The organism is Pseudocolwellia antarctica, from assembly GCF_049933045.1.
GTDB lineage: Bacteria > Pseudomonadota > Gammaproteobacteria > Enterobacterales > Alteromonadaceae > Pseudocolwellia.
In genome coordinates this window covers 1,326,442-1,441,784 of the sequence record NZ_CP187926.1, presented here as the reverse complement: position 1 = coordinate 1,441,784, position 115,343 = coordinate 1,326,442, and the positions used below count along the sequence as shown (strand labels likewise).

Genomic DNA, 115,343 nt, shown 5'->3' with positions numbered 1-115,343 from the left:
AATAAGTTTATTAAAAAGAATGGAAACACTGGAACTAAGCGTAAAGTGAATAAGTAAAATGCACCTTCTTTCTCTACACCCGCGTCAATAGCGGCTAAGCGCTCTGGGAACTTCTGTTTTATAGAGTCACGAAGTAAGTAACGCGATACTAAAAATGCTAATGTAGCACCAATAGTCGAAGCGAAAGAAGCGACTAACAAACCTTCAACTAAACCAAATAAAGCCCCTGCTGCTAAGGTTAAAATGGCAGCACCTGGTAAAGATAATGCAGTAACAATTACATATAATAAGAAGAAGCCACCGATAACTAATAAAGGTGATTGTTCACGCCATTGTCCAAACTGGTCCATAGAACCTTTTAAACCATCAAGGGTTAATAATTGGTTTAAGTCATAATAAAAGAACAAGCCGATAACGACTGCTGCTATGACAAGTAAAGCTAATTTTTTAATCATTTTTTATCTCTTTATACTTTTTAATTAAAAGTTTTATTTCGTTTTTAAAAATTATGAGTAACTGTTAATTTCGCGTTGATTGGTAACTCTGGAAATACCAAGGTTGCGCCAAAATAACCGCCTTCAAATACAGGGCGCCAATTTTTTCCATTTGTTACATTGTTTACATCAAAACGTAATTTAGTATTTGGTGTAAATGCGTAGCTCGTATTCATGTTTAATGTGTATTGATCACGGATCTTCACTGTCGCTAAAAAGTCTAATGGGTAACTCTTGGTATATAGACCGGAGAAACCAATTTGCCATTCAGGATTTATTGAATAATTTCCATTAAAACTAAAAGATTGTTCAGGAATTCCCTGTACTTGGCGATTTGACGGTGCAAAAGAAGTAAAGCTTGGTGCACCAACACTGGTTCCTTCAATAATATCAGGACGTGAATTATCAAAAGCATCGGCTATTTGAGCTGAATCTTGACTACTTGCTGAGTTGTCGTAACTTGCATCTATATAACTGTAACCCGCACTTACCCAATACGGATAGGCATCGTAAAACACCTGGCTTTCAAAACCTTGTGTGCGAATACCGGTATTGCTGCCGTCTCTGTTACGTAAACTACGACGTTGACTAAATACCGCACCATCAGCGTACCAATCACTGTCTGTAGGAGAATATTTCAAACCAAATTCAACTAAAGTGTTTTCTGTCGCGAAGTTTTGCGCACTTATAGTGTTATCACTACTTAATGCTGTACCACCTGCCATGCTATTTGAAGTAGCTTCGTTATAACTCGCTGTACCATAAGCAGTAAAGTCACTGTTCAGGGTATAGTTAAAACTTAAATGTGCGGAATGTAATACATCATTAATTGTGTCGCTTGCCGCTATTTGACCTTCTGGAGCGATTGGGTCGCTTGCTTTAACATCATAATAGTCAGCTCGATAACCAATTGTTGTATGGAGATCGCGAGTCCAATCTGAATCATGTTGAATGGCTAAACCAGTTTGAACAGAACGAGAATCGGTTGTATCTGATAAGTTGAAATCACCCGTACCGTCATTATTAATATCGTATTGCGCACCTGGTGAAACAAAAACATCGGGTCGAAGTTCAACTAAACGCGCTTGTTGTTCTGCAGTTAACGGAATACGGCGATTTGATAATGGACCAGTTAAATCAATAGGTGAATCAGCTTCAGTAGTAAATTGGCTGTATCCTAGTACTTTGTTATAGCGTACATCTAAAGCAAATATCGTTTGTTGGTCGCTATTCCAAAGGTAAGTTAACTCAGTTCTGTTTTGCGCAGTATCAGCGCCATCGATAACTTCAACAAAACTGTTTTGTGAAATTTCTTCACGTTGTAAGTGTTGAAAATAAGTCGTGTTTTTAAGAGATAAGCTAGGAGAAAGTTCACGTTTATAAATACTGTGAAATAAATAAGTTGTTGCTTCATTTTGATTATCTGGGTCTGTTAATACAGTGCTACGTGGTAATTGAACTTGCCCCGTTGGAGAAACAATCGAGCCCGCTGCAGGAATTGTGCTGCCATTACTTTGTACGCCTTGGCCCGTAATATATAAACCGTGGTCGATTAACGCTTGTGTAGGACGGTTAATACCTGCGTTATCAGTGAATTCAACTTGGAATAATTCAAAGTTAATATCCCAGCTACTTTTATCATCAGGTAAGATACGTAGTGCAGCAAATAAGCTGTCACTCTTCATACCCGCGTAATCATAAAAGCTACCGTTATCAATATGTTCAGCACTAATTCTGAAACCTACTTTATCTTTTACAATAGCGCCTGTGTAATCAACTTGAGCACGGTATTGATCCCAACGCCCTGCTGATAAATTAACTTTACCTTTACTTTCATCGGTTGAAGCAGTTTTAGAATGTAAATTTACAAAACCACCATTACGTTGACTTGAACCAAACAAGACTGGTGGAGCACCTTTAACTACATCTATCTGCTCTACCGAGTTAAATGATAAAGGCACACCAAAGCCATTGTTACCTGCTTGACGACGAGTGCCATCTTGAAATAGTTCACCTAGCTGACCACGTATAGTAGGTAAACTCGGAGCACCAAAACCACTGGCTGAATAAGTATTTGGGCTAACGGCTAAAACGTCTTGTAATGTGGTTATGTTAAGTTGTTCGATTAACTCACTTGAAATAGGTGTAACAGAGCGCGCAATATCTTTTAATGCTAGGTTATCGCCAAACGGACCATCAACGTAAGCATCTTTTACTGACAGACCTTGAGAATTACTAATTTGACCCAAAACTTCAATAACTTCAGTCTTTTCATCTTCAATAAAAGGCGCTGCATTAACAACAGGGATATTTAATATGGTGGCAATTGATAGAGCTAGATATGCGTGCTTCAAGTGATTACTCTCTTTATATATATTAGTTATATTAATGATAATTCTTATACTCAGTAATTAAGACCTAACACCCTTAAAATAACTTTCAAAACATTTTAAATCAGTATTCATGAAAAAGAATATAATTTTATTTGAAAGAAAAAAATAACAATGCGGTCTATGTAGATTCACAGTTTATTAATTTAGTTTAGGAAGTTTTATTCAATGAGTCATACAATTAGCTCAGATACACAAAATCGCATTCAATGGTCATTATTCTCATTACGTCTTGGTATTTTTATCGTAATGATCATGTGGACTTTAGATAAATTCTTTAATCCAGGTCATAGTGCAAAAATCTTTGAGCACTTTTACGGTTTAAGTGGTTCAACAGATACCATCGCGTATATTATCGGAGCTTTACAACTTGTATTGATGTTAGCTTTTTTAGTTGGCATTAAAAAACGTCTTACATACGGTATTATCTTTGTAATGCACGGGTTAACAACATTGTCTTCTTATAATCAGTACATTGACGGTTTTAATAACTTATTGTTTTTTGCTGCATGGCCTATGTGGGCTGCATGTTTTGCACTTTATTTATTACGTGATTTAGACGTAAAATATACAATTAAATAAATGCTTTAACTTTAAGTTTCTACTTTAAGATAGTTGAACTTTGGTATTAAATGAAGCTTAGCTTACAAATAAAAGAAGTTTATTGGTGATCAATAAGCTTCTTTTTTATATGTATCAAAAAATTAAACATAAATACGCCGTTCAATTTCACATCAACCCCTACTTTTTACATTATGATACATATTTAACCATAATAACCTGTTAACCATATTTAACCTGATCATAAACTATTGATAGAATGATGCTTTAATAATAATTAATATAAAGTAGGAATTTTTAGTTTTATGAGCACTCCAATCAATTCTGACATGCAGAACCGTATTCAATGGTCTTTATTATCATTACGCTTAGGTGTTTTCATTGTAATGTTCATGTGGACATTAGATAAATTTGTAAACCCTGCACACGGCTCACGCATCTTTGATAAATTTTATGGTCTAAGTGGCTCGAGTGATACAATATTATACATATTAGGTGCTTTGCAGCTGATACTTATGCTTGCCTTTTTAGCGGGTATTAAGAAACGTATTACTTACGGTATTGTGTTTATTCTTCACGGTATGTCGACACTATCTTCATTTAACCAGTATTTTGATGCCTTTAATCACTTATTGTTTTTTGCAGCGTGGCCAATGTGGTCAGCGTGTTTCGCACTTTACTTACTACGTGATTTAGATACTAAATACACAGTAAAATAATGGTGTGATTCGATTTAAGTATTCTTAATAGAATTTAGAACGAAAAAATAGAGACAAATAAAAGCCGTTTATTGAAACTCAATAAACGGCTTTTTTATATGTGAATTAACGATAACTTAACCGAAAATTACATAAAGTGTGTAGCACAAAGCTTATTACCTGCTGGATCACGTAAGTAGGCTAAATACAATTTAGTACCACCAAAGTCACGTTCTCCTGGAGGATCTTCACAAGCGATACCGCCATTTTCAATACCTGCTTGATGCCATTTATGAACAAGTTCAGGGCTTGATACAGCAAGTCCGATAGTCATACCGTTACCGTGAAATGCAGGTTCTCCATTAATCGGCTTGGTTAAGCCTAACGCGCCTGTCGGTGTAGCATACATGCACATTCCTTTGTCGTTGAAAACACCTTCTGCATAACCTAAAGTGCCTAAGATAGCGTCGTAAAATTTTTTTGATGCTTCTATATCATTACTGCCTAACGTTACATGACTGTACATATTGTTTCCTATGGAATTGCTCTGGGATTAATTTAGGTGCATAACATTCAATAGAGATGATGTTTATTACACTATTAACATTATAAATCTTATTCTACGATCCAAGTGTGCTCAACTAAAAGTTTGTTTCCGCTAAACACTTTACCTAACAATACATCTTTAGCGTTAATTACACCTACACCTTTTGGTGTGCCTGTCATAATAACATCGCCATCTTCAACTGACATAAACGTGTTGATCTCTGCCAGTAAAGCTTCTGGTTTATTCATCATTAAATGATAATCACCCTGTTGAATAAGCTCATTATTGATATGTAACTCCATTCTTAACTCTGTAACAGGTTCAGTTATTGCTATAAAGTCACTAAACAGCGCAGAATGATCAAAAGCTTTAGCTCTTTCCCAAGGTAAACCTTTTTTCTTTAGAACACTTTGCATATCTCTTTTAGTTAAATCTAAACCAAAGCCTACACCTGATAACTTTCCTGATTCTATTAGAAAACAGATCTCACCTTCATAATGTATGTTGTCTGTAACATGTAGATAAAGCTGTTCAGAAATGGCGGAATTTGGTTTTAAAAAAATAACAGGTTCAGTGGGTACTTCATTGTCTAGTTCTTTAATATGTTCTACATAATTTCGGCCAATACAAATAACTTTAGAGGGAGTGACTTTTTTATTCTGAAAATTAACTTCGTTCAACATGAATATTCCAATGTAATAAGTTCATAAAAAGCTCTTGTTATATAAAGAGCTAACAATAAATGCCTGTAAATAAAGCTAAACTATTATTATGTAAAAGATATTACTACTAGTTTCATCTTAATTAAACGGTTTAACTTTTGTTTTTATTAAATGTTAAGTTATAAACAAAATAGGTAAATGCCAATATCAAACAAGCAGTAGCAGGAATATATAAAGCATTAAATTTGAAAAGACTAAAAAAGTAAGCGCCGAATGTACCACCTAAAATAAAACCCGAAATAATTAATAAAAACAATAATCCTTTGCGCCTATCAAATGTTTCCCCACGTAATTTAGCTCCTATCATTATTCCTAAGTCTGTAAATATACCTGTGACATGAGTGGTTCTTACAACAGCTCCACTAAACCTTGTAACCAAAGCATTTTGTAACCCACATGCAAGAGACGCTAAATAATGCCCATAGGAGGAATCTTTTGTTAATAAATATGCAGAAGCAAAAAGAAATAAGGCTTCTAATGTTAGTAAGCTTGAATAGTTCTTACCTAGTTTTAATGCACCGCCAGTCAGATAAAAACCCGATATTGAAGCACCAACTAAAAAACTAACTAATATGAGAATCAAATGAAAAACATCACTGAAAGTTGAATTGATCACCCCTGTGCCCACTAAAGTGGCTATACCCGAAACATGGGATATAGATTGATGTTTAAAACCTAATAAACCAATAGAGTTAATAAGCCCGGCAATTAAAGCCAAAATAAAAGACCCGTACTCTACCCATCGAGGTAATTTAGAAATCACAATAATCCTTAAACAATTGATCAAGTAGCTACTATTACTTGTATTCAAGTTACTTTAAAGCCTACTGTAAATAATTTAATGGAAAAACAAAAAACATTATGATGAATATTGGTTATTTAAATCATTCATTAATCATCTGTTTAATGAGAACTATTACAGATATTTAGCCCCAGAGAATGTAAAACAAATTGAATGTTTCTCTGAATCAAATGATAAAAAACAATTCAGTTAAAAGTAGTTATTTATCTAGTAGTACATAAGCTAATTCACAACTAATCAATCACTTATGTTTTTTTTGATATTATTTATAGTGTTATATACTAAATAAAGCTGTTATGCATTTTGCTATTATTTAAGATGAGTGCCATTATTAAATCTCTCAAATTGTTTAAAGTATTATGCCAATCTTTGTATTTTCATCGGCATTAAATGATTTCATAAAGGATTAAAATGATTAACCAAAGTAAACATGGATTTGTAACTAATAAGTGTACCTTTAAGAAGTTTGTTTTCATCTTATTAGTTTTATTTAATACTTCATCATATGCTGCCAAAGAGTCTGTAGAGTCTACTCATCACGCGATGGACTATAAAACAACAAGAACTCTCATCAACAATATTCGTTCGAATAAACTCGATTACTTAAAAAATGCGACTGAACTCACAATAGCCTTTGAAACCAGTAAAGTTCAAAATTGGGGGCAACTACACTATCAAGCTGCCGCGTTGTATAGCGAATTATTGTTAAGAGAAGAAAAATACGATGAGCTTTATTTACACGTAAACCACTACTTAGACATTGAGTTAATCCAAAAACAACCTGATGTTTTTCTCTCATTGCTCGAATCAAAGATAAAGTACCTATCACGTCAAGATGATGGATACCCTGCACAGTCTTTATCAAAAGAATTAGAAGAGAGACTATTAATTGAAAGCTCGACTAAAGGAAAAATAATCATCCTCAGAGCACTTGCTTATTACTACACTTCAATCGACGCATTAAAAAGCGCCTTAAAAGTTTCACATGTTGGCTTAGAATTGGCCATTGAAGATGAAGACTTCTCATCCCAAGGTTTTTTCTACCGTAAAATTGGTGACGCTTACTCTGTATCAAATGATAAAGAAAAAGCTTTAGAGTTTGCGTATAAAGCAGTATCAGCATCTGAGAAATCTGAAGACGGGCACTTTACCTCCAAGGCTTACTGGAGCTTAGGTAATGCATTATTGGGTAGAGATAAAAATGACGAAGCACTAAAATACATCACCAAAGCATTAGCATACTTTACCTCTGTGAATATGCATGAAGGCATGGCTTACGCTCAATACTCAGTAGCCAGTATTTTATTTTCACAAGGTAAATATGACGAAGCTATTATTGGAGCTAAAAACAACATATCCCTGGCTAAATCGGCAGGTGTTTTTGATATGCAACTAGCTTCTATGATCTTAGTCAGTGAGATATTTGCAGAACAAGGTCAACTGCAACAAGCTAACCAAATGAGCGATGAGGTGTTCACCATTTTAGACAAATTTAGTAGAAGTCTTTATAAAGCTGAATTTTTAACTACTCACTACCAATTAAAACGACGTTTGGGTTATGTAGACGATGCTTTTACGGCAATAGAACAAGAGCTTTTTCATTACAAAAAGCATTTTGAAGCCACCAGTGCCAGTAATATTAAAACACTACAAGTAAAGTTTGAAGTGAAAGAAAAAGAAGATGAGATTATAAAGTTAGCTCACGAAAATAAGATTAATGAATTAAAAGCTAAGGAAGAAAACCAACAAATAATAATTTGGCGTTTAACAACCGCCCTTGCTCTCATGCTTGTTCTTATCACTTTATTATTATTTTATAGACAACTAGGACAACGCAAAAAGTATCATGCGATGGCGTCTACCGACTACCTAACCGGTTGCCCAAACAGACGTGGCATTATGCTAATGGCCGAAGAACAACTTAAAGAGCAAGACATAACTATAGCTATTGTAGATTTAGATCATTTCAAAAAAATTAATGATACCTATGGACATGATATTGGCGATCTCTTCTTAGTTGCTTTTGCTAAAGCGGCGAAAAAGACTTTGAGAGAAGATGACAAATTTGGACGTTATGGCGGCGAAGAATGGTTATTCATTTTAAACACAACGAGTAAATCAACCACCAAAGGTATTTACAAACGCTTGGCCGAAAACTTCGCTAATTATTGTATTGATGTAAGAGCCGAAAATCCTCAAGTAAATTGGTCTATAACTTTTAGTATGGGTGCAACAATCTGTAACTCAACGAACAAAGAAACTAGCCTAAATGATCTTATAAAACATGCTGACAACCTACTTTATCGAGCTAAGGAAAATGGGCGAGACCAACTGATTATTCAATCCAGCTCTAAAGCTTAGTGAGCATATAATAGTGTTTTGTGTAATCGCGTAGTGATATTTATAACAGCACCCTGTTGTAAATATCACTCATAGTCACCAAGTATGGATAAGAGTGATAAGTAAAAGACCTGTTCAGGGAATCGGTTATAAAAAACCAAGTAACTACTTATTCTTATCTGCTCGATATTTAAAAACCAACACAATAATCACTATCTGCAAAATTGATGTAAACAATAAGCCAATAATAGATTGCAACTGACTATACTTTTCAGTGTATATATAAAGTGACACATTACCTATAGCGAAAGCACCCCAGGTAAAAGGTGACACACCTTCCGAGGTTTTAGATTTAATTAGATGTATCAACTGAATAATAGTCGCGGTAGGAAAAACAATTGCAGGTATGTAACCAAAAACTTCAATAAAACTCAAAAAATCACTCCAACCTATCAAGCGCCAATTTAGCTGGCAAAATTATAAATGAAGTAAAAATGGTTAAATTCAACTACTCCAATGCATGCAACAGATAAAGCTATGAAAACAAGGTAGGAGAATATACAGTAAAAATTAAAAAGTGGAATAGTTAAGTTGGAAATAGTGATTTAAAAGATCGAGGCTTAAATCATCTATAATAGTCGGTTTGTTTATTTTATGGCATGGGACGTTACTTTTAACGCTTACATAAGCAGAAATTTATAGCCAACTGTTATTCCCGCTGTTTTGCCTAGTTATAAGTACAATTGCGTAAGCTTTCTAATTACCTTTACTTTATCGGGCATCGACTCTATAGCTTTATCAGTAAACCAAAAAGATTGAATACCAGCAGACATTGCAGGTTTAATATCTTTATCGAAATTATCTCCTACCATAGCCACGTTTACAGAAGTTATTTGTAAACTTTTTAATATAGCATTTAAGAATTTAGGTGTACCTTTTGAAAAACCTACATTAGCTTTACAGAAGTAACCTGAGATAAATTGATTTAAACCTACGCGCTCAAAAGCTTTTTTAACTTCTAACTCAGTTGAATCAGCAGCACCTGTAGCAATATAGACTCGTGAATATTTAGATAAGGCTTCTAAAGTTTCTTTAGCTCCAGATACCGCTTCAACAACTTTCCAATCACACATTTTTCCTGTGACGCCGGGAAAGTCGATCATTAATGTATCGCCCCAATCAAAAAGATATACTTTTATCACCAAACCTCCATGTACTTTATCCTGCTTGAAAACTCTTATAGTTCGACCAAGCCACCTAATCTTATAAAGTAACTTACTATTAGATTAGGTGGAACATGCTCCTGTTGGTTACGAATATTGAATGACAAACATCCAATGTTTCTAACAAGACGTTCGAACCAACAGAGCAACTCGATTTCAAAACGCATACTCAGGGATCGCCGACCACGACTATCTATAAGACCTGCGAGAAACGAGATTTAAGCATATTCCACCTGTCACTTTACTAGCAGGAGATCAAAAATGAAAGTCTATAGCGTTGATAATTTCGCTGCGTTAATCGGTATCGATTGGGCAGATAAAAAACATGATATCTGTGAACATCCCAACCCATCAGAAAAATACTACTACAGCATTATTAAAAATAAACCTGAGGCGCTTCACGAATGGGCGATGAGTCTTAAACAGCGTTACCCGAACCAAAAAGTTGCTGTGGTTTGTGAGCTAAAAAAAGGGCCGCTCATTTATGCGTTAGCAAAATATGACCATCTTGTTTTGTTTACTATCAACCCTTCTACCGTTGCTAAATATAGAAAAGCCTTTACCCCAAGTGGGGCTAAAGATGACCCATCTGATGCACTGATACAAGTTGAAATTTTGACCTTGCATATGCAAAAGCTAAACGTTATTGAACCCGAATCAGCGGCGATGCGTTCACTCTCACAGTTAGTTGAATATCGACGAAGCTTGGTACAAGACAGTGTGAATTTATCGAATAAAATAACCGCCACATTAAAAAATTACTACCCACAAGCTCTTGAATGGTTTAAAGAAAAAGACACGTTCATCTTCTGTGACTTCATCAGTAAATGGCCTTGCCTTGCTCGCGTTAAGAGAGCAAAAAAACAAACACTCTTGGACTTTTTTAACAGTCACAACTCCCATTATGCTCATGTGAACGAGGCACGTATTTTAAGTATAAAAAATGCAATGTCATTAACGGATGACCTAGGTGTGATAGAGCCGAACCAACAATTAATCGAAGTACTCATTGCACAATTCAAAGTGTTACTCAAAGGCATTGAAACCCTAGATAAAGCAATAAAAAAAGCCTATAAAGCGCAAGGTGATAAAGTAATATTTGATAGTTTACCTGGCGCAGGGCCACAACTTGCCCCACGTTTATTGGTGGCCTTTGGTAATAACAGAAACCGTTATAATGACGCATCCGAACTACAAAAATACGCAGGTATCGCACCCGTGATTGAACGAAGCGGTAAGAAAATGTGGACGCATTGGCGGTACAGTTGCCCGACCTTTTTAAGACAAACCTTTGTAGAATGGGCGGGATTTTCTATACGTTATTCATTTTGGGCAAAGGCTTATTATGAGCAACAAAAAAGCAAAGGAAAACCACATAATAGCATCATAAGATCACTGGCTTTCAAGTGGATCAGCATCGTATTTAAGTGTTGGAAGACAAATACACCCTACGACGAATCAAAGTATTTAGAAGCCCTAAAACGAAGAGGTTCGCCACTGTTAAAATTTGCATTAAATGGTTAATTTAAACTTGTTGTCCACCTCAGGGCGTGTTGTTAGCTGCGATTGCACGTAAACTTTTAACAAATTATTTAATAATCCTTAGTATTGATTATATAACAGCTATGGTGCATACAAAAAATATCCAACCATCATTGGAATCATTGCTAACCATAAAGAGTGGAAAGATAAAAACGCTAACCACCAATCTTTTTTACGAGCAATACGTACCACGGCTTCACCATCAACATATGGGTGCTTTTTAATTTTAAATAAAATAAGCTGGTTGTACATCATGCCTCGGGCACCTATGCCTTTGTCTAATTCAAGTGGTTTAAACCCTTCGTCTTCCTTTACTAGCTCTCGTTCAATATACAGCACAGATATACGGTAAAATAATATATTAAAAATTGCTGAGATAAAAAAGATGGCAACAGCAACAATAGCAAACCACTGTTCAGATGTTGGTTCAATCATTATCTATCCTCAACTAAAAAGATGTCCAGCTTATGCTTTTACTAGTGTCATATGCATAACCAGCGGCCTTCTTACCACCCCAATCAGCCCCTTTAGCTGCAAAATATCCTGCGGTAATACCTGCTCCTATCACTAAAACCCAACCTACAGGCGTTGCCATTAATGCTACACCTAGACTAGAGGCTATGATACCACCGCCAACAAACGTACCAGCCGCAGCACCAAGTCCAAAGCCTGTTGTTTCCATAACCGCTCTACGCTGCCAGTCTCGCCCTGCTGCTTTATCAGCGCTTACTCCTTGTACTCTAAAACCGGCATCTAATATCAAGGCGCTTTTACCGACATAATTGGCTGCCTTAGCAAAAGTTAGTACTTTGCCAAATTGCGCACCATTAGTGATATTTAATGGCTGATAGGTTTTTACACCTTTAGCCATACCAATAGCACGTTCTGCACTTGTCATTATAGTGCCGCGTCTACCTGCTGAATGAGGGAAATACTTAGTTAATTCTGCTTGGAAGCTCTGATTAAGCGCTTTAACTGTGCTTTTTACTGTACTTTATAATCGCATTATTTCTGCTCGAGGTAACTTTGCTTTAAAGCCTTCATGCAACTTGTTTAAAGCCATATGATGTTTCATTACCGCTTTGCCAAAACTATCTAACCGGCTTTGCATTGCTGTTGCCGCCGCACCACCCAACCCTAACGATTCATTTTGAGCATAATTATTTAATATTGCCAATAATGGTTTTATTTTATCTTGATGTAAGCTTGCCATGGCAACTAACATATCACTACCAAATGACGCATTTATATCAGCAATAGTAAATTGTTCGCGTGGGGTTATTGTTTGTAAATTTTTTATTATGTTTGGTGTGGCATCTAAAGCTATTTTCCATGCAGGATCTTCATAGTTATCACGTAAAAGAAACGGAGTACCTTTATGAATAACAGTCTTAATATGAGGGTTGTCTTTTAAAAATAAGGTGTTTTCTTTTGTATTTTGAGAAGGTAATATTTTTGTGCAGTTACTTATACAGACTTCGGCTTTCGTGCTCATTTAATTCAGTTCCATTGGTAAAATGATGATTCGAAATGTTAACATATTTGATGTAAGTATAAATAGATGATTTCTTTATTTTTATTACCACCTCAGCAGTTATACCTCATAAAACGGGATAGATTGCTGAGTTCAATATTGAGTAGCTAACGAGCCTGTAGAATTACTCGTTTTTTATTTAATTTTTAATCAAAATACTCTAACTGGATTATTTTCTTTTAACAATCAAAAACGTTTACGTTTTTGGACGATTTTTATTTGTGCATCGTTAAAGGTTTATTAAGAGTGATGATGAAGTGGTTTATGTCGTTTTGAGGCTGGTTTTTCGTGTGATGTTGGGCTTTTAGGCCCTAATGCAGATTGTTTCTTAACTTTTCAATATTATGAACAAGGCAATACATTTGCCATTGGGTGTTCACTTTATCTTGCCCACGCAAGGTGAATTTATTCATGCCTTTATTAACCGTGATATTGCCAAACACCGGTTCGATTGCCCCTAATCTTTTACTGTACTGCCGTCGTCCAATGGGGCTGTCTATTTTTACCTTCATTCGGTCACTGTGACTGACATTTTGTACCAGTTTCGTTAAGAACTGGACTTGTCGGCCGGTTGATTTGGGCGGCTTTCGCATACATTGCTTTTGCAGTGGACAAAATCGGCAGTCTTTCAAATAGCCCGTGAATCGGACGTAGCTTTTACCTTGGCTGATGATACTTGTACTTTGCCGCCAAAGTGTTTTCCCCGCAGGACAAATGCAGCTATTGCTGGTTGGGTCAAAGTTAAAATCGTCTTGTGTAAAGCGTCGCGCCCTGCCTTTACTGCGTTTTAATCGCCGTTTTTCTTGCTCTGTATGGTAGGTCTCACTGGTTTTAAAGAGTGGATTTCGACTTCTAAATTGCGTATCAGCTATGTAGCTGTCTAACCCTGTTGTCGCCATATATTCCAGATTAGCTTCACTGTGAAAGCCACTATCTGCGGTGAACTTAGCGGTTTCAAATGCGTTTGGTGTACCAAGTTTACTTAATTGATTGTTGAGTTGTTCTATGGCGGGTTTTAATGTTTGTTGCTCGCCAACACTGCCCCAAGTTTGAGCTTGAAGAATGATTTGATGCTGACGTAAAGGGATTTACTAATGCCTTGATGCCATGGATGGCAATGAAAGGCGAGCATCGTTAATCGCAATGCCGTTGTAGCCTTGAATGGTACCTTTACTGGTGGTCATTTTAGCGCTGTCATTATCGGTAACATTACTTTTAACGGACTTGCCTGTACTACCGTGCTTTTCTTCGTTGGTCGCTAAGAAATCACTGATTTTTGTGGCGCTGTTATCAAGCTTCGCTTTTTGTTTTAAGTCATGGTTGATTTCATCTTCACTCAAACCATCTTGTGCTTGGTGCTTTGCCAGAATGCGCTGGCTAGCTTTGCGTAGCTTCTCTTCCTTGCGAGTTAACTCGTCAAATGTCCCACTATATTCTTTACTCGCATTGGATTTTATCTTGCAACCATCGATGGCAAACATGTGACGGCCAATGAGTCCTTCCTTATCACATATCATTAATACTTGAGTGAATAGCGGCTCAATTTGGTCTTTCATTCGCGTAACAAATGCGGCAATAGAGGTGTAGTGCGGCTGAACATCGCCCGATAAACTCATGAAAGTAATGTTGGTTTCACAGGCATTGGCAATGCGGCGACTGCTGATAAAACCACGAGAATAGCCAAATAGAATAATCTTTAACATCACTGATGGTGGATAGGCGGCTGCGCCGCCTTTATCGTTTTGATACCACGGTTCAAAGCCTGATAAATCAAGGTGATTTTCAACAATATGCGCAAGCGCATATTCAAACGTACCCGGGATAATTTGCTGTGAGAAATCGATGGGAATGAACTTACTTTGACAGGATAAATCGGGTTTGTAGTTAGCCATGTTAATTAACTTTAGCAGGATAATATCTATTAGATCACAGATAAGAACACCGCACAAGGTTAAAAAACATACAACCTAAAGGTAATAAAAGGAACGTGAAATAGTTCCTTTTTGGAGAAATTCTACAGCCTCAACGCCCCACTAAGAGGCGAAAAATAGTTGGCTAAAATAGCGACGAAGGAGAAAAAGCCAACTGTTTTTTGTCCTTTTAAGCAACTTGTTAGCAGTGAAAGATAAGCTTTGGCGGTTTACCGCTATAACTTTCTAATATTACAACTAACGATTTTAATACACTTTACTTAAAAATTTACACTGAGAAAACAACACAAAGCGATTAACGTTAAGTAAATTTTAATTAGGAAGAGGTAAATAGAAACGTGAAACCTTTTCACTAAAAACCAATCCCTGATTTATAAAAATTGAATAAGACTGCTAACGCCTCAAACAGAGGCTAGAAATTGTTGGCCAAAATGGCGAGGCACGAGCAACGGCCAACTGTTTTTAGTCCTGCTGCTTTGCCTTGTTAGCAGTGTAAGATAAGCTTTGGCGGTTTACCGCTATAACTTTTTAATTTCACAACTAACTTCTTTAAATACACTTTACTTAAAAAATAACACCAAGAAAACAACACTAGGGGGTGTTGATCTTTGTTTTAATTTTATACGTAAGCGGTAATCTCGTATAATTTACTTCGCCAAAAACAAACCTTACGAGATCACCATGCCCCGATTAATGCTCACTGATGAGTTGTGGTCGAAGCTAAAAGCTATTTTGCTTGAAGATAGAGTTTATAACAAGCTTGAACACAGACAAACGATGGAAGGAATTTTATATCGCTTGCGTGTCGGCTGCCCATGGCGTGACTTACCAGAGTGTTTTGGTTTATGGAATACCATTTATCGCAGGTTCCTTCTTTGGTCGAGAAAGGGAATATTGATGAGGTTATTCAAATCGTTATCCGCTAATAGTGATGTAGAGTGGGAGTTCATTGATGGTAGCTATATTAAAGCACACCAACACAGTACAGGTGCTGCATCTAAACAAGAGCAAGCGATAGCGTTAAGTCGAGGGGGTAATACGAGTAAAATTCACTTAGCTGTTGATAGTTATGGTTTGCCTATCGAATTTATTATTACAGGTGGTGATGTTCATGATAGTAAAGTGGCAAATGAGCTGATTGAATTATTACCTCAAGGTGATTTTGTTATCGCAGACAAAGGCTATGATAGTGAAGCTATAAGAAATAAAGTTCGAGAGCGCAACTCAATCCCTATAATACCGAGAAAGCAAAATTCAAAAACAGGTAATGGTGATATTGATTGGTGCTTGTATAAATATAGGCACTTAGTTGAAAATGCATTTGCAAGGCTAAAACATTTCCGTTCTATAGCTACAAGGTATGATAAATTGAAATTACAGTTCGAGAGTATGCTAGCACTGGCGTGCGCAATGATTTGGCTGTCAATGTGAAAGATCAACAGCCCCTAAGTGTTTAGTTTTAAATAAACTTTAATTAGGAAGAGGTAAATAGAAACATGAAACCTTTTCACTAAAAACCAACCCCTGATTTATACAAACTGAATAAGACTGCTAACGCCTCGCTAAGAGGCAAAAAATAGTTGGTTAAAATAAGCGACGCAGGAGAAAAAACCAACTGTTTTTTGTTCTTTTGAGCTACTTGTTATGAGTAAATTACACCGAGGTTACGACTTCTTTAATTACCTTTGCTGGATTACCAGCGATAACAATATTACTACCAAAGCTTTTTGTAACTACTGAACCTGATGCTACAACGACGTTATCGCCTAAAGTCACTCCTGGATTAATTGTAGCTTGTCCTCCAATCCAACAGTTATCACCAATAGTAATTGGTTTGGCAAGTTCTAACCCACTATTTCTCTCTACTGGATCCAAGGGGTGTGTTGCAGTATAAATTCCTACTTGAGGAGCAATCATACAATTATTCCCAATTCTAACTTCTGCAACATCCAAGATAACACAAGCAAAGTTAACGTAAAAATTTTCGCCAACGTGTATGTTAGAGCCATAATCACAGTGAAACATTGATTCAATATGTATATTTTTTCCTGTACTTCCAAATAGAGATTTTAATAATTTAGTTCTTACCTGTAAGTCTACAATAGAAGTTTGATTTAACTTTTCCGTCATTAAGCGAGCATTCAACCTCATCTGAACAAGTTCATCATCGCTAGGGTTATACAAATCTCCCGCTAACATTTTTGTTCTTTCTGACATTTGACGAAGCTCCTTAATACAATCTTTACTCATAACGCCTCACTAAGAGGCAAATAATAGTTGGCTAAAATAGACGACGAAGGAGTAAATAGCCAACTGTTATTTGTCCTTTTGAGTGACTTGTTATGTGCCTTATTTAACTCGATACCTGAATAATACAAGGTTATCTAAAACAAGATTGCTTGACCAAATAAATGAAGCACCAGAACCTGAGAACTGTTCTTGGAAATTCATATAAGCTTTCTTATTATTAACACCAATTTCATCTTCCGTAAATTCCACTGAATTTGGCCAAGATAAGTAACTTTCGTTTAATTTCCAATTTACTGGGATATCCCAATGTAACGAATAGGTCTCAATATACTTATCCGCACCATTGGTACTGCATTTTGTTGTTAAACGCTGATCTCCTATTTCTTTAGCACACTTCAGATCATAAACAGGAGAGGTATAAAAAGTTTGAGCTGACCATTTAGAATTGGTTTTCGTACCATCTGAGAAGCTTGCAATAAAGCCACCGTCTCCAGGGTGAAAACGTTTACCACGGTTATCTTCACTACCCAAGCCTGAATTTTCTTCCCAATCAACAACTTTGATTGCTATATCATATGGCTTTTTAACTTTAAATTTCACGATATTGGAATTAAAAGGAGTAAAAGGTATAGGATCCACGGCTATTAACTTACCGTTTATAAATAATTCAAAGTAATTATCTGCAAATATGTACCCTGTAATAACTTCCCCATCTTTATCTACTTCTATGATAGGTACGGACGACAAGTTAACCTCAGATAAAGATTTTGGGGTTACCTTCGAGCATTCATTATAAAGGTCTGTGGCAAAATTCTTTTGTTCATATTGAACCTTTGCAGGAACAAGATATTCAATATTATCATATTTTTTAATGCCGACTGGAGACGGACGTGAACGTCCGTTTTTACAGGTAAATAACGTTGAAACGTTGACTTCAGCCTCACCTTTAATTACATGAGCAGTCCCAGCATAATCACTAGAACTAGCTGATGACGAAAAACTTAACATAGTAAATAACGATAGTACCGAAAATTTAATTTTAATATTCATAAATATTCCCATATATAGAAGAGCCAAAGCATAGGCACATAACGCCTCGTTAAGAGGCAAAAAATTGTTGGCTAAAATAGCGAGGCACGAGCAACGGCCAGCTGTTTTTAGTCCTTTGCAATGCCTTGTTAGCCGTGGAAGATAAACGTTTGCGGTTTACCGCTATAACTATTTAATAAGACAACGCATTAATTAAAATACACTTTACTTAAAAATTAACACTAAGAAAAGAACACTGAATGTTTAGTTTTAAATAAACTTTAATTAGGAAGAGGTAAATAGAAACGTGAAACCTTTTCACTAAAAACCAATCCCTGATTTATACAAACTGAATAAGACTGCTAACGCCCAAATAACAGGCTAAAAATTGTTGGCCAAAATCAGCGAGGCACGAGCAGCGGCCAACTGTTTTTAGTCCTTGTTGATTTGCTTGTTAGTTTGCTTTTGTAACCATTTACTAATTACATCGACTGTTTGTTTAATTGAAGCCGTTTTATTAATGATTAAATCACAATTAACCCTAACTTGATTAACTGTTGATATGTAAACATCCCTCATATGATCATCATATTTATCCAAAAAATTAGAGACTGAATTTACAGGATCTATATTTGATTGATTGGTATGCCTTTTTATAATGCGACTTAGGCATAATTCCAAGGGTTGATCTAATAAAATAACATAATCAATTAAAGTAGATATAGATTTGCGCTCTTTGCCAAATGGCTCTTCAACAAAAATATAACGATTTTTATCTAATACAACTAACTTATCTAAAGCATTTACAAGTTTGGGTGTCTTAATAACTGAAACGTTAGCTCCATCCTTAAGCCAAGTACTCATACTTTTAGGATAAGTATCGTTACTAGTATGATCGTCAAAAAGCAAAAATGGACAACTCAGCTTTTCAGCCAAGAGCTTAACTATTGTAGTTTTACCAGAGCCTGAAGCACCACTAACTGCGATTACCTTTGTATAATTCATACTAACCTAGTGAGTTAAAACTCGATAGCAAACTAACGCCCCAATAAGAGGCAAAAAATAGTTTGCTAAAATGTTTGAGGCACGAAAAACAGCAAACTGTTTTTTGTCCTGCTTGATTGGCTTGTTAGGTGCAAAATTTAATATTGCCCTTTTAGCCACCTTTTTGCTGTAAGCTTCTCTAGTTTTCTTCTGTATTTTTTAGGTGAAAACTCTTCTACATTTCCCTTCATAACATCAAAGATATCTTCTGTTATTATTGCTCCAATTGCATGAATGGCTTCATGTCGATTCAGTCCTTGCCTTGTAAGTTTTGCAATGGTCTCAGGTATTAAATCAACTTCCATAGCTAATTGATTCTCAACTATCACATGGATTGATGCATGAAGTTGCAAACCATCTTCGGTTAATTCAAGATCTAACCCTGAATGGAAATCATGAACCAAATCAATTCGTGTATATTCGTCTAATGCTAACCAGTTTTCGGAGTCTACTGGTTTATTGGGATTATATGTATCCATTGTTGCCTCGAATGCATGAGTTGACTTTGCACCTAACGCTTTGCTAAGCGGCAATAAAATTGTTGGCTAAAATAGCGAGGAACGAGCAAAAGCCAACTGTTTTTTTGTCCGTTTAAGCAACTTGTTAGTTTTCATCTTTCTCTATAGGAAATGATGCTTTGCCTGACTGAACAAATTTAGCTATTTTTTTCACTCTACGATAGTGAGCCATTAAAAGCTTAGAGCTTTCTTCTATATCTTTTGTATGCTCATCTAATTTTGTCATACTTTGAAATCCAAGTCCTTTAGCCAATTCATTTGATAATTTTTGAGCTTCTAAAACTTGTGACTTATCAAGCTTAAGTGAACTTATTTTTAACTTTCTACGCTTGTCTGATAAATCGGCGAAAATAGCATAGAGCTTTTTATATGTTTGAGCGACTGCAATAGGCGCACCTAGGTAAATAGCCAAGACTTTAGCAAATTGTGTCGCTACATCAACATTTAAAGCAAGATCTAACCAGCCGGGAGATGCATAGTGTATTGACTTAATTTGGGGTAAATCTTCTTTGGCAATATGACTCTTAAATACATCATAAATATTCACATAACTTAGGCCATGCCTAAGTTCAAAATCATTGAGTACACGCTCAAAATGTTCTTCTGCAACAGGAATTGCATTTGATTCAAGGCAATATAAAAATGAATAGTTTTGAAAGTATATTCGAGAGAAATGCATTAAATCTTCAAGAGACCACTTACCGTCTAATAGGATTTTATATACTTGATTGTTCACCGAAACTCCTTGTGAAAACTAACGCCTTAATAAGCGGAAAATAATGGTTGGCTATAATCGCGAAGCGATGGCCAACTGTTATTTTTCCGTTTGATTATCTTGTTATATACACAAAGATTACCGTTCGTCTTCTTTGCTTCTTTGGTCTCTTTTAGCATCCAAATATGCCTGACGCGATTGTGAATCACAATATTTAGCATTGGATTGCCGATCTTTCATGCTGACACTTGCAGATGAATAGTTTTCTTGACACCAACCAACACTACGTTGTTCGGGGTGGAATTCTTTAAGCAAAGGTTTTTCTGCTGAAGATGTGTTTGCTGATTCAGTAGAGCTAGAACAGCCTACCATACCCATTGTAAAAATGATTATGACACCTAAATTTAATTTTCTCACGATACTCTCCTTGTGTATATAACGCCTCAAACAGAGGCTAAAAATTGTTGGCCAAAATGGCGAGGCACGAGCAACGGCCAGCTGTTTTTAGTCCTGCTGCTTTGCCTTGTTAGCAGTGTAAGATAAGCTTTGGCGGTTTACCGCTATAACTTTTTAATATTACAACTAACGCTATTTAATACACTTTACTCAAAAATTAACACCGAGAAAACAACACAAAGCAATTAACGATAAGTAAATTTTAATTAGGAAGAGGTAAAGTGAAACGTAAAACCTTTTTACTAAAAACCAATCCCTGATTTATACAAACTGAATAAAGACTGCTAACGCCTCACTAAGAGGCAAAAAATAGTTGGTTAAAATAAGCGACGCAGGAGCAAAAGCCAACTGTTTTTTGTCCTTTTGAGTGACTTGTTATATTTGTATTGCGCTATTCTTCTAGTTTTTCTATTTCCCAAGGTTGATTTACATCTTCTCGATATGCGTCAAACCCTAAAGGCAAAGTAGCTAGTTCAGTAATTTCTGGAAACTTTTGAACGAAACAGCCCATACAGATAACCATACCATCCTCGGGATCATCGGTAGTGTTACACATAAACTGCCATTCACCATCATCGTAGTGAAGTACCTGAACAATAGGTTTACTGCGGTCATAAACAAATTTGGTTGTGACTGCACAAGTGTTTATATCGCAATCAAAAGGCCAGTCTTCATCTGAAAAAGTGTGATTATGTGCCATGCTTCCCTACAAATATAACGCCTCAAACAGAGGCTAAAAATTGTTGGCCAAAATGGCGAGGCACGAGCAACGGCCAGCTGTTTTTAGTCCTGCTGCTTTGCCTTGTTAGCAGTGTAAGATAAGCTTTGGCGGTTTACCGCTGTAAATATTTAATAATACAACGCATTAATTAAAATACACTTTACTTAAAAATAAACACTAAGAAAAGAACACTGAATGTTTAGTTTTAAATAAGCTTTAATTAGGAGTGGTTAATTGAAACGTAAAACCTTTTCACTAAAAACCAATCCCTGATTTATACAAACTGAATAAGACTGCTAACGCCCCACTAAGAGGCAAATGATAGTTGGTTATAATAGAGAGCGAAGCGAACAAAACCAACTGTTATTTGTCCTGCTTGAGTGGCTTGTTATGTGTTTTTTAAAACAATCCTATCAGAATTGCGATAGTACAAGGAACACCAACCCACAAAAACGGTGAACCATACCAAGGAATAGATTCGCTTTTGTTTGCACCAAATAACTTTATAAATACATATGAAATAGCGAAGTAAGAAGCTAAACCAACTAAACCCAAAGCAATAATTTCAAAAACATCATAATACGACCATTCGCCTAGACCAAGCTTTAGACAAATAAATATAAGTATTAGAAAAGCTACCCCGTATTTTTTGATGATTTCGACATCCTCATTCTAATGTTAATAACAAACTCAACTCTATCCAAAACACATAACGCCCAAATAACAGGCTAAAAATAGTGGGCTAAAATGGAGCGGAGCGAACAGCCCACTGTTTTTAGTCCTTGTTGATTTTCTTGTTATGTTTAATTGTTACGAGACTCTGGAATGAAGCGATATCTCAGCTCAGATAAATAGCCTGCAATACCAAAAAGTAAAGATGAATGAAAAGCCCCATCTCTGATTAACTCCCCTGTACCAGCAGTAACCCATATCGCATCGAATAGACATAATATTGATATCACCCATAAGAAATTACGTCCCCAGCGGTATTCACCTAAAAACTTTTGAAATATAGATTTTTTTTGATTTGCTTCCTGCACCTGACTCTCCTTAAACATAACGCCTCATTCAGAGGCTAAAAATTGTTGGCCAAAATAGCGAGGCACGAGCAACGGCCAGCTGTTTTTAGTCCTTTGCAATGCCTTGTTAGCCGTGGAAGATAAACGTTTGCGGTTTACCGCCATAACTATTTAATAATACAAAACATCATTTGAAATACACTTTACTTAAAAATTAACACCAAGAAAAGAACACTTAGTGTTTAGTTTTAAATAAGCTTTAATTAGGGAGAGGTAAATAGAAACGTAAAACTTTTTTATTAAAAAAAATCCCTGATTTATACAAACTGAATAAGACTGCTAACGCCTCATTCAGAGGCTAAAAATTGTTGGCCAAAATAGCGAGGCACGAGCAACGGCCAGCTGTTTTTAGTCCTTTGCAATGCCTTGTTAGCCGTGGAAGATAAACGTTTGCGGTTTACCGCCATAACTATTTAATAAGACAACGCATTATTAAAAATACACTTTACTTAAAAATAAACACTAAGAAAAAAACACTAAATGTTTAGTTTTAAATAAACTTTAATTAGGAAGAGGTAAATAGAAACGTGAAACCTTTTCACTAAAAACCAATCCCTGATTTATACAAACTGAATAAGACTGCTAACGCCTCAAACAGAGGCTAAAAATTGTTGGCCAAAATGGCGAGGTACGAGCAACGGCCAGCTGTTTTTAGTCCTGCTGCTTTGCCTTGTTAGCAGTGTAAGATAAGCTTTGGCGGTTTACCGCTATAACTTTTTAATATTACAACTAACGCTATTTAATACACTTTACTCAAAAATTAACACCGAGAAAACAACACAAAGCAATTAACGATAAGTAAATTTTAATTAGGAAGAGGTAAAGTGAAACGTAAAACCTTTTTACTAAAAACCAATCCCTGATTTATACAAACTGAATAAGACTGCTAACGCCTCAAACAGAGGCTAAAAATTGTTGGCCAAAATGGCGAGGTACGAGCAACGGCCAGCTGTTTTTAGTCCTGCTGCTTTGCCTTGTTAGCAGTGAAAGATAAGCTTTGGCGGTTTACCGCTGTAACTACCTAATAATACCACTAACGCTTTTTAATACACTTACTTAAAAATTTACACTGAGAAAACAACACAAAGAAATTAACGACAAGTAAACTTTAATTAGGGAGAGGTTAAATGAAACGTAAAACCTTTTTACTTAAAACCAATCCCTGATTTATACAAACTGAATAAGACTGCTAACGCCTCAAACAGAGGCTAAAAATTGTTGGCCAAAATGGCGAGGCACGAGCAACGGCCAGCTGTTTTTAGTCCTGCTGCTTTGCCTTGTTAGCAGTGTAAGATAAGCTTTGGCGGTTTACCGCTGTAAATATTTAATAATACAACGCATTAATTAAAATACACTTTACTTAAAAATAAACACTAAGAAAAGAACACTGAATGTTTAGTTTTAAATAAGCTTTAATTAGGAGTGGTTAATTGAAACGTAAAACCTTTTCACTAAAAACCAATCCCTGATTTATACAAACTGAATAAGACTGCTAACGCCTACTTAAGCGGAAAAATATAGTTGGCTAAAATGTTGAACGGAGTGAAAACAGCCAACTGTATTTTTTCCGTTTGAAGTTCTTGTTATGTGTTACTACGCTTAGCCAATTCTTTTTTATACTTAGATTCCGTAAAGTACCACATAGTTAAACCAAATAATAAACCAGCTAAAGGCCAAACAATACAATGAATTATCGCCGTAGAAGAAGTGAAACCCTCTGCGAAAGGTTTATTCATAAAAGCCATAGCAATGAACATCGGCAAACCGTATGACAAAAGGCCACTTATTAGAATGAAATTTGATTTACCTTTAGAGCGAGTTAATTCCCACGCTTTGAATTGATTATCCTTCATCAGGTTATTCTCCTTAATTGAATGACACATAACGCCTCATTCAGAGGCTAAAAATTGTTGGCCAAAATAGCGAGGCACGAGCAACGGCCAGCTGTTTTTAGTCCTTTGCAATGCCTTGTTAGCCGTGGAAGATAAACGTTTGCGGTTTACCGCTATAACTACCAAATAATACAACTAACGCTTTTTAATACACTTTACTTAAAAATTAACACCGAGAAAACAACACAAAGCAATTAACGATAAGTAAATTTTAATTAGGGAGAGGTAAAGTGAAACGTAAAACCTTTTTACTTAAAACCAATCCCGGATTTATACAAACTGAATAAGACTGCTAACAGTTTAATATAAGGATACCATCCCCTTTTCTACAAAGGTTACAACATCCTCATTACTTAATAATTATTATCGACAATAATTTAATTCTAAATAAAAATCAATTGATTATAATTATTTCCCTAGAACTACCTGTATAAATTTACAACAAATGTTAACTACACACTTGTTGAAAGCAGGATTCATGGTAAACTGTATAAATAAACAGTCATGATTATAAAAGGATTTATAAATGTCGTCTCCCTACATAAGCTACATTATAGAACAGATGCGACTGAAACGTTATGCCAAAAGAACGATTCAAACATACACTTATTGGATTAAAGCTTTTATAAATTTTAACAACAAAGTCCATCCTCAAACCTGTCATGATGTCGAGGTAGAAGCCTTTCTTTCCTACTTAACAAATCATATGAATGTTGCACCGCGCACGCAAAGTGTCGCTTTGAATTCTCTTGTATTTTTATATCGCCATATCATTAATAAGCCATTAACCTTCGAGCTCGAGTTTAATAAAAGTAAAGTTCAAACCAAATTACCTGTTGTATTAACACCGCAAGAAACTAAGCAACTTTTATCTCACCTTAATAAGAAACATGAATTACCTATAAAATTAATGTATGCCAGTGGGTTACGCGTTATGGAGTCGGTTAAATTACGTATTAAAGATATCGACTTCGATTACCATTCAATACAAGTCTGGCAAGGTAAAGGAGGTAAAAATAGACGTGTAACATTAGCTAAAGAGTTAATAGAACCACTCAAATTACAAATAAAACTCGCTAAAGCAATTGCAGAAAAAGATATTCAAAATGAGCAGTATGCGGGTGTTTGGTTGCCTTACGCTTTAGAGCGAAAATACCCACAAGCTAATAAAGAGATTAATTGGCATTACATTTTCCCTGCAAACCGTTTAAGTATAGATCCTGAGTCAAAAACTCTAAGACGACATCATGTTGATCACACAGCTTTACGAAAAAGTTTAAAAATATCAGCAAAAGAGGCTGATATTGAAAAAAATGTCACTTGCCACACCTTACGTCATTCTTTTGCAACGCATTTATTACAACGAGGAGCTGATATACGAACAGTACAAGAGCAATTGGGCCATACTGATATCAGAACCACTCAAATATACACGCATGTTATGGAACATGGCGCTAATGGCGTAAGAAGTCCTTTGTCTGACCTTTAAGTTTATTGATAAGCTCGACTACATGCATCTTCTTTAAAAGCTTGATTCTTCGCACTTGATACTTCTCTGTATTCTTGTGTCCAATAAATGCAGCTTTTCATATTCTCATTTCTAATATGTGCTCTGTCAGCTCGTTGTAGTACTTTCTTTCTTCTATCTAATTCTTCTAAGTGGGCTTGATTTATTCTTCTCTCTTCTAGCTTTTCATTTCTAACTTGTTCATAAATTTCCTGCCTTAGCCTTTCTTGCTTTAATTTTTCATTAGTTTTGTTGTGATAGGTAGGCTCAGGGTTTTGTATTTGGAACTTAATTTGTCGTTCAATTTCAAGCTGTTGTTTAAGCATGTTATTGCTGTTTTGATATTTAGCTTCTAGGTAGGCTTCTTGATTCTTTTTAGCTTGCTCTAAAAATGAAGATGCTTTTTGCTGAATGAGCTGTGATTCCGTTTGATAAAAGTAATTAAATATCGACGAAAAAATGAAATTAATCACAAACATTGATAAACCAACAAGTAAAAGAAGTCTTAATATATTATTCATGAATATTTACTAATAGTTTTTAAGTTGTTCATCAATTTTTTGGGTTCTGTTATCCATTAATTGCTGAACATTATTCACATCGTTCATTAATTCAGTAACTTTGTTAGTTTTTGTATCGCTTTTATCTATTGGCTTTAAGGTTTTGGTATCTTTTGTCGAGTGTGTATCTTTTTGTGATAAGGGTTTAATGGCAGGGATCACTGTGAGGTTTTTAGGCTTTATCCAAGCCTCACTGTTCTCTTGTTGTGTATCAGAATAATGCCAAGTGCCCTTTTCATCTTGCCATTTATATATAGCGCCTTCAGTACTTACACCATTTAACGAATCACTAATCAAAGATTTTGAATCATTGATCAGAGAATCGGTATTATCTAAGAAGCTATTTTTGAAATGTGTAATTTTTTGAGAAAACACTTTAGTATCGTAAAAATCTGAAACACTTAACCAAGGTTCACCTTTAGGGCTTTTAAGAAAAAATAAGCATCCAATACTAAGTATCAATATGCATAAAATAAGATAAACAAAGTGCTTCATTATATTAGTTAAAACCTTTGTTTGAATTAGCGGCTTCTTCTAAATATTTAGCAGAGAGTTTTTGGTAGTTGAACCGACAAATCAAGAAAGATATAACACCAGCAAGAGCTATTACGATCAAGCTAGATACATCTCTAACTAACGACAACAAAATAACAAGCGTAGGTACAATCAAAAAGAGTATTAATAAACATTCTGTTTGTTTTTTTACTTTTGAGTAACTGAATAACCCAATCGAAAATAAAATGACAATAAACCACATATCGAATGTAAATTTAGCTAAGCCTTCATACGAAAATAAACTTTGCTGAGCTGCAGCAGAAATAAGTGTAGCGGTAGATATATGAAAAATAATTTGAAAAACAAATAGATTAATAATTAACAATAAAACAGGTAGTTTGATGGCGAAGAAACTTGGCTCTGTTAATTCTTCGTTATTACAATATTGCTGCACTGAAGATCCTTTTCATTTGATGGTGAGATAACGTGCAAATACTATTTTACCCTTATAGTGAATACAAGTGTCTTTTGAGTTTTGTCATAAATAAAGTGCTATAAATGAATAAAGTTATAAATCAGTATCAAAAATTTAAGATAATTTACTTAATGTAGACTCAAGATAGGTATAATCGCTTTGTTCAACTTAACGTTACTCAAACAATATTTACTATAGGTTTACCATGAAAAGAATTGTGTTATATACAATGGCTAATTGCCCACATTGCAATACAGCTAAACAATATTTAGATCAAAACAATGTTACGTATCGATTGTGTAATGTTAAAACGCCAGTAGGTAAAAAAGAGTTTTATAAAACAGGTTATAGAAGTGTGCCTGTTTTGAAAATTGGCGACCAATTCTTGAATGGGTTTTCAATTAAAGGCTTTCAAGATATGGTTAAAGGTTAATACAGAATCAGACTTAACTAAGCGTAAATACTCATGCAGAGTGACATTTAATGCTCTGCAGTATCTGTAGTTTTACTATTCAAATTAAAAACAAACAGTAAAGCTTTATAACCCAGTAAAGTACTTAGAACAAAAAACACTATCCAGTAAACCTTGTATAAATTCACACCCTCACCTGTTACAAATTCAACGGGTATTTCTAAAAAAGAATAAAAGAATACGTTAAATAGCTTAAACCATGCAGCGAATAATAATACGGTGATTAACTTGTTGATCATTTACTTCTCGGGGTAATTTTCGTACTAAGGCAAAATGAAGCGCTAATGTAATCTATTTTTCCGTGCCTGTTAATTAAAACTTCATGTTTGAAGATGATTATTTTAATCATCTATTTTTGATATTTACCGCTAACAGACCTTAATAAGATTATGTAATAAACATAAACGATAAACTTAACTAATTACATAAATACCAACTCAAGTACTCATTCGAAAACTCAAAACAAAAAAACACACTTAACATAGCTCTACTTAATTATACTTAGCTCAGTTAAGTGTGTTTATAAAACGTTCATAAAACAGTTTTTAGAACTTAGCAGTTATGAATACCCAAATTTTATCAGTATCAACTTTGCCTGAACCCGCATCGCCTGCAGAATAAGAGGCTAATTTAACACCTGCTTTATAGTTTTTAGCGAAACCTTTTGCGTATACGGCATCTATTTCTGAACCTAAATCAACACTATCCACATCTGATGAAAAATCATGATACGTTACTGATAAATTACCACCCAAAACTTTAGTTGATACCGTTGCATAAAGATCTTCTAAACCAACACCAGGTGTTGCTAAGAACTGATCCGCCCAACCGTTAAATTTATGCATTGTTGCTAATGGAGTGGCAAAACCTACGCCATTATCGCTACCTAATGATTCATAACCAAATTTGGTGGTTACTTTACCGAAGTTATATCCACCTTCTAACATTAAATACGTTGTATCAGCATCAGACGCATCGTTTGATTGTGTCGCTATTTCAGCAGCGTATAAAAAACCATCTTTTTTACCTGTAAAACTAACACCGTAGGTATCTATACCATTGTCAGTGCCGTTATCTGCTTCTAGTAAATAAGCATAACCTACAACTTTACCTATTGAAGTTTTGTAGGCAACATTTAGTAAATGATCTTTGGAATCAATATCGCTCGCTTCGCCGAAAATACGATTTCTTTTTGTAATATAAGTATAGCTACCTGATAACTTGTCTGATGCTTGATACATAAAGTTAGCCGCATCAAATGTTTGTCTATCTTGTCTCCAGCCAACATGACCCACAAAACGATGTCCATCTAAGGTTATTACTTGTCTACCTACTTTGGCTGTAAATTTGTCAGCTTTATATTGAACATAAGCTTGGTCTAATTCAGTCGTTTCAGGGTCGGCTACTACTGAATAAATACCTGCGTTATTACCAGTGGTATCGTTATAGTTATCTACGCCAGCAATAGTTCGCGAATCTTCAAATTCCACTACAGCTGAAAAACCGCTATAAGTTGCTGTTTCGTGTGTTAAACGCGTTCTCAAGGTTAATGCATCAGCATTTCTTAAAGTATTGTCTTGGTCAACTGACTCGTAACGTAAGTTAAAATCTAATGTAGTTTTAGACTCCTCAGCAGCTAATGTGCTGAATGTAGTTGAAGCAAGAGCAGCTGTAACAAGTAAAGTTGTTTTATTAAGTTTCATGTTTGGTCCTATAATTTTTATTTAATTATTTTTAATGTTTAGTTAATTATTTTGTAAATTGAATACGCTTTGGTTAAGCCGTTAAGCAACATCTTTCTTTGCTTTAGCGCTTGCTTTGGCTGTTGTTGCAGATGTAGAAATAGTTTCTACTTTGCGTTGTTTTTCATACAAAAAGGTTAAAACAGCCGAGCGTAAATTGTTGTATTCAGGGTCTTTGGCTAAGGCTAATCTATCTCTTGGTCTTGGTAGGTTTACATCAAGAATTTCACCAACAGTAGCGGCTGGTCCGTTCGTCATCATGACAATACGGTCTGATAATAAAACGGCTTCATCAACATCATGTGTGATCATAATTACGGTGTTTTTTAGCTCGTCTTGTATCTCCATAAGAGAATCTTGCATGTGGGCACGAGTTAACGCGTCTAAAGCACCAAAAGGTTCATCCATTAGTAATACTTCTGGTTGCATCGCTAAAGCACGTGCAATACCAATTCGCTGTTTCATACCACCCGATATTTCGTCTGGTAATTTATGAGCCGCATGATCCATATGAACAAGATTAATATTGTGATTGATCCAATCTTTCATTTCTTTTGAAGACATTTTGCCTTTAAAGACTTCTTTTACCGCTAGTTCAACATTTTGATAACACGTTAACCAAGGCAGTAATGAATGGTTTTGAAAAACAACAGCACGTTCAGGTCCTGGTTCACTTACTTCTTTATTGTTAAGTAAAACCCCGCCTTTAGTGGCCTGATATAAACCCGCCACTACATTCAATACTGTTGATTTACCGCAGCCAGAATGTCCAATAAGTGAAATAAACTCGCCTTTTTTGATTTGTAAATCTACATCTTTTAACGCGGTAAAGTCTCCCTTAGGTGTTGGGAATACCATGTCGATTTTGCTTATATTTAATAATGTAGTCATAATTTTTCTTCCTTATCGTAAATGACTTGAGCAAGTACGATTTGGTAAATGTATGGTTGTATGTACTTAGTGATAGTTGGCGACTAAAGCTTTGCGCTTTCTTTGTTCCAAGACACGTGGTATTGAATTTTCTGCATAGTTCGGTCTAATAAAAAGCCTATCAAACCAATAACAACAACTGCCGTCATAATTCTACTTAAAGATTCTGAACTACCGTTTTGAAATTCGTCCCAAACAAACTTGCCTAAACCAGGGTTTTGCGCCAGCATCTCAGCTGCAATTAACACCATCCAAGCAACACCTAACGACATTCTCATCCCTGTAAAAATTGAAGGTATAGCTGCAGGTATAACAATTTTTTGAATGTGTTTTATCTTAGGTAAACGTAATACTTTACTGACGTTGTCCCAATCTTGATTAATACTCGCAACACCTACTGAAGTGTTTATAACCATTGGCCAAATACAACAAAGGGTTACAGTAATTAACGAGTTAACAAACGATTTAGCAAAGTAAGGGTCATCCGACACATACAAAGCACTTACCGCCATAGTCACTAATGGCAACCAAGCTAAAGGAGAAACAGGTTTGAACACTTGAATGATTGGGTTTATCGCCATGTTTAGGTTTTTACTTAAACCTATGGCTATACCCAAAGGTATGGCAAGTAATGCAGCTAATAGAAATCCGCTCATCACCGTGATTAAGCTAGTAATAATTTGATCTAAGAAGGTTTCTTTACCTGTATACGAACGGATTTTAGCTTCGTAGTTAGGATCTTGTGCAATACGTTTAGCATTACGGTCTTCTTGTCTTTTATAGAAAGCATCAGCCTTATCGCGTTCAGCAACATGCTCATGATAAAGGTTTACCATTTGAGTGCTAACTTCTGCGGGGCCTGGGAACTTGCCTAAAGAGGTATTAATACTACTGGCTGCTAAGGTCCATAAAAATAGAAAAATTAGCATACCTATCATAGGTAATAATACGGGTTTTGCATATTCGCTAAAGCGAGTGAACTTTTGTTTAAACACTTTCACTTCTTTAAGTGCAGCGCTACTGGTTACAAATTTACTTATTAAGGTGGTCACAATTATTTCCTTAATACGTAGGCCTTATTACTGACCTACGTAATTAATCAATTAAGCTTAAACTGAATGAATCGATATTAAATTTTATCGTCTGATTTCAAACCAATTTTAAATTGATTAATATAAGCATTAGGCTCGTTACCGTCGTAAACCAAGTTATCAATAAAGTGAGTTTGTGGTTTACGGAATCCTGTTTCATTTTCAAAGTCAGGGAATTCTGATGCCTTAATTAATTTGTCAGCAATAAGTGACTTAGCTGCAGCAATGTAGATGTCTGGGCGGTATACTTTTTTCGCTATATCTTTGTACCAGCTATCAGGTTTGCTATCGCTAATTTGTCCCCAACGACGCATTTGTGTTAAATACCAAATAGCATCTGAGTAATAAGGATAAGTCGCGTTATGACGGAAGAATACGTTGAAGTCAGGCACTGCTCGTTTATCACCTTTCTCATATTCAAAAGTCCCTGTCATTGAATTAGCAATAACGTTGTAATCTGCTCCTACATAATTTGATTGCGATAATATTTTCACCGCTTCTGGACGGTTAGCATTATCGTTATCATCTAACCATTTAGCTGCACGTATTAAAGCGCGAGTTAAACGTAAGGTTGTATTTGGGTATTTTTCAGTGAAAGACTTAGATAAACCAAATACTTTCTCTGGGTTGTTTTTCCATATTTCGTAATCGGTAACAACGGGAACACCAATACCTTTAAATACTGCTTGTTGGTTCCAAGGTTCACCTACACAATAGCCATATATAGTGCCCGCTTCCATTGTTGCTGGCATTTGTGGTGGTGGTGTTACCGATAGTAGTGCTTGTGCGTCAATAGTGCCTGAAGTGTCACCTTTATGTGGTGCATAAAACCCTGGATGAATGCCCCCTGCCGCTAACCAATAACGTAACTCGTAGTTATGCGTTGATACAGGAAACACCATACCCATTTTGAATGGCTTTCCTTGGTCTATATAGCTTTCTACTACAGGTTTTAAAGCATCAGCTTTGATTGGATGAACTGGACGTCCGTCTGCCATTTTTGGAATGTGTGGCTTCATTTGTTCCCATATCTTGTTAGATACCGTAATGGCGTTACCATTTAAGTCCATTGAAAACGGTGTAACAATCTCAGCTTTAGTACCATAACCAATTGTTGCTGCTATAGGTTGACCTGCTAACATATGAGCACCATCTAAACGCCCATCAATTACACCATCTAATAATACTTTCCAGTTAGCTTGAGCTTCTATAGTTACGTACAAACCTTCATCTTCAAAATAGCCTTTTTCATAAGCTATTGCGATAGGTGCCATATCAGTTAATTTTATAAAACCAAACTTAAGTTCTTCTTTTTCAGCAAAGCCAATTTCATCAGCAGATACGGTTAATGTAGTAACTGCACCAGCCAATAAACAGCTACTAGCAATAATGGCGCTACAAATTTTCTTATTAAAGTTTTTTAACGGTTTAGCAAACATTGTTTTCTCCAAATAGTGAAGCTTGTCGTGACTAAATTTATATCCAGTTTTAACAAACCAAAATGCTAAACTAATAAATAACTACGCCGTTGCAGCAACATCAGTTTAAGGGGTGTAAGAGCTATTACTCTTAACGTTTACTATTTCACTTTTGTAATAATAAACAGGGTGTCTTAACTTTTTAAATACATAGTGTTAAGCACAAACATTTCTAATACTTATATGCCTAATACTTTATTTAAAAAGCACTTCTATAATAAATAGATATATTGCGAATACTGTGCCAAAAAACATTTAACGATTAAAAACAGACGCTTAACAAGTTTCACGTATATTTTTATGATATTGAAATGGGTAGAACTGCACTTTCATCGAACAATTACTCAATTATTTGGTGCGAAGTTTTTGCACTTATATTGAACAGGAAATGGATTTTTTGGTGCGTTACAGGAGAAGTAGGTAAAGCAGTTGATAACAGATATGAATTCAATTTAATGCATATTTATCTAGTCGATATTTTACGGATTTTATTGTTGATTTTTGTTGAGTTAGACCCGCTATTTATCTTGTTTTTTTACGACCTAAACAAGAAAAACGATAAATATAAAGCACGAGGTGAAAGGTATTTTCGGAGTTTGAGCCAATCAATTCAAGATGGTTTTTATAAAGTAATACACGATAAAAACATCTTAAACCGAGATCTATTGCCTTATAAAATTGAAGCTAACGAAATAATATTTTTAGCGACATCTTCAACTTTCTGACCGTTGTTCATCGCCATTTTTCTTATGTTGTGATACGCCTCTTGCTCAGTAAATCTCTTGTTTTTCATCAATAATAATTTGGCTTGTTCTACAGTGCGTTGGTGCGTTAGCTTATTCTTAGTGATCGCCAACTCTTGCTTTAAAGTTTGATGATAAACAAAGCGTGCAATAGCAGTATCTAATATCGATTTGATCCGCCTGAAGTCTGTTTCCCCTGCTACATAAGCTGTAACGCCTGATTTAATCAATACGTTAATTAAATCAGTACCATCTTGCTCTGAAAACATCACAATAGGTTTAAGAGCATTACTTGAAATGTAGTTTAAGCTTGCAAGCATGCGCTCTTTTGGAAACTCAACATCAATAACAATTACATCAGGATCATGTTGTTCAACTTCTCTAGCTAAAGAAATAGAATCAGTAACTTCATCGACACCACTTTCAGTACTTACAAGAGCTCCATCCATAAACAAGCTATTGGTACTAAGCACACAACAGACTTCATATTCAGAATCAGCAAGAACCTCAACAATATTATTTTGTTTATAGTTTTGATTCTCAATTAACAGGATTTTAATTTTAGGCTTAGCAACCATTTGGTTTGAATGATTATTTATAGAGTTCATATCATTTCTCGATAACTATAAAGCATATATTGGTTGGTTATTATTCAAAAAACAGACCAAGACGATCAGAGTAAATTTAACTTTAAAATCAGTTAGTTAAACATTCAGGTTGATATAGGCGAGTGCTGAATGACCTTAAATGATGCAGCGCTGCGCTAAAGTGGGATTTTACGAAGCTTTACGTATGTTCAAAGAAGACCTAATTTATACCAAACGGATTAATTTATTGAGCAACTTAGAGCTACATTAGCAAGCTTAGAACAAGCAAAATTGATTAAACATAGTTATTCTATATTTTTTTAATTTTGTGATGTTATCAGTTTGCTAATGAGCTCCCGAAGGGCGAGAATTTAATCCGTTTGGTATTACATATGAATTTAGGTGTAAGTTTGCTTGGGTATATCAGCGTATTACTTTAAAGAGTGTTAATGACTTTAGGGATATTAGATATAGTTTATGGGTGTTTCGGATGGCTTTAGAGAGTGTTTGATATTACTGTTACAAGTTTCATATCCAATTTACGGATCTCATTTTAACGTTTTGTTCTCAGCTTAAGCTCAATATCAGATCTTATTTAAACTTTAGCTATTACGTAAAGCTTATCGGTAAAGCTATACGAACTGAGTGACAATTCTAAAGCTATTATAAACAGCACCTGTAACTTATAAACGCTGTTGTAACAACAATTATAAGCTAAAGGTTTATGTTAAATACGTTAGTAGTTTATCCGCAATAATTTTAGCGCTTAAACTGCTTAATGATATTTTCTCAACTAAATTAATACTGTCTTCTGCTATGTTGCCTAAGCCAATACCTACAGTTGAAGTATCGCTATCAAGTAAAATGAAAATCAATCGGTTCTTACTTACTATGGCATCAACAGTTACGGCATCTGCAGGAATGCCCTTCTTTCGAAGAGCCTTGTCCATCAAGCCAACAGACGTACTAATACTCGGAGACTTTTCAATAAACAGGTCGTTAGCTTCAACCGTTAGTTCGTAAAGTTTTTGTGTGTTTGCTTGCATCATTTTACTGTTACTTTATTTGTTCGCTTGTTCATCAAAAATTAACGCTCTAAAACCGGAAGTTTAAAATAATTGGTTTTCTAAAGTTTTACCTTTCACTAATTGTGAGTAGGTCCAATTATTTTTATAACATAAGGTTAAAAAAGCAATATCTAAAGGTGTTGAATTTTCTAGTTCTTTATAACTAATAAGATATTCTTTACCTTGCAACAACGCGACATTTTGTACGCCAGGTACATTTGATACTTCTTGAACAAAGTTATCTGTATGTTGCTTCATACGCAGAGTTAAATATTGTAAATCATCATCGCTTTGTTGTACTTGATAGTTCTGTAATTTACCTTTTTCTAGGTATAACACTTGGTCACATAAACGTTCGAGTTCACTCAAGTCATGTGAGCTTAATACAAAGGTAATATCACCCGATAGATTAGAAATAATCTCTCTAATATCTTTAGCGTGTTTAGGATCAAGCCCTGCTGTTGCTTCGTCTAATATAATCAGCTCTGGAGAACCCATTAAAGATTGAGCAATAGACGCACGCTTGCGCATACCATGAGATAACTCTAGAGGTTTTACTTTATAACTATCAGCAAGTCCTACCAAACTTAATACACGATGCGCTTCAATAATACTTTGCTTACTGCTAAAGCCTTGCAGCTGAGCATAAAACTGTAACTGCTTCTCTATTGAGTATTTAGGGTCTAATTGAGCATCTTGTGGCAACGCACTAAAGTAATTGTTAACAGCCGCTCTACTTGGCGATTCACCTACAATAGAAACGCATCCACTGTTATAAGGAATATAACCACATAAAATACTGAACAGTGTGGTTTTACCCGCACCGTTTGGTCCTACTAATGCAACGGGTTCGCCTTTTACAACTTCAAAATTAATGTCTTTTAAAACCTGTTTACTACCAAAGCTTTTATTTAGATTCTCTACTTTAATTAATGAACTCATAATGAAGCCCTTTTGAAAACGAATTGCGCAACAAGCAGATAACCTAAAGTTTGAAGAATAGGAATTCCGAAACTGGTAAAGCTATTACTTTGGAAGCCAATAATATTTTCAATCTGACCTCCTGGGAAAACATAAAATAAGAAAGACACATCAAATACAAAGTTATTCAATAAACTAATGACTATGCCCAAACCTATATATATTAATGAATAGGCAATCAACGACATTTTAGCCGAGCTAACAAATACATTAATAAGCGCCATACTAGCGATAAAAGGAAGGCTGATAGCAATAAGCTTTAACAATATAATAAAGGATAAACCCATTGAGCTAAGCGATACATCTTGTTGATTAAAACTAGCAAACAACAAGCTCGCAATTAAAGTCACTAATATTAGAATAGATATGATCAATAACTGCCCTAAAAATCGACCATAAAGCAATTCAGTTCGGCTGGTTCTTAGTAATATAAAGCGTAATGTACCTCGCTCCCTGTCTGAACAGGTTTGATCACAAGTAAACATTAAAGCAAAGAAAGGTAATATGTAGGCTGAAACTATCCAATAGATGGTTAACTCAGGCAGTTCCCATTCTAATAAGGCAGATAAGTTAAGTTGTCCGAAAGCTTGCTTGGCTATACTTTTGAAAGTTTCTGTTGAGATAAAATCACTGGCTGACCCAATAATATAATAAAAGATAAGAAACCAAATAAGAGAAAAACTAGACAGTACGATCAAACCGCGTTTAGAGCCAAAAAGTCTGGCTAATTCAAAGGCTGTTATAGCCCATATGCGGGAAATATTAAAATGAGAAGACATCCAAACCCTTACTTAATCTGTTAGATTTGGATGTTAACATATAGATAATTAAAACGTTACTATATCAGCGTGTTAAAGACCGAGTTCCGCCATAAAGTCATCATCTGCAATATCAGCTATGGTTTCAGTTTTACTGTGTGATTTTTTTTCACTTTGAGAAGAGGCAATAATATCATCAGGATCACACTCTCCTTCTAACTCAAAGTCGTGTAACTTTATAAACTCAGTTTTATCCATCGCCAATTCTAGATAAAAAATATTGTTGGTTGCGGTGGTAAAGCCCACTCTACGAGCTTGCGGTCTTTCCATTACTGTATCAACGGATATGTTTACAGACTTGTTTATTACCAACATTTTAGGTTGGCTTTGCGTAATATTGGTTTGTAGCTCATCTTTTATTTTATGAGTAAAGCTACCAACACATTGGTTCATCAACTCACCCAGCACGTTAGAAACGTCATCAGCCATATAAGATTGAGAAATTTCAGACTCTGGCATGCCCATGTTTTTCATATAGTCTTGATAAATTTCTATAGCCGCTTCAGAAGTAAAGTTGTTAACAACAATACCGTTAAATCCGCCATCAAACAGTACAAAGCAAGCTACATCAGGTTTTAAGCAGGTACGACTAATTTTTTGTACCATAGCTGAATAAGTCACTTTATTTCCTGTAGCTTTAGAAAGTACAGCGGCTACAGATTGGCAAAGTGTAATAAGAATATCTTCAGTGGTTATTATTTTGGTTTTTCTCACATTAATACAACTCAGTTAACGATAACTTATTAAACTATAACAGCTTATTCGAATAATTCTAATTACATCCAAAGAATATGAATATCTGCTTAATTGTTTAAGGTAAAAAAGGATTTGAGAGACGAGAAAATCATCTAGAATTTATAAGGTGATTGATATAAGAAAAAACATAAAAAACAGGCAATAAAAAAGCATTAACCTAAGGTTAATGCTTTTAGTTTTAAACGTCTATTTAGCTAGATTGAGCTAAGTTCTGCTCTATTGAATTCACCGAGCCTAAGATATTTAATTTAGATTAAGCTGAGCAGTATTGATTAATTCTCTTGTAATAAATCAATAAACTTCTGTGATTGGCTAATTGATTTACTCATTTCGTCAACCAATACCGCAACGTCTTTTTGTAGCGTTTTATATTCGCCTTGCAACGCACCAATAGCACGAGCGTTTAAGTTATGCTTTAGGTATAAAGTATTGTCTTTTAGCGTAGCAAGTACAGGGTCCATTTTACTTTTAGCTTTATACATAGACTTTATTAACGTGTTGTACTGGCGCTGTGTGCTATTAAGCTTAGATTGGCTTTGTCTTTTCAAACTTGCACTGCTGTATTGTTCAATCTCAGTCTGCCATTCGTCAAACAAAGCTTCTGATACGCTTTCTATTGACTCAATTTTACCTGTTACTTCATCAGCTGCAGCTTTACTTGCTTCGTACTGCTCTTCTGTAATTTCATATTGCTCAGCTAAATCACCACCATCAAATTCAATAAGTGAGCTAAGTTGCTCAAGTGCTGATTTAAACTGCTCTTGTGCTTCTTCTTGAGCTGTTTGTGCGCCTTCAACTCTATCAAGCATAATGTCGCGTTTATGTACGCCAACTTTTTCCATTGCTGAATAGTATGCTGACTGACATGCAGACAAGCTAACTAATACAAAGACTAAAGCAATATTTTTATATAGGGTTTTCATCAAAGCCGCCTAATTCTTGTTATTTTTTAATGTTGTTTACTCAAATAATCGATAATGAAATAAATAAAATTCAATGATTAAAGCAAACCGAATATAGCAATTATAACTATATTTTCAGATTATAGTGTTAATTTTTTGTAAATATAACCAAATAACTCTTCTAACGTCACTGAAAAAGTAGCTATTTATTAGGTTTGAGTTAACTCAGTTTCTTCTACTATGGTTTCAATATTAATTATTTTTGAACGGTTCATGGTAATTTTAATACGCTGCATATAATGTTCTTCATGGTCTTTTTGTACCAACACCATATTGAGCTGATAACGTTTTTCAACACCTTCATTGGTTATTTTGTTGCCGTCTAATGAATAAAGTCTACCCTCACCTCGTCTCAAATAACGTACGAACGGTGTTAAGTTAATGTTGATTTGGTTTTGTATTTCTTCATAGCCAGGTAAAAAGTTTTTAACAGTAACCTTTGAGTCACATCTAAAATGCAATAAATGCGCGGCAAGCTTGTTTTGATGGCGACGTTTCTGAAAAAGCTCATCCACTTCTTTAGGCAAGTCTTTATTACGCATGTATTCAAGCCAAACGGTTTGAAACGATATACGACCTTTAGTTAAGCTGTTTGAAAACGTATGCCTCCATTTAGGTCGGCCTCTTTGGATCCGCCGCCAGATAACTCGCGTTAATTCATCTTTAAAGGTTTCACGAACACCATAAATAAAACCTAAAAAGGCAATTAACACAACGGTGATCTCTGTAAAAGCAGTACGCGCATTTAGTACAATATACATAACAAATGCCATTATGATGGCTGTGATTGAACCTCGTACTAAACGTTTTAAGTTTATATTCAAATGTGTAGTTTTTTTAGAAAACACAACACCGTATTCACCTAAACGTTGCAGTAACTGCATTTTATTGGTGATTCGGTTGGGATCTTCTAACGTTACTTTTGAGTTGTACTTCTTTTCAATACGATAAGCATTCTCAAATCGACATAAATCAAGCAGTCTATTCTTTTGCTCAGTATATTCACTCGACTTAGGCGCTTTAGATAAAATATTTAAAAAAGCCTGTTCGGTTTTCCAACTAAGGAAGTTGTCTATATTTTCGAAATAAGAACTGAGTTTTTTATCGGGTGGTGTGTAACGTCTTAACTTTTTTAATAAACCTTCAGTTTGCTCTGCAATTTCTATCGATTTTTCGTAATATTCTTCAACATCTTTGATCTTAATGGTTTGTTTTACATCGGTTTCTAACGCCATGCGTAACTGGTAAGAAAAAAGGTTTAGATTAGAGCGATAATCACTCTGATCACCTTTTTGTTGACTCACAAAACGACTTCGAACTAAAGGTAGATGTAGGTTTTCTGAATAGTAAGCACTGCTGAAGCTTATACTGCTATAAAAGAAATTTTCTTCTGATAACGTACTTGAACTGATCCCCATTTCTTCAGGGATCGATATATATAAATCTAACTGCTGAAACTCTTGCGGAAGTAATCTAAAGCTAGTTTTTATGGAAAGGTTTTCATCTTGTGATAACTTGATTTTTTGCAAGTAGCATTCCTTTAACGTGATAAAAAATGAAAAAACGATGCGTAATACCAAACGGTTTAATCTGCGCCTAAATACTCTAGGTCGGTTGTTTAAAATCTTAAATAAATATTGATGAATATAATAGGTTAATTTTGTTCTAGCGCAAATAGTATAGTTATATTATTTACTTAAGTGATCTCAAATTAGTCCATACAAAAGAAACAAAGTTTATTGCCATCTAAATCTCTAATATAAGCCGCAGGACCTTTAGACCTTGGTCCTGGTTCTCCTTCACTTGTTGCTCCTAATGATAAAGCTAACTCGTGAAATTGAGCTATTTGAGCGACTGAGTCCATCATAAAGCCAAGCATAGCGCCATTACCAGGCGTTGCGTGTTGTTCATCAAACGGTTCTGCAATACCAAATAAGAATCCATCACCTTTGTAAACAACGATTCTACCATCAGGTATCCACTTTTCAACATTAACGGATTCAAAAAGAGCATCGTAAAAGACAACAGATTTAGCCATGTTGTTAGTGCCGATAGTGGTATACATCATCTTCATAACATTAAAGCTCAGATAACTGCTGGCACCATAAACTTGCAGCAACAAACTCTTGGTGTAGTGTTTCACTGTTAATATTATAAGTGTTCATTTGTTCTTTTAAATCATTGTCTTGTCCAGTGATGTAGTCCACCGTAAAATCAAGCAATTCACCTAACAAACCCGTATGTTCAGTAAGCGCATCTTCGATAGGTTTAGCTAAAGGCATGGTTTTAATAATTTCATTTATTGGCATGCTTAATAATACTTCAAGAGAACTTAAAAGCCCTGTTATAAAGGCATAATCAGCTACGCTAGCAAACTTAGCATTATTTTCAGAAATAGATGACATTAACTTACCTGTGATCAACGCTTGTTTTGACACTTCGTCTGTTTGTTCAGTCGTTAACTTAGATAATGCTAGGATAGAAACAAACTGCTTAAGTTTATCTTCACCTAAATACGCTGTCGCTTGTTTAAGTGAGGTAATTTCAACACGAGTTCCTGTAGCTACATTGTTCACCATTTTAAGTAAACTGATGCTTAGGTTTACATCGTGGCTAACTATATCAGCAATACGCTCATAAACGAGTGGAGAGTTAAATGTTTCGCTGATCAACTCTAACATTTGAGATTTAATCGGTGTAAGTGCTTTACCTTCGATAACTTCAGGTTCGTGATAAAAGAAGCCTTGGTAATAATCAAAGCCAACTTCCACTAACGACAAATATTGAAAACGCGTTTCAACGCGCTCTGCAACCATCTTCACATTAAAAGGCTTTAAACGTTTAACAACGGCAGGTAGTTGTTTAGGGTTTACCTTATCTAAATTAACTTTTAAGAATGAAATATATGGGAATAAATCATCCCATTGCACATCTAAATCGTATTCTGTGAGTGCAATTTGATAACCCTTCTCATGATAATAACTGAGTATTTTGATGAGATTTTTAGTAACTTTTTTATGACTAACTAATTCAATCACGATTGTGCTTGGATCAAACATTAATGGGTATTTGTTTATTAAACTCTTTTCAGTAAAGTTTATATACGCAGGTTTACCTAAGCTAATCGCTTTAATACTTCCATGAATATGATTTTGTATAATTATTTTTGAGGTAGCTATATCTTGATCAATTTCAGGAAATTTATTATTGGGACTATCTCTAAAGAGTAATTCATACCCAATAGTTTTAGATTGGCGATTAAATATGGCTTGTCGAGCTATATAAGTACTTTGCATGTTAGGTCAAAATAAAAAGAATACGGATGACTTTATTCTATAGCTAAATGCCTAACATTAACAATGTATTACTCTAATTTAGTAAATCTAATGTTCCAGAATTGGTAATAAAATATTTTCATCTGCATCAGTGCCTTCAGGAGTGTCTAAACCGAAAAGCGAAAGCATCATAGGAAATACATAAATATTTTTAAAAGGTTCAATAACAAGACCTTTTTTGAAGCTAGGACCGTTAGCAATAAAAATGGCATTAAGTTCAGAAGTCATCTTAGGATCGTAGCCATGTGTAGCGCCAGCTTTCTCTCTAGGTTTACCAAAAACGTAAGGAGGTAATACTTCCAATATTAGATTCGGCATTACCGATGATCGGGTGTTGAAATGCCATGCTTTTGGATAGTTTTCAAAATCGTAAATAGATACTTGCTGTTTTTCTGCGGTACTGAGTTTACTTTTGATGGTATTAACCAAAGCTTTTTCTTTCGTAGCATCATCTTCAGGTAAATAAACAAACAATTGGGTTTGACCATTTACAACACGAATGTCTTTAACTCCATCAATGCCTTTAAACAAATGGCTGTATTGAATAGTGTTTTGCGAAATATCTGTCATGCCATGATCTGACACTAAAATAATATTTACGTCGTAATCAACTTTATTAGCTAAGTCATCTAAAAACTCACCTAACAATAAATCTAAATCAGTTATTGCCTGTTTAACTTCTTGTGAGCCAATACCAAAATCATGCCCTGCCGTGTCAATCGTTGAGAAATATCCTAACACTAAACTTGGACGTTTATCTTCAGGAAGAGTTAACCAGTTGATCATTTCATTAAAGCGCTTTTTATTCGGCGTATTATGTTTATAAGGTTTTACATAAGTCGGTTTATTTTTACTTGTATTGACTTCAGATTCTGGCCAAAAATATATACCTGTTTTAATATTATTCTTTTCGGCAATAGACCATAAAGTTGAACTACGTAGCCAATTAGGATCTTCTTTACCTAAACCTAACTTGTATTGCTTGTCTAAATCTCTATTGTAAAATTTATTATGGATAACGCCGTGTGTCGCAGGATAATTACCCGTCACGATAGAGATATGATTAGGAAATGTTTTACTTGGAAATACTGGAATTAACGACTTAGCCTTAACTCCACCCTCTGCTAATTTTAATATATTTTTTGGTTGATACGTTTCTAAATAGTGATTAGCAAAACCATCAATGGATATTAAAATGGTAGGTGTTATCGATTCTTTTAATGGTTTTTCATTTGAATCTATAACATTTGTATCTGTAGCAGATGAACAACCGAATAAAATAAAAGTACAAGTAATAGAAACTAAGGCGAAGTTTTTCATAATGGATTTATGTCACTTTGGTTAAGTGTTGAATTGAATAAAACTATAATAGAAGAAGGTTAAAATTTTATGAAATTGGTTTAATAAATGACGATAGCTAAACTGTGTTAGCTATCGTCCTTCATACACGTTTTATTTTAAAAGGTGCACAATATTAGATAAATCACTTTTTCCATTAACAAGCTCTTCTTCTGTTAAACCAGAAAGCTCATGTGGGAATACTAACCATTCATCAGATTCGTGAACATAGTAATCAGGAACTATATCAACTTTATTGTTTTGAGGCTTAAACCAAGGACAAGCAACACGAACATCTGTAGGCATGTTGTTACGACTTAGCTTTTTAAGTTGTTTAATTAAAGCATCGATACTGCGACCTGAATCAAATACATCATCAACAATTAATAACCCATCATCAGCGTTAGCGTTTTCAATGATGTAATGTAAACCATGAACTTTGATTTCTTTACTTTGTTGATTGATACCATAGTAAGAAGAAGTACGTACAGCGATATGGTCAGTTTCTACTTTTTTAAAGTCAAAATATTCTTGAACTGCGATACCAATTGGAGCTCCGCCACGCCATATGCCAACGATAAACTGAGGTCTAAAACCGTCTTCGTAAACTTTAGCTGCAAGTCTGAAAGAATCTTCTAAAAGTTCTTGTGCGGTTATAAATTTTTTTTCCATTGGTATAAGTGCCTCTTGGTATCTTGATAATTGTGTGAACATTATAACCATTTTCTTTACCAAATGGTTAGGTTTTGACTTAAAAGATCATAAATATTTAATTAATAACTTACTGATGCCTGATTCAGGAAATTCAATTTGCGATTATATTCTCGCTCTATATGAATATTCTCATTCAGTTTAAGGGCTTTTTTCATTGAAGATTTTGCCAACTTAAGTTGCTCAGTTTTAAAATAAAGTTGAGCTAAATCAAAATGAAACTCATGAAACTTAGACTCTAATTTAATTGCATCTTTTAAATGACGGATTGCTGAATCATATTTATTCTTATACATAGCTTCACTAGCAAGTAACGCATGATAATGAGGATTACTTAAACGTTTGTTATGTAACTTATTCGCTATTATAGCAGCTTCATCTTGTCTATCTAACTTATCAAATAATAAAGCTAGGTTTTCTAAAGAGGTTAAGTCTTCAGGGCTTAACGCTAAAGCGTGTTGGTAAGTATTAATCGCTAAGTCATAATGGCTGTTAATTTTATACAGCACACCTAAATTCCCCCATGCACTAAAGTATTCAGGGTCTTTTTTTGTTGCTGCTTTGAAATAAGCATAAGCTTCATCATACTCTGCTCTTACAAGTGCTTCAGCGCCTTTGTTGTTGTAGAACATTGCAACCATGGTTTCTTTACTCACAACTTTACGTGGGAAGTGAGCTTTAGATGCATTTGGATCGAAATCTATTTGTAATATTTCTTGAGTCCAAGTATTGCCTTTAAAAATAGAGCTTGGTTTCTGAATTAGCAAGTTAACATGACCCATCAACAATTGATGGCTGCCCTTTCTCACCCAGTACTCAGGTACTTTAATATCTTGAAATTTTAAGCGCATTCCAGCGGCATCTGCTAATGCGTACGCCATGATAGTTAACGACATACAATTAGCTTTGCTTCCATGAAACGCATCAATTGCCGATACATTGGTTCCACTTTCGTAAGACATAGCAATGTGATTTGAAGAGAAAATATAATTTAATAATAAACGCGCTTTATCTCCATGATCTCTTTCAGGCTTCAAAACATAATTCACCATATTTTGCATTTCTTCGTCTAAAGCAAAAATGTCGTGCTCAGTTTCTATGGGAATTTGATTAGCCGTAGGGTAAGCATTATCCAGATATAAATCGTCAAGATTAGTCGTGTTTTGACGGTAGGAATTCACAAGATTTCCACACCCAGAAAGGAGTGAAATAAGAAGAGCTAAACCAATATAATGTACGCAGTTACTTTTCATGATATTTACTCACGATAATAAAAAACGGTTTGTTAGTATAAACCAAATCATTGCTATTGTATATTTCATGCTCAATACCAAACCTCAAATAAAACCAGCTTAAAACCAACAATCAACAGAGCGCCGAATAAAAGCAACGCGTTACAAGTAAGCACATAATTATATAGTATTTAATAACTTAATTGCCTAGCAAAATATAGATGAAAAATCATTGTTAAACGCTTCATATATAAGAGCATTTACTCTATAAAAACAGGAGGAATTGAACATTGCATACAATTAACAATTAGATACTAAGCCTAAACTCACAAGTTAAAGGCAGAGTTTTAAAATATAAAGCCCCGCTAAAAACGAGCTAAATAATAGTATTGGAATGAGTAAGTATAAGGTTGGTTTTAAAGATTAAGCATGAGAGATTTCATACTTAATCTTTATACATTTTTGGTGTGGATTTTATAAAGAGGATTGGAGTTAGTTAGTCTCACTCAAAGGCAGAATAACTTTTATTTGATAGGTTTTACCTTGTTCAATATTAGTGATTTTATTACTGGGTAAAATATCTTTATTCAACATAATGAGTCTTTCAGTGATATCATTTCTGAAGATTTCAACATTAAAGTCAGCTCCCAAATATGAACGAGATATTGTCATTTCGTTCCAATGGTTAGGTAATTGTGGATCGATAACAAGCTCTCCTTTTACACCTTTTAAACCACATAAACCTTCAACAATACAACGTTGAAACCATGCTACAGTTCCTGTATTAAATAACTGACTTGAACGCCCTGCCTGCTCAGGAAATTGTTTATAAGCACCACGATAATAATTAGGTATGTAATTAGGTAACTGCCCACGCTTTTCTACATCGTCTAATGTAGGCAGCATTTTTTTCAGAATATCAAAAGCTTCATCACTTTTGTGAATGCTATAAAGGCTATATGCATAAAAAATAGCGGCATGATTATAAACCGCCCCGTTTTCTGATACGCCGGGGTGTTTCTGGGTTAAACGGCCCACATCGTCACGCATTTTTGTATAACTAGGTGCTAGCATCATGTCACCAAAGGGTGTTGATAACTGCTGCTCTACTTCATTTAACATGCTGGAAATTTTATCTTTATCCGCCGCACCACTTAAAATAGACCAAGATTGTGGGTTTAAATAAATACGCCCTTCAACATCCTCTTTAATGCCAAAAACCACATTATCGTCTGTAATACCGCGACCGTACCATTTTCCATCCCACAAATTTAGGTTAACTGCTGCGTTAATCTCATCAGCTGTTTGTCTATAATATGAAATTTTACCAAGATTATCGGCATAGGTTTCACATAAGTCAGCCCAAGTATTTAATGCATAAGCTGTAGCTAATGAAAGCCATGCTGAAACACCTTTACCTTTGTAACCCACCATATTCATAGGATCACACCAGTCACCTTGTTCAATAAAACTTAAACCTCGATGATCTCTAGCAGCAATAAGTGCTTCCATTGCCAAATCGATATGCTGTTTCACACATTTAGTTTGAGTCGAATCAGCAAACGGTAACTCTTCATTCAATAATGATTGGTCATTAGTTTCAGATAAATACACCGATAAACAAATAGGTAACCAAACACTGTGATCCGTATGAGGTACTTGGTTTATATATTTTAATTCAGCATCTGGATGTAACAAAACACCGTCAGGCATAACACCACTCGACAGTTGCTGAGACAATGAAGTGATAAACGACTGCTTTGTTAATGCAGAGTTGATATAACTCATCCCCATATTATCTTGTAGGTAATTACGCGTTTGTGGATCGGTAGATAACCTATTTACATCACCGTGATAAAAAACCTGCCTAGGTAACCAATGATTAATAAAATGATTAAATTCAGCATCTGGCGATTCAATTTTAATATTACTTTTACCACTGTTTACGTAAGCTTGGTATTGTTCAAGCTCTTCATCAAAGCTTGTACGCTTGCCTGCTAAATCACCAAATAAACCTTGTCTAATTTCAGCTATTTCTTCATTGGTTTTAGCCGCTCCAAAAACAAGCTTCAAAGATTCTGTGGCTTTAGCAGCTAAACAATACTGATATTGCAATACAGCGACAGGCGTTTCATATATAGCATCAGTTTTATCTAAATGTTCATTCACTAATGCACTAGGGTTATGTAAACCACCTTCACCTTCGAAAGTCTTTTGATTTGATGTCCAACTTATAGGAAATCGATCAGCCATCAAGAAGGTTTTATCTTTGAATTCTTTCTGTTTTGGATAGTCTTCAACTTTCTGATACGGCGTAACACAAGAGGCAACAATAGAGTTTAAAGCCTTATCAAACACAGCTGATTGATTTAACCACGACATGTAACCAATAGAAAAGTAAGGATAAACGCTAATATTACGCGTTTGATCACTTAAGTTTTTGATTGTTACATTCCATAACTCTACAGGTTTATCTACCGTTAAAGTTAATGACAGTTGTACTTCAATACCTAGCTTTTCAACAACCCAGTTTATATTGTGTTTATTCAATACAAAATCAAAGCGGTCTAACGAAGCTCTTACAGGTTCATAAGGTGCCGAGAATATTTCGCCCGTATCTTCATCTTTAATATAAAAGAAACGCCCTGGATGATGAGAGAAGTAAGCGTGCTCTGGCTGCATGAAAGTTTTAGCTTCCATGTTAGGCGCATAAGAGTATTTAGCTGGCTCTGGTTGCATAAACTGCGCAATCGCATAACCTCGGCAGTTCATGTTAATCATCATTTGGTTATTCCACAAAAAACCGCTGGCATTAGGTAGTTTTGTTGGACTATGTAAAGTGATGGTTTGTCCATCATCTGCAAATGAATAGGTTTTACTTTCTGACATTAAATATTTTCCTAAGAAATTTGTTTTGATAAATCATCTTGAATTTGTTTTTGCTGTTCATCGGTTAATGGATAAAAACGGATAGCAACCACAGCAACAATCGCAATAATGCCTGGTATTAACGTCATCAATAAAACGATTCCGTGTTCTGAAGCACCTGTTTGAGCTTGGTTAGCAATGTATCCCATAGAAGCTAAAATCCAACCGATCATTGCTCCTGCTATCGCGCCACCTAGTTTTTGAGCAAATGCTGCTGCAGAGAAAATCATGGCGGTTGCCCTCCTACCTGTTTTCCATTGAGAATAATCAGCTGTGTCGGCGTACATTGAGAACACTAAAGGGGATTTAGGCCCTAAAGCCAAACCGATCAATATTTGCAGAGTAAACATAAGCGCAATTTGATCTTGAGGTACAAAGTAAAAAGCGATTGAAAGCACGGCAACAACAAGCATAAGTAGTGTAAGAAGCGTTTTTTTATCAAAGAACTTTGTGAGTAAAGGTGTAGATGCTGCACCAACAGCTAATGACAGCATATAAGCTAATGAGAAGGTACCAATCAGATCTTCACGTCCAACAAAATACTTAAAGTAAAAAGTACCTGTACTGCCACGTAATGAAATTGTCATCATAATAATAAGAGCTAAACAAAATAATACGATCCACGGTTTGTTGTTTGTTAAATCTTTTAAGTCTTGTAAAACAGGAGTTTTTTGATTGGCTGGCGGTGCTATTCTTTCTTTAGTTGAATAAAACGAAAAACTAAATAACATAGCAGCAATAACACCGTATAAGCCCATAGTTAGTTGCCACCCTGTAATCTCATCGCCATTACCTAAATAACTTACAAGTTCAGGCGTTAAAAACGCAACTAAGCTACCACCTGAAAATGCCCCAATAAATCTGAAACTAGTCAGTGTTGTACGCTCTTGAGTATTGCCTGTAACCACACCTAATAAAGCACCGTATGGAACATTGATAAAGGTATAAGCTAGCATCATGAAAATATATGTCGCGTAAGCCCATACAATTTTTCCGCTTTCATCCAGATCAGGAACTGTAAAAGTGAGAACCCCAGCTGCGGCTAGCGGTAAGATACCCCACAATAAATAAGGTCTGAATTTTCCGTACTTGGTTTGTGTTCTATCAGCTAATGCTCCCATTAGAGGGTCTGAAAAAGCATCGACTAAACGCGTCACTAACATCATAGTACCTACTGCTGCTGCAGGAATACCAAATACATCTGTGTAGAATATAAATAAAAACACATCGAAAACACGCCAATAAAAATTACTCGCAACGTCTCCACATGCATAACCAAGTTTTTCTTTTAATGATAGTTTTTGCTCGGTTAAAGCTTTTGAATTCATTATCTTTCCTAGAATAGTTATATATTATTATTTTTACTTTAATTGAATTTTTCAGTTCAATTAAGTTGTTACTCCCCGAAATGAAACGCTTAAATCAACTTATTAACGTCATATAAAGTAATATGAATGTGATATAAATCTCATATTACTTGTATAAAACAAACACCAATGAAAGCGCTTACATTTGTACATAAGATATAATTCTTCTAGAACCAAGTCAATGATGGATTAATTAGGATTATTAATAAAGATACCAAATCCATTCTGATATTCTCTTATCAACAAGAAAAAACACTTAGAGTCATAGGTTCATAGATTTATAGTTCCAGACAGAATCTAAGCACCTAGATCTATGAAGGCGAGTCATTGATTAAAGAAATGGTTAATATATCGCAGAAATGAACAACAATGCGTGGAGAAAGTAAACATCCCCGGGGCAAGCCCTTCTGCTACGCAGAACTCACTTCGTGAGCGGGGTATTTTATTTAGAATATCGCTAACTGATGATCACTGTGTAACTGTTCGTAGTTATTACCTTGGCTTTTCACATATTTTCTGAGCATTGTTTCATCTCCATGCTTACCAACCGTACTGGAAAAATACCCATCAGACCAAAATTCACCACCCCATAATTGCTTTTTAACATGTGGGCATTTTTTGAAGACTTCTCTTGCTGTTAAACTTTTAATTATCGTTACAAGTTTAGTGATGCTATACATCGGTACAGACTGAACTAGAAAGTGTATGTGGTTTTCATCTGAGCCTATTTCTAAAAACTTTATCTCGTAACGTTTCTCTATTTCTGTACAAGTCAAAGTAATAACTCGATCAACACCAGCATCGACAACCGCCCTTCTATACTTCGCTGGGAGGACAAGATGGTAAATCAACACTGTCACATTGTGACTTTTATGGATAAATTCGCTCATGCATCTATTTTACGCCGCAAGCGGCGGGGAATAAAACCCTAAGAGATTTAAATTTGTCTTTCGTATTGGTTTGGTTTGGTTTGGTTTGGTTTGGTTTGGTTAAAAATGATTGCAATACAGATGATTAGACTAATTATTCCGACTCTAACTTAGCTCTATATTTACTTTAAGCTTGCTCTGAGTCGGGATAATGGTGAGATTCGGATTAACTTTGCTTAGATGAATTATTCTTCTAACCAGTCGATATAACAAACAAAAAATTGCTCCCAAAATTCTTCACATTGAGATGCTTCAATTAAGTTTTCTTCTAGATATTTTAAAAGTTCTTCATCTGCTAACGTTGTTGCATCAGGCACATAAACTTCAGCAATTTGAGCCGTAGATTTTTTAAGTAACATTAAACATTTAATAAAAGCGTCAATACTTACAGCTACAGGAACCAAACTCCAACTCTCACCTTCAAAAATAGCAGTGTAAACATGAGCATCATCACTATTTTGGATCATTAGGTACGGGTCACCAAGCTCAGTATCAACACCTATAACAAACCAATCTTCATTCCAACCAGGTTCGAGAGAAAATTTATCTTGTGTCGCTTTTTGTTCATCTTCTAAACTAAAAAGTTGAAAGCCCTGTGGGCCAAAATAAACAGTTGTTAATAAGCTTTTCTGAATATATTTAAGCACGGTATTAATCCTAAAATAAGTTATGTCACTATTATCTCATAATCTGAAATAAGGTATCATTAATATCACTACTAATACTGAACAGATAGATAAATTATCAGTATTAAGTCATGTAATAGAGAGATATTGTGCAAAAACTTAAATTAAACTTCAATAATACATTTAGAAAAGAACTAACGGCAGATCCTATTGCAGAAACATATCCTCGACAAGTTCAGCATGCCGCATATTCAGAAGCTATGCCAGTTAAGGTTCAGCAACCTAACACAATAATCGTAGCCACTGAAGTCTCGAAAATATTTAACTTTACTGAAGAATTTATTACCTCTGATGACTTTGCACAAATATTCACAGGTAACCAATTGATCGAAGGTATGGAACCTTATGCTATGTGTTATGGCGGCTTTCAGTTCGGCAACTGGGCTGGACAATTAGGCGATGGTCGCGCGATTAATTTAGGTGAAGTATTCACAGAACAACATGGTTCTCAAACACTACAATTAAAAGGTGCTGGTCCAACGCCATATTCTAGAACCGCTGACGGTTTCGCAGTTTTACGTTCCTCAGTAAGAGAGTTTTTATGTTCTGAAGCCATGTATCATTTAGGTGTTCCAACAACACGAGCATTAAGTTTATGTTTAACAGGTGAAGAGATCATCAGAGACATAATGTACGATGGAAATGCTAAAGCTGAATTAGGCGCTGTTGTATGTCGAGTTTCTTCATCATTCGTGAGATTTGGTTCAATACAACTACCCGCAATGCGCAGAGATCTTGAATTATTAACTGAAATGGTTAACTACAGTATTACTCATGACTTCCCTCACCTACTTCCTCAAGATCAAAAAGAAAATAACGAAGAAAATGAAACGGTAACGCAATCAAGCTTGATCACTAAAGAAGTTTACTTAGCTTGGTTTAACGAAATTTGTGAGACCACAAGCGACCTTATTATTCATTGGATGCGTGTTGGCTTTGTTCATGGCGTTATGAATACTGACAATATGTCTCTTATAGGTGAAACTATTGATTTTGGACCTTATGGCTGGGTAGATAATTTTGATTTAGGATGGACTCCAAATACCACTGACAGTCAGAATAAACGTTATCGGTTTGGTGGACAATCAATGATCAGTTTATGGAATTTATGTCAGTTAGCTAATTCACTTGTACCATTAATTGGTAGTGTTGAAGCGCTGCAAACCAAAGTAGAAAGTTATACTCAAATGTACGAAGTAAAATGGCATAGCATGATGATGGAAAAGTTAGGTTTAACTTCAAACTTAGCGGATCCTAAAGAAGAAACCTTTATAGCTAAAAATTTAGAAGTCTTACTTGAAGAAGTAGAAACAGACATGACAATTTTCTATCGTCTATTAGCGAGTTTTAATTTTAGTGAACACGATATGCTCTCAGAAGATATTTTTGAGTCATTAATTAAACATTTCACACCCTGTTATTACAACGTAGATCAGCTAGATGATGTTTACACACAGAAATTATCGCTATGGTTAACTAAATACCACGAAAGATTCACGCTTGAAACGTATGACGACACTGTACGTGCGTTAAAAATGAATAAAGTAAATCCTAAATATGTATTAAGAAACTACTTATCTCAACAAGCTATAGATAAAGCTGAGAATGGTGACTTTAGCGAAATACATCGTTTACATGAATTACTTAAAAATCCTTATGATGAACAAAGTGAGTTTGAAGAATATGCAGGAAAACGTCCAGACTGGGCAAAAAATAAAGTCGGCTGTTCAATGTTATCGTGTAGTTCATAGATACCCCTTAGTTAATAAATACTGAAGTAAGAACTATTTTCAATAAAACAGTTTAGAAACAAAAAAGAGTGATTCATTAATTAAAATGAATCACTCTTTTTTATATATGCTGGTTTAGTTTTTTATAAAAGCTGGGGGTTAAAACTAACTTTAAAGCTAATTTTTTAAAACTGACTTTCTAAACTGATTTCTAAAATCAGTTTATCCAAGTTAACTAGCTGATCTAAGACACTCACAATTAAAGAGAACTAATCACTAATAAAGACTTAATAACGCCTTATAGCGAAAACTTAGCAAGCTCTAATCCTTGTTGTAAAGGAATATCAGCGTATTTTTGTTCTCGTAAACTATGAATAAATTTTAAGGTTTTAAATGCATCAAACCAAACATTTAACTGTTTATTGAATTGGATTTGATTGTTATTTTTTTGTTTAGTAACAAAACTATCGAGTTTAGCTTCTAATAAAGCCTGCTGACTTTCATTAGATAGTGCACTTAACCAAGTATCAAACGTGACTCTGTTCCCCCACAGTGAATTAAAATGTGATAAACACACCTTTAATTCTTCAAAAACTTGAGGATGGTAATAACAGTAAGGTTGGTTATTAATTTTTAGCTGCATAATGTTAGCAACAGAAGGTCCTGTACCAAACGGAACACGATCTGAGGTTCTTGCATCAATTTTTACAATCGTATTTTTTAAAAACTCAACTTGTCCTAATTTTGCTAATTTATTTAATAAATAAAAATCTTCACCTGCGCTACGTTTAGGAAATCCACGCACCATCGCATAATCTTTAGCTTTAAAGGCTATAACACTACCAATAGTAAAAAAGTCATATGATGAACCAGCAAATGTTAAACCATTAACATAATACCTGAGTGCTGTTTCGTAGAGACTATTAGCTGCATGAATATCTACATCATCACTAACGTGTGTAAAGTTATAACTTACTGCAGAAATATTTTTAGCATGGCTTGTTTTGTCTAATAGCTTTGTAGCACAAAAATAATCATCAGGTAAATGAGCATCAGCATCGGTTGAATGGATCCAATCAGATTGAATAATATTTTTACTCGTTAGCAATAATGCGAGATCAGATCCTATTTTACGAGCAAGACCAACACCGTGATCGACGGGTAAAGGTTGAGTAAAAGCATCAATAATTAAGAAGTGGCTAGATTTATTTGTCGAAATTAACTCAATACCTTGATGAGTTAACACAGATGTACCTGAATGCTTAATAAACTTAGCTAACGTTTGTTGAGGATATTGATCGAGATCGTTATCAGGCTGGTTGATAACAACAATAAATAATACGTTTTGTTCAATTAATGCTGAAGATAAAATACGTTCGATAAAGTCAGTTGACTCTTTATAAGCAGGTATAACAACAACATGGTCAAAAACCTGAGATTTGATTGATGATCTATCGACTTCATTTATTAGATTATTAGCTAGGGTATCCGATACACAATGACTTAAGTGATTCGATAAATAACTGGCCAGCTGATTTCCACTTTCAATAATGTGCTTTTCTGCATATTGATCTAAATATTTAATTATATTTTTCATATAGTTTGATCATTCTATTAAACGTTATTTTATTTAGCTGACATGACTAAAAGGGAATTAATACCTAATACCAAACGGATTAATTTATTGCTCACTTAGCGAGAATTTAAAGGCTTAGAGGCACAGGTTCATAGTTCCAGACTGAACCTAAGCACCTACATCCATGTAGGCGATGCATTGATTGAAGAGAATGGTTATTCTCGGTAACTGCTCCTGCGTTACCCTAATGTCCTACATCCATGTAGGAACCTTGTCAAAATCAATAACGCAGCATATGAGCCTTTAAATTCTCGCCCTTCGGGAGCTCATTAGCAAACTGATAACATCACAAAATTAAAAAATATAGAATAACTATGTTTAATCAATTTTGCTTGTTCAAAACTTGCTAATGTAGTTCTAAGTTACTCAATAAATTAATTCGTTTGGTATAAAACATTAAATAAATATTATAACGTGATTGTTATCGTAAATAGAGTATAAAGAAATATGAAATAAAATAAGAAATTTAACTGAAGATATACAAGGAGTGAACAAAGAGATAAAACTGAATAAAATAGATAAGAGTTATAATAAATAAAAAATGGTACCCGGAGCCGGACTTGAACCGGCACGCGTTTCGGCGAGGGATTTTAAATCCCTTGTGTCTACCAATTCCACCACCCGGGCATCGAGAGATTATTTTTTAGAGTAGAGATTGGTTCCCTACTTTATCATTTAAGAATAAAGTAAATTATTTTTAATAGTGATAATTTTATAACTTAGAATGAAAACAATATTTAAATACTGGATGGTACCCGGAGCCGGACTTGAACCGGCACGCGTTTCGGCGAGGGATTTTAAATCCCTTGTGTCTACCAATTCCACCACCCGGGCATCGAGAAAGTATTTTTTATAGTAGAGATTGGTTCCCTACTTAAACATCAAAAATATTCTTTAAAAATTGGAGCGGCTAACGAGACTCGAACTCGTGACATTCACGTTGGCAACGTGATGCTCTACCAGCTGAGCTACAGCCGCTTCATTTTGTAAGCTTACACTTACCTTGCTATATAAAAGATTGGAGCGGCTAACGAGACTCGAACTCGTGACATTCACGTTGGCAACGTGATGCTCTACCAGCTGAGCTACAGCCGCGCACATATCTTTTACTTTTAAAACACCTACATACGCCAATATGTAGTCTTCTTTTATTACTCAACCTGCAATAATGAAATGGTACCCGGAGCCGGACTTGAACCGGCACGCGTTTCGGCGAGGGATTTTAAATCCCTTGTGTCTACCAATTCCACCACCCGGGCATTATGGAGGCGGGTCCCGGAGTCGAACCGAGGTCCACGGATTTGCAATCCGCTGCATAGCCATTCTGCCAACCCGCCAAATCATTCACTACGAGTTGAGTAGTATTCCCTAGAATCTTTTTCACTTAAGAAAAATTGGAGCGGCTAACGAGACTCGAACTCGTGACATTCACGTTGGCAACGTGATGCTCTACCAACTGAGCTACAGCCGCTTCATCTGTTGACTCCCTGTCAACTTGGAAACGCATTTTACATTGATATTATGATGAGTCAACACTTTAATTTCAATTTTAATTCAAGTGCTTAAAAAGCAGCTCATATGTTGTTTTTTTAACTGATCACCTGCAATACTTGGTTATTATTTAGCTTTTAACTCTGGTAAAGCAGCTTTGAAATAGGTCCACATTGAGGTAAAAGTTAAAATTGTTGCTATAAAATAGAGACTAAAAGTAAGAAACATAAAAAATTCTTGCGGAATATTAAAGAAAATAAATGGAATATCATAAGTTGGTTGCCAAATAAGTCCCATAATGCCTAACATTTGTGCAGCAGTTTTATATTTACCAGAGTTAGAAACAGCAACGTCTTCTCTTTTTCCTCTTGAAGACATAAATTCTCGCAATGCACTTATAAATATTTCACGAGAAATCATTAATGCGGCAGGTATAGTGATATACCACACACCATAATCTTCAATTAACATGGCTAATGCACAAACCACCATGAGCTTATCTGCCACAGGATCTATAAATGCACCAAAGGCAGATGATTGATTTAACTTACGTGCTAAATAACCATCTACAGCATCACTTACTGCAGCAAACCAAAAAACAACAAAAGCACCAAAGTGACTCCATGATATTGGAAGATAAAAAACTAAAACAAAGACAGGAATTAAAACAATTCTAAAAAGGGTAACTTGATTCGGGATAGTCCACATAATCTACTTAATTTTACAGCGCTTGATTAATAGTTATTTTACACAGATTAATGATTAATTGTCATGTAGCGCATCATAAATATTTTGCGCAAGTACATCACTAATACCTGGAACTTTTGTTAACGTTTTAATATCAGCAGCTAAAACCTCTTGCATACCACCTAAATACTTTAATAAAGCTTGACGTTTTTTAGCGCCAATACCTTCAATTGACTCTAAAGCAGACTTTTTACTAACTTTTTGACGTTTAGCCCGATGTCCTGCAATAGCGAACCGATGTGATTCATCGCGAATATGTTGCACTAAATGTAAAGCAGGAGACGTAGCAGGTAATGATATAAGTTGATGGCTACCTGCTAAAATTAATGTTTCTAATCCAGGCTTACGCGACTCCCCTTTTGCAACACCAACAAGCAGTGGTGTTTTTTCTAATTTTAATTCAGCAAAATAACCTTCTGCCTTAGCTAATTGTCCTTTACCACCATCTATAAATACAATATCAGGCATTTTATCTAAACTAGCATTGGTGTAACGCTTATTTAACGCAAAAGCCATTGCCGCATAATCATCACCTGGAGTTATGCCATGTACGTTATATCTTCTGTAATCACTTTTAAGAGGACCATTCTGATCAAACACAACATTAGAGGCTACAGTTTGTTGACCCATCGTATGGCTAATATCAAAGCACTCCATGCGATTTATACCACCAGTCAGTTCAAATACTTCATTCAGTGCTGAAAAACGAGCTTGAATAGATTCTTTTTCGCTATTTTTGGTTAATAACGCATTTTGCGCATTGGTTTGAGCTAGTTTTAAATACTGAGTTCTTTCTGAACGTACATTGTGAGAAATTTTGACTTCGTTATCCGCTTGTTTACTTAACAATACTTTAAGTTCTTCAACTGATTCAATAGCTGTAGAAATAACGATTTCTTTCGGTATACGTGCAGATTTAAGGTCATCGCCTAAATAATGCTGGCTGATAAAAGCTTCAATAATCTCGTTATCATCAGTATCTGCAGGAACTGTTGGGAAATAGCTTTTACTACCTAATATTTTTTGATCTCGAATAAACAGAATATGAATACAGGCTAAACTTCTAATACGATGTAAACCAACCACATCAAGTTCAGCAGCAATGCCACTTACATACTGTTGCTGTTGTACTTTTCTTAATGTAGCTATTTGGTCTCTGTATTTAGCTGCCTTTTCAAATTCTAACTGGTTACTCACAGTTTCCATTTTAGTGACAAGTTCTTTAATTACGTCAGAGTTCTTACCTCTTAAGAACAACTTTGCAAGTTTGACTTGATCTGAATAATCATCTTTAGATATTTTATCAACACAAGGAGCTGAACAACGCCCTAATTGGAACTGTAAGCAAGGTCTCGTGCGTGCACGGTAATAACTGTCTTCGCATTGACGTAATGGAAAAAGCTTCTGCATTAGCCTTAAGCTTTCCCAAACTGCACCTACTGTTGGATAAGGACCAAAATATTCACCTTTTACTTTTCTACCGCCACGATGCAAACCTAACTTAGGATGTTTATGATCGGTGATCAGCAAATAGGGGTAAGACTTATCGTCTCTTAATAGAATGTTATATTTAGGTTGGTATTTCTTTATGTAGTTGTTTTCAAGTATTAAAGCTTCACCTTCAGTATGCGTAACGGTTACATCAATAACACGAATACGACTAACTAAAGCCTTGGTTTTATTACTACCTACGTCTTTACGAAAGTAACTCGATAATCTCTTTTTTAGATTTTTCGCTTTACCTACGTAAATAATTGTACGTTCTTCATCATACATCCGATAAACCCCTGCTTGCTCACTAACAGTGGATAAAAAGGATTTATGATCAAAACTAGGAAGGTGTTGGGGTTCGGTATCTGGCAATTTTATATTATCTGACAATTTTATAACTTTTCGGTTTGTAGCATTCCATGTCTTATCGCTAGATGCGTAAGCTCTACGTCATTACTCACATTGAGTTTTTCAAACATGCGGTATCTATAACTGTTAATAGTTTTACTGCTCAGCATTAGTCGCTCTGAAATATCAGGCACCTTTTCGCCGCGCGTTATCATCAGCATAATTTGTAATTCTCTTTCAGATAATAAATTGAAAGGGTTTTCATCAGGAGATTTAGATTGGTTTAACGCCATTTGTTGCGCTATATCTAACGAAATATAACGTTGGCCACTATTTACAGCACGAATAGCAATAACCATTTCGTCTGGACAGGTACTTTTTGTTAAATAACCCGATGCACCTATTTGCATAACTTTCGTTGGAATAGTTGCTTCGGTATAAACAGTTAATACAATGATTTTAATATCAGGTGCATAACGAATAAGTTTCTTTGTTGCTTCTAACCCGCCCATTCCAGGCATCTGCATGTCCATTAAAATAACATCAGGCTCAGTTTTACGGCAAAACTTAATTGCATCTTCACCAGTTGCGGCTTCGCCAATAACTTTGATGCCTTTAACCTCATCAAGAATTTTACGAATACCCGTTCTTACCAACTCATGATCATCAACCAATAAAACATTAATCAACGCAGTACACCTCAACCTAAATTAGGTTATAAACGCCCTATTTATTACAAATATAAATAAGGTAAATTGAACACATTACACATATTACCGTTAAAAGGCTTATGTATTTTTAATTTATTTAATTACACAAAAACGTTTTTGTATAAAATACCTATTAACACTTAAAGTTTGTTTTTTGTAAGCCAGCTATTTAACAATCCGATTTGACCATTTTTATAAGCTGCATACGTTAAACGAACGGCATTACTCATGATAGTACTATCAGACCATTGTGTTTGGTCTGCAATCAATTCATAACACTCAAGTGCTTCTTGAGATAAGTAGCCACGCATTTCACGCATGCCTTTTTCTTTTTGTCGTTCGCGGTATTTCTTTTGCTTTTCCGCGTTGGTCATTGCCTTTTTTTTAGTCACTTCCATATTACTTCAACCCTGATAATTGCTATAACTATACGATAACTGTGCAATATGGTTACGCATAACTAAAAAAAACGCAATAAAAATGTATTATTTAACTGTTCAGAGTTGTTTAGTGTACAAGTGTTCGCTAAAGTATCGCCTTTAAATTTAATAATGTAATCAAAAGTTGGGATCCAAAAACCATGGAACAAAAAAACGCTTATAGCAAAGAAGATTTAGTCAAAGCTGGTACAGGTGAAATGTTTGGCGAAGGCAATAGCCAATTACCATCTGACAACATGTTAATGATGGATCGCATTGTAAAAATAAATGAAGACGGCGGCGAACACGGTAAAGGTGAAATTGTTGCTGAATTAGATATTAACCCTGACTTATGGTTTTTTGATTGTCACTTCAAAGGCGACCCAGTAATGCCTGGTTGTTTAGGCTTAGATGCAATGTGGCAATTAGTTGGCTTTTACTTAGCATGGTCTGGTGGACCGGGTAGAGGCAGAGCTTTAGGTGTAGGAGAAGTTAAATTTACAGGTCAAGTACTACCTACAGCTAAAAAAGTAACTTACACAATTACCTTTAAGCGCGTTATCAAACGTAAATTATTTATGGGTATTGCTGACGGTACGGTTGCTGTAGACGGTAAAGTTATTTATACCGCTAAAGATTTGAAAGTAGGCTTATTTACAGATACTTCAGCTTTCTAATTTTATTAGAAACCAGATATAAAAAAACACCTATTAAGGTGTTTTTTTTTGCTTTAGATTTAACCTAACTCACATTTAACATGTTGAGTTAAGTTAATTGCTTATCTAAATCTTCTTCTAAAACCAATTAGAAGTAATACCAATGGTGTGAATAAACCAAAGCTCGCGCCTTGTCGTTCAAGTACTTCTTCATCAGCAGAACAGTCTTCAATTATGCCGTTGGCAATAGGTTGAAGTCTTACTGCTCGAACAACTTCTTCTGTGATAGGAGAACCGTCTGTGTCGTCAATCAACTCATTACCAAAGTAATCACGAGCATTAATTCTAATTAAAGCTGTAGCAGAGATTTCGTTACTTTCATTAATACTTTGTGCATCAATAATCGTGTATTCAGAATCACATTCAAGGTAACTATTTAAATCAATAAAGTTATCAGAACCAATATCATACATAAAGCCATGCGTACGGCGTGAACTACCATCTGTGGTTATATCAGTTTCTACTTCAGCAGAACCAACCACAAAGCCGTTTTCATTAATAGATCTTGGAATGGTTGAGCTACCAGTAAAAAACAAATCAGGTAATACAGCTTCAATATTATCCAAGTTACTCACATCAGCATAATAAAATACACTACGAGTTGAACCACTTACTGTCTGACTTAAATAACCAACAACAATATCGTCGTTGTTAATGTCAGTGGCGCGTGAACTAAAATAGGTTTCATGGTCAGTATTTATATCAACAACCCTATTGTTGTTAAAAACAACAGCATAAGTTGATCTTGTTTCAAACTCGTCTGGTGTAACTACATCATTGTCATACCAACCATGAGAATAGCCTACAACAACACCTGAGTCGTTTATCGCTTGCGCGACACTTTGTAATTCACGGGTATCATCTTCATGAGGAGTAACTAAGTAACCCAATGTTTCTGAGTTTTCTATCTCACCATTACTATTAATCGTCCATTTAAATGCTTCAGTAGAATAAAGATTATCTAAAGTTAGATTATTATTCGTTAAAACAAGATCTAAACAAACATCAAATGGTAGTTCTTCTAACTGCTCTTCTGTTGAGCAACTTTCATCAATAAATTCAACAGCATCCTCAGAAATACTGGTACTTGCGTAACCAATAGCAACACCACTTTCATTAATGTCTGATACAACAGAAACACCACCGTAAGTAGACTCTGGTGCGATTAGTGGAATAATGGTATTGCCACGGTCAAGAGAATAAAAACCACGTGTACTAAATTCTCTTAACCAATAGTTAATGCTTGTATCATCACTAGTATCTTCTGAGTCTTGATCATCAACAATTTCAACGGGTAAATAAGGAGCACTTGCGCTACCGTAAATCCAACCATTATCCGTAATACCATTAACAAAATCGACAGTTGAGCGTGTTAATTCACTACTCACTGATGTTTGTTCACCGTCAAAGTCTGTATCAAAAATACTGAATTCTTCAGAAACATCACCAGTATTAAGCAACGCAGCAACGTCACCATATTTTTGATAAGCAAGGTTTGAACTTAAGCTAATGATGTAACTTAATGCCCAGAAAGAATCATTTTCGGTAGGCGTACCAGCTCTTAAAGCTTCTTCATCTTCAATGTCATCATAAACCAACGTGAATTCGTGGCTTAAACTTGCAAGTGCAACAATACTGTCAAAGTCGTCTTCATCTAAGAACTCATATTGAACAGAAAAGTTGTAGGCCTGAGTGCCCGAGATAACCATTTCGCCTAAGTTATTTTCTTGTATAGCAAAAGTGTATTTGTGAGTGTCTGCAGCACCTTTATCGATTACTTCGTAAGAAGCAGCGTGAACGGTTGTGCCAACTAATGCACTACAAACGCTTAGTGCGAGTATTTTTTTTGCAAATTTTTTCATCAATAACTAACTCTCAATTTTGTATTACAATTCGTCTAACTGTTGCCATCTAGCATAAGTTACTTCGAGCTTGGACTCTGTTTCTTCAAGCTGGTTCAATATTTTTTTGGAATGTACTTCATCATTACTTGTGAAAAAGTCTGATTGGTTGACTTGTTCTTGTAATGTTTCAATTAAATTCTCTAGTTCTTCTATCTGTAAAGGCAGCGCTTCAAGCTCTTTAGTTTCTTTAAAAGATAACTTTTTCTTTTCAGCTTTTTTTACAGGTTTCTCAATACTGTTCGAGCTTTTATTACTTTTAGTTTTTGGATGATTGTCAGCTAAACGTTGTCGCTGATCTTCTTTATAAGCAACGTAACTGTCTACATCATCATAACCACCTACTATTTGAGTAACATCTCCTGTACCGTCGAAATATAAACAGGTATTAACACAATTGTTTACGAAGTCGCGATCATGGCTCACTAAAATAACCGTTCCTGAATAATTTGCAACGACTTCTTCTAATAATTCAAGGGTTTCTATGTCTAGATCGTTTGTTGGTTCATCTAAAATAAGTAAATTACTTGGACGTAAGAACAAGCGAGCTAATAATAAACGGTTTTTCTCACCACCTGATAATGCTCTTACTGGCGTACGAGCACGTTTAGGACTAAACAAGAAATCTTGTAAGTAACCAAGTACATGACGTGTTTTACCATTAACAGTAACTTCTTGCTTACCTTCTGCTACCGTATCTTGAACTGTTTTACTTAGATCAAGTGCTTCTCTGTGCTGATCGAAGTACGCTACCTCTAAATTAACACCACTGCGCATTGTGCCTGACGTGGGTTGAAGCTTGTCCATAATCAATTTGATTAATGTTGACTTACCTGTACCGTTAGCGCCAATAAGTGCCAATCTATCGCCACGGATCATTAATAAATCTAAAGCGTTGATAATTGTTTTATCGCCAAAGGTCATGTTTAAGTTTTCACATTCAAACACTAACTTACCTGAACGATCACCATGAGTAATATTGATACCACCTTGGTTTTTAACATCGCGACGTTGTTCACGTTCTGAACGTAGTTTTTCTAACGAACGTACTCGCCCTTCATTTCGTGTTCTTCGAGCTTTAACGCCTTGGCGTATCCATACTTCTTCTTCAGCTAACTTTTTATCAAATAACGCATTTTGTTGAGCTTCAACTTGCAGATCATGCTGTTTTTGCTCAATATATTCGTCGTAGTTACCTGGATAGCTGGTTAATTTTCCACGATCTAAGTCTAAAATACGCGTCGCTAAACCACGGATAAATGCCCTATCATGACTGATAAATACGATTGTACCTTGGAAATCTTTTAAGAATTGCTCAAGCCATAACACGCTACTTATGTCTAAATGGTTGGTTGGCTCATCAAGTAATAAAACATCAGGTTCAGTAACTAAAGCTTTTGCTAATGCAAGCTTACGTAACCAACCACCTGATAAATCGTTTACCATTTTTTCAGCTTCAAGCTTTAACGTAGTAAGGGCTTTATCAATACGTTGTTCATCTTGCCAAGCGTTAGCTTGATCAAGTTTTTGCTGAACATCAGACAATTTGTTTAAGTTATTCTCAGATGGGTCTTCACCAATTAAACTGATCAAATGATGATACTGTTTAATTAAGTCAGCATTTTCTTTAACCCCTTGAGCAACATAATCGAATACCGTCATGTCGCATGACTCTGGTGGATCTTGCTCTAACATGGCTAACTTTACATTGTTAGACATAAGCAATTGACCATCGTCAAGTTTTTGCATGCCATTTAAAATCTTTAATAACGATGACTTACCTGCACCATTTCTTCCCACTAAACAAACTCTTTCGCCTGTTTTAATGGTTAAATCTGTTTTATCTAAAATACTGTCTTCGCCAAAGGCTAACTCACCTTGCGAGATACGAATTAATTCCATTGATTTATTTCAACTCTAATTTATGTAATCTGTGTTTATGCAATTTTGCTTAAGTTAACTGGTTAATTTGTTCTTGAGTAAATGGCCAAAATAACTTTTTATCGCTGTTTATGCTTTCAAGTACCGGAATACTAATACCGTATAATTCAACCAACTTATCATCTTCAACAATATCTATTATGTTAATTTCATTTAACGGCTTAGCATTTTTAAAAAGTGCTAACGCCTCTTCGCATAGATGACAGCCTTCGCTGCTGTATAAGTTGTATTTTATTGTCATAGTTTTTCTTTTTTATTATCTATCATGAATATAGATAAATTAAATTTTTGTGATCAACCAGCTATTATGAATATGTTTGTTACGTAAAAAGTCTTTATCGCGTGTTTGCTCAGTGATAGCTTGAGCTTTTACGCCCAATGTTTCCATCGCTTCAAAATCCATTTTAAAGTTACGCTTATTATTTGTGAAAATAAGTTCGCCGCCTTCAGCTAAAGAATTTAAACCGTCAGTGATTAACGCCACATGATCACTTTGTACATCAAAGCTGTCTTCCATTCGTTTAGAATTTGAAAACGTTGGTGGGTCAATAAAAACAACATCAAATTTTTGTTTGTTATTTTTAAGCCATTGTAAACAATCCGCTTGTACAAACTGGTATTTATGACCTGATAACTTGTTCAGCGTAAAGTTGTCTTGAGCCCAATCTAAATAGGTTTTAGACATATCAACCGTAATCACTTCACTCGCGCCATGCAACGCAGCTTGCAGTGATACTGAACCTGTATAAGCGAAAAGGTTAAGTAAAGTTTTGTTCTTGGCTTTTTGAGCTACCATTTGACGAGTTTTACGATGATCTAAAAATAAGCCTGTGTCTAAGTAATCCCACAAGTTAACTTTTAATTTAGCGCCGTACTCATTAACAACAATGGATTGCTTACTTTTGTCTACCTTCTCGTACTGGTTTTTACCTTTTTGCTTAGCTCGTGTTTTTAACACCACTTGGCTAGTTGGAATATTCAATACTTTAGGGGTGAAGTAAATAACTTCTTGTAAACGTTTAGCGGCTTTCTCTTCTTCAATAGTTGATGGCGCAGCATACTCATGAATAACCACATATTCGTTATAAATATCTACAGCAACATTGTATTCTGGAATGTCAGCATCGTATAAACGATAACATTCAATTTGTTCTTTTTTAAGCCAGTTTTTCAAACCTTTCTTATTTTTAACTAAGCGGTTCGCAAAAGCAGAATCTTTTTCCTCGAAATCACTATTAGGATTGCTTGCATCTTTTCCTGCTTGCTTCTCGTCAATATTATATAAAGCTAATTGACAATCTAGCGGACCATTTTTAAATTTGTAACGCTTAAAAGTAGCTAATTTCAACATACTTAGTAGCTCTACATTAGCTGTTAAAATAACAACACGCCAATCTAAAAACTGAGATTTAAGCTTTTTACCAAACAATGCAAAGTTTTCAACAAGCTCAGGTAGTTCACCAATACGAACACCATAAGGAGGGTTAAATAGAATAGTACCTTCTTTGCCAAAAGTATTATTTAAGGTGGTAGAATCTTTACAAGAAAAGTCGATACACTGCTGAAGTTTAGCTAAACGCGCGTTTTGTTGAGCTGTATGAATAACTCGGCTATCAATATCATTACCAAACACTTTTACTTTAACGTTATCTAGCCCTGTATTTGTTGCTTCAACAGCTTTAGCTAGTACTTCGTTCCAAACATAAACATTATGACTAAGCCAGTTTTCAAAGCCCCAACTTTCTCTATCAACAGACGGAGCCGCACCTGCAGCCATAGAAACAGCTTCAATTAAAATGGTACCTGAACCACACATAGGATCTAATAAAGGTTTAGTCGTATCAGCTAACCAGCCAGAACGTTGAATGATAGCGGCGGCTAAGTTTTCTTTTAAAGGTGCTACACCACTATTTTTACGATAACCACGCTGAAACAAACCTCGCCCTGAAAAATCTAAATAAATAGCAACACTATTTCTTAACAGTCTTGCTTGAAAACTAATGTCTGGATTTGATTTTTGCACTGACGGACGATCTAAATCGTTATCTCGAAAATGATCAACAACAGCATCTTTAATGGTTAAACCACCAAACTGGGTATTACGTATTTCTTCACTCTGACCAACAAAATCGATCGAAAAGGTTTTTTTATTTGAAAAAACTTCAGACCAATTAATTAAAGATGCGGTTTTAAACAACTCATCTTTATTATTAGCATCACCCTCACCTAACTTTAATAGCACTCTAGAAGATAAACGCGTCCACAAACTAATGTGATAGCCAATCTCAAGGCTTGCTGAAAAATAAACACCTTCAGGTTTTTGAACAACAGATTCACCACCAAGTTTTTTAACTTCTTCAAAAAGTAAAACTTCGATACCAGGAGATGTTAGTGCTAAGAATTGATACATAAAGGGTTTCCAGAGTAATTAATGGCGCGATTATAAACAAGAACCGTCAGTACTTAAACCTATTAACTCTTAATAGGTGATAATTAGCTAATAATAATAGGATATCGATACATTTAATGTGTAACTAAGGATTAATTTTTATTTTATATTCTAAGAGTTATTAATAGATGGGTTTTCATTTAAATTTGATAAAAACACTAAACCGTACATTTAAAAACCGTAAAATGCTGGATAAACTCCCAACTTAATGATTTCTGCATTTAAAACATAAAAGCAGTTGCAATGTGTAACGACACACCCTATGATGCGCCTCATTCAAGCAAAGGCGACTTTGTAGAATATTCTTTTAGATAGAATTAAAACTTCTAAGGCTTGTTTAAGTGTTCACTTAAACCATTCGGACGCGGGATGGAGCAGCCTGGTAGCTCGTCGGGCTCATAACCCGAAGGTCGTCAGTTCAAATCTGGCTCCCGCAACCAATCCAAAATTACCAATAATACTATTAACACCATTAACGACATAGTCGTCAGTTCACTCTTTACAAATTCAGAGCTCACGTAACCAATTCAAAATTATCAAAAACACTATTAACGACCTAGTCGTCAGTCCCCTCTTTACAAATTCAAGGCTCACACAACCAATTCAAAATTATCAAAAATACTATTAACACCATAAACGAACTAGTCGTCAGTTCCCTCTTTACAAATTCAAGGCTCACGCAACCAATCCAAAATTATCAAAAACACTATTAACGACCTAGACGTCAGTTCACTCTTTACAAACTCAGGGCTCACGCAAGCAATTCTTTGTTTTATCAATAACAAGATAAAATTCTCGGCCGCAAGCGACCGAGTTTCAAAACAAGTTCAGTGGATCGCTATTAATTTCTTTACCATCTAATTCGATTAACTGTTCTTGAACATATTTCCTGATAACTTCTTCTGTTGCGTTACCAATCGTTTCAACAAAAAAGCTTTGTGTCCATAATTTACCGCCCCAGAAATACTGCTTTTTAATTTCAGGATAAATTCTAAAAAACTCACGAGCAGTTATACTTTTAATTATTTGCATAACATCGCTTGGCGACTGTTTAGGGATCCCTCTAATAACCATATGAATATGGTCACTCGGAATTTCTAACTCTACGATATCAATATCGTAGTCATATCCTACTTTTTGAATAATTGCTTTCATTGTTGAACGATAAGGTTCAATGAAGACTTTGTGTCGATACTTTGGTATCCACACAAAGTGGTACATTAATCTAAAGACATGATGTGTATTTCTTTGAAGTTCCATATGAAGAATAGCATTTACTGGGGTCCCCCCAGTATACACTATCCAGCACGGGGGCAAGCCCCCGAGATTTACGCTTCGCTAGTTAAAAGGAAGAAACACTTAAAAGATAATAATTCTAATTGATCATGTTTATTTTTTAAATGAATTCAGCTTTTGAAAATATCTATTTAGTTTGATCAGTCCTGATTCAAGCTCAAACTTTATTACTTTTAAGTCTTTAAACTTAATCGCATTATTAAAATGAGTACAAATCATAGCAGCCATACCTTCAAGCCCTTCTGGTGCTGTTGTAGATAACTCTTCAAGTAATGGTGTCACTGTATCCCAATAATCATGAATAACACTTGGGCTTTCGTGGATTGTCGCCATAATGTTTATGAGTTCTAAACGATTTTTTTGTTCCATAAATAAATCCTTTTTTAATAATGTTTTTTATAAATAAATGCTGACATTTATCAGGTTATGAGATTTACTCAATAATATTTAAATTTACGCCAGCTTCTTCTAACTGTTTTTTTAACATCTCATTTTTAGCTTTAGTATCATCATGCTCTTCTAGATATTTTTTATGCTCTACAGTTTTTTCAATATTACCTAATTCTTTATATATCAAATAAAGCTCTTTATGAACACTATTTAACAAGTGTTTTTCTTCTGACGTTTTATTGTTTAAATATTGATTATAAAGGCTTATAGACTTATCTATGTTTCTGGAAACAAAACGTCCATCGCTATAATTTTTTGCTAGATAAAATATAGCATCAAGCTTCCCTAGTTCCGCACGGCTATTTAGCTCAGATATATAACGACTGCCATCGCCAGTATGTAAGCCTATATATTCAAGTGCTTGCCAATAGCCTAATTCATAGGCTTTATCGCACCAAGCCTCTAATTGTTCGGGTGCGTAGAATAAGCTTTTGTAACACTGGCGCATTACAGATTCTTTAGGTAATTTTGTGTCATTTATATCGAGTTCAGGCCATAACCCTCCTGCATAAGAATTTGCGGATAATAAACATAAAAGAAGTATGATTATATTGTTACTTTTAATCACTTTACTGCTCCATCTATATTTAAACTCCTTTCTGGAATATGAACTTGATAGGTTTTAACTGCAGACTTGTAAGGTATTCCTTCTCTAGAAAAGTATTGTTTTTTTAATTCGTTAATCTCATCAGAGTACCCTTTACAACTTCTTTTGGTAGAACATGCATTACCACCTATTAAGTCGATGAATCGAATTTTAGAAATACCTTTTTTTTGTAATAATGTATCTAGACCAGGTTCGTATTTTGCTGCTTCAATGGCATGCCATCTATGCATAAATGCGATAATTTTATTTTGCTGTGAACTTTTAAGAATACCATCTATATTCTCAGCCCATACTTTATTACGCTTGAAGTGCGTACTTTCGCATTTTTTAAGTACTGCATCATCCCAATCACAGGCCAAATCAAAAACCTTCATTTGTTCAATAGTTAAATCTAAGGCTATAACTTTTAAACCAATATTTTTTGCTGCTCTAATTAAATCTCCATAACCTTCAGGTACACCATAGCCCCACTTCCAATTCTCATCGAAGTATTGTTGGATAACAGGAAAACCTTTTCCGGTACGTTGATACAAATCAATTTGTTCTTGCATGGTTTTAGGTAACATTTCCATTGCAAAATGTGTAAAACCAGCGGCTTTTAGTTGTTTAAGAGCTTTTATAGCCTCATATTTATACATTGCAGCGTTGTGGCTTGATTCTCCAATCATGAGTAACCGAGCATTTCCTGCCATTGTTCTGTAATTAACGTCCGTGTTTATCTTATTCATTACATATCCTTATGTTTTTCAATAGTTGCTAAAAAAGCCGTTGAGAGATCAATATTACTTAACCTGAGCTCGGGATAATGGATTTTGTAAGTCTTTAATTTATCGTGCTTTATCCATGAAATAATTAGATTTCAACTTACCTAAGTGATTTATACTTCCCTAATCTTGGTATTTAGTCCGTATATCAAGGCGTTTTTATGTACTAATAGCTGGCTATTAGCAATAAAAACACAGTTTTTTTATTCCCTATAAAAACTAAGTACCTGCATCCATGCAGGCAACGACGATAGGCGGTTAAATAACAATGTTAGGCATAATCGCTTATCCTGAGTTCAGGTTACTTACACCATGCAGCTTCAGATTGAGTGTTTGCATGTGTGTCTTTATTTTGCGTTAACCATGAATTAATTTCTTCTGAGGGAGTAAATTGAGACCCTGTTCCAGGCCAATAAAATTTACCTTGGTCGTCAATACATAAAGCAAGATAAACAGGTGTTTCGTTGAAAGTAGCGTCTTCGCCATGCTCAACAAACATCTCATAATTAATATGTTGACGCGATTCACCTTTTAAAGTCGTTAATACATCGGCTGAAAAAACATGTTTGTCTGAACCATCTTTTTCATCACTTATTTCAACGTTAACGACTTTCACTTTAGCCATATAATGTACATTTCCGTAAGCTTGTTTAAAGCCTTCTAATTGAAAAGATGCCGCGTTATCTGCATTGCTATGACAAGAAAAACCAGATAATGCCATTAATGTTAAAGCTATTTTTTTCATTATTCTTCACTTCCTGCAACCGATGATTTTTGAGTGTAAATAGGTAACGTTTCCGTTGTAGCATCAAAGTCAGCAGGTACTACAAAGGTTTCCCATACGTCTGTATTATACTTAGTAACATTAACGGTATTTTCTTGATTTCCACCCAACATATATAAAGACTTACCATCAGCACTTTGACCAACAACAAAAGCAACGTGTCCACCACCGTTTCTCGATTTAATACCAATAGCACCGTAAACAGGCTTATCAATTTTCTTTCCAAAGTTTGCCCATTCTTTAGCTCTGTAGGCACTTTTTACTGGTTCAATATTATTTTGATTCATTATCCAAGAAACAAAAGAACCACACCATGCATTGGTACCACCTGTATCATCAGTTCCCCAAAACTTAGAAGCTTTAAAATACGCTAAAATTCGAGGGTTGGCTTTTGAGCCAGCTACTTCAGATTCACCCATTTCATTAATCGCTGTTTTCATCCATACAGCCTTGGTTACAGGCATTTTTGATATAGTGGTTGTTTTAAGCGTTAAATCGATGAGCTTTTCATTAATTTTACGGTGGGTACGACCATTAGCGTCTATTCTTCCATCTGGTCGCGCTACATTAAGTACTTTACTCTGAAAGAGTTTAATCGCAGCGATGGTTTTTGAGTTTTCAATACGAGGATTTAGAGTACCATCAACAGTTAACGCTTTTGTTGGTGGTATGAGGACTAATAGTTTGTTTAAAGCTGTTTGAACTGGTTTAACATCGTTTAGGTTGTTTATTCCACCAAGCCCGACTGACTGGCTGATTTTTAAAGATGACATAACATTCCTTGTAGTGTATTAAAGGCGCTTCTGCGCCTTATATTTGTCTTTATCTGATTAATAAATTCTTATATGACAGAGTCTCAATTAGATGGTTTTTATTAAATAAAGACTTTAATCAATAAGGGAGTAAAACATCTTCTCCCTTCAATTTTCAAGTAACCGTGAAACATCATCAAATCAAGTTAGCTGCCCCCCTGATATACTATTAATTTTTTACTGATCAGGATCATACAAAAAAGATAAAAACTCATCAAAGGTATTTGCAATTTTAATAATACTTTCTGGTAAGATATTATTTGCTGGAGCAAATGGTAAATGATCTTCAACCTCATGATTTTTATAAAAAACATTACCATACGAGTCTTCTTGAAGAGATAATAAAAAATAATTTCCCGCTGGTGTTGAAGCAATATATATTAATTTATCTGGAATATTAAGACCATGATTCTCCATGTTTTTATTAATTCCATATGATGTATCGTCTGAAACCTCATAGAAAGATGCAATATAGTCCCCCTCAAAAGAATTTCCTTTTATCTTGAAGTTTATTGCTCTTTCAACGGGTTCACCTCCATTACATTCAAGTAAAAATCTTTTATAGCTTTCTGGGAATTTTAGGTTAAGTTTTAATTCCAAATCTTTAATATCATCACTATTTATTTTTGGTCCAATACTCTCCATTTCGATTATCATTTTTTAGTTCCTAATATATTTATCTAGAAGCCGAAGCTCCGCCTGAATGAGGGAAAGTTTTATGTATTTCAAAATCAATTAATTCCATACTACTCCCGTCTCCGTTATGATGCCAAGTACTACCACGAGGAGATTTATCTGGCCAAGATCCAATTCTTGAACCTTTTGTTCTTCTGTTAATACCGTATGTTTCAGTCACATATTGGTCGCCATGTTTTTTAGCTAACTCCTCCCATGCTTTAGAAAAGTCGCCTGTTTCCGGTGGTTTAATTTTACTTTCAGGTAAACCTTTCATGTTGGTGATTTTGACTTTTTCTGTTGAGTAAGCTGAAAAGTCAGGATATCGTTGACCATCAGGTGGGCCTGGTCTGTATGGTATTTCTACATCAATTTTTCCTAAACCAGATGTATCCATTCTAGGTTTACCATAAATAACTGAATTACTGACTTGGTCATATTTTATCGTTCCACCGTTAGCTAACCACTTCTTAAATTCTGGGGCATTAGGTCCAGCATTTGAGCGTAATTTTCCAAATTTATCCTTAAATAGACCATTTTCATTTAACTCTATATTTTGAAATCCTGAAGTTTTAGGTTTTTTCTGTAAGGCTTTCCCTCCTCCTTTAATCCCATTTAAAACTGCTTTACCACCAACAAACGTACTCACAATTTCAATCGACTTGTGTGCCGCTGTAGCAAGTAAAGGAGACCCTGTAACGTCAAGCGTAGCATCACCAAAAGCTGCCATATTGTCTTCGTAATATTCTTGCACTACAGGTGCTATAGCTTCAGCTAATTTTTCACCTGAATTTGTAAATGGGCCCACTTGATATTTTTGCACACTAGAAATAGTATCTACAGCTGCATCAACATCAGCGCCAGATATTATAAAAGTAACTAGACCTGCCCCACCAGCTATAACGTCTACACCTGTATTCAATATACCTGTAAATAATAAATCTCTGCTGCCAAAAACAATATCGATAACATCGATGTTATCCTCTTCATTACATAACCCAAACGGGTCTACCCAGTTCACCGGATTAGGCGCATATTGGTAATGATTTATACCACCGACTAACCCAATAGGGTCTTGATGAATAAAACGTTGTTGCTTAGGGCAGTAATATCGAAATCTATTGTAATGTAAGTTTGATTCTTCATCAAAGTATTGCCCTTGAAAACGTAACGGGTTACTTATAATGTTTTTTGTATTGCTAATATTTTCTTTTTTATCAGCGTGTTGGTTATTTTCCTGATAACCAAACGAGTCGCTTTCGTTTCGCCATACTAGTTTGGCTTCGCTGTTAGTTAAGCAAAGTGGTGTGCCTAGTTGGTCTAGGTGATAGTAATATATCTCGCTATTTTTAGAGCCTGTTGCACTTTTAATTAACGCGATAGGCTTAAAGGAATTCGGTTGGTATATGTACCACGTAAACTGTCCTTTGTGATGTTCGCCTATTAATTGATTTTCATCCCAAATAAAATCAATACGACCCTGCTCTGTTATTTTAGCGCTGCGTCTGCCTAGTGCATCGTATTCATAATGAGTCAGTTGACCGTTTATGTTGATGCTTTTAAGTTGGTTGAGTCCATTAAAACTACGCTGCTGTTTTTCACCTTGTGCTAAACTGCTGAGTTGATTGCCACTGCCGTCGTATCGATAGTCAGTGCCTAAGAAACTTAATAGTCTGTCGTTTTTAACGATGATATTGTCTTTTGACTGACGAGGTCTTACAAGGTTATTTGTCGTTACGCTTTGTTCGTTTTGACTATGTATATTCTCGTTATTCTGATCAACGTTTGCCGTATTTAGGCTTTCTGTAAAATTATTTTCTTCAGAATGCAAACTAACAGGGTTACCAAAAGCATCCCATTGGTATTGCTCTGTTGTTTGTTCTACTTCCCGTTTAGCATTTTCTTCATCTAACGGTGTTGAAGGCTCAGTAGTTAATTTTGTTTGAAGTAACTGACTGATGCTGTTGTAACTAAAAGCTTTTTTATTAACCTTAGTATTATCGGCATCTTTATTATTCGTATTTTGGTTATTGGTATTCGGGTTATTTGAATATGCGTTTGTATTTATACTTTTATTTAAAGAGCTTACGTTAAGTAACTGATGCTTGTTATCGTATTGATATGTGCGTAACTCGCTAAAGGATTGTTGAGTATTTTTTGTTTGCTCGGTAATGTGACGAGTGTGCCACTGCTGCTCAGCAAGTCTTGAAAACACATCAAATTTTTGTGTGAGTTCAATACCGTTACCTAGGTTTTGCTGTATTAATAAACCACTCGCATTGTACTCTTGTGTAATTAAAGACTGTGCTCCGTTATCACTTTTAGCATTTTTGCTATTTTGTTCACTTTGTTGGTAAGCAATGCCGCTGAGTTGACCTTGCTCGTTGTAGCTGTAGTGAAGTTTTGAATTATCAGGTAACTCTAATGTCTGGCGCTGACCTTTGTCATCATAAGTATAATCAAGTTGCCAAGCACCTTGCTGACTCGTGCTTAGTCGACCATTTTTGTGATATTGCTGGGTAACCGTGCGTTCGTTATTATGTGCTCTGGTTACTCGGCTTAATTTGTCGTATTGATAAAAGTTATGTGTATTTCTTAACTCTGCACTTTTAACGGACGCATCTCTGGCGCCAGATTTATAATTACCTGCACTTGCTTGCTCAATAATACGGCCTAAACTGTCGCGTTTAAGGCGGATGAAACGTTCGCTGTTATCAGCAACAGAAATAAGTTTGTCGTTAGTATCGTATGTGTAAACTTGTTCACGACCGTCAAAACCAATCAGTTTTGTTGGTTTTTCTGTAGGGCTGTATTCAAGTTGATAAATAGCACCATCACTTCGTTCAATCGCAGTAAGGTTTCTTTCTTTATCGTATTGATATTTTAACCAACTGCCATCGCTAAAAGTTTTTCGGCTTGGTTGAGCTAAACCTTCGTACTCGTAGCTTGTTTGTTCAATTTTCTCATTTTGTTGATGATTTTGACTTTCTTGAACGTTCGTTGGTGTTACTTCTACAAATTCGTGACGAGTTAAGCGTCCAGAATCGTCATAAGCATAACGTTGAATGATTTTGTCATCAGGCTCTGACTGGCTATAACTTGTTTGTTGAGTAATTTGACCTTGTTCATTACGGCTGTATTGAGTGATCAAACCTTGCGAGTCAACCGTTGCAATAAGTTGCCCTAACGTATTGTAGCTAAAGCGCGTTAACGTTTTACCTATTTGCTGGGCTAATAATTCACCGGTATTGTCCCAATGATACTGAGTAACCAAACCTGAGAAGTCAGTTTTTTTACCCAGTAAACCTGCAAGTGTATATTCATAACTTTGGCTTCTCCCGTCTGGTAGAGTCTCGGAGATTAATCGTCCGGTACCATCAAAAATACGTTTATTGGTTTGCCCTAACGGGTCAATGGTTAAAATTCGTTTACCTAAACCGTTATATTCATAACGCGTTACTGAACCATCAGGCGCAATAAAAGAGCTCAATTGACCTTGTTGGTTATAATTGAACTCAGTAACATTGCCTTCACAATCAATAAATTTAACTTTTCGCCCGACATTATCGTATTTATTATACGAAGTATGTCCGTTTGCATTAGTGAAAGCCGTTAATAGGCCTTGTTCGTTATGGCAGAATGTTTCTGTATTTTCGTTACTGTCTGTACTTGTACTAACACGACCTCGTTCATCTTTAAAAAAATTAAAGCGGTAATTGTAGGTATCTTTATCGCCCCATTGTTTTATACATTGGGCATTTTCGTCTGTGCCTTGCCATTCAAAATGATGACTAAAACCAGAAGCGCGTGTACGTTTTTTTAATAAATACCCAGGGAGAGGCTTAGAAGCTTCTTTAGCCTTTTCTGAATCTAGCTCGACAGATTGCTTGTGGTAGGTGTATCTTTCAGCGTTACCTGAACTGTTAGTAGCGGCAATTAATGCTTGGCTATCATCGTATTGGTAGTTTGCGAGTAACTGATCATGAAAGTGTATTTTGTCGTGCTCATCAATATAATAAGCAGCAATACGCACAATGTTATTATCTACGTTGTATTTTAATTTAACACCACGTTTTGGCCCAGGCGATAATTCAATTAAACGTTGTTTTTCATCATAAGCTAATTGTATGTACTGCCCTTGTTGATTACTTATACTTTGCAATAACCATTTAGGTTGTGGTTGTTCTTGTCTTTTTCTACGAGATGTAATTAGGCTAGTCGGTTTATTAACTTCTTCGGTAAAGGTCCAGTGACTATCATCACTTTTTATTAATGTTTGTGAGCCATCATCTTGATGTACAAGCGCTAATCCTGATGATAATTGATAGCTTGTTTGCCCTCGTTTAACTTTTTCGAAAATATGTAGACGACCTTCCTCATCGGTAAGCTCTAACCAATATTTTCCTGGTTGCTTAGGTCCGACTTTAGGTGGCTCTTGATATTTTTGTTCTAGCTGCATACTAAAGTTATGTCGCCAACCGTAACCTAAGCCTATATTTTGTTTGATTTTACTTGAACGATATAAACGTCGCCAAACAATAGGCATTAAACCATTTAGTTCAAAATCAATTAATGGCAATATTTCTTCGCCACTTAACATGGAAATAGGATCTGAACGACATTCTTGATCATCGATTGGAACTTCAGTAGCCGTATTGTTAGTTGCCGAACCAGATTCACTTGTCGTTAGCGACTTCTTGCCTTGATTACTTTGGTTAACACTTGGTTTTTTAGCATCACTGGTTGAAGAAGCACTTCCGCTTGAACTGCTGGTTTCATCGGAATTATAAAGTGATGTTTTATCATTTTCGATGTAAATGCTTAATAGATTTTTATCGACAGCTTCAATTAGCTTAACGGCGACTGGTCGTTTTTTTTGAGCTACAGAAATACCTACTGCAGACAATAAACCAAAAGCATGACCTAAGGCATTAACATCTTTAGCTAAGTGTGGCGATATTTCATCAATGAGTTTTTTACAATTATTGCTATTCTCAGTTGCTACAAGAGAATATCCAGCGGGAGCCGCACTAGTTCTGGGAAGAATAATGATATGGCGATTATCGCCACGAAAATGAAATTTATTAACATCCATACTTAACTAAGCCTTCCCTGTCCATGAGTAGAGCGTAAATCCTTGATAAAGTGCATCCGACACTTCTAGCTGACCACTAATTCCTGCCAACCATTTACTTTGGTAACCATTATAAATATGTAAAAAATTATATAAGCCTGTAACGCTACCTAACTCACCTGTATAGAGAGTATTTTGGTAAATTTTTGTATCGCTTGTAATATTATCAGCTAAATAAAAATAAGCTTCTAACCATGATTGCTGTTCTTCGCCACCATTACCCGGCAAGTACAAAGAAGTTATATTTAATTTACTATTTGTCTTTATTTCTTGTTTACTGCTTATTTCTTGAGAACTTTCTTCGTTAATCGCTTGTTGGGCTAAATAAGCAGAGCCCTGAGAAAATAAGTCTCTAATACCCTGTTCAGATTGCTTTGCTGGCACAATACTTTGCAAGCAGGTATTAATACATAAACCCTGAGTGCTTGGTACAATATTGCAGATAACTGCCCCTTCTGAAGGAACCACGCAACCCATTGTATTATTTGATATTAATTTATCATTCTGAGCAAGGATATCTATATTATCATACAAACTATCTACAGCAAGAAATACAATGTTACTGGTTGTGTTGTTGGAAAAAAGGCTCATTGCTGACTTTAACGCAATTGAAAATGCCGCCCTGCCAAAAGGAAAACATTGGCTTAATGTATGATTAAATAACTGTGGTAATTCTTTATTAAGAGCATGTATAAAACGATCGAAATCTTCTGACGATTCATTATGCTCATTTTTTTCAAACGCTGGTAATAATAAAAATACGGGAAGGTCCGACAACCCCTTTTGCTCTTCTTGAGACAGTTTTGTTAATACCTGCTTAATTAAATTAATACTTCGGTCTGTTTTATTATTGTTTTGTTCGTTTTGTTCTAACTGACAAAATGACGCTAGTACATGTTGACCGTCATCAAGTTGATAAAAAGTGCTTTCATTTGATATTAATGACAAATTAAGTGCTTGTTCATTGTCGTTATTAGCGCCAATAAAAAGCTGCATATTTTCAATGGCTACTATCATGTGAATAACTGCTTTCTGTCAAACAGTGCATTGAAATGATTCACTCTTTGGTCAGATGTAATAACATGATGAATATTGGCAAAATACCTGTGTTGCTGACTACCATTTTGCAAAATATAATTGATTGTTTCTTCCTCTATGTTCATTCCATTGATCATCTGAGTTGGCGCAAAAATATCGTTATTGTTCTTCCAAGCTGAGATCACTTTTGCACCATAATAAGATAACGATTTTGTTCGTTGTTCTTCATTACTTTCTAATTGAATCTCTAACGGAATGAGTTGGTCGAGCTTGTCACCTAACATGAGTTTTAAACCATTGAAGGCAAGTAACGTATTTTTTGGATCTTGTAGAAAATGCCCAAGAAAAGGTGTGAACTTGCGATACCCGCTATACGACATAGTTTTTATAACAACTGAAATTAAATCATCTTCAGCACTCATCTTATTAATCACTTGGGTAACTTCAGCTTCATTTAAAGAAATAATAAATATTTCAAAAAGGTGACTATCTATATATTTTAACGCTATAAATTGGGATAAAACATCATGACAACTCAAGCTATTATTGCTTAAAACACTTAAATATAATTTATTTAATGGCGATAACTTACTTAAAGAAAAGTGTTCTGAATTGAGGTATGAAACTAAGTGTTTATGATAATACAAACTTAATAAACATTGATTATGCAATGTTTCGTATTCGCTTGGGCAGAACGATATTACTAAATTTTGTAGTGAATTGGTGGATAAAAACAAACAAAGCTGAGATGCGAGTGCTTGTATACTAGGGTCTTGTGATGACATTAATGAAACAAAAAGCGGTTGATGGAGTTCTTTATTTAAATGCAGTTTTAATTGAAGTGCGCATAACAAATCGGCATTGTTATAACCATGTTCACTTTGAATAAAATTAAAGAGATCTACTGCATTTGTAGCAGTAAATAAACAATTTTCCGTTGATTTTTGTTTACTAAGTAAAGACATATACAAAAACAGCTGCTTAGTATTTTCGTCTAAATTCATTTTAAAACTATAAAATGTAGACAGCATTATACTACGTTGTGCTAATAGTTCTTTGAACTGTTCAGCTTTACTGTCCCTTTTAATATCAGGCTCATGATAATTAGTTTTTATAAGTTGTAGCATAAAACTAATTAACCAATTAAAACGGTTGGATTACCTACAATTATTTTACCGCCATGAGCGGTTCCATCACCAAATCTGGCTGCTGGTTTACCATTAATTTTAACTGAACTTGATCCTGAATCAATCGTATCAGGTGGTCCAACACAAATTAACTTGTCACCTTTTCTTGCTGCAGGTAAACAACCAATAAGTACATTAGGGGAACCCATAATGATTGGTCCTCCAACATGAGGAACTCCCCCAGGATTAACCTTAGGACATAAGTGCATATGCGTTATTGTTGCTGCTGGCATTCCCATAAATATTCCTTAATTTATTGAGTTAGTCTTCATTATCTAATGGGATAATGGCTAACTTTCCTTGTTGTAATGCTGTTGCTAATGTATTTATTATTTCAGCGCTATGTTGATTACCTTGTTGATAATCGTCATTAACGTAATAACAAAAAATCTTATTTACAATATCCGACACATTTTTCCATTGATGCAAACTTTGTAGAAACTGTTCACCATAGCTCTCACTACTAACAAAATGTGCTAAAGGCGGAGCAAGCAAAGGATCTTGTGGCTTGTCTTCTGGTTTACACACCAAATGCGGATATCCGAATTGGCACAAAACATAATGCCCTTTGCACAATCGGTCTAACCGACCTACATCTGGGTAGGAGAAATTAAACATATTAATTCAGCTTAATTTGAGCAGCTTTTAGGGCGATGCTTGTGCCATTAACTTTAACATTAGTTCCTTTAACAGAGATATTTGTGCCTTCAATGCTAATTGAACCATTACTGCTCATTTTTATGGAAGCACCACCTGTTTTAATAACAATTTCGCTGCCCGCTTCAATATTGAGTGTTTTACCCACTTTTAATGTATCGTTATTGCCAATATCACTGCTACGATTGTTTCCGATTTTAAGTGTATTATTATTTTTAATATCCGTTAATCGGTCATTACCAATTTTAAGGGTATTATTGTTAACTATTTCGGTGAGGCGATCGTTTCCGATAGTATCTTTCTGATCATTCTTTATTTTAAGTTCATGATCTTTTTCTGCTTGGAAAAATAATAGTTCTTTACCGATGTCATCTTCAAAACGAACTTCATTAAAATTATCTGCACCACCATTTTTGGTACTGTGTGTTTTAATACCACTTTGAGTTTTTTTAGCCGGTAAAGCATAAGGAGGCATTAAGTCAGCGTTGTAAACTGCACCGCTGATAATAGGTTGGTCGGGATCTCCATTGATAAACTCAACAAGTACTTCTTGACCCACACGAGGAAAAAAGAATGCTCCCCATTTATTACCAGCCCAGTTTTGTGCAACTCTAATCCAGCATGAACTTTTACCATTAAATTCGCCTTCACGATCCCAGTGGAATTGTACTTTTACTCGACCATATTTATCTATATGTTGCTCATCACCAGGATCACCTGTAACAACAGCCGTTTGAACGCCACTGATAAGCGGTTTATTAATTTTAACTGTTGGTCGATAAGGCGTATCTTTAGGTACACATTCAAAGTCATTTTTATAAACAGCATTACTAGCGCTTTGATTAGCACCCGATTGATTAGGTTGACTCGCTGAAGTTCTAATTGCGGTAATTAAGAAACTTTTACCTTTGTAGGTACTGTCTTCATGATCTTCAAATGTAAAAAATTTACCTGTAGAGAAACTACGACAATCGCCCTGTCCTGAGCATTTATGCATATCTTTTTGAATAGCTTCAAGCTGATTGATAGCAAAAGGTTGTGCGCGTTTATTAAATTCAGACTCACCTAAATAGTCAAATACTTCTAGGCTGCCTTGTGCGGGTAAACTTGATGTATTTTTACTGCCCTTTGGATAAAGAGTCGGTTGTTCGAAGTCATAACCTTTTTGTTCGTATCCACCGCTAACCATTGATAAACCACCCTGCCAATGAGCAATGTGTGATTTTGTTAAATGGCCTGAGAAGCAACGGACTTTATCTTCTGCACATTTTTTATATACGGTAATGTCATCAGCCATAACTAAAGTATGTGCTGAACTTGTATGTTCGAAAAAGTAAAAAATGCCTTCTTGCTGCAATAATCTTGCAACAAAATCTAAATCTGATTCTTGGTATTGAACGCAGTATTCGTATTTAGGATAAGTTTTAGTGGTTTGATCTTTAAATGCTACGCTGTGTTGCCCAAATAAGTCTGCAACAATATCGATAATTGATAAATTTTGAAAAATTCGACAGTTGCTTCTTTTTTTCATAAAAGCAGCGGTAGGAACGATCACCGCTTGGTAATCTATGTAGTTTTCTTTTTCATCTGACGAAGCAGTTCTCATGCCTGCAGATTCTAAATGACTTACTACACCATGAAAATAACGTATAGCTCCATTACTTTCTGCATTTCTAAGAGACACACATACTTTTTTCCCTACTAAAGCATCCAATGCTATTTTAGTACCTACTGTAAACATAGAAACAGTAAATGAATAAAGTTGTGATATAGCTTCAGTACCACTGAGGTGTGTTAAATATAACGTATCTTTACCTAATGGCGTTTCGATACTTATAATATTGTTTTTCTGAGTAGCCTTTTGCATTCCTTGCCCCGATGTATATACAAAAAAACCTTAAGGGATTAATCCCTTAAGGTCCTAGATCAAAAACAAATTACATTTGTTGACCTTTAACACCACTGTAGCCGTAACGAAGCGCTGCAGTAACGTTGTTTTTATCATCAGTTGGCGTAACAGCCATCATCATTTCAGTGTAGCTAATAGTGATAGTTTCTACAGGGCGGTCGCCTTGAATTGAAACGCTATAGCTAGAAATCATTGCATCAGTAAGTTCAATAGACATAATTTCTTCAATTTTATCACCTTGTTTAGTGATATAGAAAATTGCCTTTTTACCTTTACCGATTGTTGCTTCTTCAAATAAATAAGTTGATGCATTATCTTGAAGTTTAGTAATAGTTACATCACCAAGACGTGTAGCGCTTGCTTCACGATCTTGAGCTGTACCAGTAAAAGAGCTAAGCTCACGGCTTATATTCCAATCAACAGAAAGAACTGTGATTTTATCCTTGTAGCCTTCAGCTGTAGTTTCGCCTTTTATTCCTTCATAATCCAAATACGTATTTGCTTGCATTGTTAGTGCTCCTTTTGCTTAAGTTTTATCCATTAGTGGATAGGCTAGATTAAGTTTTAAATAAATATCTAAAACTTAATAGTTCTTACGTAGTAAGAAATTTCCGTTTTATTTTTTAAATCAATTATTAGAAAAACAAATTTAAAAAATACTACATAACCATAATTTAACGACAACAGAATATACTAAAAAAAAAGCAACTTCAAGCTCTATATCGTTAATTTTTTACCTTACAATACAACAACTTAGCAGTGTATCTTTATGTATTTTGCATACAAAAAACATTGCCATATATACGACAATAAAAAATTTATTAAAATCAAATATTTTAAGAAAAAACATCTGATTTTAGTTCTGATTATGTACAATAAACTATGTAATAAAGCACCGTTTTTAATAACAAAAACGGTACACATAATTAAACCGTATAAGTAAATTCTTCATCTTTTACGTTAACTGATATTTTCTTAGGTTTTTTCTCTGAAACCATTTTATTAAGTAACTTAACTGATAAATCAGGAAGCATACTGTTCTGCAAAATGTTATGAATATTACGAGCTCCTGAACCTGCATCTGTACACATAGAAACTATTTTATGAAGAACATCATCACTGTAATTGAACGATGCTTGATAATGATTTTCTAATCGAACACTGATTCTAGCAAGTTGTAACTTGGTAATATCATTGAGCGTTTCTTTAGATAGAGGAATATAAGGAACAACATTAATTCGACCTAAGAATGCAGGTTTAAAACATGTTAATAAATCGTCTTGTAATGCTTTACGTAAACCAGAAATAGAAGGTGTTGTTTCTTCATCTTCAAAAAGTTCCATTGTGGTATCTGTACCCACATTTGATGTCATAATGATAATGGTATTTTTAAAGTCAATATCTCTACCTTCCCCATCTTTGATAGTACCTTTATCAAAAACTTGGTAAAAAATATCTTGTACACCTGGATGAGCTTTTTCCATCTCATCTAATAAAATAACGCTATAAGGTTTACGACGAACGGCTTCTGTAAGCACCCCGCCTTCACCATATCCTACGTAACCTGGAGGTGAACCTAGTAATAATGAAACTTTATGCTCTTCTTTAAATTCAGACATATTAATAGTAGTCACATTTTCTTCACTACCATATACCTGTTCAGCAAGCGTTAAAGCTGTTTCGGTTTTACCAACACCACTTGGTCCTGCAAGTAAAAACACACCGATAGGTCTAGTTTCATCACCAAGCTGAGCACGCGATGTTTGTACAGTTTTAGCTATAGTGTCTAATGCGTGTGGTTGCCCAACAACTCTTTTCTCCATGGTTTCTTTTAAATTTAAAACCATTTTGATTTCATCATTCTGCATTTTCCCTACAGGAATGCCGGTCCAATCAGAAATAACTTCAGCTACAAGCTGTTCATCAACTTGCCAATGAACCATTGGATTTTTATTTTTACTTAACTCTAGTTTTAGCGACTTTAATTGTTGTAACTTCGCCTTTTTATCTTCAACTTTTTCTGCTTGTAGTTGAGAAACTAATTCAGAAACTTCTTTAACTAATTCTATTTCTTTTTCCCATTGCTCAGTTAATGGGGCAAGATTTTTTTGCGTTAATAACAACTCATCTTTAAGTGTTTTAATTAAGGCTTTATGATTTGCACCTGTTTTTTCTTCACGTAGCAATAAGTTAATTTGTGTTTGTATTTGTTGTTCTTTACGTTGTAATAATTCAACACTACCAGGAGTAGACGCTTGGCTCATAGCCACACGTGCACAAGCAGTATCAAGTAAGCTAACCGCTTTATCTGGTAATTGTCTGCCGGTAATATAGCGGTTAGATAAACCTACAGCTGAACATAATGCTTGATCTGAAATAACAATTTTATGATGACTTTCCATCACAGGAAGTAAACCTCTCATCATTACAACAGCTTGTTCTTCGCTAGGTTCTTCAATTTTAACTACTTGGAAACGACGGCTTAAAGCTGCATCTTTTTCAAAGAATTTTTTATATTCAGCCCAAGTTGTTGCAGCAATAGTTCGTAATTCACCACGTGCTAATGCTGGTTTTAATAAGTTAGCTGCATCATTTTGCCCTGCTTGCCCTCCACTACCTATCATTGTATGAGCTTCATCAATAAATAGAATAACTGGCTGTGGCGCATTTTTAACTTCAGCGATTAAAGATTTCAATCTATTTTCGAATTCACCTTTCATACCGGCACCCGCTTGTAATAAAGCAAGATCAAGTACATGAATTCGAACATTAGTTAATGCTGACGGTACATCTTTTTGAGATATTTTAAGGGCTAAGCCTTCAACAACAGCAGTTTTACCTACACCTGCTTCACCCGTTAAAATAGGATTGTTTTGTCTGCGTCTTGTAAGAATATCGATCATTTGACGAATTTCATTATCTCGTCCTAAAATCGGATCGATTTTTCCTTTTTCTGCTTGTAAAGTTAAGTCTTGAGTAAACTGATCTAAACTTGGCGTTTTACTCATTTTAGTATTCGGAACATCTTGATCGCTACTTACTTGAGTCATCGCCTGTTCTTTTGATTGACTAGCAAGTTGTGGCCAAGCATGCAGTAATTGAGCAGAATCAATTTTAAGTAATTGCTTTGCAGAACGAGAAATTAAGTTACTTAGTGATTCATCATTAAGTAATGTGTAAAGAATATAAGCAGAACGAATTTTAGTATCATTAAACTCAATACTTGTATTAAGCCAAGTTTGACGTAATAAAGTCACGATATGAGGAGATAAACTAGGCGCAGCACTGTGACCTGTTTTTAAAGTTTCTAATCCTTGATTTAATTCAGCGATTAACTTTTCTTTGTCTATTGAAAAGCTAGCCATTATTAACAACATATCGCCTAATTCTTTTTCTAATAAAGCTAATAACCAATGTTCCATTTCAACTGTAAACTGGCTACGGCTGTGACATATTGCCGCACCTTTTTCTAAAGCTTGGCGGCATTCAGGTGTTAGCTTTTCCACTAGTTTATTTAAGGTCATCGCTGACATTTTTTAATCCTTTAATTTAAGTTTAATTATTACAATTTATATCTTTGTTTTAACTATAATCTATTGTTTTACAATCTTATTTATCAAATCTATAAAGGTAATGAGTACGAGTTAGTAAATTTTTCTTTTCTTGATACTAACCCTCCTCCCATTCCAAGAGGAACTCCGCCTTTAGACAATTGAACAATAGGCATGATGCCTTGTTTTATCTCTAAAAATAACTTGAATTTAATGCCTATACCTAGGTATGAAGTGACCAAAGATTTAACTTCTTTTACAATTTCAAGCCGCTTATCATAATTACTTAGCATGTTGTCAGGTTGAGGTTTGATATATATCTCAACACCTGAATTTATATCCCAAACTCTACTTCCTATACTTGCATCAAAACCTAATCTAGCAAATTGGCCTTCAGGTAATCTTCTTGCGGCTAATCGAGTTTGTTCATTTTTAGCTAATTTTTGCCACTTACCTTTAAATTGTTTCACTAAAACTTCACTTTGAGTAAAGTGACTTAAAATAGAGGTAAGGCCATCAACACTTCTGATGTTTTTGTTAAAAATACCTGCATACAAAAGGCTATTTTTTTGATCACCTGCTAATTTATTTATGGCAAAAGTAAAAGAGTCCGGAGTATGTGATTGATCATTCTGATAGTTAACAGAAAATCGATATTTTTCCCAAGCACGATAGAATAATGAAATTAATCTATGATTGAATAAATCATAAAAGTCTTTCATTCCCGTATCTTTTAGTTTTAATCTTTCTAATACTAATTCAGAGTAATGTTGTGGTAGTGCGCCACTTGAGCCAGTAAGCCCCATAAAAGACACCAACATATCAACCGATATAACATCTTTAGAGGTATCGTTTTTCTTAACTTCTTTTATCGGTTGTCCAGGAAAACCTAAGTGTTGTTCAGCTTTAAATCTAACCAATTCATTTACAGGTAAACTGTCATGTCCCACTTTTCTATACTGTGCTTTACCTTGCGCGAGTTGCTTTTGCAGGGCAAATACCGCTTGATAAAAATCATGTTCTGATGGGTTATCCAATAAGGACTGAATACTCATATCAATGGCACCTTACCTGCTCTGCTTGGCCAAGTATGATAAATACCATTTTGATCTTTAAAGCGGACACTTAAGCGTGTAAAACTATTAATCGCAGCAAATTGAGCAAATACACGATCTAGAATTGTACAAAAGAAGAAAACATCGCTACCAGAATAGTGCTCACTGCTGAAGGTAAGCTCTATGTCATTACCACAGCTAAAACCTATCATGCCATTCTGATTAACTCTTGCTGTTGCAGGTGTTATTTTTATGGCATGTATACTTTCTATCAGCGTTTTATTTTCTGGTGAGTTTTTGAAGTCATACAATTTCAACATCTCTTTCAATGTTTTAACTGCATTATTTCCAGTAAAGCTATCTAAAGATAAATGACTTACTAATTGCCACCTCGATGAATCACCTAAGTCAGCTCGCACAGGTAGTGTAGGAGCTAATAAACACTTAACCTTTTTAATAATGTCAGCCCGGTCAGGAATAAACATTTTTGGTTCGTTGGTACCAAACGGCAAATGTGCAGGTAAATTACGATTGCTGCATAAGGCATTAACACTTAACAACCAAGAACCATAATCTTCATCTGCGGTAAATCCTTTGAACTGATGATCAACCAAAGACAAGTACATCTCCGTACCAAACTCAGCATAACCTCCAGCCCAACTAGAAGCTTCTCTTCTAATATTCCAAAACAAACGGTTTTGATCTAAATAATTAGGATGTGTTTCACCATAAAAAGGCGTAACTAATATTTCATTATCTTTCGGATCATAAGCAGTAACATCACTAATACTTATAATTTCGGCAACATCAGCATCTAAATAACGGGGGCTGAGTTTAAATTCATACTGAGAAGATTCTACTCTTACGGGCTCTAACTCTTGTTCAAACAAGTTGATAATAGGCGTACAACCTAAAAGAAAGTTATTCGCGTTAACTTGCTTTTCAAGATCGTCAGAACCTTCTTTGAGGTAAAAGAATATTTCGAATTGATCGTCAATACCTTGCCATTTTGTGTCAAGTTCATCTATATCAAAAAATAAGAATTTCTCAGGAAAAATAAAGTTTTCAAGAAGTAATCGATAACCAGATAAAGTGCGTTGGCTATAAGGAACAACCTGTTGCTCGTCTTCAAAACCAACGGTTTTAATATGTCTTTTCTCAAAATATTTGACGGTAGAAAAGTCATCTTTTTTAGCTATCGCAAAACCAATAACATGTTCAAACAATAACTCATATAAATGGAATGTTTGGTGTTGTTGTCCATTCAAGAAGAAACGGAGTTTATCTAAACCCAGAGTAGATATAGAAACATCTTCAAACTCACCTTTTAAACTGAGCTTAATGATAGATTTAGGTTTAGTATTCCAAATAGGTTCAGGTGCACTAAAAGGTGTATTCTGAAACTGGGCATCGACAACTTCAAGCGGCCAAAGTTTTGTATCGTAACAAGTTCTAAAGTGGCACGTTTTCATGCCTTCTACTTGTGTTTCAACTTTAGTTTTCTTAGGGAGTAATACACCTGTTGTTGAAACATTTTCAGTGACCATTTTAATAACAGTCATTGAAGGAATAGGTGCTTGATAATCTGGATAAAGTTGACCTAATAAAGCTTCAGTAAGCTCAGGAAAACTATCATCAAGCTTTTGTCTTATTTGTGCCGTTAACAACGAGAATGCTTCAATTAAACGTGAAACATGAGGATCTTCAACTTGCTCATCACTGAGTCTAAGTCGTCCCGCTAGTTTTGGATAATTCGTTGAAAATTCAGCACCCATATGACGAATAAAAGCTAATTCACGATTATAGTATTTTAATAAATCATCATTCATGAAATAACCTCATTAACTCTCATTCCTAAGTGCACTGGTTCAACTTCAGAATCAAACGAAATGTATTCTGGTTCAGGGTCTGCATATAAAAGTGCATTTATTCTTAATCTCATAATGCGATCTAAAGGTTGCTCTTTATCGACAATTTCAACTTCAACTTCTATAAACCTAGGTTCAAATCGTTTAATAGCTTCTGCAACTTTGTCGCAAAGTAATTGCCGACCTTCAAGACTAGAAACACGCATACTTGAAAAATCATGTAAGCCATAATTCATTAATGAATGCTCAAGTTCTTGATAGTTTTCAGGCCAAGTTAACCATTGAACTTTAGCATTGAGAAGATTTTCAAGATCTCTTCTCACACTCGCTCTCAACTGTTTTAAGCTTTGGCCTTTGTGCAATTCTTTTACATCATAATCATCAGGTGAATCGTCAATTAATCGATCTAATATTGATGCTTGAATGGCCTGATGTTTATTATTCATAAATAATAACTAAGCTATCGCTTCAAGCTTTTCAATGCTTGACATCGGTAATGCTTCTTCATTTACAAACCACATTTTTTGACCAACACCTGTCATCACATCTGGTGCTGTTTCATTCCAATCTGTTTCACGACCTAGCTTCTCTGCGTCAGTTTTACTTGTGCCATAAACCATAGGAACATGAGCTTCGCCGCTAGGACCATTTTTTATGCTCAATTCAACTTTTCGCCAAACCTGTTCTAATAATGAAGTTACTGGTTGAAAGTGCATATATTCAATTTCACTTAGTTGAGCAACGTAAAATTTACCATCGGTGCCAAATATCTCAATAAAACCACCTAAGCTATCATCTAAATCTCTAACTTCCGTTGTATCTTTATTATTGACGCTAAGTTTTACTTCTGGTCTAGCCGTTTCTAAACTTAAAGCACTTTCGCTTATTGTTTTTTCTTCACCTTGAGTCATTTCTAATCTAAGTTTCATGAACGACTCTATATGAGCATCAGACTCCGAAAATATGCTAGGAATTGCTTTACCTGCGATAAAATCTTGTCTAGCTTGTTCAGCTCTTATTAACTGTCTTAAGTTTGAAGCGCCTATTAAGAAATCTGGGTGCTTTTGTACAATGTTGTTAAGCATTTTGTCTGCACGTTCTAATTCACCGTTAACACATAACAATTCGATAAATGTACTTTTAAAATCAACATTAAGAGGATCTTCTCTTAGTAGCTCTTCAAGGTGTGAAATAGCATCTGCTAATCGGCCTTCTTGTAGTAATTCCTTAATTTTTTTCATTGCTCGTCCTTTTATAGGCTAACTTCTTGACGTTAGCTCAGTTACTAATTTGATACTTGAGATCATTTGATCTAGTTGAAAATACGGCTGTAGCTGGATACTTGAATAGTAATGGCCCGGCTTTCCTCTCATTTCTTTTACTTGTACTTGTGCACTTTGCAATGGGTATTTACTACGTACTTCATCAGACGCTGTGTCTGATGCGGCTGTGTATTGATGCAACCATTGCTGTAATTCTCTTTCGCATTTTTCTGCTGAATGAAATGTACCTATTTTTTCTCGACCTAATACTTTGATGTAATGAGCGAATCGAGAAACACATAAAATGTACTGCAACATAGAAGATAACTTTGCGTTTACCGAAGCGGTTAGCGAATCATAATCTTGTGGTTTTTGTGCTGATGCATTGCTGTAAAAAACTAAATGTTCACTTCCTGGCGCAGCAGAAAGAGAAATGAATCCGTTATCTGATAATTCTTTTTCTGATTTATCACCCACCAAAAAGTTAATTGATGGTTTGCTACGTCCACGGTATAAATCAGTTTCATATTCACAAACAGGAAGATCACAAACGAGTCCTTTGGTTTTCTTACCTGGTTGCATACCACGTATTTGGCCAAACCAGCCTGACTCAGTGTATGAACGAATAAGTACACTGCCAAAAGCAAACGCGGCATTGCCCCATAAGTGATCTTTCTTAGGGTCTTTTATTTGTTCAACAAATTTAAAACTTTCACTTCTACTGCCATCATTTTTGTATGGCGATCTCATTAATATATTGGGTAAGGTTAAGCCTATGAATCGAGAGTCTTCCATTTCTCTCAGAGAATTCCATCTAATATATTCGGCTTGTTTAAATGTTTGAGTAAAGTCGAATGAAGAAGCTAGATCGGAAAACTCGTCTGCTCCAAAAAATGAAGGTTCTACTGAAGTAATAAAAGGTGCAAACGCAGAAGCTGCAGCTTGTGAAATACCTTTTAATGTATCTATATCGTTGGTTGGCTTCCCAGCTTTATTCTGATGCGATATATAATAATCACCAATAAGTACACCAAAAGGTTCTCCTCCTGACATATCATATTCGTTATTGTAAACAAGTTTGAAAAACTCGCTTTGGTCAAACTCGATTGCTTTTGCTATGTCTTTTGATAATGTAGACCAGCAGCAATCTAGTACTTTAATTTTTACTTTCTGATTTTTATCGTTTTTTTCTTTCTGTTCAATTAAATAAAACATACCTCGCCAACTAGCTTCAAGGGTTTGAAACTCTTTATGGTGAATAACCGCATTTATTTGATTTTTCAGTTGTTTGTCTATGTCATTAATAGCATTGCGCAGAATAGTGAGTACACTTTCTCTTTCATAACTATCAAGGGTATGATTTGCATTTTCTAACCAGATCAATAAAGACTTAATAGAGTTAGATTCCCGAAGAAATCGCTCCATTAAGTGTTTATTTTTTAATTTACGAGGAATAGAAGATACACGTGAATGCTCTTGCGTATCCTCCTTAAATATTTCACTTTCAACAAATGAAATTGATTCCTGCGTCATTTTATTACTATATCCATATAGATTTATAAGAAGTAATTAACTTAACCAATGCTTGGTATTTTAGCGACCAATCTTAATGATGCTGTTAACTCTTCCATTTGTAACCATGGGCGTAACCATGCTACTGCGTTATAGCTACCAGGTTGACCTGGAATTTCTCTTACTTCAACTTTAGCATCTGCTAAAGGATATTTAGCTCTGATCTCTTGACCACCGCCTTCTGAAGCATTTACAAAAGACAAGATCCAACGATTTAACCAAGCTTCAACATCTTCAGCTTCCATAAAGCTACCAATCTTGTCTCTTGCCATAACTTTTAAGTAATGAGCAAAACGAGATGTCGCCATTAAGTATGGTAAACGAGCTGAGATTTCAGCATTTGCTGTAGCGTCATGTGAACTATATGTTGGTGGTTTTTGACACGTTTGTGAGCCAAAAAATACTGCATAATCTGTATTTTTATAATGACATAAAGGTAAGAAACCTAATTTACTTAGCTCTGCTTCTCTTCTGTCAGTAATACCAATCTCAGTTGGACACATAAGATCTGGATCACCATCATCACTTGTAAATATATGAGCAGGTAGACCTTCAACCTTACCGCCGCCTTCAGCGCCACGTATTGCTGTACAAAAGCCATACTTGCTAAAAGCTTGACCCATGTTAGTTGCCATTACGTAAGAAGCGTTCATCCAACAATAGTTATTGTGTGCTGTATTTTTTGAACGCGTATTCGTTTCATCAAGTTCAAGTTCTTCATAACAGAACTCTTCAACTGGACTCGTTGCTTCACCATAAGGAAGGCGAGCTAAAACACGTGGCATTGTTAAAGTTACAAATCTAGAATCATCACTTTCTCTGAACGAACGCCATTTAGTGTATTCTAAAGATTCAAATACTTTTTCTAAATCTCTAGGTTTACTTAGTTCTGTCCAATCATCAAAACCAAATAATGAAGAACCAGAAGCTGAAATAAACGGACAAAAGCCAGCAGCAGCAACGTTAGACATTAATGATAATGTTTCTACATCTGCAGGATGGTTTGTGAATTCGTAATCACCTACAACACAACCATAAGGTTCGCCACCTGGAGTACCGAATTCTGATTCATAAATTTTCTTAAATATTTGGCTTTGATCAAACTCAACCGCTTTACTTAAGTCTTTATGAAGTTCTTTTTTACTTAGGTTCATCACTCGGATTTTTAATGTCGCATTAGTTTCTGAGTTTTGAACTGTATGATGAAGTCCTCTCCAACTACCTTCTAGCTTTTGAAACTCATCATTATGCATGATAGCTGCTAGTTGGTTAGAGATAGTTTCATCTAAAACTTTAATTGCCTGATTAAACGTTACTGTTAAATTTTTATTCCATTGAACAGTACCTTTTAATGCTTCCTCAGTTAAAGAACGAATTAGCTCTTCAGCTCTTGAAGATTCAGTTTGCTTAGTAGCTACTATCGCCTGATCTAAAATTGAGGAAGTTGTTTCTTCAGCACTTGGCTGATCTAATACTTCGCTTTCCGTGCTCATTATTCAGCTCCTTTAATGTCTAATTCACCTGCTAATTTATCTAAACTAGCTGTATTACTTAAAACATCTTCTAGAATATTTTCTAAATCTTCAGAACGATCAACTTTAGTCATTAAATCGCGAAGTTTATTTCTAGTTTCCATTAACTTTTTAAGCGGGTCAACTTGATTAACAATTGATGCTGGCTCAAAATCGCTTAAAGAATTAAAGCTTAATCCAACTTTTAATTCTGTATCGTCTTCAGACAATGTATTTTCAACAGCAATATCTAACTTAGGGTTCATTCTGTTAAGAACGTCATCGAAGTTATCTCTGTCAATTTGCACAAAACGTCTGTCTTTTAATGGTTTAAGATTGGCTTTATTGTGACCAGAAAAATCACCAGTTATCCCTATTACAAAAGGTAACTCTTTCTTTACTACGGCACCCTCTGTTTCAACATCATATGTGATGTGAACTCGAGGCTTTCTGACTCTTTTTAACTTATCATGTATACCCATGTGATCTCCTTTCAATAACTAGTTTTGAGCAGTACAACACTGCTTTATTCTTCAGTTTTAATTCCTGATAATTTGAAAAAACCATTCCTCGCATCTCCATCCGTTATAAGCTCTTGAAGTAATTCAGGTAAGCTTAAATCACTCCAACGAACAACTTGCTCGATAGCGTAAGACATAGGGGAATGAGGTTCAGTTTTTCTAAAAAATTCTGCAACTAAATCTAACTGTGCAATGGCTTGAGTTCTAGACTGCATTTGTTTACTTATGCCTGTCTCAAAATTACCATTACTTCCATCAGATTCAGTAAGTTCATCGGTAGACTCTTCTGCGTTACTAATCTCAGCATCGCTAGCTTTTTTTAAAATATCAGCAGCAATGTGCTGAACAGAAGTTGAACATACTTTCAAACATTGGCTTATGTAGCTTGTTGGTTGTGGTTCATCCAACATGGCTTTATCCATAGCCAAAGAAAGTGAAGAGAATGCTTCTATAGCATTATTAATATCGTCATTAAGCTCTATATAAAAACGATCTGATGATTCTTTAATTGATATCTCAACATCTTCTAGAGCGATAGATCCTGATTCAATTTTCTTTGTTTGTTTTTCTGTGTCTAACCGATCTACGTCCATGGCTTGTTCATATTGCCAAGTAGAAAAAGGTCCTTCTGATTGACCATCGGTAATGACTATTGATTTAATGGGCTGAATTAATGAACCTTCGCTTTCAATACCATTTAAACCAATAAGGGGAGATAATCTTTCTGATAAGTCTTCAGGTTCAGGCGTAGGGTAAAGTTCATCCCAATATTGTTCAATTAACTGTTCAGCTAATTTAAAGCCATAAGTTAAGCCTTTAAAACCATGTAATCGACATAAAGCTTCTATCAACCAAGCAACAAGTTCTAGGTCTTTACTTTCGTCTTTTAAAATTTGGGGGACTTGCTCAAGAATAGGACGCCAATCGGTAGCGATTGCTTGAACATTGTCTTCATCAACAAGGGCTTTACGTTCTTTAGCTCGTGCAGAATTACGGACGTCTTTAAGGAGATAATAATTTGAATTTGGCGTGACGTCTTCCCTTGGATCAGTTCCAGTAGGGGCATCATCAGCAATTGGTTGGATGAGATCGTTAATCTCAAAACTTAACAAGTTCAATCTTATTTCTTCCTTGAAATCTTACTTCTTATTCAGTAAATATAAGTTATTATATTGCTGAATATTCCTTCATTAATGATAAACGATACAAATATTGATAGCAATATCTTTTATATGAATAGTGGAATGGTAGCGTCTGAATTATCGCCATCAATCGAATGTTCAACATCGTTTTTATTTTTCACTAGAATACACGTTACGTTATCTCGAGCATTCCTAACCAGTGACGCATGCATTAAAGCCATACCTGCATCTATAATATTACCTGGTTGTAAAACTTTTTCTATTTCTTTGTCGCTGACTTCTTTGTTAAGACCATCACTACAAAGCAAGAATACATCACCTAACACTAATCTATCAGATTTTATATCTACATTAAGCTCCGTATCTACTCCTACAGCACGTGTTATCACATTAGCTAGAGGATGACTTTCAGCGTCTTCAGCTAATATAACACCTTCGTCGATCATGTCATTAACTTGACTATGGTCTTTTGTAACTTGTTGTAACACACCATGTCTGAGTAAATACCCTCGACTATCACCTACCCATAACAAATGGTAATTCTCATCTTTAATCCACAAAATAACGACTGTGCTACCTGCTACTTTACCTGCAAACTGAGTTTTACTCATTTGTTGTAAAATGGCATTACTTTCTTTAAGTGATTGAACAAGCACAGTTGTATTTATTTGATCAGGAGATAGGTATTCTATTTTTTTCAAAATAGTGTCTATCACTAATTGACTGGCAACATCTCCCGCGGCATGCCCGCCCATACCATCAGCAACCACCCAGATACCTTGCGTTGGGCGTTCCAAAAAAGCATCTTCATTTATTTTCCTAACCGTACCTCGGTGCGTTTGCGCATGACTCGACTGAAACATTATTATCCTTTAATTATTTCGCTGGTATTCCAACTATATGTTTGCCACTGTCCATTTAACATGGCCACAAACTGACTGACTTGTGGTAAACCTTCTGTCACTATAAAACAAGGTTCTACCAATTCTGATCCCAAGGTCCACCAAATACTATAAGCACCAAAATTTTGGCTATATTGTAAATGCAGTAAGTCTAAAATTTCAGGAGCCATATTGCCTTGTATTACCCAAGCTTTTTTAACTTTGTCGTCACTTTCATGATGAGAAAAACTTGTTGTCTTAATCGAAATGTTTGGAATATTAAGGTCAAGGTTTTCAAACCAATCAACTAAATCGAAATCATCTTCAAGTACTTCTAAAACCGCAGGTTCAGCTTTTTCAGCCCATTCATTTTCATGCCAAGCAGCAACGGCAGTATGAGTATGTTCAACCGCTATAGTAAAAGGAAAATGTCTTCCTACTAGGTCAACACTTGGAATTAATGTCCCCATCACCGAAGATTCACAACAAACCTCTGGCGATAATGAAAAATGCCATATAGGACTGGTTAAATAACAACCTAACCAGTCTTGACCAAGTTGCTCTTTACTTACTGCTATTACCGCTTGTAACCATTCATTCCAATGTTTTAAAAAATCTTTATTAAAGTCACTTTGAACAAAGTCCCCTTTCGAAGGGATTTTTCCACAGAAACCTAGGATTTTTATAGGTTCTCTGGACATGTAAAGCGCTCCAAGTTAACCATGGTAAATGGGTTATTTACACTATTAGCTATAAATTGAACCTCTGCGTTGTAGCCGCTTAATGCTATTTTTAATAGACCATCTTTTTTAGTTTCTGGTCGGCTTTCATAGAGTTCATCGAAAAATTTGAACAAAGACCATTCACCAACATATTTCTTATTAATAGATCTTCCACCATTAGGCGGAGTGAACACTATTCGAGTTTCACTATTGGCACTTGTACCAGGCCAAATAAATTGTTCTTTTCTGGTAGGTCCATGTCTATAAACTAATTTTTGCCCATCAATTTCAATCATTAATTGGCTAACAGTTTTATCAAGTGAACTTGCTTCAAGACTAAACCAGACCATAGGAGATTTCTGCCCAGAGTTGAAGAAAGCTTCTCTAATTAATTGAGCTTCTTGAAAAACCTTTAATACCTTTGTACTAATACCTATGTCTTGGGTAAAACGCCAAGGTTTCTTGCTAGTATCAACATGTACCTCTAAATATTTTGTCCAAAACTTATCTAATGTACCGTCATAAGCAAAGAAGCGAGTAAAGTCATTAATTCTTACTTCTCGAGTAGCACTTCTGCTAAAAGGGTATCTACGGCTAATAGCACGTTTATATTCAGCCACGACACTTGATTGCCATATACCATTTAAACGTTGATTTTGATTGTTTTTAGCGAAACCTCTTGTTTGAGAAGCAATATCATCTAACCAATTAAATATTGGAAATGGTGCATCCGCTATTTGTTCTTTTAATGTACCGCTTAGCGTTGTAAATTGATATTCCAAATCTTGATTCATATATTTAGATGAACCTGATGAAGATGTCACCTTAGATATATTTCGATTAATAGAACGCAATGTGCCTTGAATTTCTTCCAGTTCTTGTATGTTGATAGATAACAAATCTGTAAATGCTAACTCAACGTCTTTACCGGGCAGATCTATCTCAACTTCAATCGGTTCATTGGGTAATAATCGCTTAATTTTAGATTTTTTAGATTGAAATAAAACATCTGAGGCGCTTTTAGCAATCTTAGCTGCAGCTTCACCATTTTTAGACAAAGGTACTTTTGTTAACTGAACATTTTTCTGAACCGCTGTAATAATACTTTTTATTGGCGCATCAGCGCTCGATAAAGCCCGAGTTACTTGATTCGCACCTTCAATCGTATTAAACGACTTAACATTTAAATCACTTAGAAAATCTTCCCAGTAAAAAATATAATCTCTAATATATTTAGCTTCTAATTGAACGGTTATTTCAGCTTTTGTATTATCATCAAGCTCTCCTAAGTCGTCACCGTATACCCAGCTGTCTTCAATTAAACGTTTAACAATTCTGTTTTTTTCTATGTTAAAAATTCCATGAAAGCCATTAAACGTATATAAGCTTGGAATACCCGTACTAAAGGTTCTGTCACTTAAAAAAGTAAAACCTTCTAAACTCTCTAAACTTAAAATATCGACTAATTTAAAATCAGGAATACTGCTGTCACTAAAGTCACTTTTTAAACGCTGATATGCACGTTCAACTAAAGGTAGCATAGTTAAATCTTGTCTAGCTTGCGCTACCACTTCTTCGTTGTAATCATTGCCTCTTACACCCATTTCAAGCATCGTCGATAAATGTTCGTTTAACTGTTGACGAATGTCTGCATTAATCACACCAGGGACATTACGATCTAAATAAGCTGAGAACCAAATTTTTACATTATCTTCTGCATAATAATCAGTCTGATACAGCATCAAATAAGTTTTAAGGGTTTCATATAAATAACTTAAATGAACGGAGTTTTCTTGCATATCACGGCTGAGGGATTTAGATAAGTAAGGTAATAAATAGGCTTCTAGTGCCCTTTTATAGGCTGCTTTTGCAGGCTGTTTAAATTTGTCTCCTTGATACAAACCTAAGGTATGCGCATCAGCAATTTCTTCGTTAGCATAACCAACAGGTAAGTTTCTTAAAGTAGATAAACCTTTTGTTAAGGTAATAATTTCAGATTCTGAATTTAAACCACCAGAAGTTACTTGTTGATAGTTTTCAATTGAAGCTTTGGTACGATCTACTAGTTGACTATTCCAGTCATAACTTGACCACCAAGCATAAGTGAAAAATACGGCAATTAAAGAAGATACAGCAATAGTTGAACGTCTTAATAAAACATTTTGTTTATCGTGTTGACGATTAATTGAAGCTAAGTTTTTTTCAGGAAAAATTACATCTTCAAGTAAACGTTTAATAAAGTAACTTCTTTGATGTTTTATCTCAGACGATTTTTTCTCTGACTTTACACCCGTCGATATTTGTGAAGAAAGATGATCTATAGGCGTTCCTTCCTGCGTCGCACTGGTTAAATAAACCCCACGTAATAAAGGAGCTTCTTCATAAGCATTTGGAGAAAATATCTCTTTTAAGAAATCATCGGCAGCACTTTGTAATAATCTTAATTGCTTTGGAAATTCATATATTGCTGAACGACGATCAAGGTCACGTTCATGCTTCAAACGAATGTTGATACGAGAATTCAGGTTTGTTAATAAGTTATGAAACTCTTTATTGAAAGTACTGACAATACTTCCTTCATTTTCATCAACTTCTAAAGGAAAAGTTACACCCCATATTTGTTCACAATCTTCTTTGGTAAAATCATCAAAAAACTCATTAAAACCCGCAATTAAATCTGTTTTAGAAAATAAAACATAAACAGGAAACGTCATATTTAATTGATTTTGAAGTTCTTGTAAACGCTGTTTTATAGCTCTGGCGTGTAAGTTTCTTTCTGTTTTTGTTTGATTAAGAAGCTCAGCCATACCCATAGTGATCACGACACCGTTTATAGGACGTAAAGGTCTGAACTTTTTCAATAAACCAAGGAAGCCTTGCCAAGCTCTTGAATCACGTTTTGAATGGCTATCTTGAGTTGTATATCTACCTGCTGTGTCAATTAAAACAGCCTTATTAGTAAACCACCAATCACAATGTCTTGTACCACCTACACCTTCAATCATATCAATACCCATTTTCTCTTTTAATGGATACTCTAAGCCTGAATGATGTATAGCCGTTGTTTTACCTGAACCCGGTGGTCCAATCATGATGTACCAAGGTAAGTCGTAAATGTTTTTATTATCTGAAAACTTAGTATTTTTCAGTATATCTAATGCTTGCACCATTTTTTTATGCAATACATCTATTTCACCTTTAACCGCGTCATCAGAAGTGTTTTCTTGTGTATTTTCTTCACCATGGATCAAGTTATTTACCATAGCTTCATTTTGTTTTTTATCTTTAGCTTTAGAAGCAAACTTGATTGCTCCCCAAATGATAATAATAAGTAATAAAGTGATAATTCTTGCAGATATACTGATGAAAGGTTCATAACCGGCTATTGCTAATAGCGGTCCTCCAAACCATATAAGTAAAGCTAAACAAATAAAACCCAAAATGGTAATTACCAACTGAGATTTCATTATTCTTATGAATTTTTTAAACATGTACAATTCCTTTGTATTGAAGCTAGAACAACAAATCTATTTCAATTCTTCGATTTAACGCACGACTTTCTTCATTTGTGTTTGAGCTTCTAGGCTCTGCTTCACCCTTACCTTCAGGCCATAAACGACCACTTAACGAAGCATTATTTGCAAGAAAGTTACCAATTGAAGTAGCTCGGGCTAAAGACAAATGCCAGTTAGATGGATATTTAGTGGTAAAAATAGGTTCGTTATCGGTATGTCCCGTAATAAGGATTTTTCCTTTAGTACCTTCAAGCGTACGTGCAATTTTTGCTAACACCGTTTCAAAATCAGCTCTAGGCTGTGTGCTGCCACTTGAAAAAAGAGCTCCAGCACCAATTCTAATGCGAATTCTATCGTTTAATTGCTCCACTTCTAATAAGTTACGGCTAATTTCTGTTTGCAGTAATTGCTGTAACATTAAGGCTTCATCGCGATTAACATTGCCTGCCGTATTTTCATCTTCGTTTTGCCAAGGTACTAAGGTAACAAGCTCTTTATAAACCGTTGATGAATAATTATTAATGCTGTAACTAAAGCCCATGTATATGAACAACATAACCACACCTAAAAGTGCGCCTATAACCCATAATGGGAAAGGTTGTTGAAAGCCTTCATCTTGTGCCACTTTGTCGCGCCAACCGGGAGAAAGATCACGGTTTAATTCACCTTTATGTGTTTGTATACCGTGATAAGCTTTATCTCGTAAGTCTTCAAGTTTTTGCGAACCTTGCGGCTCAAGTTTCATTTTCCCTACAAAACCGAGTGTTAAACATAAATACATAAGTTCTAATAAACGGTATTTGTCAGAAGTATATTGAAGGGTGTTTTCCAAGAGGGTAAAAAAATGTTCTCCACCAAAGGTTTCATTATGAAAGGTAGACAGCAAACTATTTGCAGCCCATTCACTTTGTTGACCCCAAGGTGTCGTTAAAACAACTTCATCGATAAAACTACATAAACAATAACGTGCTGATTGAATATCATCACGATGAATATCGGCAGTTCTAAGTAGCTGTTCGTAATGTTTAATAAGTTCGATACACTGAACTTTTAACGCATCTACATCATCATTGTGTTTTGTATCTCTTAATTTAATACAAATAGATAATAAAGTACCCGCACTATCAACAATTGGATTACCTGACATAGCAAGTAATGTATTTTGATTACGGTGATCTGGTTTTGCTTCTTGAACAACAGTACGCGAACTATTAGCAATAGCGCGTTTACTGTCAGCATTCTTTGGTAAAGCAGCTCCCCTTCCTGGTCGCGGCTTCACGATTGTTTTGTCATTCATTATATCATCCCTAATTTTTCTATTATTAGCCGTTCACTGCCCAAAGTTCTATTTTAAGATCAGGGTAATTACCGGATAAATGCATTGCCATACCGCCACTTTCTTTTAACTTAAACCAATTTTTATTGGTTTTATCTAATTGAAAATAGTGGTAACCAGAATGATAAGGCACTTGTCTTGGAGCTGTAGCTAATTCAATAATTCCAATACCTGGAAGTTGGCTATTCACTAATTCTCTAATACTTTCAACTGAGCCAATTTTAATTTGAGCAGGTAAACGTTGTCTTATTTCGTTAGGTGGTAATGCCGCACTAACAGCAATAATAAAGTCAGCACTGTCCAAAGAACTCTTATCATGAATAGGCGTAAAATGAATTCCGTACTTACTTTTTTCTAATGGTAATTCAACAGCTGTTTGTTCTAAGACAGTACTTAGACACTGATTCATATTAAGCATGACTTTGCTAAACACATGGGTCAAATTATCATGTTGATATTTAGGGAATTTAGGTGGACGTTTAGTTTGCGCACTAAAGGTAGCAAGCTCACCCGCTAAACTAATCATGTGCGCATAGAGTTTCTCAGGATGAACGCCAATAACGCTACCTAAGTGTTCAAAAATAGGTTGGTACCTATTTAACAACTGCAACATAAGAAAATCTGAAATTGAGCTTGAAGCACCTTGCGACTGAGATAATCTAGCAGCTATTGCTTCAGCTCTTTGTTGGATCATTCCTTGAGTTTCTTTTATCAGGTTGGTTAATACCTTAATATTTTCGATGGTAAAACAAGACGGAATAAACTTAGAATCAAGTTTGATAACACCTTCATCTGATACATCAATAATTCTCGCTATAGCGATAGAAACATAACCAGAACGGTCTTCATTTTGTAGTTTCAACTTACAATGAAGTTTTCCTATTTGTAACACTTCCATAGCGTCAGAACCGACACTCGTATCGATTATATTATGATCGTTATAAAAGTAGCGTGTTATTTGATTATCAGACACATCAGATATATTTAAGCCCGTGCTTTTATTCACAGGTAAAACTAAATAAACCAACTGATTAATCGTACTTGATGGAATAGTAATTACGTCAGGTAACGGACTTTGCTCAGGTAAAAGCGCTAAGGTATTGTCTTGAAAAATACACTCAATATTATCAAGTCCAAACTGCCCTAAAGAAAGTAAACGGTGATCCACTTCAAAATTATAAATTCCCCAGGCTAATGGGTTAATTCGATCTCTAATCTTAGAATGTTGAAATTGTAAATATCTTTCTTGTTGCTGCATATGCTGAGGACGCAGAAACATTCCTTCTGTCCAGGCAACTGGGCTAAAATCACTCATAACCTTCCCTAATTATTTCTAATTTTATTAATTACTTATTACTTGGGTAAATAGCTAATTTTTCTATATTCATGGTTATATTCTTATAACCAGTAGGATCTGCTTTAACTACCGAGCGCCATCTTGAACCATCAATATCACGATATGCGACAACAAAGCCGATATATCGTGTATTTTTGTCAAGTACCATTTTATGTTCTTTTCTTTGTTCTGGTTGCAACTCCAACTCATCTTTTCTTAATAAATCTGGACCTAAAATATCTTCAGGAGATTCATACAAAGTAAAAAAATCTTGAGTATCAAAAATAGTACGTGAAGATAGTTCAAATACCTTTACTACAACAGGAGACGGACGCCCACTTTTATCAGGGTTAATATCAGCAGAAACGTTAAACTTCAAATCAGTTGACGGCGGAACTATGGCATTAATCGTTGCACAACTTGATAAAAAGCCTGCACTAATCATGAAACCAATGGCATATAATATATTCTTTACATTCATTTTTTTTAACCTAACTATTTTTATAATGATTTTATTTTTTCATCGTAAGCTCTAACAAAATCGTCAGATAAAGCTGAGCTCCCTTGGTTGGATATATCATTTGTCATATCCGCGTGTAACGTTTTGTATAGCTTCCAATAACGTAATTGTTTATTACCAGGTAACACGTTATCTAATATTGAATCTTTCATGTCTTTACTTTCAATACTATTAGGATCTAACTGGCTCAAAATCCCTTCAATTTCACCTAAAGTACCTGCAGTTAACGCAATATCATGTTTTCTTGTGTCATTAAAAGCTTCTGTAATCGCTTTATCTGCAGGTAAAAAGCTTGTGCTTTTTCTTAAAAACAAGTTCTGAAACACATCATCAATTGAAGCCGAAAACTTTAAAGGATTATTTTCTTTTTGTTGAAAAGTGGTTTGGTTAACTCTGAATTCATTTTTTAGGCTCGAACGATTTCTTAATGATTCCATAAGGCCCAATAACATAAGCTGCATACATTCACCCATGTCATGCATCAACTTATCTGACATAACATCAGAAGCTATTTCAGGTGAAACACCTAATCCTTGTAAAAAGGCAAGCTGACCACTTGTAGTTGATACAGTGCTTCGCTCTATCGGCTTTTGTACTTCTGGCTGTTTGTATACAGGTTGTGGTGTAACAACTTTTTCAGGAATAGGTGCTGGCTTAGGTTGTTCAACTTTTTGAGGTGGCACTCTCTGAGCTGGAGCTTTTTTAACTTTAGGTGTTTCAGGTTCAATATTAAGTTTAGCTGCGGCTGTTGATGTTGATGAAGAATACATTTTCAAAAAGTCTTCATCCCATTCTTCAGGAATAGACTGCGGAGCATCAAAATAATCATCTAAATCATTATTCACTACAGGCATTAATTCGTCATGCCCCTTATCAAGTGAAAACAGATCATCTGCAAGTTTTGAACTGTTAATACCTTGAACTATAGCAGGAGGAAACTCATCATCTAAATCAGTCATACCCTTAGCTTTGAGTAAAGGCTCATCAGGAATAATTACATTTTTTTGCTCAACAAAGCTGACAGACACTTCATAATCGCCAAAAGTCAGTAAATCATCAGTCATTAACTTATGTGATTTGTTTGGCCCTAAAGCTTCAACCGATCTATTTATGAACAAGCCATTAGTAGAAAGATCATAAATGAAAAAACCATCTGATTGTCGTTCTACTTTTGCATGTACACCAGAAACAACTTTTTCAGGATCTGGCAAGTGCCAATCATTTTCCTCAGAACGACCAAGAGTTATTGAATCTTTAATCGATTTTTTCGATATTTGCTCTGGAGAAAGACGGTGATAGCTAACAATTTCAAAAATTAATTCCATTTACTTTAACAACCTATACAAAATAAGTGACCGGCTAATTAGCCTAAAACATTGACAACAACTTGAGTTAAAAAACAATACGTTTAGTTAAGCATCGCATATAATTCATTACCTCTTTTAATCAGCTTTTGTGCTCTTTTAAAATATCTCTTTTCCATTGATGAATTGGCATAACTTAAATAAGAGGCGGCTAATTTTTTCTTAATAGCCATTAAAGGAGCGAAATCATTAGGTATTTGTGCCGCTAACCTCATCACTTTCTCATCAAGTGCTTCTAATTCTCTATAATCTGTCACCGCAATAAATTGATCATTAAATTCATTAAACGTTGATTGATAGAAGAATTCTGCGGCTTCATACGGATAAGCAGGATTGCGCCCTTCAGCCATATTTTTCTTAAAATTTGAAATAGAATTAACAGAAGCTTCCATGTTTTTGCCAAAAGTTAATAATGGTTCTGCTTCACTGTAGTTGTTAAACGCTAACTCACCTACTTTGATCAGTTCACTAATTTTACTGGCATCATGCTTACTTACTGCAGCATTAAATTTATCACGGTATAAATTAAAAGCATCGTCAGTCGGTTTAAATTTGAAATAAGGATCAATATAGAATAAGTCGTTAATAATACCTTCTATATAGTTATCGCCTTTTTCGTCGTAACGACCTTGTGTTAATAATAAATTCAAACGCTCAACTAAAGCATCGGTCGTTGCTTGTCGGTTTATATTTATTTCATTTTGTAATTGCTGAAGACGAAATGAATCAGGATAAAGCGTTAGTGCATCATTTATAACAATATCAATCTGACTATAATTTTTATAAACACTATTTGCTTGATTTGGAACATCAACAATACGTTGTTCAACAATATCGATAATCCCTTGACGATGTTCTCTCAACAAGCCTTGTTTGTATAACTGATACTTTTCAGGAATGCTGTCAACGGTTGCAAGTACTTGTGAGCTAGTAAGTTGATCAAAGTTTCTACGTTCTTTATTGTATTTCTCAGCTAATGCGACATCAGCGGATAAATCGTCAATTGTTTCTTCTTTAATTAAATAGGTTTGCGCTAATACGACTAAAGCAATAACAGCGGCTGCACTAATCGATAGTGTAGGTAATATCTGTTTAGACAAACCTTTAAGAACATCATTAATACTTTGAGTACGATCAGCTTTGAGAATAGCCAAGCCGTTTTTAAAACTTAACCATAAATACCAACTTAAATGCGCTGGTTTAGAAAGAGGCGTATTTTTAATATCAACTTTATCTGCAGTGATGCGTTGGTAAGGATGTTTACTAGATAAAAGCTCATAAGCTATACAAGAAAATGCATATACATCATCTGCTGCACATGGCGGCTTATCTTTAAGCTGCTCGTAACTTGCATAAGCTGGAGTAAATCCAGTTAAAGGAGATTGTTGCTCATGATTTTGTAACGCGTACTTATCAATATTTAGCTGGAATGATTGAGCTACACCAAAATCAAATACTTTAATTTCACCCTTGCGCGTTAAAATAATATTTGAAGGTTTTAAGTCGGTATGAACAATACCTGCTTTGTGAGCATAAATTAACGCATTGGCTATTTGTTCAATAATTTTATAAGCACCTTCAAAAGGGATACCTGAAGGTTTAGAGCGTTTAATTATTTGTTCTAACGTTTCACCGTCGAGCCATTCCATCACGATAAAATGAAAATTATCGTGAGATTCAACGTCGTAAACTCTAATAATATTTGGGTGAGATAATTGTTGGGTTTGATGCGCTTCTTTAACTAAAACTTGTTTAGCTTCAGGCGTAGATGAAAATTGTTGTAGTAATACTTTTATCGCTACATAAGGTTCAGCAACACCGGCAGGTTCTAGGTTCAAATCTTTAGCGCGGTATATATCGCTCATTCCGCCGCTGCCAAGCTTAGACTCTATAACGTAGCGCTCTTTTAGGCACTTCCCTATTAAGTTGATTTCTGTATTTTTTGGTTTTATATCAAACCCTGCAACCAGGGTTTTATCATCTATAGTCGATGATTCAGAATCATTTATGTCCATATAAAAGTACTTCTATTATTAAGTTAAAGATTACAAAATCAATTTTATAACCTATTATATAATTGCGCACATTGTGCAATTTATAACATCAAATTTCAATAAAAACTTCAGTAAACCATTTAAGTGTTTGGTTTAATTAAAATAGATATCTTAATCCTTAACACATTCTTAAACCTAATAAATTTACATCAATAATTGTAAAGAAATATTTATATAAAAATTAAAAACCGCTTTAACAGTTACGTCAAAACGGCTTTATAATTTTTATGCTTTCTCTATAGCCTTACCTGTATGACTAAGCTACAAAGCTATGCTTAAAAATAATTCTGATATTAAGTTCTAAAGTTAAAGTAAAGAGTTAGCCTCTAGTATTTAACACTGGAATGTTCAGGTCTAAATCGTTATAGCAAACATGGTCAGTGACTAGAATAACAACATCAGCCCAAGCTTGCATATCAGCTAAACTTTCAACACGTTCACAATCCCATGCAGGAACATAAGGGTCATGGTATTTAGTTTCGATACCTTGAGATTTAAAGTGTTCTAAAATCGCATCTGCTGGAGTCTCACGACAATCATCAACGTTAGCTTTATAAGCCACACCTAAAATACCAATTTTTGTGCCTTTAACTGACTTTAATAACTCAATAGCATCGTTAGCAACAATCACAGGACGTTGATCGTTAATAGCACGTGATAAACGAACTAACTCGCCCGACTTCGTACTTTCAACCAAGAACCAAGGGTCAATTGGAATACAATGCCCACCAACACCTGGGCCAGGAGTTAATACGTTAACGCGTGGATGTCTGTTCGCTAAGCGAATAACTTCATACACATCAATATCTAACTCTTTACTGATTTCAGCTAACTCATTAGCAAACGCGATGCTTACGTCGCGAGACGTGTTTTCAACTAACTTCACACATTCAGCTGTAGTTAAATCTGTTAGGAATACTTCACCTTTAACAAAGCTTTGGTATAAACGTTTAACTTTCTGTTGAGCTTCGCTATTAGATGCACCAATAATACGATCGTTATTCACTAACTCAAATAACGTTTCACCCGGAATAGCACGTTCAGGACAATGAACAACATTTACATTAACACCTGCATCAGCAAAACGTTTTTCAACGGCGATACTGGTTTGTGGTGAAATTGTTGATTCAACAATAACTGTTTGTCCATCTTTGGCTACTTTAGCCACAGCATCTGCAGCAGCAAAAACATAGCTTCGATCACAACGGTTATCTTTATGCGGAGTAGGAACTGCAATTAAGTAAGTTTCGCTTGAAGGAATAGTTGTTGAAGCTTTTAAGAAACCTTGAGAAACCACTTTTTTGATAAGCTCAGGCATACCCACTTCATCAAAAGGACATTCACCACGGTTAATTGAATCAACTTTGTCTTGGCTTAAATCTACACCCGTTACTTGATAACCCGCTTCAGCGATTAAGCTAGAAATAGGTAAACCCATATAACCCATACCAATAACAGCTACGGTTTCGTTACGCGCAACAATCGTTTCAGAATCGTCGGTTTCTTTACCCGTAATAATATCAAGAATATATTCAGCAACATGACCATCGCCAAACGGGTTTTCCCAATGGAAATCACCAGCAGCTAACCACTTCTCAGCAGCAGCAATAGCTTTATCAGCATCGCGCCCCACTAAAACGTTAGCGCCAACTTCAATAGACTCAGGACGTTCAGTATTTTCACGTAACGTAATACACGGAACACCTAATAAACACGCTTCTTCTTGAATACCACCAGAATCGGTTAAAATAAGTTTTGCATGCTTTTGTAGTTGAATAAAATCTAAGTAACCAATTGGCGGAATAAGTTTTAAATAGCTTGGTAACTCAATTTTAAATTCTTTAAGCTTAGCTTGTGTACGAGGATGAATTGGCCACACAATCGTTTGTTGATATTTATCATGTAACTTATCAAATAACGCTAATAGCTCTAATAAGTTTGCAGAAACATCAACATTTGATGCTCTGTGAGCCGTAACTAAAAAGAATTCTTTAGACTTAACGTCTAGTTCTTCTAATATTTTGCTTTTCTCAGCAGACAACTCTAAATGTTGAAATAAAGAATCTGATACCGTATTACCCACTTTAAAGATTTTAGCGTGATCAATACCTTCTTTTTTCAGAATAGTTTCTTGATTAGGACCTACCGCAAAAAGAAAATCACTGATGTGATCTGTCATAATACGGTTAGTTTCTTCAGGCATAGTACGGTCGTAACTACGAAGCCCTGCTTCTATGTGCCCTACTTTAATACCTAATTTAGATGCCGCAAGTGCACCCGCTAAAACAGTATTAGTATCGCCCTGAACAAGAACAACATCAGGTTTTTCGTCAACTAAAATAGGTTCCATTTTAATCAGAATGTTACCCGTTTGATTACTATGTAATCCTGAACCTACACCTAAATTATAGTGTGGTTTTGGTAACTCAAGTTCGTCAAAGAATATGCTATCCATTTCTTGAGAGTAATGCTGGTTAGAATGAATAATAAAATAAGGAATACCTCTATTTTTACATTCTCTAATAACCGGAGCCATTTTTATAATTTCAGGCCTAGTGCCTACTACAATACCTATTTTCATTAGTTTCACTTAAATTATCAGGGGAAAAATACTCACATCAAAAAGTATTAAGTACAGCAACACCGAACTCATTTCGACAAAACGACTTATATAAACAATACAGAGTTAAATAAATTTCCCGGAGTTTATTAATGTTACACATTAAAAGTTGAAGCATGTTACTAAAATGATAACAGAATTATTTTTTTTATTAAATAAAACTAAATCGATCATAAAACTCAATACAATCTATTTTCATACAACTAGTTTCCTCTTTATATAAAAGAAGAACACTCGCGAGTGCGTTATTTAATATTTCAAAATTAATAACCGTGTATACAATCAGTTTAAATCGTCTGTTAAAAATCACTTATCTCTCTTTACCTAAGTAATTTTAACTAGTACGTGAAAGCCTGAACAACATACAGTCAGGTGATTTTATGAGAATATATGTAACTGTATTTTCCATATGATTTTAAAAACATAAAATATTATACATCCGTATATATTCTCAAATAATAAAAAAATGTAGTAAAATTACTACAAATTAATATTATTCATCTATAAAATCTAGAATATATATTCTATTCTTGGATTGTTACAAATTAGTCTGCTAAAATCGCGAAATAAAATAATAAGACTTAAACCTTTATTGAAAACTTAAATTTCATACAAAGTTAACAAAGATATTTTATTATAATGAACACTTGTTAATTTTATGATGGAAATAGCTCCTCAAAAATTGAAATGCAAAGTTATCAGCCAGTAATAAGGAAATATAGAAGTTTGAAACGGAATAAAAACATATCACCAATACTTAAACGTATAGTTAAGCACTCATATCTATTACTACTACTTACTTCTTCTATTCCAATAAATGCTGAAGAAAGACCAGGTTTATTGTTAAATGGATCTATATCAGCGGAACATAGCGATAACGTACTTAATAATGCGACACAGACTTCAGATACTGCAATTGTTGTCACTCCTAATGTTAAATACTTAGGTTTAATAGGTAAACATTCCGTATTATTTAGTTATGATGGTAAATTTTCGACTTATAAAAAAGAATAGCAATCTTAACTACAACAGTCACGCAATAGCTGCAGGTACGCGGCTAGACCATAGTCATAGGATAAATACTGAATTTAAAATTGGTTTTGACAAAAGTATTGAAGTCCCGGGCACAACCAACTCTTCCACACAAGCATTAACTGATTTCAATAAGTATGAAAATCTGTCCGCTTTAGGCAAGTTTTATTATGGTCAAACTAATAGTATTGGTCAAATAGTCTTGGGTTATAGATTTAACGATCGTAAATATACAAACAATGGACAATCATACAGAGATGTAAAACAAAACCAATTAAGTGCCACATTTTTTTACCGTATAGCCCCAAAAACTCGAATATTACTTCAAGCATCCACAGAGAAGTTTGGCTACTATGACCAATCGACATCAAATGGATTAATATTCAATCAGTCTAGTGATAACAATACATTTTTAACAGGTATAGAATGGAAAGCAACGGCTAAATCTACAGGTATATTCAAAATTGGTTATCAAGATAAAATATATGATGACTCAAGGTTTAATGATATTTCTGGCTTGTCTTACCTACTTGACATGATTTGGAAGCCAAATACTTATACAAGTATCAAACTAGGGGCTTCACGCCAAACAACTGAATCAGCAATATTAAACGAAGGTGGTTTTTTGACTGCATCATACTCCTTAGATGTTTCTCACAAAATAACACCTCGTACAATTATAACTGCACAATATAATATTAGTAATGATGAAATAGTTTCTATTAGCAGTAGAACTGATAAAAGCAACTCGATAAGACTAAGTTTGAATCATAGTCTTCGAAATTGGTTGAACATTAGTCTTTCCTATAAATACCAAGAAAAAAAGTCAAATGTAGACATCTATAACTTCAAATCAAACATTATTGGTTTAACACTAGAAACTTCTTTCTAGTGATAAACCAATAACTAAATATTTAAGCTTATTAAAGGAATAACCATGAAAATAACCAAACTAATTATTACTCTAACCTTGAGTATAATGATGTTTTTATCATTTAATACATCAGCTAAAGCCCCTGATAGCTATAAAGTTTCTACAGATGATGAAATCTCCATAACTGTATTTAATGAGCCAGATCTAAGTATCAATAAAACAAGAATTGGAGCCAATGGTTCTATTTCGTTACCTCTTATCGGACAAATAAATATAAAAGGCCTTTCTATAACCCAAATTGAAATGAAAATAACTAATCTATTATTAGACGGTTACCTTAAAAAACCAAACGTATCAGTTACGATAACAGAGTACCGTCCATTCTATATAAACGGAGAAGTAAAAAAACCAGGCAGCTACCCTTACCGTAAAGGGTTGACTATAGAAAAAGCAATAACACTTGCAGGCGGTTTTACTGAAAGGGCCTCAAAATCTTCAATTTCTCTTGTAGGTGAAGTCGAAAAAAGATTTGTCAAAGCAGTTTCACTTAAAGATACAGTTAAACCCGGTGACGTAATAACTATCAGCGAAAGCTTTTTTTAAGGATATAATATGAACTCAGTAGTACCTGAAAAAGCATCTTCGCTTAATCAAGTAATAAATCAAAATGATAACCTTTCATTCAACACTGAAGAGGTTATAGATATAGGGCAATATTGGCGTACAATTAAAAGAGCTAAATGGGGAATTATTGTAATTACCTTATGTAGTTTAATGGTCGGTGCATTCATTGCATCTTCATCTGTACCTTTATACAAAGCATCAAGCAAAATATTAGCTGATCCACAAAAACCTGCAGCAGATAGGAATGAACAATATATAGCAACTGCACTTGTATTTTTGTATTACGAAACACAGTACGAAATAATAAAGTCTAGAAATATCGCAGAAGTAGTTGTTGAACGACTAAACCTTGTTGAAAAATATAAAAAAGAACAAAAAAAAATAAAGTCTATAAAAAGATCTGGATTAAGTGAAAGTATTAAAGAGTTTAAAAGTGAAATATCAATACTTTTCGCTTCAGATAGTACAAAAAAGGAAACTCCGAAAATACTAAGTGATAGTGAAATAAAAGTAATGTTGGCTTCGGGCATTCAAGCGAATGTGGAAGTATCAGGCGGGAAACAAAGCCAAATAATAAATATTAGCTATACCTCTCATGATCCAAAGGAAGCTGCAGATATAATAAATGCAATATCAGAAGCTTATATACAATTTGGTTTAGAATCCCGTTTAGGCGATGTTAAAAATACCGAATCTTGGTTGAGCGAACAATATGCCCAGCTTAAACAGAAACTCCAAGATTCAGAGTCTAAGTTGAGTGCATATAGATCACAACAAGGGCTAGTAGATACCGAACAACAACAGCGTCTTGCTAATTCGCAACTACAATCTTTAAACAGCGAATTAATAAGAGCACAAACTAACTTAAGTTCAGCCGAAGAGCAATTTCTAGCCGTTAAAAATGTTGAACCTGGTTCTCAAGAGTTTTATTCGTTAGGTCCGGTTCTTCAGAACCGAACGGCTAATGACTTGGTAAAGAATGTGGGTCTATTAATACAACGTGTGAATGAGTTATTTGAACGTTATGGTGAAAAACATCCTAAAATGATAGCTGTCCGCTCGGAGCTTAAAAGTGCACGTGATAGTTTACAAAACGAAGTAAATAAAGTTGTAGAAAATATTGAGAAAAACTACAAGTTAGCTCAGTTTCAGGTGACTAATATTGAAAAGCTTATTGCTAAAAGCAGAAATGATATTCAATCACTTCAAACTGAGAACTTTTCATTAGTGAGCTTAGAGCGTGAAGTAGAAAATAACCGAAGAATATATGAGAACTTTCAAGTGAGCTTAATGGAAACTAGTGGTAAAAGTGAATATAATAGTTCAAATGTTCATATTATCGACCAAGCTACAGTTCCAAAATCACCTTTTAAACCCAACAAAAAATTAATTATTATATTAGCTGGTATGTTTGGTTTGTTTTTGGGTGTAGTTTTAGCATTTGTTCGTGAGGCTTTAGATAACACATTTAAAACACCAGACGCTGTTGAAGAGCGATTAAAACTTGCTGCACTTGGCATTACACCAGTAGTAAAAATCAACAAGAAAACGGCAATCCCTGAAAAGCAATACCTCGATGATTCATTGTCGCCATTTGCTGAAAGTATAAATACTATACGTACAGGTTTATTATTCTCAAATATAGATAATCCACCTAAAACAATACTTGTTACGTCTGCTACAGGTAGTGAAGGTAAATCGACAATGGCGATGAACTTAGCTGCTGCTTACAGTAACTTAGGCAAAACTTTATTGTTAGAGGTTGATTTACGTAAACCAAGTGTTGCTAAAAACTTAGGTATTACCAACAAACTTGGCCTCACTGATTTAATCTCTGGTACTGTAAGTTCAGCATCTGAAATTTTATACAAAGATAATGATGATAAACTTAATGTGATTACATGTGGGACAGTAGTTCGTAATCCGCTAGAGTTACTTTCATCTAAGAAATTTGAAGAGGTATTAGCCTCATTACAAACACATTATGAATACATCGTTTTAGATGGACCCCCTACACTTCCTGTTAGTGATTCTTGTATATTAGCTAATAAAGTTGATGGTGTTGTTTTTGCAGTTAAAGCTGAAGATACACGAATTAAAGTTGCTAAAGAAGCAGTTACTCGTTTACAAAAATTACACGCTAACATTATTGGTGCGGTGCTTACTGTAGCTGAGCCTCACAAAATGAGTTATTACGGTGATCATTATTATTCCGGTGAGTATTACGGTACTAAACCAGAGAAATAAAATACTAGAATAATATTTAAGTCAGAAATTATTATTTTAAAAGGCTCCTAATGATTAAATTCATTAGGAGCCTTTTTTTGTTGATTTTCTATTAACTGTCAGCTAATTACGCCAATTACCCTAATTAAAAGATAAACCACGGAGTACACAGAGGGACTTCGTCCTACACAGAGAAAAGTTCTTATTGTGTTAAAAAATTCGTAAAATTAACGCAATTCGTTGGTAACGTTTTTAAAATAACAATGTTTAGTTCTTGACCTACCTCCTAAAGCGCAGCGCCTCGGTGGTAAATAGTTTTCTTGTTTTAAAGAATTCGTTAATAACTCTTTCCAGTAAAAATCACTTACATATTTTTTAAAAATAAAACTAACCACATCAATACTTTCGGCTATAATCTATACTTGTGATCTAACACTAACTTGGTGAAAAAATGATAGACATACACAGCCATATTTTACCCGGTATAGATGACGGAGCTAAAAGCCTAGATGAAGCACTTGAAATGTTGAAAATATCCATAGACCAAGGCGTTACAACCCAAGTTTTAACGCCTCATATCCATATAGGTCGATTTAACAATACTAAACAACACATAGAGCAAGAGTTCATAAAATTCCAAGAACAAGTAGATGCTGCTAACTTACCTATAAAATTACTATTAGGTGCAGAGTTACGTATTGGTCCTGAAATAATGCAGTTAATAACTACAGACAATGTTCCATGGCTAGGTAATATAAATAATCAACGCACTTTCCTTTTAGAGTTTCCTCGTACAGAAGTCCCTTTTGGAAGTGACAACCTAGTAAGATGGTTACTATCAAAAGATTGCTTACCCATCATCGTACATCCTGAACGCAATAGTACGTTCTTACACAACAGAGATAAATTACAAACATTTATTGATTTAGGATGCCCATTACAGGTAACAGCCAGTAGTATTACAGGGAAGTTTGGTGCAGAAGTACAACAAATGGTAGAAGAGCTTTTAATTGAAGATCAAGTAAGTGCTATTGCTTCAGACTGCCATAATCTAAAAGGTAGAGCACCTGATTTATTAGCCGGCGTGAAACAAGCCAAAACTTTGATTGGTGAGAAACAGGGACAAAATTTAGTATCAATTATACCCAAAGAGTTAATATCAAATAACTCTTTTTTATAAATAACTT

General features: G+C 35.0%; 98 protein-coding genes, 8 tRNA genes and 1 pseudogene (1 of these 107 running past the window's edge). 15 read left to right on the top strand and 92 right to left on the bottom strand.

Annotated elements, in window-relative coordinates; genetic code table 11:
- Both ACPUVN_RS06315 and ACPUVN_RS06310 read right to left on the bottom strand, forming a co-directional pair.
- Nucleotides 1-455, bottom strand: partial view of an FAD-dependent oxidoreductase gene (locus tag ACPUVN_RS06315; protein ID WP_426370223.1) — the beginning only. The gene continues 1,711 nt to the left of window position 1, outside the view; only the first 455 of its 2,166 coding nucleotides appear in the window; the start codon lies at nt 453-455; its stop codon lies beyond the left edge, outside the window.
- A 44-nt stretch (nt 456-499) separates the two neighbouring features.
- Nucleotides 500-2,848 carry a TonB-dependent receptor gene (locus ACPUVN_RS06310; RefSeq protein ID WP_426370221.1) on the bottom strand — a complete coding sequence of 783 codons (2,349 nt, stop codon included), beginning with the start codon at nt 2,846-2,848 and terminating at the stop codon, nt 500-502.
- 204 nt (nt 2,849-3,052) lie between these two features.
- Here ACPUVN_RS06310 and ACPUVN_RS06305 point away from each other — a divergent pair, with 204 nt between their 5' ends.
- Both ACPUVN_RS06305 and ACPUVN_RS06300 read left to right on the top strand, forming a co-directional pair.
- Nucleotides 3,053-3,466 (top strand): hypothetical protein, encoded by a 414-nt coding sequence (locus ACPUVN_RS06305; RefSeq protein ID WP_426357281.1) that lies wholly within the window; start codon nt 3,053-3,055, stop codon nt 3,464-3,466.
- 284 nt (nt 3,467-3,750) lie between these two features.
- Nucleotides 3,751-4,164, top strand: coding sequence for a hypothetical protein (locus tag ACPUVN_RS06300; RefSeq protein ID WP_426357280.1), 414 nt, complete (start codon nt 3,751-3,753; stop codon nt 4,162-4,164).
- A 127-nt stretch (nt 4,165-4,291) separates the two neighbouring features.
- Here the strand turns inward: ACPUVN_RS06300 and ACPUVN_RS06295 are convergent, their stop codons facing one another.
- From ACPUVN_RS06295 to ACPUVN_RS06285, 3 genes are all read right to left on the bottom strand, one after another.
- Nucleotides 4,292-4,669 (bottom strand): VOC family protein, encoded by a 378-nt coding sequence (locus tag ACPUVN_RS06295; protein WP_426357279.1) that lies wholly within the window; start codon nt 4,667-4,669, stop codon nt 4,292-4,294.
- An 89-nt stretch (nt 4,670-4,758) separates the two neighbouring features.
- A complete protein-coding gene (locus ACPUVN_RS06290; protein WP_426357278.1) occupies nt 4,759-5,373 on the bottom strand; it encodes a fumarylacetoacetate hydrolase family protein in 615 nt (204 codons plus the stop codon).
- Between the two features lie 130 nt (nt 5,374-5,503).
- Entirely contained in the window at nt 5,504-6,175 is a 672-nt protein-coding gene (locus ACPUVN_RS06285) for a YoaK family protein (RefSeq protein WP_426357277.1), read from the bottom strand.
- A gap of 450 nt (nt 6,176-6,625) precedes the next feature.
- Between ACPUVN_RS06285 and ACPUVN_RS06280 the strand changes: the two genes are divergently transcribed.
- On the top strand, nt 6,626-8,575 hold the full coding sequence (locus tag ACPUVN_RS06280; protein WP_426370220.1) for a diguanylate cyclase: 1,950 nt from the start codon (nt 6,626-6,628) through the stop codon (nt 8,573-8,575).
- A 144-nt stretch (nt 8,576-8,719) separates the two neighbouring features.
- Here ACPUVN_RS06280 and ACPUVN_RS06275 read toward each other — a convergent pair whose 3' ends face one another.
- Both ACPUVN_RS06275 and ACPUVN_RS06270 read right to left on the bottom strand, forming a co-directional pair.
- Nucleotides 8,720-8,989, bottom strand: a complete 270-nt coding sequence (locus ACPUVN_RS06275; protein WP_426357275.1) for a hypothetical protein — start codon at nt 8,987-8,989, stop codon at nt 8,720-8,722.
- A gap of 296 nt (nt 8,990-9,285) precedes the next feature.
- A complete protein-coding gene (locus ACPUVN_RS06270) occupies nt 9,286-9,756 on the bottom strand; it encodes an HAD family hydrolase (RefSeq protein ID WP_426370218.1) in 471 nt (156 codons plus the stop codon).
- 282 nt (nt 9,757-10,038) lie between these two features.
- Between ACPUVN_RS06270 and ACPUVN_RS06265 the strand changes: the two genes are divergently transcribed.
- Nucleotides 10,039-11,301 carry an IS110 family transposase gene (locus ACPUVN_RS06265; protein ID WP_426370217.1) on the top strand — a complete coding sequence of 421 codons (1,263 nt, stop codon included), beginning with the start codon at nt 10,039-10,041 and terminating at the stop codon, nt 11,299-11,301.
- A 99-nt stretch (nt 11,302-11,400) separates the two neighbouring features.
- Here ACPUVN_RS06265 and ACPUVN_RS06260 read toward each other — a convergent pair whose 3' ends face one another.
- The 4 genes and pseudogenes from ACPUVN_RS06260 to ACPUVN_RS06245 form a co-directional block, all read right to left on the bottom strand.
- Entirely contained in the window at nt 11,401-11,754 is a 354-nt protein-coding gene (locus tag ACPUVN_RS06260) for a hypothetical protein (protein ID WP_426370216.1), read from the bottom strand.
- Between the two features lie 13 nt (nt 11,755-11,767).
- Nucleotides 11,768-12,217, bottom strand: coding sequence for a hypothetical protein (locus ACPUVN_RS06255; RefSeq protein ID WP_426370215.1), 450 nt, complete (start codon nt 12,215-12,217; stop codon nt 11,768-11,770).
- Between the two features lie 96 nt (nt 12,218-12,313).
- Nucleotides 12,314-12,814 (bottom strand): hypothetical protein, encoded by a 501-nt coding sequence (locus ACPUVN_RS06250; RefSeq protein ID WP_426370214.1) that lies wholly within the window; start codon nt 12,812-12,814, stop codon nt 12,314-12,316.
- Between the two features lie 350 nt (nt 12,815-13,164).
- Nucleotides 13,165-14,745, bottom strand: a pseudogene (locus tag ACPUVN_RS06245) (transposase).
- Nucleotides 14,746-15,465: 720 nt separating this feature from the next.
- On the opposite strand from ACPUVN_RS06245, the gene ACPUVN_RS06240 reads away from it, so the two are divergent.
- Nucleotides 15,466-16,215, top strand: coding sequence for an IS5 family transposase (locus ACPUVN_RS06240; protein WP_426358621.1), 750 nt, complete (start codon nt 15,466-15,468; stop codon nt 16,213-16,215).
- A 222-nt stretch (nt 16,216-16,437) separates the two neighbouring features.
- Here ACPUVN_RS06240 and ACPUVN_RS06235 read toward each other — a convergent pair whose 3' ends face one another.
- From ACPUVN_RS06235 to ACPUVN_RS06195, 9 genes are all read right to left on the bottom strand, one after another.
- Nucleotides 16,438-17,001 (bottom strand): sugar O-acetyltransferase, encoded by a 564-nt coding sequence (locus ACPUVN_RS06235; RefSeq protein ID WP_426357396.1) that lies wholly within the window; start codon nt 16,999-17,001, stop codon nt 16,438-16,440.
- A 132-nt stretch (nt 17,002-17,133) separates the two neighbouring features.
- Complete coding sequence (locus ACPUVN_RS06230; RefSeq protein WP_165729605.1) at nt 17,134-18,084, bottom strand: hypothetical protein; 951 nt, start codon at nt 18,082-18,084, stop codon at nt 17,134-17,136.
- 411 nt (nt 18,085-18,495) lie between these two features.
- On the bottom strand, nt 18,496-19,068 hold the full coding sequence (locus ACPUVN_RS06225; RefSeq protein WP_426357875.1) for an AAA family ATPase: 573 nt from the start codon (nt 19,066-19,068) through the stop codon (nt 18,496-18,498).
- A 137-nt stretch (nt 19,069-19,205) separates the two neighbouring features.
- Nucleotides 19,206-19,586, bottom strand: a complete 381-nt coding sequence (locus tag ACPUVN_RS06220; protein WP_426370213.1) for a hypothetical protein — start codon at nt 19,584-19,586, stop codon at nt 19,206-19,208.
- Nucleotides 19,587-19,710: 124 nt separating this feature from the next.
- On the bottom strand, nt 19,711-20,361 hold the full coding sequence (locus ACPUVN_RS06215; RefSeq protein WP_426370211.1) for a hypothetical protein: 651 nt from the start codon (nt 20,359-20,361) through the stop codon (nt 19,711-19,713).
- A 117-nt stretch (nt 20,362-20,478) separates the two neighbouring features.
- Nucleotides 20,479-20,757 (bottom strand): hypothetical protein, encoded by a 279-nt coding sequence (locus ACPUVN_RS06210; RefSeq protein ID WP_426359419.1) that lies wholly within the window; start codon nt 20,755-20,757, stop codon nt 20,479-20,481.
- 430 nt (nt 20,758-21,187) lie between these two features.
- Nucleotides 21,188-21,496 carry a hypothetical protein gene (locus ACPUVN_RS06205; RefSeq protein ID WP_426370210.1) on the bottom strand — a complete coding sequence of 103 codons (309 nt, stop codon included), beginning with the start codon at nt 21,494-21,496 and terminating at the stop codon, nt 21,188-21,190.
- A gap of 824 nt (nt 21,497-22,320) precedes the next feature.
- Complete coding sequence (locus ACPUVN_RS06200) at nt 22,321-22,557, bottom strand: hypothetical protein (RefSeq protein ID WP_426370209.1); 237 nt, start codon at nt 22,555-22,557, stop codon at nt 22,321-22,323.
- Between the two features lie 1,622 nt (nt 22,558-24,179).
- Nucleotides 24,180-24,449, bottom strand: a complete 270-nt coding sequence (locus ACPUVN_RS06195) for a hypothetical protein (RefSeq protein WP_426370208.1) — start codon at nt 24,447-24,449, stop codon at nt 24,180-24,182.
- Between the two features lie 565 nt (nt 24,450-25,014).
- Between ACPUVN_RS06195 and ACPUVN_RS06190 the strand changes: the two genes are divergently transcribed.
- Complete coding sequence (locus ACPUVN_RS06190; protein WP_426370207.1) at nt 25,015-25,977, top strand: integron integrase; 963 nt, start codon at nt 25,015-25,017, stop codon at nt 25,975-25,977.
- 2 nt (nt 25,978-25,979) lie between these two features.
- Here ACPUVN_RS06190 and ACPUVN_RS06185 read toward each other — a convergent pair whose 3' ends face one another.
- Genes ACPUVN_RS06185 through ACPUVN_RS06175 form a run of 3 tightly spaced genes read right to left on the bottom strand, consistent with a single transcriptional unit; the run spans nt 25,980 to nt 27,504 of the window.
- On the bottom strand, nt 25,980-26,516 hold the full coding sequence (locus tag ACPUVN_RS06185) for a hypothetical protein (RefSeq protein WP_426370206.1): 537 nt from the start codon (nt 26,514-26,516) through the stop codon (nt 25,980-25,982).
- A 9-nt stretch (nt 26,517-26,525) separates the two neighbouring features.
- Entirely contained in the window at nt 26,526-27,050 is a 525-nt protein-coding gene (locus tag ACPUVN_RS06180) for a DUF4124 domain-containing protein (RefSeq protein WP_426357429.1), read from the bottom strand.
- Between the two features lie 4 nt (nt 27,051-27,054).
- On the bottom strand, nt 27,055-27,504 hold the full coding sequence (locus ACPUVN_RS06175; RefSeq protein WP_426357430.1) for a hypothetical protein: 450 nt from the start codon (nt 27,502-27,504) through the stop codon (nt 27,055-27,057).
- Between the two features lie 226 nt (nt 27,505-27,730).
- On the opposite strand from ACPUVN_RS06175, the gene ACPUVN_RS06170 reads away from it, so the two are divergent.
- A complete protein-coding gene (locus tag ACPUVN_RS06170; protein ID WP_426357431.1) occupies nt 27,731-27,958 on the top strand; it encodes a glutaredoxin family protein in 228 nt (75 codons plus the stop codon).
- 47 nt (nt 27,959-28,005) lie between these two features.
- Here the strand turns inward: ACPUVN_RS06170 and ACPUVN_RS06165 are convergent, their stop codons facing one another.
- The 21 genes from ACPUVN_RS06165 to ACPUVN_RS06065 form a co-directional block, all read right to left on the bottom strand.
- Nucleotides 28,006-28,236, bottom strand: a complete 231-nt coding sequence (locus tag ACPUVN_RS06165; protein WP_426357432.1) for a hypothetical protein — start codon at nt 28,234-28,236, stop codon at nt 28,006-28,008.
- A gap of 306 nt (nt 28,237-28,542) precedes the next feature.
- Entirely contained in the window at nt 28,543-29,700 is a 1,158-nt protein-coding gene (locus ACPUVN_RS06160) for an alginate export family protein (protein WP_426370205.1), read from the bottom strand.
- An 81-nt stretch (nt 29,701-29,781) separates the two neighbouring features.
- A complete protein-coding gene (locus tag ACPUVN_RS06155) occupies nt 29,782-30,630 on the bottom strand; it encodes an ABC transporter ATP-binding protein (protein ID WP_426370204.1) in 849 nt (282 codons plus the stop codon).
- Between the two features lie 83 nt (nt 30,631-30,713).
- Nucleotides 30,714-31,607, bottom strand: a complete 894-nt coding sequence (locus ACPUVN_RS06150; protein WP_426360564.1) for an ABC transporter permease — start codon at nt 31,605-31,607, stop codon at nt 30,714-30,716.
- A gap of 191 nt (nt 31,608-31,798) precedes the next feature.
- Nucleotides 31,799-33,199 carry a CmpA/NrtA family ABC transporter substrate-binding protein gene (locus ACPUVN_RS06145; protein ID WP_426357435.1) on the bottom strand — a complete coding sequence of 467 codons (1,401 nt, stop codon included), beginning with the start codon at nt 33,197-33,199 and terminating at the stop codon, nt 31,799-31,801.
- 709 nt (nt 33,200-33,908) lie between these two features.
- Entirely contained in the window at nt 33,909-34,589 is a 681-nt protein-coding gene (locus ACPUVN_RS06140; RefSeq protein ID WP_426357436.1) for an ANTAR domain-containing response regulator, read from the bottom strand.
- A 701-nt stretch (nt 34,590-35,290) separates the two neighbouring features.
- Nucleotides 35,291-35,617: a hypothetical protein gene (locus ACPUVN_RS06135; protein WP_426357437.1), complete on the bottom strand. Its 327-nt coding sequence runs from the start codon at nt 35,615-35,617 to the stop codon at nt 35,291-35,293.
- Nucleotides 35,618-35,677: 60 nt separating this feature from the next.
- A complete protein-coding gene (locus ACPUVN_RS06130; protein ID WP_426357438.1) occupies nt 35,678-36,577 on the bottom strand; it encodes an ABC transporter ATP-binding protein in 900 nt (299 codons plus the stop codon).
- On the bottom strand, nt 36,574-37,395 hold the full coding sequence (locus ACPUVN_RS06125) for an ABC transporter permease subunit (RefSeq protein WP_426357439.1): 822 nt from the start codon (nt 37,393-37,395) through the stop codon (nt 36,574-36,576). The genes ACPUVN_RS06130 and ACPUVN_RS06125 overlap by 4 nt, the downstream gene beginning before the upstream one ends.
- Before the next feature lie 72 nt (nt 37,396-37,467).
- Nucleotides 37,468-38,148 (bottom strand): DUF3334 family protein, encoded by a 681-nt coding sequence (locus tag ACPUVN_RS06120; protein ID WP_426357440.1) that lies wholly within the window; start codon nt 38,146-38,148, stop codon nt 37,468-37,470.
- Nucleotides 38,149-38,462: 314 nt separating this feature from the next.
- The gene (locus ACPUVN_RS06115; RefSeq protein WP_426357441.1) at nt 38,463-39,116 is read right to left on the bottom strand and encodes a DUF2959 domain-containing protein; all 654 of its coding nucleotides are present in this window, start codon (nt 39,114-39,116) and stop codon (nt 38,463-38,465) included.
- Between the two features lie 185 nt (nt 39,117-39,301).
- Nucleotides 39,302-40,681 (bottom strand): hypothetical protein, encoded by a 1,380-nt coding sequence (locus ACPUVN_RS06110; RefSeq protein WP_426370203.1) that lies wholly within the window; start codon nt 40,679-40,681, stop codon nt 39,302-39,304.
- 182 nt (nt 40,682-40,863) lie between these two features.
- On the bottom strand, nt 40,864-41,220 hold the full coding sequence (locus ACPUVN_RS06105) for a VOC family protein (RefSeq protein ID WP_426370202.1): 357 nt from the start codon (nt 41,218-41,220) through the stop codon (nt 40,864-40,866).
- Nucleotides 41,221-41,230: 10 nt separating this feature from the next.
- Complete coding sequence (locus ACPUVN_RS06100; protein ID WP_426370201.1) at nt 41,231-42,448, bottom strand: EAL and HDOD domain-containing protein; 1,218 nt, start codon at nt 42,446-42,448, stop codon at nt 41,231-41,233.
- A gap of 87 nt (nt 42,449-42,535) precedes the next feature.
- Complete coding sequence (locus tag ACPUVN_RS06095) at nt 42,536-43,807, bottom strand: ectonucleotide pyrophosphatase/phosphodiesterase (protein ID WP_426370200.1); 1,272 nt, start codon at nt 43,805-43,807, stop codon at nt 42,536-42,538.
- Between the two features lie 132 nt (nt 43,808-43,939).
- The gene (locus ACPUVN_RS06090) at nt 43,940-44,497 is read right to left on the bottom strand and encodes a phosphoribosyltransferase (RefSeq protein WP_426357446.1); all 558 of its coding nucleotides are present in this window, start codon (nt 44,495-44,497) and stop codon (nt 43,940-43,942) included.
- A 101-nt stretch (nt 44,498-44,598) separates the two neighbouring features.
- Nucleotides 44,599-45,717 (bottom strand): tetratricopeptide repeat protein, encoded by a 1,119-nt coding sequence (locus ACPUVN_RS06085; RefSeq protein ID WP_426370199.1) that lies wholly within the window; start codon nt 45,715-45,717, stop codon nt 44,599-44,601.
- A 543-nt stretch (nt 45,718-46,260) separates the two neighbouring features.
- A complete protein-coding gene (locus ACPUVN_RS06080) occupies nt 46,261-48,657 on the bottom strand; it encodes a GH36-type glycosyl hydrolase domain-containing protein (RefSeq protein ID WP_426370198.1) in 2,397 nt (798 codons plus the stop codon).
- Nucleotides 48,658-48,668: 11 nt separating this feature from the next.
- Nucleotides 48,669-50,024, bottom strand: coding sequence for an MFS transporter (locus tag ACPUVN_RS06075; protein WP_426357449.1), 1,356 nt, complete (start codon nt 50,022-50,024; stop codon nt 48,669-48,671).
- Nucleotides 50,025-50,509: 485 nt separating this feature from the next.
- The gene (gene tnpA / locus ACPUVN_RS06070; RefSeq protein WP_426370197.1) at nt 50,510-50,953 is read right to left on the bottom strand and encodes an IS200/IS605 family transposase; all 444 of its coding nucleotides are present in this window, start codon (nt 50,951-50,953) and stop codon (nt 50,510-50,512) included.
- Nucleotides 50,954-51,177: 224 nt separating this feature from the next.
- Nucleotides 51,178-51,639: a hypothetical protein gene (locus ACPUVN_RS06065; protein ID WP_426357450.1), complete on the bottom strand. Its 462-nt coding sequence runs from the start codon at nt 51,637-51,639 to the stop codon at nt 51,178-51,180.
- A 128-nt stretch (nt 51,640-51,767) separates the two neighbouring features.
- Here ACPUVN_RS06065 and ACPUVN_RS06060 point away from each other — a divergent pair, with 128 nt between their 5' ends.
- Entirely contained in the window at nt 51,768-53,429 is a 1,662-nt protein-coding gene (locus ACPUVN_RS06060; RefSeq protein WP_426370196.1) for a protein adenylyltransferase SelO, read from the top strand.
- Nucleotides 53,430-53,706: 277 nt separating this feature from the next.
- Here the strand turns inward: ACPUVN_RS06060 and ACPUVN_RS06055 are convergent, their stop codons facing one another.
- The 12 genes from ACPUVN_RS06055 to ACPUVN_RS06000 form a co-directional block, all read right to left on the bottom strand.
- Nucleotides 53,707-55,005 carry a hypothetical protein gene (locus ACPUVN_RS06055; RefSeq protein ID WP_426370195.1) on the bottom strand — a complete coding sequence of 433 codons (1,299 nt, stop codon included), beginning with the start codon at nt 55,003-55,005 and terminating at the stop codon, nt 53,707-53,709.
- A gap of 581 nt (nt 55,006-55,586) precedes the next feature.
- Nucleotides 55,587-55,671, bottom strand: a tRNA-Leu gene (locus tag ACPUVN_RS06050).
- A gap of 122 nt (nt 55,672-55,793) precedes the next feature.
- A tRNA-Leu gene (locus ACPUVN_RS06045) sits at nt 55,794-55,878 on the bottom strand.
- 68 nt (nt 55,879-55,946) lie between these two features.
- Nucleotides 55,947-56,022: transfer RNA gene (locus ACPUVN_RS06040), tRNA-Gly, on the bottom strand.
- A gap of 41 nt (nt 56,023-56,063) precedes the next feature.
- Nucleotides 56,064-56,139, bottom strand: a tRNA-Gly gene (locus ACPUVN_RS06035).
- A 79-nt stretch (nt 56,140-56,218) separates the two neighbouring features.
- Nucleotides 56,219-56,303: transfer RNA gene (locus ACPUVN_RS06030), tRNA-Leu, on the bottom strand.
- A gap of 4 nt (nt 56,304-56,307) precedes the next feature.
- Nucleotides 56,308-56,381 (bottom strand) — tRNA-Cys (locus ACPUVN_RS06025).
- A gap of 58 nt (nt 56,382-56,439) precedes the next feature.
- A tRNA-Gly gene (locus ACPUVN_RS06020) sits at nt 56,440-56,515 on the bottom strand.
- A 146-nt stretch (nt 56,516-56,661) separates the two neighbouring features.
- On the bottom strand, nt 56,662-57,243 hold the full coding sequence (pgsA, locus tag ACPUVN_RS06015; RefSeq protein ID WP_426357453.1) for a CDP-diacylglycerol--glycerol-3-phosphate 3-phosphatidyltransferase: 582 nt from the start codon (nt 57,241-57,243) through the stop codon (nt 56,662-56,664).
- Nucleotides 57,244-57,297: 54 nt separating this feature from the next.
- On the bottom strand, nt 57,298-59,163 hold the full coding sequence (gene uvrC, locus ACPUVN_RS06010; RefSeq protein ID WP_426370194.1) for an excinuclease ABC subunit UvrC: 1,866 nt from the start codon (nt 59,161-59,163) through the stop codon (nt 57,298-57,300).
- A gap of 2 nt (nt 59,164-59,165) precedes the next feature.
- On the bottom strand, nt 59,166-59,810 hold the full coding sequence (gene uvrY / locus ACPUVN_RS06005; protein ID WP_426357455.1) for a UvrY/SirA/GacA family response regulator transcription factor: 645 nt from the start codon (nt 59,808-59,810) through the stop codon (nt 59,166-59,168).
- Nucleotides 59,811-59,971: 161 nt separating this feature from the next.
- Nucleotides 59,972-60,229: a hypothetical protein gene (locus ACPUVN_RS06000; protein ID WP_426357456.1), complete on the bottom strand. Its 258-nt coding sequence runs from the start codon at nt 60,227-60,229 to the stop codon at nt 59,972-59,974.
- A 182-nt stretch (nt 60,230-60,411) separates the two neighbouring features.
- Here ACPUVN_RS06000 and fabA point away from each other — a divergent pair, with 182 nt between their 5' ends.
- Entirely contained in the window at nt 60,412-60,927 is a 516-nt protein-coding gene (gene fabA / locus ACPUVN_RS05995) for a 3-hydroxyacyl-[acyl-carrier-protein] dehydratase FabA (RefSeq protein WP_426357457.1), read from the top strand.
- 101 nt (nt 60,928-61,028) lie between these two features.
- On the opposite strand, the gene ACPUVN_RS05990 is transcribed toward fabA, so the two are convergent.
- From ACPUVN_RS05990 to rlmKL, 4 genes are read right to left on the bottom strand one after another with little or no spacing between them, the layout of a single operon-like run.
- The gene (locus ACPUVN_RS05990) at nt 61,029-62,828 is read right to left on the bottom strand and encodes a DUF3466 family protein (RefSeq protein ID WP_426370193.1); all 1,800 of its coding nucleotides are present in this window, start codon (nt 62,826-62,828) and stop codon (nt 61,029-61,031) included.
- Between the two features lie 24 nt (nt 62,829-62,852).
- Entirely contained in the window at nt 62,853-64,769 is a 1,917-nt protein-coding gene (gene uup / locus ACPUVN_RS05985; RefSeq protein WP_426370192.1) for an ATP-binding cassette ATPase Uup, read from the bottom strand.
- A 49-nt stretch (nt 64,770-64,818) separates the two neighbouring features.
- Nucleotides 64,819-65,049, bottom strand: a complete 231-nt coding sequence (locus ACPUVN_RS05980; protein ID WP_426357461.1) for a glutaredoxin family protein — start codon at nt 65,047-65,049, stop codon at nt 64,819-64,821.
- 39 nt (nt 65,050-65,088) lie between these two features.
- Nucleotides 65,089-67,218, bottom strand: coding sequence for a bifunctional 23S rRNA (guanine(2069)-N(7))-methyltransferase RlmK/23S rRNA (guanine(2445)-N(2))-methyltransferase RlmL (gene rlmKL, locus ACPUVN_RS05975; protein ID WP_426370191.1), 2,130 nt, complete (start codon nt 67,216-67,218; stop codon nt 65,089-65,091).
- Between the two features lie 402 nt (nt 67,219-67,620).
- On the opposite strand from rlmKL, the gene ACPUVN_RS05970 reads away from it, so the two are divergent.
- A tRNA-Met gene (locus tag ACPUVN_RS05970) sits at nt 67,621-67,697 on the top strand.
- Nucleotides 67,698-68,073: 376 nt separating this feature from the next.
- Here the strand turns inward: ACPUVN_RS05970 and tnpA (ACPUVN_RS05965) are convergent.
- The 32 genes from tnpA (ACPUVN_RS05965) to wecB form a co-directional block, all read right to left on the bottom strand.
- On the bottom strand, nt 68,074-68,517 hold the full coding sequence (gene tnpA / locus ACPUVN_RS05965; RefSeq protein WP_426357702.1) for an IS200/IS605 family transposase: 444 nt from the start codon (nt 68,515-68,517) through the stop codon (nt 68,074-68,076).
- A gap of 129 nt (nt 68,518-68,646) precedes the next feature.
- On the bottom strand, nt 68,647-68,922 hold the full coding sequence (locus tag ACPUVN_RS05960; RefSeq protein WP_426357545.1) for a hypothetical protein: 276 nt from the start codon (nt 68,920-68,922) through the stop codon (nt 68,647-68,649).
- 64 nt (nt 68,923-68,986) lie between these two features.
- Entirely contained in the window at nt 68,987-69,571 is a 585-nt protein-coding gene (locus ACPUVN_RS05955) for a hypothetical protein (protein ID WP_426370190.1), read from the bottom strand.
- Nucleotides 69,568-70,338 (bottom strand): ChaN family lipoprotein, encoded by a 771-nt coding sequence (locus tag ACPUVN_RS05950; protein ID WP_426357547.1) that lies wholly within the window; start codon nt 70,336-70,338, stop codon nt 69,568-69,570. The genes ACPUVN_RS05955 and ACPUVN_RS05950 overlap by 4 nt, the downstream gene beginning before the upstream one ends.
- A gap of 337 nt (nt 70,339-70,675) precedes the next feature.
- Nucleotides 70,676-71,119 carry a hypothetical protein gene (locus ACPUVN_RS05945; RefSeq protein WP_426370189.1) on the bottom strand — a complete coding sequence of 148 codons (444 nt, stop codon included), beginning with the start codon at nt 71,117-71,119 and terminating at the stop codon, nt 70,676-70,678.
- A complete protein-coding gene (locus ACPUVN_RS05940; protein ID WP_426370188.1) occupies nt 71,119-71,931 on the bottom strand; it encodes a TIGR02594 family protein in 813 nt (270 codons plus the stop codon). The genes ACPUVN_RS05945 and ACPUVN_RS05940 overlap by 1 nt, the downstream gene beginning before the upstream one ends.
- Nucleotides 71,932-72,147: 216 nt before the next feature.
- Entirely contained in the window at nt 72,148-72,627 is a 480-nt protein-coding gene (locus tag ACPUVN_RS05935; protein WP_426370187.1) for an SMI1/KNR4 family protein, read from the bottom strand.
- A gap of 19 nt (nt 72,628-72,646) precedes the next feature.
- Entirely contained in the window at nt 72,647-77,740 is a 5,094-nt protein-coding gene (locus tag ACPUVN_RS05930; RefSeq protein ID WP_426370186.1) for an RHS repeat-associated core domain-containing protein, read from the bottom strand.
- Between the two features lie 6 nt (nt 77,741-77,746).
- On the bottom strand, nt 77,747-78,796 hold the full coding sequence (locus ACPUVN_RS05925) for a hypothetical protein (RefSeq protein WP_426370185.1): 1,050 nt from the start codon (nt 78,794-78,796) through the stop codon (nt 77,747-77,749).
- The gene (locus ACPUVN_RS05920; RefSeq protein WP_426370184.1) at nt 78,793-79,944 is read right to left on the bottom strand and encodes a hypothetical protein; all 1,152 of its coding nucleotides are present in this window, start codon (nt 79,942-79,944) and stop codon (nt 78,793-78,795) included. The genes ACPUVN_RS05925 and ACPUVN_RS05920 overlap by 4 nt, the downstream gene beginning before the upstream one ends.
- Before the next feature lie 8 nt (nt 79,945-79,952).
- Nucleotides 79,953-80,243 carry a PAAR domain-containing protein gene (locus ACPUVN_RS05915; protein ID WP_426357555.1) on the bottom strand — a complete coding sequence of 97 codons (291 nt, stop codon included), beginning with the start codon at nt 80,241-80,243 and terminating at the stop codon, nt 79,953-79,955.
- 22 nt (nt 80,244-80,265) lie between these two features.
- On the bottom strand, nt 80,266-80,622 hold the full coding sequence (locus ACPUVN_RS05910; protein ID WP_426357556.1) for a hypothetical protein: 357 nt from the start codon (nt 80,620-80,622) through the stop codon (nt 80,266-80,268).
- A gap of 1 nt (nt 80,623) precedes the next feature.
- A complete protein-coding gene (locus tag ACPUVN_RS05905) occupies nt 80,624-82,528 on the bottom strand; it encodes a type VI secretion system Vgr family protein (RefSeq protein ID WP_426357557.1) in 1,905 nt (634 codons plus the stop codon).
- 70 nt (nt 82,529-82,598) lie between these two features.
- Entirely contained in the window at nt 82,599-83,078 is a 480-nt protein-coding gene (locus tag ACPUVN_RS05900) for an Hcp family type VI secretion system effector (RefSeq protein ID WP_426357558.1), read from the bottom strand.
- 418 nt (nt 83,079-83,496) lie between these two features.
- Nucleotides 83,497-86,103 (bottom strand): type VI secretion system ATPase TssH, encoded by a 2,607-nt coding sequence (gene tssH, locus ACPUVN_RS05895; protein WP_426357559.1) that lies wholly within the window; start codon nt 86,101-86,103, stop codon nt 83,497-83,499.
- An 89-nt stretch (nt 86,104-86,192) separates the two neighbouring features.
- Nucleotides 86,193-87,176, bottom strand: a complete 984-nt coding sequence (gene tssG / locus ACPUVN_RS05890; protein ID WP_426357560.1) for a type VI secretion system baseplate subunit TssG — start codon at nt 87,174-87,176, stop codon at nt 86,193-86,195.
- Entirely contained in the window at nt 87,173-89,005 is a 1,833-nt protein-coding gene (gene tssF, locus ACPUVN_RS05885) for a type VI secretion system baseplate subunit TssF (RefSeq protein ID WP_426370183.1), read from the bottom strand. The genes tssG and tssF overlap by 4 nt, the downstream gene beginning before the upstream one ends.
- A complete protein-coding gene (gene tssE / locus ACPUVN_RS05880; protein ID WP_426370182.1) occupies nt 89,002-89,490 on the bottom strand; it encodes a type VI secretion system baseplate subunit TssE in 489 nt (162 codons plus the stop codon). The genes tssF and tssE overlap by 4 nt, the downstream gene beginning before the upstream one ends.
- 9 nt (nt 89,491-89,499) lie before the next feature.
- Nucleotides 89,500-90,285 (bottom strand): type VI secretion system accessory protein TagJ, encoded by a 786-nt coding sequence (locus tag ACPUVN_RS05875; RefSeq protein WP_426370181.1) that lies wholly within the window; start codon nt 90,283-90,285, stop codon nt 89,500-89,502.
- A gap of 18 nt (nt 90,286-90,303) precedes the next feature.
- On the bottom strand, nt 90,304-91,839 hold the full coding sequence (gene tssC, locus ACPUVN_RS05870) for a type VI secretion system contractile sheath large subunit (protein WP_426370180.1): 1,536 nt from the start codon (nt 91,837-91,839) through the stop codon (nt 90,304-90,306).
- A gap of 41 nt (nt 91,840-91,880) precedes the next feature.
- On the bottom strand, nt 91,881-93,371 hold the full coding sequence (gene tssC / locus ACPUVN_RS05865) for a type VI secretion system contractile sheath large subunit (RefSeq protein WP_426370179.1): 1,491 nt from the start codon (nt 93,369-93,371) through the stop codon (nt 91,881-91,883).
- On the bottom strand, nt 93,371-93,871 hold the full coding sequence (gene tssB / locus ACPUVN_RS05860) for a type VI secretion system contractile sheath small subunit (RefSeq protein ID WP_426357566.1): 501 nt from the start codon (nt 93,869-93,871) through the stop codon (nt 93,371-93,373). Before tssB ends, tssC (ACPUVN_RS05865) begins: the two co-directional genes overlap by 1 nt.
- A 44-nt stretch (nt 93,872-93,915) precedes the next feature.
- On the bottom strand, nt 93,916-95,028 hold the full coding sequence (gene tssA / locus ACPUVN_RS05855; RefSeq protein ID WP_426370178.1) for a type VI secretion system protein TssA: 1,113 nt from the start codon (nt 95,026-95,028) through the stop codon (nt 93,916-93,918).
- A gap of 110 nt (nt 95,029-95,138) precedes the next feature.
- Complete coding sequence (locus ACPUVN_RS05850; protein ID WP_426370177.1) at nt 95,139-95,915, bottom strand: PP2C family protein-serine/threonine phosphatase; 777 nt, start codon at nt 95,913-95,915, stop codon at nt 95,139-95,141.
- 2 nt (nt 95,916-95,917) lie between these two features.
- Nucleotides 95,918-96,634 carry a type VI secretion system-associated protein TagF gene (tagF, locus tag ACPUVN_RS05845; RefSeq protein ID WP_426370176.1) on the bottom strand — a complete coding sequence of 239 codons (717 nt, stop codon included), beginning with the start codon at nt 96,632-96,634 and terminating at the stop codon, nt 95,918-95,920.
- Nucleotides 96,616-100,146, bottom strand: a complete 3,531-nt coding sequence (gene tssM / locus ACPUVN_RS05840) for a type VI secretion system membrane subunit TssM (RefSeq protein ID WP_426370175.1) — start codon at nt 100,144-100,146, stop codon at nt 96,616-96,618. The genes tagF and tssM overlap by 19 nt, the downstream gene beginning before the upstream one ends.
- 22 nt (nt 100,147-100,168) lie before the next feature.
- Complete coding sequence (tssL, locus tag ACPUVN_RS05835) at nt 100,169-101,467, bottom strand: type VI secretion system protein TssL, long form (protein WP_426357571.1); 1,299 nt, start codon at nt 101,465-101,467, stop codon at nt 100,169-100,171.
- A gap of 25 nt (nt 101,468-101,492) precedes the next feature.
- A complete protein-coding gene (gene tssK / locus ACPUVN_RS05830; RefSeq protein ID WP_426357572.1) occupies nt 101,493-102,821 on the bottom strand; it encodes a type VI secretion system baseplate subunit TssK in 1,329 nt (442 codons plus the stop codon).
- Nucleotides 102,822-102,852: 31 nt separating this feature from the next.
- On the bottom strand, nt 102,853-103,323 hold the full coding sequence (tssJ, locus tag ACPUVN_RS05825; protein WP_426370174.1) for a type VI secretion system lipoprotein TssJ: 471 nt from the start codon (nt 103,321-103,323) through the stop codon (nt 102,853-102,855).
- Nucleotides 103,324-103,343: 20 nt separating this feature from the next.
- A complete protein-coding gene (gene tagH / locus ACPUVN_RS05820; RefSeq protein WP_426370173.1) occupies nt 103,344-104,687 on the bottom strand; it encodes a type VI secretion system-associated FHA domain protein TagH in 1,344 nt (447 codons plus the stop codon).
- Between the two features lie 83 nt (nt 104,688-104,770).
- Entirely contained in the window at nt 104,771-106,741 is a 1,971-nt protein-coding gene (locus ACPUVN_RS05815; protein WP_426370172.1) for a serine/threonine-protein kinase, read from the bottom strand.
- A 358-nt stretch (nt 106,742-107,099) separates the two neighbouring features.
- Nucleotides 107,100-109,361, bottom strand: a complete 2,262-nt coding sequence (gene wecB / locus ACPUVN_RS05810; RefSeq protein ID WP_426370171.1) for a non-hydrolyzing UDP-N-acetylglucosamine 2-epimerase — start codon at nt 109,359-109,361, stop codon at nt 107,100-107,102.
- 765 nt (nt 109,362-110,126) lie between these two features.
- Here wecB and ACPUVN_RS05805 point away from each other — a divergent pair.
- The 5 genes from ACPUVN_RS05805 to ACPUVN_RS05785 all read left to right on the top strand — a co-directional run bounded on the left by ACPUVN_RS05805 (nt 110,127) and on the right by ACPUVN_RS05785 (nt 115,336).
- Complete coding sequence (locus ACPUVN_RS05805; protein ID WP_426370170.1) at nt 110,127-110,414, top strand: hypothetical protein; 288 nt, start codon at nt 110,127-110,129, stop codon at nt 110,412-110,414.
- On the top strand, nt 110,380-111,324 hold the full coding sequence (locus ACPUVN_RS05800; RefSeq protein WP_426370169.1) for an outer membrane beta-barrel protein: 945 nt from the start codon (nt 110,380-110,382) through the stop codon (nt 111,322-111,324). The genes ACPUVN_RS05805 and ACPUVN_RS05800 overlap by 35 nt, the downstream gene beginning before the upstream one ends.
- A 45-nt stretch (nt 111,325-111,369) precedes the next feature.
- On the top strand, nt 111,370-111,909 hold the full coding sequence (locus ACPUVN_RS05795; protein WP_426370168.1) for a polysaccharide biosynthesis/export family protein: 540 nt from the start codon (nt 111,370-111,372) through the stop codon (nt 111,907-111,909).
- Between the two features lie 9 nt (nt 111,910-111,918).
- Nucleotides 111,919-114,177, top strand: a complete 2,259-nt coding sequence (locus ACPUVN_RS05790) for a GumC family protein (RefSeq protein ID WP_426370167.1) — start codon at nt 111,919-111,921, stop codon at nt 114,175-114,177.
- A 430-nt stretch (nt 114,178-114,607) separates the two neighbouring features.
- Nucleotides 114,608-115,336: a tyrosine-protein phosphatase gene (locus ACPUVN_RS05785; protein WP_426370166.1), complete on the top strand. Its 729-nt coding sequence runs from the start codon at nt 114,608-114,610 to the stop codon at nt 115,334-115,336.
- Nucleotides 115,337-115,343: the final 7 nt, after the last annotated feature.

Coding starts and splice junctions, on each gene's coding strand:
- ACPUVN_RS06305 (WP_426357281.1), top strand. CDS start 3,053: ATGAGTCATACAATTAGCTCAGATACACAAAATCGCATTCAATGGTCA.
- ACPUVN_RS06300 (WP_426357280.1), top strand. CDS start 3,751: ATGAGCACTCCAATCAATTCTGACATGCAGAACCGTATTCAATGGTCT.
- ACPUVN_RS06295 (WP_426357279.1), bottom strand. CDS start 4,669: ATGTACAGTCATGTAACGTTAGGCAGTAATGATATAGAAGCATCAAAA.
- ACPUVN_RS06290 (WP_426357278.1), bottom strand. CDS start 5,373: ATGTTGAACGAAGTTAATTTTCAGAATAAAAAAGTCACTCCCTCTAAA.
- ACPUVN_RS06280 (WP_426370220.1), top strand. CDS start 6,626: ATGATTAACCAAAGTAAACATGGATTTGTAACTAATAAGTGTACCTTT.
- ACPUVN_RS06265 (WP_426370217.1), top strand. CDS start 10,039: ATGAAAGTCTATAGCGTTGATAATTTCGCTGCGTTAATCGGTATCGAT.
- ACPUVN_RS06260 (WP_426370216.1), bottom strand. CDS start 11,754: ATGATTGAACCAACATCTGAACAGTGGTTTGCTATTGTTGCTGTTGCC.
- ACPUVN_RS06255 (WP_426370215.1), bottom strand. CDS start 12,217: ATGACAAGTGCAGAACGTGCTATTGGTATGGCTAAAGGTGTAAAAACC.
- ACPUVN_RS06250 (WP_426370214.1), bottom strand. CDS start 12,814: ATGAGCACGAAAGCCGAAGTCTGTATAAGTAACTGCACAAAAATATTA.
- ACPUVN_RS06240 (WP_426358621.1), top strand. CDS start 15,466: ATGCCCCGATTAATGCTCACTGATGAGTTGTGGTCGAAGCTAAAAGCT.
- ACPUVN_RS06235 (WP_426357396.1), bottom strand. CDS start 17,001: ATGTCAGAAAGAACAAAAATGTTAGCGGGAGATTTGTATAACCCTAGC.
- ACPUVN_RS06230 (WP_165729605.1), bottom strand. CDS start 18,084: ATGAATATTAAAATTAAATTTTCGGTACTATCGTTATTTACTATGTTA.
- ACPUVN_RS06225 (WP_426357875.1), bottom strand. CDS start 19,068: ATGAATTATACAAAGGTAATCGCAGTTAGTGGTGCTTCAGGCTCTGGT.
- ACPUVN_RS06220 (WP_426370213.1), bottom strand. CDS start 19,586: ATGGATACATATAATCCCAATAAACCAGTAGACTCCGAAAACTGGTTA.
- ACPUVN_RS06205 (WP_426370210.1), bottom strand. CDS start 21,496: ATGGCACATAATCACACTTTTTCAGATGAAGACTGGCCTTTTGATTGC.
- ACPUVN_RS06195 (WP_426370208.1), bottom strand. CDS start 24,449: ATGAAGGATAATCAATTCAAAGCGTGGGAATTAACTCGCTCTAAAGGT.
- ACPUVN_RS06190 (WP_426370207.1), top strand. CDS start 25,015: ATGTCGTCTCCCTACATAAGCTACATTATAGAACAGATGCGACTGAAA.
- ACPUVN_RS06185 (WP_426370206.1), bottom strand. CDS start 26,516: ATGAATAATATATTAAGACTTCTTTTACTTGTTGGTTTATCAATGTTT.
- ACPUVN_RS06180 (WP_426357429.1), bottom strand. CDS start 27,050: ATGAAGCACTTTGTTTATCTTATTTTATGCATATTGATACTTAGTATT.
- ACPUVN_RS06170 (WP_426357431.1), top strand. CDS start 27,731: ATGAAAAGAATTGTGTTATATACAATGGCTAATTGCCCACATTGCAAT.
- ACPUVN_RS06165 (WP_426357432.1), bottom strand. CDS start 28,236: ATGATCAACAAGTTAATCACCGTATTATTATTCGCTGCATGGTTTAAG.
- ACPUVN_RS06160 (WP_426370205.1), bottom strand. CDS start 29,700: ATGAAACTTAATAAAACAACTTTACTTGTTACAGCTGCTCTTGCTTCA.
- ACPUVN_RS06155 (WP_426370204.1), bottom strand. CDS start 30,630: ATGACTACATTATTAAATATAAGCAAAATCGACATGGTATTCCCAACA.
- ACPUVN_RS06150 (WP_426360564.1), bottom strand. CDS start 31,607: ATGATAGGTATGCTAATTTTTCTATTTTTATGGACCTTAGCAGCCAGT.
- ACPUVN_RS06145 (WP_426357435.1), bottom strand. CDS start 33,199: ATGTTTGCTAAACCGTTAAAAAACTTTAATAAGAAAATTTGTAGCGCC.
- ACPUVN_RS06140 (WP_426357436.1), bottom strand. CDS start 34,589: ATGAACTCTATAAATAATCATTCAAACCAAATGGTTGCTAAGCCTAAA.
- ACPUVN_RS06135 (WP_426357437.1), bottom strand. CDS start 35,617: ATGATGCAAGCAAACACACAAAAACTTTACGAACTAACGGTTGAAGCT.
- ACPUVN_RS06130 (WP_426357438.1), bottom strand. CDS start 36,577: ATGAGTTCATTAATTAAAGTAGAGAATCTAAATAAAAGCTTTGGTAGT.
- ACPUVN_RS06125 (WP_426357439.1), bottom strand. CDS start 37,395: ATGTCTTCTCATTTTAATATTTCCCGCATATGGGCTATAACAGCCTTT.
- ACPUVN_RS06105 (WP_426370202.1), bottom strand. CDS start 41,220: ATGATGTATACCACTATCGGCACTAACAACATGGCTAAATCTGTTGTC.
- ACPUVN_RS06100 (WP_426370201.1), bottom strand. CDS start 42,448: ATGCAAAGTACTTATATAGCTCGACAAGCCATATTTAATCGCCAATCT.
- ACPUVN_RS06095 (WP_426370200.1), bottom strand. CDS start 43,807: ATGAAAAACTTCGCCTTAGTTTCTATTACTTGTACTTTTATTTTATTC.
- ACPUVN_RS06090 (WP_426357446.1), bottom strand. CDS start 44,497: ATGGAAAAAAAATTTATAACCGCACAAGAACTTTTAGAAGATTCTTTC.
- ACPUVN_RS06080 (WP_426370198.1), bottom strand. CDS start 48,657: ATGTCAGAAAGTAAAACCTATTCATTTGCAGATGATGGACAAACCATC.
- ACPUVN_RS06075 (WP_426357449.1), bottom strand. CDS start 50,024: ATGAATTCAAAAGCTTTAACCGAGCAAAAACTATCATTAAAAGAAAAA.
- tnpA (WP_426370197.1), bottom strand. CDS start 50,953: ATGAGCGAATTTATCCATAAAAGTCACAATGTGACAGTGTTGATTTAC.
- ACPUVN_RS06055 (WP_426370195.1), bottom strand. CDS start 55,005: ATGAAAAATATAATTAAATATTTAGATCAATATGCAGAAAAGCACATT.
- pgsA (WP_426357453.1), bottom strand. CDS start 57,243: ATGTGGACTATCCCGAATCAAGTTACCCTTTTTAGAATTGTTTTAATT.
- ACPUVN_RS06000 (WP_426357456.1), bottom strand. CDS start 60,229: ATGGAAGTGACTAAAAAAAAGGCAATGACCAACGCGGAAAAGCAAAAG.
- fabA (WP_426357457.1), top strand. CDS start 60,412: ATGGAACAAAAAAACGCTTATAGCAAAGAAGATTTAGTCAAAGCTGGT.
- ACPUVN_RS05990 (WP_426370193.1), bottom strand. CDS start 62,828: ATGAAAAAATTTGCAAAAAAAATACTCGCACTAAGCGTTTGTAGTGCA.
- uup (WP_426370192.1), bottom strand. CDS start 64,769: ATGGAATTAATTCGTATCTCGCAAGGTGAGTTAGCCTTTGGCGAAGAC.
- ACPUVN_RS05980 (WP_426357461.1), bottom strand. CDS start 65,049: ATGACAATAAAATACAACTTATACAGCAGCGAAGGCTGTCATCTATGC.
- rlmKL (WP_426370191.1), bottom strand. CDS start 67,218: ATGTATCAATTCTTAGCACTAACATCTCCTGGTATCGAAGTTTTACTT.
- tnpA (WP_426357702.1), bottom strand. CDS start 68,517: ATGGAACTTCAAAGAAATACACATCATGTCTTTAGATTAATGTACCAC.
- ACPUVN_RS05960 (WP_426357545.1), bottom strand. CDS start 68,922: ATGGAACAAAAAAATCGTTTAGAACTCATAAACATTATGGCGACAATC.
- ACPUVN_RS05950 (WP_426357547.1), bottom strand. CDS start 70,338: ATGAATAAGATAAACACGGACGTTAATTACAGAACAATGGCAGGAAAT.
- ACPUVN_RS05945 (WP_426370189.1), bottom strand. CDS start 71,119: ATGAAAAAAATAGCTTTAACATTAATGGCATTATCTGGTTTTTCTTGT.
- ACPUVN_RS05940 (WP_426370188.1), bottom strand. CDS start 71,931: ATGTCATCTTTAAAAATCAGCCAGTCAGTCGGGCTTGGTGGAATAAAC.
- ACPUVN_RS05935 (WP_426370187.1), bottom strand. CDS start 72,627: ATGATAATCGAAATGGAGAGTATTGGACCAAAAATAAATAGTGATGAT.
- ACPUVN_RS05930 (WP_426370186.1), bottom strand. CDS start 77,740: ATGGATGTTAATAAATTTCATTTTCGTGGCGATAATCGCCATATCATT.
- ACPUVN_RS05925 (WP_426370185.1), bottom strand. CDS start 78,796: ATGATAGTAGCCATTGAAAATATGCAGCTTTTTATTGGCGCTAATAAC.
- ACPUVN_RS05920 (WP_426370184.1), bottom strand. CDS start 79,944: ATGCTACAACTTATAAAAACTAATTATCATGAGCCTGATATTAAAAGG.
- ACPUVN_RS05915 (WP_426357555.1), bottom strand. CDS start 80,243: ATGGGAATGCCAGCAGCAACAATAACGCATATGCACTTATGTCCTAAG.
- ACPUVN_RS05910 (WP_426357556.1), bottom strand. CDS start 80,622: ATGTTTAATTTCTCCTACCCAGATGTAGGTCGGTTAGACCGATTGTGC.
- ACPUVN_RS05905 (WP_426357557.1), bottom strand. CDS start 82,528: ATGCAAAAGGCTACTCAGAAAAACAATATTATAAGTATCGAAACGCCA.
- ACPUVN_RS05900 (WP_426357558.1), bottom strand. CDS start 83,078: ATGCAAGCAAATACGTATTTGGATTATGAAGGAATAAAAGGCGAAACT.
- tssH (WP_426357559.1), bottom strand. CDS start 86,103: ATGTCAGCGATGACCTTAAATAAACTAGTGGAAAAGCTAACACCTGAA.
- tssG (WP_426357560.1), bottom strand. CDS start 87,176: ATGAGTATTCAGTCCTTATTGGATAACCCATCAGAACATGATTTTTAT.
- tssF (WP_426370183.1), bottom strand. CDS start 89,005: ATGAATGATGATTTATTAAAATACTATAATCGTGAATTAGCTTTTATT.
- tssE (WP_426370182.1), bottom strand. CDS start 89,490: ATGAATAATAAACATCAGGCCATTCAAGCATCAATATTAGATCGATTA.
- ACPUVN_RS05875 (WP_426370181.1), bottom strand. CDS start 90,285: ATGAAAAAAATTAAGGAATTACTACAAGAAGGCCGATTAGCAGATGCT.
- tssC (WP_426370180.1), bottom strand. CDS start 91,839: ATGACGCAGGAATCAATTTCATTTGTTGAAAGTGAAATATTTAAGGAG.
- tssC (WP_426370179.1), bottom strand. CDS start 93,371: ATGAGCACGGAAAGCGAAGTATTAGATCAGCCAAGTGCTGAAGAAACA.
- tssB (WP_426357566.1), bottom strand. CDS start 93,871: ATGGGTATACATGATAAGTTAAAAAGAGTCAGAAAGCCTCGAGTTCAC.
- ACPUVN_RS05850 (WP_426370177.1), bottom strand. CDS start 95,915: ATGTTTCAGTCGAGTCATGCGCAAACGCACCGAGGTACGGTTAGGAAA.
- tagF (WP_426370176.1), bottom strand. CDS start 96,634: ATGTCCAGAGAACCTATAAAAATCCTAGGTTTCTGTGGAAAAATCCCT.
- tssM (WP_426370175.1), bottom strand. CDS start 100,146: ATGTTTAAAAAATTCATAAGAATAATGAAATCTCAGTTGGTAATTACC.
- tssL (WP_426357571.1), bottom strand. CDS start 101,467: ATGAATGACAAAACAATCGTGAAGCCGCGACCAGGAAGGGGAGCTGCT.
- tssK (WP_426357572.1), bottom strand. CDS start 102,821: ATGAGTGATTTTAGCCCAGTTGCCTGGACAGAAGGAATGTTTCTGCGT.
- tssJ (WP_426370174.1), bottom strand. CDS start 103,323: ATGAATGTAAAGAATATATTATATGCCATTGGTTTCATGATTAGTGCA.
- tagH (WP_426370173.1), bottom strand. CDS start 104,687: ATGGAATTAATTTTTGAAATTGTTAGCTATCACCGTCTTTCTCCAGAG.
- ACPUVN_RS05815 (WP_426370172.1), bottom strand. CDS start 106,741: ATGGACATAAATGATTCTGAATCATCGACTATAGATGATAAAACCCTG.
- wecB (WP_426370171.1), bottom strand. CDS start 109,361: ATGAAAATAGGTATTGTAGTAGGCACTAGGCCTGAAATTATAAAAATG.
- ACPUVN_RS05800 (WP_426370169.1), top strand. CDS start 110,380: ATGATGGTAAATTTTCGACTTATAAAAAAGAATAGCAATCTTAACTAC.
- ACPUVN_RS05795 (WP_426370168.1), top strand. CDS start 111,370: ATGAAAATAACCAAACTAATTATTACTCTAACCTTGAGTATAATGATG.
- ACPUVN_RS05790 (WP_426370167.1), top strand. CDS start 111,919: ATGAACTCAGTAGTACCTGAAAAAGCATCTTCGCTTAATCAAGTAATA.
- ACPUVN_RS05785 (WP_426370166.1), top strand. CDS start 114,608: ATGATAGACATACACAGCCATATTTTACCCGGTATAGATGACGGAGCT.